Here is a 111176-nt window from a genome sequence, read left to right on the forward strand (position 1 = left end):
AGGGTGTGCTGGGCGATGAAGTCGCGGTCCAGCACCTGCCCGAGGCTTTGCTCCAGGGCCAGCAAGGCCTTCATGATGCCCTTGACCGCCGCAGCGTCACCGCCGGCCTTGACCTGGAAGTACGAGGAGGCGATGCGCGTGGAGCCATAGGTGGCCATTTCCACCATGTTCTGCGGATCGGCGAAGCGCTCCAGGGCCCGCTCGCGCAGGGGGTTGAAGACCATGATCGGCACTTTGCGCCGTGACGCCTCATGCAGGGTGCCCATCATCCGCGGGTGGTTGGTGCCGGGGTTGTGGCCGATGGAGATGATCAGCTCGCAAACATCGAAATCCTCCAGCGATACCGTGCCCTTGCCGATCCCGATGGACCTGGGCAAGCCGACGCTGGTGGGTTCATGGCACATGTTCGAGCAGTCGGGAAAGTTGTTGCAGCCATACTCCCGGGCAAACAGCTGGTACAGGTAGGCCGCCTCGTTGGAGGCCCTGCCCGAGGTGTAGAACTCCACCTGCTCGGGCTTCAGGCCACGCAGGACCTGGCCAATGCGCTCGAAGGCGGCCTGCCAGGGCACCGGCTTGAAGGTGTCGCTGGCACGGTCGTAGACCAGGGGCTCGGTGAGGCGACCGAGGTCCTCCAACTGATAGTCCGAGCGCTGCAGCAGCGAGGCCACCGGATGGCTGGCCAGGAACTCGGGCGTCACCCGTTTGTTGGTGGCCTCCCAGGTCACCGCCTTGGCGCCGTTCTCGCAGAACTGGAAGGTCGACTTGTGCTCCTTGTCCGGCCAGGCGCAACCCGGGCAATCGAAACCGTCGGGCTGGTTGGTGCGCATCAGGGTCAGGGGGGCCTTGAGGGTGTCCATCTGCTCGCGTACGGCCGTGGCCGTGGCCTTGAGCGCGCCCCAGCCACCGGCGGGACCATCGTAGTTGCGGATTCCGGGAACCTTGCGTCGAGTGCTCATGATCGCTCCAGGGCCAACCGGCCCTGTACGGCGCGAGTCGGCAATGACAGGTAATCGACCACCGGGGCGGCGTCAGGCAGCGCCAGGCACCCGGCAATGATCCAGGCACGGATGGCCGGATCGCCAGGCGTCTGGATCAAGAGGAAATGCGGCGCAAACTTTGCGGCGCATGCTGAAATCTAGCGCCGCACCCCGGGCTGTCAAGGCCAGGCGCCGACCGGTGCAGGCCGGCTCACTGCACGGCGCTACGGCGCAACCTCGGGCTCCAGCCCTGCTGCATGCCGGCGGCGGCGAGCAGGATCGCGCCGACCCCGAACCACTGCAGCCAGCCCAAGCGGTGACCGAACGCCAGCCAATCGACGAAGATCGCCGCGATCGGATAGATGAAGGACAAGGCCCCGGTCAACGCCGTGGGCAGCTTCTGGATCGCACCGTACAGCAGCACGTACATCAGCCCCGTATGGATGATACCCAGCGCCAGCAGGCTGGCCCAGGCGCTGGCCTCCCGGAGTGGCGTGCCGAGGTTGGCCCAGGGCGCCAGCAGCAACACACCGGTGCAGACCTGGATCAGGGCGATCAGGTGCGGCGGGGTTCCGCTCAAGCGCTTGATCAGCAGAGCGGCGAAGGCGTACAACAAGGCAGCGCCCAGGGCCAGGCCGATCCCCAGCAGGTAATCGCCGCCCGCCTCCCCCTGCCCTTCATGGGCACTGACGATGGCCAGCATTCCGCCGAACGACAGGCACAGCCAGAATAATTTCTGCGCAGTGATTTTTTCTCCCAGGAACAACGCCCCCAGGCCCACCAGGAGGAACGGTTGGACGTTGTACACCGCGGTGCCGATGGCGATCGAGGCTCGGGAATAGGAGCCGAACAACAGCACCCAGTTGCCGACGATGGCCGCACCGCTGACCACCGCCAGCAGCAGGACCCGTTGCGTGAGAATGTCCTTGCGCAGCAAGCCCAGGGCAGCGCAGACCAGCAGCAATGTCGCGGCGCCGAACAGGCAGCGCCAGAACACCACATCCAGCACCGGTTGCCCCGAGACCAGGACGAACCAGCCAATGGTTCCGGAAATCAGCATGGCGGCGCTCATTTCCAGCGATCCGCGACGAATCAATGCATCCATCATCAGGCTCCTTTATCGGTCGCCAGATTATCCGTAACTCAACTACAGCCTCACCAGAGAAAATCCTAGGCTAGACTCAGCCTTCGCCTTTTTTATCAAGGCAAGAAAGCCCATCTACCTAACGAGACTGCCATGCTGGATGCCATCGACCAGACGCTGATCAGCGCCCTGATGCAAGACTCCCGACGTTCACTCAAGGCCCTGGGGCAGATCAGCGGGCTGTCCGCTCCCAGCGTCGCCGAGCGCCTGCGCCGACTAGAGGAACGAGGGGTGATCAGCGCCTACACCCTGGAGGTCGCCCCCCGGTTCCTGGGGTATCAATTGCAGGCCATCGTGCGCATCCGCCCCTTGCCGGGAAAACTGCAGGAAGTCGAACGGCAGATCCTGGCGATCCCCGAGTTCACCGAGTGCGACAAGGTCACCGGCGACGACTGCTTTTTCGCACGCCTGCAGGTGCGCTCCATGGAACAACTGGACAGCTTGCTGGACCGCCTCAATCAGTACGCCGAGACCAACACTTCGATCGTCAAGAAGTCACCGATCAAGCGCCGTTTGCCGCCCATGGCGTGAACATCTGCCCTGCTCCGGCCAAGAAAATCCGGGCAATAAAAAAGCCCGCCGAAGCGGGCTCTTTCAAGGCTTGAAGCTGAGGATCAGTCGTCGCGGCTCATGATGCCGAACAGCTGCAGCAGGCTGACGAACAGGTTGTAGATCGATACATACAGGCTGATGGTAGCCATGATGTAGTTGCGCTCGCCGCCGTGGATGATGGCGCTGGTCTGGAACAGGATGCACACCGAGGAGAACAGCACGAAGCCGGCGCTGATCGCCAGTTGCAGGCCGCTGATCTGGAAGAACAGGCTGGCCAGCACGGCGCCCATCAGGACGAAGAAACCGGCGGTGATGAAACCACCCAGGAAGCTCATGTCCTTGCGGGTGATCAGCACGTAGGCCGACAGGCCGCCGAACACCAGTGCGGTCATGGCGAAGGCCGAGCTGACCACTTCAGCGCCGCCCTGCATGCCCAGGTAGCGGTTGAGGATCGGGCCCAGCAAAAAGCCCATGAAACCGGTCAGGGCGAAAGTCGAGACCAGGCCCCAGACCGAGTCACGGAGTTTGCTGGTGAGGAAGAACAGACCGTAGAAACCGATCAGTACGACGAAGACGTTCGGGTAACCGACGCGCATCTGTTGTGCCACGTAGGCCATGATCCCGCTGAAAGCGAGGGTCAGGGCCAGCAAGCCATAAGTGTTGCGCAGGACGCGGCTAACCTCTAGCTGCTCGGCCTGCACGCCGTTGTTAACTGCGTAATCCTGTTCGCGCATGGCGACACTCCTGTTGGTTGAAACATTTAGTGGCAAGGATGATAACAGAGGCGCTGTAGCGCGCGACGCAGAGAGTTTGACAGTGTGTTTCATTCGGGTATTATGGCGCCCGCAATGCGATCTGGAGGTGTGGCCGAGTGGTTTAAGGCAGCGGTCTTGAAAACCGCCGACTGTAACAGGTCCTAGAGTTCGAATCTCTACGCCTCCGCCAAATCTCTACGATAAAGCCCTGATTATTCAGGGCTTTTTTGTGTCTGCTGCTCATGGTCACGTACCGTCACCAACTGATCGTTTCCGCATCATTTCTTAGGTTTCCGCAACTACCTTCCTTCGGCTCCTTGCCGACAGAATGCCAAAACCTGTGACCGACCTGAATGCTGTCCTGTACTTTCCTAATCTCTGGATGGCCGACTCTTGCCAAACACCAGTGCTGGCAGTTATTAGACGGAGGTAGCTGCTTGGTCTGTCCCGAAGCTGGTGGACAGGTAGTTAAGAGTTACTGCTCGCATAGCGCCGCTCAAACTCCATCGGGCTGAGATAGCCCAGCGTCGAGTGGCGGCGACGGTGATTGTAAAAGCGGATGTAGTCGAACAGGTCGGTTTTCGCCTCGTGGTAGCTGGCATAGCGCGTCAGGTACACCCGCTCAGCCTTCAGCGAACGGAAGAAGCTCTCCATCGCGGCGTTGTCCCAGCAGTTCCCGGGACGTGAATGGCTGGGCACGATTCGATGTCGCCGAAGTAAGGCCTGGTAGTCGTACGCGCAGTATTGGCTGCCTCGATCCGAGTGCAGCAGCACTTCTTCTTTCGGCTGCCGGCGTGCAATGGCCATCTCCAGCGCGGCGTGTACCAAGGCCTGCTGCATGCGGTGGTGCATCGCCCAACCGACGACGGCTCGTGAATAGAGATCGAGCACGACTGCCAGATACAGCCAACCTTGGGCCGTCCGCACGTAGGTCATGTCCGAGACCCAGTGCCGATTGGCGCGATCCGAGGCGAACTGGCGATCCAGGTGGTTCGGGGCAATCGGCAGAGCATGACGACTGCTGGAAACCAGCCGCCAGCGCTTGCGCGAGCGAACGCGCAGACCGGCTTCGCGCATCAGTCGAGCAACCCGGTGTCGACCACACGCATGCCCCATGGCCGCTAACTCGGCCTTGATTCGGCGATGGCCATAGATCCCATTCACCTCGTGGTGAATGGTGCGGATCTCCTTGCTCAGACGCCGATTCGCCATCTCTCTCGCCGAAGGTGGCCGCTGCTGCCAGGCATAGAAGCCGCTACGGGATAGCGACCAGCCAACGCCTCGATGGCGCGGAACTTCACTTCGCGGGCTGCGAGAAGATGGCGAGCGCCTTTTTTAAAACATCGCGCTCCATGGTGACCTGAGCCAGTTGCTGGCGTAGACGACGCAACTCCGCGCTCTCTCCACGCTGCTTGCCGTTGCCCGGAAAGGCATCGTCGTCACCTTGCTGCTCGTACTGGCGCTTCCATTTGCCCAGCAGGCTTTCAGCGATGCCGAGCGTCTCGGCTACATGACGAAGCGGCGTGCCGGCAAGTACCTGGTATACCGCCTCGCGTTTGAAGGATTCGGGAAAACATCGTCTGGTCTGGGTCATGAACACTCCTTGCGGTGGACATTATCCACCTTAAGTCAGTGTCCACTCAGCCCGGGACAGACCAGCTCATGGCCAGAAGGCCGATCAGGAAGGCCGCGCCGTATTGGATTTCTCCGCTGGCGCCAAGGTTGAAGTAGCTGATGGCGAGCGGGGTGCAGAAGACTGGCGATGCGAAGCCGGTGAAGAAGGCGGCGACCGCCTGGCCCCGGGTGAGGCCTCGCAGGAAGGCCAGCGAGAGGATCGCTCCTGCGAAGCCACCAATGATCACGCCGTACTTCACCAGCAGGACGCCGGCAGTCGTGCTTGCTGGTTCGGCCATGAATAAATCCTAAATAATCCTCTTGGGGCCCTAATGAGGGCCTGACAAGAAAACGAAAAAGTCGATTCACGGCCGCCAGCGTCAGACGCTTGGCTGGTTTGCACCATCCAAACCTCATAAAGGCCTTCAGAAGGTCCAGATCACGCGGTCGTAGGTAGGAAGCCCATCCTTATATGGGTTTCCGCCGAAAGAGATGACTCGTACTGGTTTGATCGAAGGTGTAAAACCGAATCTGGCCCAACACACGCGATCGCGCACGATAGCGAAGCTGCCATCTTCTTGGATTCGGGCGTAAGCACCTGGATTACCGCCTGTCCCCAGACTCCAAAGCGGCTTTGAATCAGCGGTGTAGATGATGAGGTTGCCATCCTTCTCCATTACAGCAAATGCCCCACCTTTATTTTGCGTGTTGGACGCCCAGGAGAGACGGCCGTCTGCACCATAGAAGGCTAAGTTACCGCTGCGCTGGAATACCAGTCGGCTGTTACCTGCAGTAAAGGTGTTGCCTGGATTGATCTTGGTACCCGGCGGAATAAGTACTGCAGGTACCTGTGGCTTAACAGGTGTCGACGAATTGGTCTTCCACACTGGGAAAAGATCTACGATAACCATGTTGCCGTCATCTTGCAGTTGGAGGTATGTCCGCTCTGCTGCTTGGGCAAAGCTGCCACCAGGGATGTCAGAGTTATTTGTATGCCAAATCCGCCGACGGTCCAAATCTAACAAGCCCAATACGTAGTTCATGTACACCTGGGAAGCATCGTCTTTTTTCCAGACCTGGGGATAGAACTCGTCCGAAAACGTGGAATTTCGGTCTGCAACCCAGATGGGATTTGCCCCGTCCAAAAGAACTAGGTTGAGGTCTGGCTGGTTGACCAGCCGGAAGCGCCCATTTGGAGACTGAAGGTACTGGTTAACACCTAAAATGGTTTTTGGAGGAAAAATGGAGGAACCGTTTTTCGCCAAGAATGGATATTTGAAAGCCATGAGATTGAGACCTATAAAATGAGTTATTGAGTGCGGAGCTGCTACTGGGCTCCTTTTTCGCTCATGGGCGATCACTCGAGACTCAAAGGCCTTCACGCAAGCCTAGGAAGGTGAGCCCCAACGATGTGCTGGTTTTCGCTTCCTATTGGCTCGAGGAGTAAAATCACTATCTCAGCAAAGTACTGGATATGAAAACAGTATAAATATTGAGTGTTCGTAGCAACATCCATGACGCTATGCCCGAACCGGCTCAGGTCGAACCATTGATGCTTTAGAAAAGGAAAAGCCAAGCTTTAAAACAGGACTCAATCCCTGCCCCACAGCACATGCAGGGCTGCACCATCACCCCAAAACGTCCCAGGTCAACGAAATCGAAGAAATGCCGTTAGGCTCGCCGACAACCCACAAACCCTGGCCTGCCGGAAGGAATAGCGGGTATGGCATAAAGGCCTCGTAGGAATGCCCCTCGGCCGCGTTACCGTTTGCGCCGAAGATGACTGGCTGACGGAAGTCTGCGGTAGAGGTTGGCGGAAAGGTACCCGACACCATGTTCACTGATCCCTTACCTACCGCGATGCATGAAGTGTTGATCGTGATACCTGCAGTGTTCTGCGAGGGAGCAATAACCTGCACAACGCCTTTCAATGGGCCTATACACACATGATTTTTACCGACCTTTACAAAGTTCAAATTAATCACCTATTGAGTTGAATGATTTTTCGCGGAGAATTCCGCTTTCATATCGCTCAAAGGCGAAGGTTCGGGGCTCGAGGCCTTCGCACGGCTGGCTGCAGGTCAGCATCTACATCAGTAGATGATCGCGCCCAATGCAACCGTGGAGTGAAATTACTATCTCAGCAAAATACTGTACATGCAAACAGTATTTTTCATACTACTTCCCGCCCCTACAAAAATCATTCTGCTCGAAGGCGACCCGGGCGGGGCCCCACTCTGCGGTGCCGTGAGCCTCCCCTTAGCCACCATAGGTGTCGCGTTCGCTGGCATGGCCATAAAGATGGTGCAGGATGGAGCCAGGCGCAGGGTAATGTTCCGGCTCGCTCTTGAGCACGCCATCGGCCAGATAGACTCCCGCGTAGTTGGGCTGCGGCGAGCGAGCCGGCAACATCACATCGCCCTGGCGCAGGTCCCCTACCCGCTCGAAACCGGCCTCGGACAAGTACTCCAGGTAGAGTTTTCCACCCCTGCCCCAGCTATCTGGAATCCCCAATAAGTAGAGTGAAGGTCAAGTATGAGGTTCTTGTTTTTTGTGATGATTTCTCTTGCAGCTGCGGTTTCATCGGGCTGTGCAAGCAAACAGAGCGAGGAGTATCAAAGGAAGTCGATGCGGTGCCGATGCCCAGGACCGAAACGGAACGTTTGGAGCAATGCAGGTACTTCAATTCAAGAATATTGTCGGTTTCGCTTGAATCCGCTCGCAAGCAACAAGAACAGCTAATGCCATCCATGCAGGGCTTTTCCCAAATGCCCTTTGCTAAACGAATAGCGGCAATGAACTGTTCCAAGAAGGACACAGCACTTTACCCCGAGGGCTTTTGAACCACCCTGGGCCTACTGAAATATGCCCTTCTCACAACAACGGCCCCAAGCAACAAAAAAGCCCGGTACGCAACCGGGCTTTCCTCAAGATGCCGCGCTGAAGCCACTGAACCAGCCATCACCAAGACTGCATATGCCAGCGTTCGGATATCGGCTCGGGCGCTGCCCCTGAACGATGGTCCTGCTGGGGTTAGCCTACGATCCTGATGTACGGATCAAACCTGATCGCACTCTTCTCATCCAGCAACAACTCGACCTTTCCGGCCCCTGTTCTGCCACTGGATATCAATATGCCCCTGGGAAACGGGCTTGCAATTCAGCATAGGCTTCTTCGAGAGCGCCTGCGGAGTAGTTGAAGAAGTTCACGAAACCCTCTTCTGAAAATACAAAGGACTCCATGCTGAACAACAAGGAAGGTTTCTCACTGTAGAAGCACTTCAAGACCCTGTAGTCATGATTGAAGTGATTCAACACGGCAATGCGCTGCGCATCGTCCACCGTGCGCCCGGCGGCTACCGCGAAGTTGATCGCGACATAACCATCGTCGAGGGTACTGAGATTGACGCCATAGACAATCTTGTTAGCGCCCTCAAAGAAAACCGATCGCTCATTCTCATTGACCAGTGCATAGCCCAGTTCCTGCACAACTTCCTTTACAAACTGCTTCCTGCTTTGCAGATCAACCGTCATGAACCGATCAGACATAAGACCATCCCTTGAAAAAGGCCGCAGCCTAGCAAAATACCGATCTTGTTGCGTTGCTCTACCAGTCTCGGCACCTGGCTATGCGCCTCCTTCAAAACACTTGCTGGTGAAGCCGGATCAGGTTGACCAGTTGGAACAGGCGATCGGCTTTACGCATCTGGCTCACCCAACTGGAGGTGTTCGGCGCGGCACAGCAGCTGCTTGAGCCGATCACGATGGGTGTCCAGCAACTGCAACAGCCAGGACTCCTGCTCCGGCTCGGATGCGTCGATCCACCGATCCAGCTCCGCCATCGAAGCCTCGTCGGCCCAGTGATCCATGCCAAAGACATAGCGCTCCCGCCAGCAATCGCAATCCAGCGCCAGCAGGTTGTCACGCATCGCTTGCTGCCGAGGATGTGGGGTCGCTTCAAAATAGGTCCAGGCACCGGAACGAACCGATTGGGCGAACCAGGTCAGGGCTTCCAGATAGACGAACAGCGGCGCCGGCAGACCCAGGTCCGGCTGATCGGGAGCCGGTGCGGCCGCCTCCATATGCGCACCGAGCATGGCCATGGCCTCGTAGCTGCGGCTGTCGATCAACTGGTCGACATAGGCCGTGCCATAAACAGCTCTCACCGGGTTGCTCCTTGCTTTGGCGGGGGAAAATCGAAGGGCGCTATTGTCGCTGAACGCTGGGTGGCCTTCCAGCAACCGTGATCGGCCGGGATCTCTCGCAACCCACGACAGTCTTCCCGGCGTGCGGGCCCGGCACCGGCCGGACCCGCCAGGCAAGTTACCTCATGGGCACTCGCAGGTAGACGGGCCAAATACCGGGCCGCTGCATGGATCCTTGGACGGACCGAACACCGGGCACGAAGCTTGGGCAGTCAGGGAGAAACCGCATAGCAGCAATGCCGCCAACAACATTTTCTTCATTCAAGACCTCCTGGTCAGTCACACAAGATTCCACCGTCCTGGTCGGAGTGCGATTCAGTCATGGGCATTCGCACAATGTAGGAGTCGGACCGAGCACGGCTTTCGAGCACGGATCATCCCAGGGCCCCAATACCGCGCAACCCGCTTGCGCGGTCATCGAGAACATCCAGAGCAGCAGCGAAGCCGCCAGAAATTTCATTTTCAACATGAACTCCTTGGTCGAGACATCGATAACGGTCCGTGTCCTTTTGCGTAGTTGAACGCCCCCTCTACCTGGGGCAGGACACCTGCCCCCACATGACGTGAAGTGGACCACCCGGCACGGCGCCAGGCCCGACACAGCAAAGACCAGGCTCGTCCATCACGCCAGTGCGACACACTGTCGCGCCACCCTGGAATATTCCGGCACTGCTGGCGCCAGCCGCTCTGGCGTCGGCATCCACGGCCAGGTGATGCGGCCCAGCAGGCGAAACGCTTTTCCCGGGGCGAAAGAAAACCGGCGATCGCTCGCCGGTCTGGTGCGGAACCTGGACAGCCAGGGCAGCAGTCGATCGCTGCCCTGGCCCTGCGCATCAATGCGGCGCGTTCAGGGTCAGGCGCATCTGGCGGTTCACATCCTTGTACAGCAGGTAGCGGAAGCGACCCGGGCCGCCGGAGTAGCAGGCCTGCGGGCAGAACGCACGCAACCACATGAAGTCACCAGCCTCGACCTCGACCCAATCCTGGTTCAGGCGATACACCGCCTTGCCTTCCAGCACATAGAGACCGTGTTCCATGACATGGGTCTCGGCGAACGGAATCACGCCGCCCGGCTCGAAGTTGACGATGTTGACGTGCATGTCATGGCGCATGTCGCTCATGTCGACGAAGCGGGTGGTGCTCCAGCGACCTTCGGTGTCGGGCATCACCCGTGGCTCGATGTCTTGCTCGTTGGTGACGAAAGCCTCCGGGTACGGCACGCCATCGACCTTCTGGTAATGCTTGCGAATCCAGTGGAAACGCGCTTCGGTGCCGCTGGTGTTGCGCAGCTTCCAATCGGCGGCCGGCGGAATGAAGGCATAGCCCCCAGGCGTGAGCACGTGTTGCTGGCCTTGCAGGGTCAGGTTCACCTCACCCTCGACGACGAACAGCACCGCCTCGGCGTTGGGGTCCTGCTCGGGCTTGTCGCTGCCGCCGTTGGGGCCGACTTCGACGATGTACTGAGAGAAGGTTTCAGCGAAACCCGACAGCGGGCGGGCGATGACCCACATGCGCATGTTGTCCCAGTGGGGCAGGTGGCTGGTGACGATATCGCGCATCACGCCCTTGGGAATCACCGCGTAGGCTTCGGTGAACATCGCACGGTCGGTGAGCAGCTCGGTCTGGGCCGGGTGCCCGCCATGCGGCGCGTAGTAAGTGGACTTGGACATGGAGACTCTCCTCATTGTTGTTTTGCTGCCCCGCCCGTCACGGCAGGCAGGGTGAACAAAGCCTGGGCCCGATACGTCAACGGCGTGGCGTGGGCCGCCATGGGCACCACGATATCCAGCCGCCTCTTCATGCACAAATTAAATACTGAAATAGGTGACATTCATTTATCGAATATCTAACAAGCTTATCCGCGCGTGTCCTGGGCCAGCACCCGGGACAGCACCCGAGCCAGCTCCTTGACCATGGGATCGGCCGCCGGGCGGTGCAGCAATGCCACCTCGAACACATCCACCGCCGGCAGTCCGCTGGCCTTGGCCAGCACCTGGTGTTCCGCCGTCACCGCCCGCAGCGGCAGCAGGCCGATGCCCATGCCATCGGCGATGGCCGATTGCAGGCCACTGAGGCTGGAACTGGTAAAACTGATATGCCAGCGCCGGCCGATGCCTTCCAGGGCGCTGATCATTTCATCGCGGTACACCCCCCTGGGCGGGAAAGTCACGATGGGCAGCGGGTCCAGGTCGATGCAGGGGTTCCTGGCGCTGTCCACCCAACGGGTCTTTTCCGGCCAGCAGGCCTGCGCCTCGCGGCTGCTCCGGCGTTGCTTGAGCAACACCAGGTCGAGCTCGCCACGGTCGTAACTGGCGCTCAAGTCACGGCTCATGCCGCTGGTGACCTCCAGCTTGACCTGCGGATAGCGCCGGTTGAAGGCCGCCAGCTGTTCGGTGGTCCGCCCGGTGGCGAAGTCATCCGGCACGCCGATACGCACCGTCAGCGCCACCGTGGCCCCGGACAGCGCCTCGAGCATTTCGTCGTTCAGCGCCAGCAGGCGCCGGGCATAACCCAGCAGCGTCTCGCCGGCATCGGTGGGCAGCACATCGCGGTTGCCGCGCTCGAGCAAGCGATGCCCGGCCATTTCTTCCAGGCGGCGAATCTTCTGGCTGACGGTGGACTGGGTGGAGTGCAGGCGCGTGGCCGCGGTGGTGAAACTACCGCAGTCGGCCACCGTGACTATGGCTCGCAGCAGGTCGAGGTCGAACAGGCGGCTAGTGGATTTCTCGATGTCGCTCATCGGCTCATCTGTTTTCTGAATGCGTGGGCTCTTTCTACCGGTTCCCGCACCAGGAAACAAACGCCCTGGCACCTGGCGAACACCCCCGGCTATCGCAAAAGCAGAACATGTATCAATATGTGACAGCGCTAGATGAAGCGCCAGCCCATTCGATCCCCGGTCCGGACCTGGAGTTGCTGAACATGAAGTTGAACTGCATCAGAGTGCTATTGATTGGCGCCGCATTGCTGCTCGGTGCCTGCTCCAGCGCCACCCACCATTCCTGCTACTCGGATGCCTGCCGGCTCGGCGGCGGCATGGCCAGGCTCAACGTCAATGGCAACGCGGCCCTGGGCAACAGCTTCAACCAGTACGGCGCCAGCCTGCTAGACGACTGAAGCAGCCGGGCCTTGGCCTATCAGCCTGGGCCCATTCCCTATGGTCGGTGCCCAGGCACGGGGCTCACCAGCTGCCCGAAGCCCCGCCACCACCACTGGAGCCACCTCCCCCGGAAAATCCCCCTCCCGAGCCGGATGATCCCCCACCGCTGCTGCCGGAGCCGCTGCTCCAACGCACGCTCAGGCCGTTGACGAACAACATGACCCCCAGGAAATAACCGAACGGCAGCGCCTTCCACCAGTGTTCCAGCGCCTCCCAGGCCCCCACGGTCGAGCCCAGCAAGAACGTCAGCGACAACAGCACCGCCACGCGCCAGGCAAAGCCCCTGGGGCTCTTCTTCCAGCGGGCATGCATCATGGCGCAGAGCAGCCAGTGCAGGCCGATCACCAGCAGCGCCGCCCCAGGCCAGGCCAGGCCGTAGAGGAAGGTCGAACTGCCCAGGTACTGACTGACGAGGGTCAGCAGCGCGACGTACAACAACAGCCCCAGTACACCGTAGAACACCCGCCGCGACTGCCACAGCCCGGCGAACGTGGCGCCCCCCACCAACATGCACAGCGGCACCATCAACAGTTGCACCGGCCATTGCGTGCCACCGGCAGCCCCCACCAATAACGCCGTGAGCAACACCAGGCCCGCCAGCACGCGGCGCCAGGCCCAGCCGGCAGCCAGCATCACCCCGGCTACCGAGCCACAGACGAACGCCAGCAGCAACGCGTAGGCCTCGGGCGGAATGCTCAAGGGTTCGGGCTCGGACGGCTCGTCGTCGACCATCGGCATCTGCCCTCCGTCCACCAGCACGATCAGGTCATCCAGGGCGCGCTCGATCCCGCCGGCAAAGTCGCCCCGGGCGAAGGCCGGGACCAGGTCGCGGGCGATGATCTGCCCGGCCAGCAAGTCAGTGACCTGCCCCTCCAGGCCATACCCGACCTCGATGCGCACCTGGCGATCGTTCTTGGCCACCAACAGCAAGATGCCGTCGTCCTGCCCCTTGCGCCCCAGCTTCCAGGCACGGAACAGCTGGTTGCCCAGGGCCTCGATGCTCTGCTGGCCGAGATTGGGCACCAGCATCAGCGCGACCTGTGCTCCCCGGCGCTGCTCCAGGGCCGCCAGCTTGTGCTCCAGGCGTTGCTGGGTCGCGGCATCCAGGGTAGCCGCAAGATCGATGACCCGGCGGTCCAGGGCCACCTTTACCAGGCCCGGAACGCCAGGTTCGGCGAACACCGTCGACGGCAAGCAAGCCAACAGCAATGCCAGCCAGAAGATCCGTCCATGTCGCTGGAACAGCTCGACCATCCTTTTCCACCACTTGTAATGCCCTGCGAAGGTACGGACTTTAACACCCCGGGCGCCGGTCCTTGCCTCAGGGCCTGCAGCCTTGCCAAGCTGTCCCGTGCCTGATGAAAACAAGGAGCGGCCATGAACCGTATCGAACACCTGGGCCTGATGGCCCGCTACAACCAGTGGATGAATGCCAACCTGTACCAGGCCGCCATGGGCCTTGCCGACGAACAACTCGTCCTGGACCGACAAGCCTTCTTCGGCTCGATCCTCGGCACCCTCAATCACCTGCTGGCTGGCGATACCATCTGGCTCAAGCGCTTTGCCCGGCACCCAGGGCAGCATCCGGCCCTGGCGCCACTGCAGCAGGTGGCGACCCCGCAAGACCTCAAGAGCCTGCTGTATCCGGATATCCGCGCGCTCTGGCAGCAACGCCAGTGGCTGGACCAGCTCATCCTCGACTTCAGCCAGTCCCTGGTCGAGGCCGACCTTGATCACGACCTGCCCTACAGCAACACCCGGGGCATCGCCGCCGAACGCAACTTCCACGCCTTGCTGGTGCATTTTTTCAATCACCAGACCCACCACCGTGGCCAGGCCACCACCCTGCTGACCCAGGCCGGGGTGGATGTGGGCGCCACCGACCTGCTGATGCTGATTCCCGAGGCGAGCTGATCAGGCAGCAGCCCAGCGTTGGCGTAGCCGCGGCAAGCCCTTTTCGCGCCAGAACTGCGGGGAAATCCCCCCGCTGGACATGCCGCCATGGGCGAAGGCCTCGACGAAGAAATGCTCCTGGGCATCCAGGCCCCTGCCGGTCAGTCGCTCGAAGGCCTGGGCGAGGACGAGGTCCAGGTGCTCCAGGCTGTCGGGCCAGGGGGTGCGGCCCAGCTCTACCGCCATCGCCCGCCACAGATACGGGTCGCCACGCAGCCCCCAGGTCCGTGGTTCTTCGGCGAACAGCAGGTCAAGGGTACGGGGCTGCGGCATGGAAACTCCTGGGGGCGATGATTTATCCGCGCCCAATCTAGCGCCCGCAGCGGGCTTCTGCGACCATGCGCGCGCAAAAAATCCCAGGCTAAGGAATGGCGCCATCAAACTCTTCAAACCCGCGCTCGTGTTCGCCCTGCTGGCATTGACCGGTTGTGGCACCCTCATCGCCCGCACCCCCGATGCCCATAGCGGCTACGACTACTACAAGGGCACCCAGGCCAACGTCGAGCTGCTGACCATGCGCGGCGCCACTGGCTACGACGGCTACACCACGCTGTTCTGCTGGATGAGCATCGTCTGCCCGGTGGTCGCCATCGTCAGCCTGCCGGTGGACCTGGTGGCCGACACCGCCCTGTTGCCCTACGACGCGCTGAACGACTGACCCTGTTCCAGCTTTCCCTCAAGCCCCCTTGTGGACTCACTATCATCCGAATCCTCAGTTCCCTGTTGTTGCTCAATACCCTGCTGCTGTCCGGCTGCGGCACCTACATGGCCCGCGGCGGCAGCCTGGACTGGCGCGACGATCGCTACTACCGCAGCACCCGGACCAGCGCCCAGGTACTCACCGGCTACGACATGGATGGCTACGGCCGCATGCTCACCGGCGGCTGCTGGGTCATGGTGGTATGCCCGATCGCAATCGTCGCCACCCTGCCGGCAGACGCCTTGCTCGACACCCTGTTGCTGCCCTATGACGCCGTGCAGCCGGAGCGCCCCAAGCGCAACATGAATTCGTCCAGCAAACACCCGGACCTTGAAGATTCCCCACCCCTGGGCGAGCCCTTCCTGGACGTTGGCCAGCGCTGCATGCCGCTGGCCTGAGCAGCGGCCTTGGCGCGTCCTCAGCGGCTTGGCTGGCGTGACGAGGCGAAAGCGGATCAGGCCTGGTCCGGCACACACAGCTCAGGCATGGCCCGTTGCAACCGACAGGCACGCCCCAGGCGCTCCACCTGGGGCCGGCCAAACAGGTAGCCCTGCCCCCACTCGCCACCGCAGGCGCTGGCCAGGCTCTGGTCGGCAGCGCTTTCCACGCCCTCGACGATCACGCACGGAGCCAGGGTCTTGCACAACTGCACCAGGTGCCCAAGGGTCTGCACGCTGTTGGCCTCGCTGCGGGCACGCTGGATATAACCCTTGTCGATCTTGACGATATCCGGCCGGGTCTGGCGGATGAACTCCAGGGTACCCAGGCCCGCGCCAAAGTCGTCGATGGCCACCCGGCAGCCCAGCTCGCGCAGGCACAGGACGAATTCACTGGCTGCCTCGATGCTCGGGGGCGTGGCGCTCTCGGTGATCTCGATCACCAGCCGCGAAGCCAGCGACGGCGCCTCGCGCAGCAGGTCGAGGATGGCGAACCAGAACGAATCGATGATGGCGCTGCGGGCCGAGATGTTGCAGCCCAGGCGCAGTCGCTCGTCCCGGCGCAGGCAGTCGATCACCGCGAGTACCACGGCCCGGTCCAGCTCACGCATCAGCGGCTGCGCCTCCAGCAGCGCCAGGGGATAGGCCTCGCCACCCTGGGCAGCGCCATGGCGCAGCAGCCCTTCGTAATACAGCACCCGATTGTGGTCCGGCAGCCAGACCACCGGCTGGAACGCCAGCATCAGGCGCCCTTCGGCCAGTTCGCGATAAAACTCTTTGCTGCTGTGCATGACAGATCCCTCGACAAGGCAACGGCACACCCTGGCAAGAGTGGCGCGGCAAAGCGCTTGCCGCGGTCACCCAAGGGTCCCTGCCCGAGCATGATCGACCCTCACTCAGGCCCGGAGGAAGTGTTCCCGGACACCTTTCGCTTGTCCTCGGAAACCTGCCTCCCTGCTTAATCGTCTGCGGCCTTTTGTTTATTGCAATCATGCCCGAGGCCGCATCGGCATCGTTTAGCCACCAGTCCAGGAAGACCTATGCACAGAATGACCAGCGCCAGCTTTCGGGTGCTCGCCGATGTCATGAGAGAGGGCGGCGCCAATGTCGACGCCCTGCTCAGGCAGTTCGGCAGCAGCCCCCAGGACGTTGATGAGAACCCCAAGGGCGTCAGGCTGGAACTGGTCTACCAGATGATGGGCGAGGCCTGTCGCCGTACCGGCAACCCGGACCTGGGCCTGCTGGCCTACGACAAGGCCCACCCGGCCAATCTCAAGGCGCTGGGGTATGCGGTGATGTCCTGCGCGACCCTGGGCACGGCGCTGCAACGCCTGGTGGACTACCACGCGCTGATCAGCAACGGTTTCTGCATGTGCCTGGAACGCAAGCCGCAGGCCATGCAATTGATCGGCTTCGACGTCACCGCCGAGCCTTCGTCGATCCCCCGGGCAGTGATCGATGCCGGGGCAGCCCAGACCCTGGGCCTGCTGCACTGGTTGCTGCCCCAGCACAAGCCACGCCCCCTGGCGGCGGCCTTCACCTACGCCGAGCCTGCGGATACCCGCGCCCTGCGCCGTCTGCTGGGGGACAACCTGCAGTTCTGCGCCCCGCACAACAGCCTGACCTTCAGCAGCCAGGACTGCGCCATCGAGCTACCCAGCGCCGACCCGGCCCTGGACGTGCTGCACACCGAATACGCCCGCACCCGGCTCAACGTGCTGCTCAGCGGTTCGATGACCGCAAGGGTGCGTCGGGCCCTCTCCGAATGCCTGGCCCGCGGCGCGCCCAGCGACCTGCCGCACATCGCCGAGATGGTCGGCGTCAGCGCCCGTGGCCTGCAGCGCCGCCTGGGCCACGAAGACGTGCATTTCTCGGCGCTACAAGACGAAGCCCGGTTGATGCTGGCCCACAGCTTCCTGCGCAATTCCATGCGCAGCGTGAAGTACATCGGCGCATTGCTGGGGTTTCGCGACCAGAGCAGTTTCCACAAGGCCTGCATCCGCTGGTTCGGCATGACCCCGGGGCGCTATCGCGAACAGTGAATGAGCCACCGGATACTGCCGGGGGTAGCCGCTGCCGCAGGCTGCGCACGGCTCGGCCGAGTCGCCGGGCGATGGCGCGGTTACTGGTTCAGCGAAAGAATTCGCCCGGGGTCGCATCGAACTGTTGACGGAAGGCGGCGATGAAGGCCGAGGTGGAATCGTAGCCGCACGCCAGCGCCACGTCGGTGACCCGCTCGCCCTGCTCCAGCGGCGTCAAAGCGCCCAACAGGCGCAGGCGCTGGCGCCAGGCGCGGAAGGTCAACCCGGTGTCCTTGAGGAACAAGCGGCTGAGGGTCTTCTCGGTGACGCCGAGTTTCTGCCCCCACTGACCCAGGGTGGTCTGCTGTTCGGGACGGGCCTGCAGGCTGCGGTAGATCGAACGCAAGCGCACGTCATGGGGCAGCGGCAGCATCAGGTCCAGCTGCGGCGCGGCGGCCAGCTGGTCCAGCAGCACCTGGGCCAGGCGACCGTCGGCGCTGTCCTGCACGTACTCCACCGGCAGCTCGCTGAAGGCGCGGATCAGCTCGCGCAACAGGTCGCTGACCGCCAGTACCTGGCAGTTGTCGGTATCGGCCCAGGCGGTGACGCTGCAATCCAGGTACAGGCTGCGCATTTCGGTACGCGGCGAACTGAACACCCGATGCGGCACTCCGGCGGGAATCCACACCGCCCGTTGTGGCGGCGCGATGAAGCGCCCAGCGCTGGTCTGGATCTCCAGCACCCCGGCGATGGCATAGGACAACTGCACCCAGGGATGGCTGTGACGCCGGGTCAGGGCCCGGTTGGGCAAGGATTCAGTACGTCCGTACACCGGTCTCGGCAAGCTGGGAAGACCGGGAATACTGCGCCTGACGATCTTTTCATGTCCTTTAGGCGGCATTAACTGGCTCTTTGGCGTTAGTCGGTAGATGACAGGCACGTTAGAGTCGCCCCATCGCTCTTGGCAACCCCCCGGATGATCCTGCTCATGTCCCGCTCCCGCCTGTTACCCGACAACTTCACCCTGACCCTGATCGGCGTCGTCTTGCTGGCCAGCTTCCTGCCCGCCAGCGGCCAGGTGGCCACGGGCTTCGCCTGGCTGACCAACCTCGCCATCGGCCTGCTGTTCTTCCTCCACGGCGCCAAGCTCTCACGCGAGGCGATCATCGCCGGGGCTGGCCACTGGCGCCTGCACTTGCTGGTCTTCGGCCTGACGTTCGTGCTGTTCCCGCTGCTGGGCCTGGCGCTCAAGCCACTGCTCTCGCCCATGGTGGGCAAGGACCTGTACCTGGGCATGCTCTACCTCTGTGCTCTGCCGGCCACGGTGCAGTCGGCGATCGCCTTCACGTCCCTGGCCCGGGGCAATATCCCGGCGGCCATCTGCAGCGCCGCGGCCTCGAGCCTGTTCGGGATCTTCCTCACACCGCTGCTGGTGACCCTGCTGCTCAACGTCCACGGTGACAGCGGCTCGACCCTGGACGCGATCGTCAAGATCAGCGTGCAACTGTTGCTGCCGTTCATTGCCGGGCAGATCGCCCGGCGCTGGATCGGCGCCTGGGTCGGGCGCAACAAGGACTGGCTGAAGTTCGTCGACCAGGGCTCGATCCTGCTGGTGGTCTACGGGGCCTTCAGCGAGGCGGTGAACGAAGGCATCTGGCAGCAGATCCCGCTGTGGGACCTGGCCGGCCTGGTGGTGGCCTGCTGCATCCTCCTGGGCCTGGTGCTGCTGGCCTCCAGCTTCCTGGGCAAGCTGCTGGGCTTCGACCAGGAAGATCGCATCACCATCTTGTTCTGCGGCTCGAAGAAGAGCCTGGCCACCGGCGTACCCATGGCCCAGGTGCTGTTCGCCGGCAGCACCATGGGTGTACTGATCCTGCCGTTGATGCTGTTTCACCAGATCCAGCTGATGGTTTGCGCGGTATTGGCCCAGCGCTACGCCAAGCGCCCGGAATCGGTGAGCGAGCTGATGGGCCAGGTCGACCCATGAGCCGCCAGGCACCGACCTTGTAGCCGCAACCGAGCCAGAGGCTGCGCCCCCCGGGCGCAGCCCTCGCCAATTGCTCGAGCGCGATACCCCAAGCCCCCCATCGATGGCATGATGCTGCGCGCCAATCATCAAGGACCGTTGATGTTTTCCCATCGTATTCAAGCCCCCAGCCAGGCCGACCTGGACTTGCAGGTCTCTACCCACCTGGATGCCAGCCCCCAGGCCCGGCTCATCGTCCAGTTCGCCAGCCTCCAGCAATACGATCGCGAACTGCTTGCCCGGCTCGATGCGCTTTGCGCCCGCTATGGCGAACGGCTGATGGTTCGTTTCTACAGCCACCACCCGGGCAGCGCCTTCGATAGCCGGACCCTGCTGGCCTTGCCGAACGTCCACGCCCTGAGCCTGGACTGCCTCGATACCCTGGAGCATTTCGAGGCCATCGCCAGCCTGTCCAGGCTGCGACACTTCGAGCTGCAAGTGATCAGCGCCGATCTGCCCGGCCTGCTGGCCCTGCCCAATCTCAGGCACCTGCAAACCCTGCGGATCTCCCTGGACAAAGGCCCGCCCCTGGATCTGGCGCCCATTGGCCAGATGCGCGAGCTGCACCGGCTGTCCATCAGCGTGCAGGACCACAACCTGGATGTCCTGGGCCAGTGCCCGGGCATCCACAGCCTGAGCCTGCATCGCATGTCGGCCAAGACGCCCCTGGGCATGGTGGCCGGCATGGCTGGCCTGCATAGCCTGTCGGTTAGTTTCGGCAGCCGCGAAACCATGCCGGAACTGCATCACGAGCAGCTGCGGGAGCTGGATATCCTGCGGGTGCGCGGCCTGAGTCAACTGGACCTGGGCGGTTTCCCGCAACTGCAAGTGCTGAAGATCGAGGATCAGGCGCAGTTGGGCCGCCTGGATCTGCGAGGTTGCCCGCAACTGCAGCTGCTGCACCTGGCCAACCTCAAGGCCCTGGGTGAGATCAAGGGCCTGGAAAGCTCGCAGGTCAGCGATTTGCGCCTGATCAGGACTCCGGCCCTGGATATGCTGGCGTTGCTCGCAGGACAACTGCCGCCCACCGTGCAGTACCTCAAGTTGTTCAGTGGCAAGCGCGCCGTGGACAAACAGATCGAAGCCAGGCAACAGCAACTGGGCATCCCCGCACCTCGCGGCTCCTTCTGAGCCGGCGCCCCCTCCTCATACGCTTGATGGGGAAATCACGATGTTCCTGCTCCCGATTTCGAACCCGGCCAGGGCGCAGGGGTCTATCTGGCGCTGGTCCGCTGCAAGGCCTGAGCAGCACCAGCGCCCTCACAATGCCCGCAGCAATCCTGCGGCGACTATGCCGGCGGCAATCGCCGGCAGGGGTTTCTTCAACAGCAGCATGATCACCGCGGTGGTCAGCAAGGCCAGCCGCGCGCCGCTGTCGCCGGTGACCGCCAGCGGGGCCAGGACCGCCACCAGGACCGAGCCGGACATGGCCCCGATGAGCTGCCGCACTCGCTGGTTGATCGGCACGCAGGACATCACCAGTACGCCGCCCCAGCGTGTGGCCAGGGTCACCACGGCCATGATCGACACAATGAGCAACAAGCCCGAACCGCTGGTTTCAATGTGCATGCTGCTGCTCCATCCATAACGCTCCGACGATACCCCCGCACAAGGCTCCGGCCACCACATGGGTGTTCTCCGGCAGGTAGCGGTAGGCCAACAGCGCTGAACCGGCGGCGACACTCCAGATGACCAGCAGGCGCAGGCTCTTCTGGCCGCCGATCACCATGGCCAGCAGGAAGCAGCCCATTACCATGTCCAGGCCCAGACTCACCGGATCGTGCAGCGAACTGCCCAGGTACAGGCCCAGCCAACTGCCAGCGACCCAGGTCGACCACAGCGCGAGACCGCCCCCGAACAACAGGCCCAATCCCGGCTTGCCGGCATCGAAGGCCTGCATCGACATGGCCCAGTTGGCATCGGAGACCACCAGCATCACCCCATAGCGCTGGCCGCGCGGCAGCTCCTTGAGCCAGGGATACAGGGTCGCGCCCATCAGCAGGTGCCGAGCGTTGATGGCGAAGACCGTCAGCACCAGGGGCAGCAGCGGCACCTGGGCTCCCCACAGGTCGAGTACCGCGAACTGCGCCGCCCCGGCGAACACCAGGGTGCTCATCAGCACTATGGTTGAGCGATCCAGGCCCGCCTGCACCGCTGCCAGGCCGAAGGCGGCACCGAAGATCATCACGAACAGGGAAATGGGTAGCAGGCGCCTGAAGCCATCCAGCACCTCATGGAACTGCAGCGCGGGGGCGGTTTTATCGATGCTCAGCACAATCAGGCTTCCTTTGGCTGGCGGCACCGCAGTCGGGTGCACGCAGGGTTCGACAGGCGTGGCGCGAGGCCCGCGCAACGGACAGGCAGGCACTATCCACCAGACGTAATGCAGCGAAAAGCGCATAATTCGCCTGCATAGCATTCGCTTATCGAATACGAGAATCGCCCCATGAAACAACAGGATCTGCAGCTCGACTGGCTCAAGTGCTTTGTCGCGGTGGTGGATAACGGGTCGTTGTCCGGTGCCGCGCCACAGGTTCATCGCTCGCAATCGGCCATCAGCATGCAGTTGAAAAAACTCGAAGCCGCGGTCGGCCGCCAGTTGCTGCTGCGCGATGCCCGGCACCTGCAACTGACCGCCGATGGCCAGGTGCTGCTGGGTTACGCCCGGCGCCTGCTCGACCTGCATGCCGATGCGCAATCGGCCTTCCACGGTGCTGAGCTGGCGGGGCGGGTGCGCCTCGGGGTGCCGGACGACTACGCGGCCAAATACCTGACCCCGGCGCTCAAGCGCTTCGCCCCGCGCCACGGAGCGGTGGAAATCGAGCTGGACTGCGAGCAGTCGACATCGCTGATCCCCCGGGTGGAGCAAGGCGAGCTCGACCTGGCGCTGATCTCCCGCGATCACTCGCGACGCGGCACCCTGCTGTTCCATGAACCCATGGTCTGGGTCGGCTCGCCGCAGTTCGATGTCTGGCGCCGCGATCCGCTGCCGATCGCCGTGTACGAAAGCGTCAGCCTGGCCAGGCGCAGTGCGATCAACTCACTGGCCCTGCAGGGCCGCGAGTACCGGGTGGTCTACAACAGTTCCAGCCTGGCCGGGCAGATCGCCGCGGTGGAGAGCGGCCTGGCGGTGGCGGCCCTGACCCGTTGCAGTGTCCCGGAACATTTGCAGATACTCGGCGACCAGGAAGGCTTGGGCCCGCTGGAACCGATGCAGGTGGCGGTGTATCGCAGCCGTGCCAGCAAAGGCTCCAGGCCTGTCGACCACCTGCAGCAACTGTTGATCAAGACCTTGCGGATCTCGGCCTTCCAGCAGGCCTGAGATTGCCCGACCTACCCTGCCCGCCTGCCAAGGTGGGCCCCAATACCACTTGCAGAGCCCATGCCCATGACCGTCGCCGACAACCTCCTGGCCTTCACCCTGGCCGCCACCCTGCTGACCCTGACCCCAGGGCTGGATACCGCCCTGATACTGCGCACCGCCACGGTGGAGGGCAAGCGCCAGGCGCTGCGCGCAGCGTTGGGGATCAATGCCGGCTGCCTGTTGTGGGGCGCGGCGGTGGCGTTCGGCCTGGGAGCCCTGATCGCGGTGTCGGAGCTGGCCTTCAATCTGCTCAAGTACTGTGGCGTCGCCTACCTGGCCTGGCTGGGGCTGAACATGCTGTTGCGTCCGCGCCGCACCTTTGCCCCCGCAGGCACCGACGCCAAACCAGGGGCCAACTGGTTTCTCAAGGGCATGCTGGGCAATGTGCTCAATCCCAAGGTGGGGATTTTCTATGTGTCCTTTCTGCCGCAGTTCATTCCCCAGGGGCAGCCGCTGGTGGCCTGGACCTTCGCCCTGGTGAGCATCCATGTGATGCTCGGGCTGATCTGGTCACTGCTGCTGATTGGCGCCACTCGCTCCCTGAGCGGGGTGCTGCGACGGGAAAAGGTGATTCAGTGGATGGATCGCACCACCGGCATGATTTTCGTGCTGTTCGCGGCGCGCCTGGCCTTGAGCAGGCGCTGAGAAACCGCTCCCAGCCACTGCCCGGCGCTCCCGAAAACCCACCGCTGACGCGCCGAGACGGCCTCTCAGGCTCGGCTTTCGCGCCGATACTGCTGCCATTGCGCCCAGCAGTCCTCGGCCACCAGATCGCGATAGCCCCGCTCGTTTTCCATGCTCAGTGCCACCTCCACCGGCACCGCGATGCAGGCGGCGCTGTCACGAATCTCCAGCACTTCGGCTTCGGTCAGGGGCGTGCCCTTGGTGGTCTCGGCATTGAGCAACACCGCCACCAACGCCGGCACGAACACAAGGCAAAGCTGATCGGTCATGACTCATCTCCAGGTGCGGGGCAAAGGCCGCAAGCCTACACAAATCGCACCGACGCAGCCATCGAGCGAGGGCCGGGCAACCCCATTCATCCCTCAGCCAGCACGGCCCCCCGCTCCTCCAGCAACTTCACAAAACTGCTCAAGCTCTGGGACACCGTGCCGCGCCGCCAGACCAGCCAGGTCTGCAGGTAACGAAAGCGCGCAGACAAGGGCCAGACGCTGACCGTGGCCGCCCCGGGCATGCTTTCCAACATGCTGCGCGGCATCAGCGCCAACCCGGCGCCGGCGCTGACGCACGCCAGCATGCCGTGGTAGGACTCCATCTCGTGGATCTTGCCCGGCACCGCGGCGTCCTGGGTGAACCAGCTTTCGAAGTGGTGGCGATAGGAGCAGTTGGCGCGAAAGGCGTAGATGCTTTCACCGTTGACCTCCCGCGCCCGGGTGATGGGGGCATGGCCCAGGGGCGCGATCAGGACCATTTCCTCCTCGAACACCGGCAGCCCTTCCAGAGTCGGATGGCGCAACGGGCCATCGACGAACGCTGCCACCAATCGGCCGGACAACACGCCTTCGAGCATGGTCCCCGAGGGGCCGGTGGACAGGTCCAGCTCGACCTTGGCGTATTGCTGGTTGTAGGCCGCCAGCAACGCCGGGATGCGCACCGCCGCGGTACTTTCCAGGGAGCCCAGGGCAAAGGGCCCCTGGGGCTCTTCGCCAGCCACGGTCAGGCGCGCCTCGGCCACCAGGTCGAGGATGCGCCGGGCATAGTCGAGGAAGTTCCAGCCAGCGGGCGACAAGCGCATGCGGCTCTTCTCGCGGATGAACAGCTCCACGCCCAAATCCTGCTCCAGCTGCTTGATGCGCGTGGTCAGGTTCGACGGCACTCGATGGATCAACTGCGCCGCGGCGCTGATGCTGCCCTGCTCGGCAACGGCCTTGAAAATCTCCAGCTGGACCAGATCCACTGCATTCTCCAATCGTGAACGACTTGCTCAATATTATTCAGTTTTCAGCAAAGAACCAGCCCCGTAACCTGCTGCCATTCCCACCTTGCAGGACGGTGCCATGACCTCTGTTTCCAGCCATACCCATGCCCTGTCGATCAACCCCGCCACCGGCGAGCGGATCGGCGCCTACCCCTATCAGTCGGATGTCGCCCTGGACGCCGCCCTGGAACGGGCCCGCCATGGTTTCGGCCAGTGGAGGCGCCTGGACGTCGCCAACCGCGCCGGCTACCTGGTGGCCCTGGCCCAGGTCCTGCGTGACAGCAGCGAAACCCTGGCCCGCATGATCACCCAGGAAATGGGCAAGCCCCTGGCCCAGGCCCGGGGCGAAATCGAGAAATGCGCCCAGCTGTGCCTGTGGTACGCCGAGCACGGCCCGGCCATGCTGGCCCCGGAAGCGACCCTGGTGGAACACCACAAGGCCCGCATCGAGTACCGGCCGCTGGGGCCGATCCTGGCGGTGATGCCGTGGAACTTCCCCATCTGGCAAGTGCTGCGCGGCGCAGTACCGGCGCTGCTGGCCGGCAACACCTACGTGCTCAAGCACGCGCCGAACGTCATGGGCAGCGCCTACCTGCTGCTGGAAGCCATGCACAAGGCCGGCTTCCCCGAGGGGGTCTTCGAGCTGGTCAACGTCACCCCGGACGGCGTGTCCCGGGCCATCGCCGACCCACGCATCGCCGCCGTGACCCTGACCGGCAGCGTGCGCGCCGGCATCGCCATTGGTGCCCAGGCCGGTGCCGCACTGAAGAAATGCGTGCTCGAACTGGGCGGCTCCGACCCCTTCATCGTGCTCGACGACGCCGACCTGGACGAAGCGGTCAAGGCCGCGGTGGTCGGCCGTTACCAGAATACCGGGCAGGTCTGCGCCGCCGCCAAGCGCCTGATCATCGAGCAAGGCGTGGTGGAGGAGTTCACCCGGCGCTTCGTCGAGGCCACCCGCGCCCTGGTGATGGGCGACCCGCTAGCCGGCGACACCTACATCGGCCCCATGGCCCGCTTCGACCTGCGCGACGAACTGCACCAGCAGGTCGAGGCGACCCTGGCCGAAGGCGCCAGCCTGTTGCTGGGCGGCGTCAAGCCCGCAGGCGCGGGCAACTATTACCCGCCCACGGTGCTGGCCGGCGTCACCGACCAGATGACCTCGTTCAAAGAGGAGCTGTTCGGCCCGGTGGCCTCGATCATCACCGCTCGCGACGCCCAACACGCCCTGGAACTGGCCAACGACAGCGAGTTCGGCCTGACCGCGACCCTGTTCACCGCCAACCTGGAGCGCGCCCGGCAAATGACCGACGAACTGGAAACCGGTGGTGTGTTCATCAACGGCTATAGCGCCAGCGACCCGCGGGTGACTTTCGGCGGCGTGAAGAAAAGCGGCTTCGGCCGTGAGCTCTCGCACTTTGGCGTGCGTGAATTCTGCAACGCCCAGACCGTGTGGCTGGATCGGCGCTGAGCCCGCCGCTACATTGCCCGGCCGGCCCCACGAGGGCCGGTCCGGGCCGCCGGCTCAGACCGTATCCAGCACGAAGTACAACACCAAGATCCCGAGGATCACCAGGCTTTCATGGTCATGGCTGAAGCCCCACCAGGCCCCATAGGTCGCCAGGCCGACCAACACCGCCAAGCCCAGGGCGAAGCCGGACATCTTCAGGCGGAACCAGAACGAAGGCCGATGGCACAGATCGGCGGCCGTGGGTTCCGGCAGCAGCGGATCGGTGGTGGCAGGAGCCAACAGGTACTCGACGATCTTCGACTGGTTGGGACGCTGCAAGGGTTTTGCGCAAGCCGCTACCGGTGTTTCGTCAGGTACTTGCTGTCCGGCTATTGCCCGAGAATGCAAAGCTGGTACAAGACACGCGCCTGAACCATCACCCCAGCAAAAGGACTTGCCGCCAGTGCCGAGCCTGACCTCGAACAGCCAATTCAAATTCGATCGGATCGATACCCAGCGCAACGCCGCTGGATTTTGGTCCTGGGCCTTCTCCAACCTGCAGACACCCTTTCTGCGCGGACTCCTGATCGAATACCTGCTATGCCAGCACTTGATTGACCATGCCGAACAGATCGCGGGGTGCCTGGTAGAACACTTCACCAGGCAAAATCCTTACCCGGACCACCTGCGCAAAAGTCTGAGGAAAAGTTTCGAGCAGCAGCACCAGGGCGACGTATTCGATCTGCAGCTCACCTGGGGCCTGACCATAGAAATCAAAAGCACTGCCTCACCGCAGAGCTGGCGCCTCGAGCAGACCGCTTGTTGGAACCTGTTGCAGGACAGGAACCTGGTACGCAAGGCGTTCCAGGCTCACTACTACGTCCTCGCCGAACTGCCACAACCGCTACGGGAAGAACAGGGAGCGATTGTCTTCGATGACACCCGGTTCCACGTGTTATCGAGGCAGGACCTGGAGACGCTAGCCGGCCACAAGGGCTATGTGACCTTCAAGCAGTTCACCCAGCTGTCCCTGTCCAGGCAACAGACTTGCGCCTATCCGTACCTGCCATCGACGCTCCAGGCTTTGGTGGAGCAACGCTTCGCGCTGGCCCGTACCCGGGTCGAACCCGGATGGAAGCTGCCTTTGCCACCGGAACCAGAGGCCTTTCCCTTGGCCGTGGAAACGAAGGGGCGAATCCATGGCGGCTATTACTGCAAGGAGACCTTGAAGCTCCTGCGAAGGATCCCGGTCCTCTGGAGACCGGACATAGAACCCACCTGGAACGATTGGGAACTGATCGGGCTGCGATATGTACCTGAACGCTAGGCAGGTGGTCAGGACCAGCCCCGGTGTTGGGGCTCGATGATTGCCTACTGCTTGCCCAGCACAATCAGCACTTCTTTCAGAATTTTCCTGAAGCCACCCCGCCCATGGCCTTTTTATGATGCGATTTTTTAACCGCTCGGAAATACGCCATGCGCGCACAGGTCCAGAAATTCATCGTCCGTCTTCCCGATGACTTGCATGCGCAGGTCAAGCGCGTCGCCAGGCAGGAAAACCGCAGCATGAACCACGAAATCGTCGACCGCCTGGAGAAGTCCCTGGCCAACGACGATGCCCGCAACATAGACGACAAGCTGGTGGCCCTGCTGCTGCGCCGGGTCGAATTCCTGGAAAGACAGATCGAGACCCTGCAGAAGGCCAGCGAGGAGTCCAAGCGCTGACCCCCCACCCTCGTCGGTGACAACCACCGCTCTGTCGCCCTGCCTCATCGCCTCTTCCGCCTTTACCCCATCGCCGCACCTTGTATGATGGCGCCAGCCCGAAAACCGCGCACCGATCGTCGCCCATACCGACTCGCCAGCCTGCGGTTTCCCCTGCCCGCACAGCTCACCGAACACCAGCTCCAGGAATGCCCTGGCGCCTGCCACGGAACAGGCTGGCCCTCAAGGAACGCCCATGAACCGCATCCACCCGACCGCCCCAGCGCCAGCGCGCACCGCCGGGCACACCCTCAATCGCCTGACCCTCGGCCTGTTGCTGGCCGCCAGCACCAGCGCTGCAGGTGCTGCCACCGAACTACCGACCCAGACTGTCAGCGCTACCCAGGCCTACGGCTACCGCAGCGACAGTGCCTCGGTGGGCAGCTTCGACGAAGCGCCGTTGCTGGACACTCCGGCATCCATCAGCGTGATCAACGAGGACATGATCAAGGACCAGCAGGCACGGCTGCTCAGCGAAGTGCTGCGTAACGATGCCTCGGTAGGCCAGAGCTACGCACCGGTGGGCTACTACGAGAACTTTGAGGTACGTGGCTTTGCCCTGAATGCCGCCAGCAGCTACAAGATCAACGGCCACACCATCACTGGCGAGCAGAACGTGGCCCTGGAAAACAAGCAGCGGGTGGAGTTGCTCAAGGGCCTGTCCGGCCTGCAGAGCGGCGTCAGCGAACCCGGCGGGCTGATCAACTACGTGACCAAACGACCCACGGATATTCGCTCGGTCACCGTCTCCACCGACGATCGCGGCAGCGGCTACCTGGCCACCGATGTCGGCGGCTGGTTCGGCAGCGAGCAGCAGTTCGGCCTGCGGGCCAACCTGGCCCACGAAGACCTGCATTCCTATGTCGAACACGCCAACGGCCAACGGGATTTCGCCTCCCTGGCCTTCGACTGGAACATCAGCCCCAATGCCCTGCTGCAACTGGACATCGAATACCAGAACAAGGAGCAGCGCTCGGCCCCTGGCTACCAGCTGCTGGGCGGGTCGGCGCTGCCGCACCACGCCTCGCCGAAGAAGCTGCTGGCCCACCAGAGCGGCTCGAAACCGGTGACCAACGAATCGCTGAACATCAGCGGCAACTTCGAGTACCGCTTCAACGACGACTGGAAAGGCAACTTGAGCGCCTCGCGTAGCCGGGTGGTGATCGATGACTACAGCTCGTTTGCGTGGGGTGGCTGCACCACCGGTTGCATCAACAAAAACGGCAACTACTTCAGCCCCGAGGGCGGCTACGACATCTACGATTTCCCCAGCCCCGACGACACCCGTCGCAACGATGAAATCCAGGCAGTGCTCAATGGTCGTTTCGATGCAGGAGGACTGGGGCATGAGCTGAGCCTTGGTACCAGTGCATTCCGTCGAGTGGTATCTAACCGTGGCCAGACGATGTATCTAACTGGTGTAGGCAATATCGGCAGCAAGCCGGACAGCTTTGCCCGTTCCACAGAGCCGCTCAACGACTCCCACAAACGCCTGGACAGTCGCCAGTACGGCCTGTTCTTCAGCGACCGCATCAGTTTCAACGAGCAATGGCAGACCGTTCTGGGTGGGCGTGAAGTGCGCCTGGATGAAGAAAGCTTCGACACCAATGGCATGCGTGAACGCCATACCCAGCGCTACATGTTCCTGCCCCAGGCAGCGCTGATCTACAAGCCGGTGGCCAACCTGTCGCTCTACACCCAGTACGGCAAGGGCCTGTCCCTGGGCGGGCAAGCCCCCTGGTACGCCAGAACCGATGATGGTGGCAGCACGCTGGCCCCCACCGTATCGCGGCAGATCGAGACCGGGGTCAAGTATGACTGGCAGCGCATGAGCTTCACCGCCGCGTTGTTCCAGATGCGCCAGGCCTACCAGTACGCGCGCCCGGACGGCGATGGCCAGTTCACCTATATCCAGCAAGGCCAGCAAAAGAACACCGGTCTGGAACTCTCGGCCAATGGCTGGGCCACCCAGCGCTTGCAGATCGCCGCCAGCGTCGCGGCGATTCGCGCGCGGGTCGAAGGCACCGGCACCCCGGCCTACGAAGGCCATCAGGCCCTCAACGTGCCGCGCCTGCGGGCCAGCCTCCAGGGCGACTACGCCCTGCCCTGGCTCGACGGCCTGGCCCTGCTGGGCGGGATGCAATACAGCGCCAGCAAGTACGCCAACCGCACGGGCAACGTCAGCGCCGGCAGCTATGCAATCTTCAACATCGGCAGCCGCTACAGCACCCGCATCGATGGTTACGACACGGTGTTCCGCCTGACCGTGGACAACCTGTTCGACAAGCGCTACTGGCGTGACGTCGGCGAGTACCTGGGCGACGACTACCTGTTCCAGGGCGCACCGCTGAGCGCACGCCTGAGCGCCTCGATCAACTTCTGATCCCGCGCCTCGTCCCAAAGCCTGCGGCAGCGGCCACACAAAACACCTGTAGCCGCTGCCAAGCCCGCGAGGCTGCGACCGGGCGCGCAGCGCCCGCAAGCCCTGGCGACACGATTTACCGGCCCCGCGCCTCGTCCCGAGGCGCGCGCAGCCTGCGCCAGCGCCTACACGAAGCCTTGGCCACCATCTGCCCTCGCGATAAGGCCATCTCCAATCTGCATGACCGACGCCTCATTCATGCAGTTAGGATATGGGCAACTCCCAACCCTGGCCCGGCCAGCGGTGCGCACAATAAACCGGAGATCGCCCGATGCTGCCCCCTGCCTTCGCTACCCCCGACGTCCCGCCGCTGCCCGCCGCCCTGGTGGACGAACTCACCAACCTCTTGGGTTCGCGCCTGAGCCTTGCCGCCAGCGTGCGCGAACACCACGGCCAGGACATCTCGGCGCTGGATCCCATGCCGCCCCAGGCCGTGGCCTTCGTCAATCATCTCGACGAAATCATCGCCGTGCAGCAGGCCTGCCACCGCCATCGGGTGCCGATCATTCCCTACGGCAGCGGCAGCTCCCTGGAAGGTTGGGTCCATGCCCTGCATGGCGGGGTCTGCATCGACCTGTCGGGCATGAACCAGATCCTCGAGATCCGCGTCGACGACATGGACGCCACCGTGCAACCGGGGGTGACTCGCAAGCAGCTCAACGCCGCGCTGCACGGCACCGGCTTGTTCTTCCCCATCGACCCTGGTGCCGACGCCTCCCTGGGCGGCATGGCGGCAACCCGCGCCTCGGGCACCAACGCCGTGCGCTACGGCACCATGCGCGAAAACGTCCTGGCCCTGAACGCGGTGCTGGCCGATGGTCGGGTCCTGCAAGCCGGCGGCCGGGCGCGTAAATCCTCTTCGGGTTATGACCTCACCCACCTGCTGGTGGGCTCCGGCGGCACCCTGGCCACGGTGGCCGAACTGACGGTGAAACTGCACCCGATCCCCGAAGCGATTTGCGCCGCGATATGCAACTTCCCCAGCGTCGACCAAGCAGTGCGCACGGTGATCCAGGCCATCCAGCTGGGGGTGCCAATCGCCCGCATCGAACTGATCGACGCCCTCACCGTGCGCGCCCTGAATGCCTACAGCAAAACCCAATTGAACGAGGCGCCGGGGCTGTTCTTCGAACTGCATGGCTCGCAGTCCTCGGTCAAGGAACAGGTGGAGACCATCCGCCTGCTGGCCGACGAACACGGCGGCCAGGATTTCGAGTGGGCGGTGCACCCGGAAGACCGCAGCCGCCTGTGGCAGGCCCGGCACGACGGCTATTTCGCCGCCCTGGCCCTGCGCCCCGGCTGTCGCGCCCTGACCACCGACGCCGTGGTGCCGATCTCGCGCCTGGCCGAATGCATCGAGGCCACCGCTGCCGACCTGCGAGAACAAGAGTTGTTGGCGCCGATCTTCGGCCATGTCGGTGACGGCAATTTCCATGCGGTGATCCTGGTGGACCCAGACAGCCCCGACGAACTGCAACGGGCCGAGGCCGTGGCCCAGCGCCTGGCGCAAAGGGCCATCGCCATGCAGGGCTCCTGCACTGGCGAGCACGGAGTCGGGCTGACCAAGCAAGGCTTCATGGGCCTGGAACACGGGCAACACGCCATGGACGCCATGGCGGCGATCAAGGCCGCCCTCGATCCGCTGCAACTGATGAACCCGGGCAAGATCTTCCCCCGGGGCCCCGTGGCCAACTAGGGCCTGGCCCGCAAGGAGCTGCGATGGAAATCCGCCAGCTGAAGTACTTCGTCGCCGTGGTCGATGCCGGCAGCCTGTCCCGGGCCGCACGGGAAGTGCACGTGGCGCAATCGGCCCTGAGCAAGCAGATGGCGGCCCTGGAGGCCGACCTCGGCGTGCAGCTGTTCCAGCGCAGCAACAGCGGCATCAGCGTCAATGAGTCCGGCAGGCTGTTCTACGAACATGCCCAGGGCCTGCTCAAGCACCTGCGCGCTGCCCGTGCGGCCATCAGCAGCGAGCCCGGAGCGCTCACCGGCAGCATCGTCGTGGCCCTGCCCCAGAGCGTGGCCAGCATCGTCGCCCTGCCGCTGATCCAGGCCGTGGCCCGGCGCCATCCCAAGGTCGAGCTGCAACTGAACGAGGAACTCACCGGCAACCTGGTGGAGCAACTGGTCCGCGGCCGGGTCGACATCGCCCTGTTCAGCCCCTTCGGCCTGCCCCCGCAGGTGCGCTTCAGCCCGCTGCTCGAAGAGGACTTCTACCTGATCCATCGCGCCGACGATCCCCATGCCCCGCCATCCGGGGCCGTGACCCTGGCCCAGGCCGTGGCCCGGCCGCTGGTGTTTCCCAGCCGCGCCCACAGCCACAGCACCCGGGCCTGCGTCGACCAGGCCCTGGAGCGCTTGCAGCTACCGCCCGCCACGGTGGCCATGGAGGTCAACTCGGTGCACATCCTCAAGAGCGCGGTGGAGGCCGGCGTCGGCCCCAGCATCATGCCGCTGAACCTGGCCCTGCGCGAAGTCGCCGAAGGCCGGCTGGTGGCCCATGCCATCAGCCCCAGGGAGGTGTTTCGAACCCTGGGCATCTGCGTCTGCGCCGCCCTGCCCGAGAGCAACCTGCGCAGCACCATCGCCGACCTGATTGCGCAGTTGGTCCGCGACATGTGTCGATCCGGCGAATGGCCGGCCACCCGCCTGCTGCCCGAACCCTGAGGCACGTTTTTCATCAGCCGCTCACACAACAAAAATAAAGAGGCCCACCATGAACCAGTCCCAACAGCCGCCCAAGGCCCTCGACGATGCCGCCTTGCAGTCGGCCTATAGCAAGACCGCCTGGCGCATCATCCCCTTGCTGATCCTGTGTTACCTGGTGGCGTACCTGGACCGGGTCAACGTCGGTTTCGCCAAGCTGCAGATGCTCGACGACCTCAAGTTCAGCGAAGCGGTGTATGGCCTGGGCGCCGGGATCTTCTTCGTCGGCTACCTGCTGTTCGAGATCCCCAGCAACGTCGCCCTGCACCGCTTCGGCGCCCGGCGCTGGATCGCCCGCATCATGGTCACCTGGGGCCTGTTGTCGGCGGCCATGATGTTCATCCAGACACCGCTGGCCTTCTACGTCCTGCGCCTGCTGATCGGCATCGCCGAGGCGGGTTTCTTTCCCGGCATCATCTTCTACCTCACCACCTGGTTCCCCAGCCATCGCCGGGGCGTGATGACGGCCCTGTTCATCATGGCCCTGCCGATTTCCAGCCTGTTCGGCTCGCTGATCTCCGGGCTGATCCTGCAACACCTCGACGGTGTGTCCGGCTACGCCGGCTGGCAATGGCTGTTCGTGATCGAAGGCCTGCCCGCCGTGGCCCTCGGCGCCGCGGTGTTCTTCCTCCTGCGCGACCGCATCGCCGATGCCCACTGGCTTACCGTAGAGGAGCGCCAGGGCATGCAAGCCGCCATCGACCGCGAAGCCGCGCAAAAGCACAGCCACCGCCTGCGTGACGGCCTGTTCCATCCGCAGATCTGGCTGCTGGGCGGCGTGTACTTCTGCCTGGTGCTGGGCCAATACGTTATCAGCTTCTGGTTGCCCACCATCATTCGCAACAGCGGTGTACAACAGCCCTGGGTCATCGGCGCACTCACCGCCCTGCCCTATGCCGCCGCCGCGATCAGCATGGTGCTGGTGGGCCGCAGCTCCGACCACCATGGTGAGTACCGCTGGCACCTGGCGATCTGCGCCGGCATCGGCGCCCTGGGCGTGGCGTTCGGCACTTTCTTTGGCGACAACCTGATGCTGGCCATGCTCGGCTTGACCATCGGCACCGCTGCTATGATCAGCAGCCTGCCGGTGTTCTGGGGCCTGCCCACGGCGGTGGTGGGTGGCGCGGCAGCCGCCGCGGGCGTGGCGCTGATCAACACCCTGGGCAACGTGGCGGGATTCTTCAGCACCATCGTGGTGGGCTGGCTGACCCAGGTGACGGGCAATACCCAGGCCGCGATGTACTTCATGGCGGCGATCCTGCTGATCGGTGGAGGGCTGGGGCTGATGGTCAAGCCCGTGCGCAAGCGTGCCGCGCTACAACCGGCCAGGTTCCAACCCACGAACTCCTGAGGGGCAGGAGCCAGCTGGCCGGGGCAGGCGAAAGGTGGATCGCCTGCTCTGGCCGCGACCTTTTTCAGCGCGGCCGCGAACGGTGGCTCAAGGCTGCACTTGGAAACGCCCACTGTTGGGGTTCCACTGGAATCCCGGCAACTTGCAGTCCTTGAAGCCAATTCGCAATTGCTCCCCCTCGGCCCGCAACTGCAAGGTATCCACCCCCAGGTTCGGGCACCCTGGTGCACTGACCACCAAGGTCTGCAAGGGATTGCCAGTGGACTTGCGCATGACCTCCACCGTCGTGATCCGTCGATCGCTGCCCTGCATCGGCACCTGGAAATACCAGCGCTTGGTGGAAGCGCTCTGCAACAGCGTGGTGACCGGCTGCGGCCAGGAGCGGTCCGAATCCACCAGGCCCACCAGTTGCAGCGCAATCGGCAAGGTCTTGCCCGTGCGATAACTGGTCCAGGTGCCGCGCACCTGCTCCTGCTGGCGGGAGTTCATCAGGTCATTGAACTGCAGGCGCGCCACCGGCAAACCCTGCTCGTCCAGCTCATCCATGGCCAGCGTCTTGTTGCTGAAGCTGAAGCTCGGTTTGAGACGGATCGGCGTGCGATAGCGCTGATAGGCATAGGTGCCCTGGTAGACCGCATTCTGATTGCCCAGGGTCAAGACAATGGCCTGCTTGCCCAGCGTCCCCGTATACACCCCATGGGCCGCCTGCGCGGGCATCATCCAGGCCAACAGCAACACCACTGCCAGCCCACGAAAAACAGCGACCGCCCCCATCAGAAACGCTCCTCGCCAGATGACAGGTACTCCAGCCGATCAGGGCTGATCACTCGGTAGTAATCCCAACGCCGGATGCGTTTGTCGTAGTCGATGAAGTCCTGCTTGCTGAACTCCATCTGGCCACCGGGCGCAAAACGCAGGGTGCCATCCACCGCGAACTGCTCCAGCAATGGATGGCGCAGGTAGGCCTTGGTCGCCGGGTGATACAGGTAATACTGCGCCGGCGCACACGACGCCCCGCCACCTTGGCCGCTCACGCTATAACCCTGCACCTGGAAATCCACCGTGCCATCCCCATCGAAATCCGCAAAACCCAGGGTTCGCGTTCCGATAGCAGCCAGGCACCACTGCCCGGCCACCTCCTGCACCACCTGGCCGGTGGCGCGGCTCAGCATCCGGATATTGTCCACGCGGCCCGTGTCTTCCCCGGCATGGCGCAAGGCATGCACGCGAAAATAGAAATCCTTGTCCTGCGCCGGCTGCAACAGCTCCCCGTCGAATGCCTCGCGCCGGCTACCGGCAAAGCGCATCACCCGCTGCAACTGCAACGGCTGCTGCCCACCCGTGCGCAGATCGATAAAAGAACCCTGCAGGGAATCAGCCCCTTCGCTGAAGGACTGCAACGACACGGCAGCGGCCGGCAGGGTCGGGTTGTCCATGATATTGATCAGCAGCTCCTCGCCCTGGCGAAACGGCGTCAGCTCCAGGGGAATGGGCAACCGCTCGGCTTCGCTGAACCAGTAGCCGGACATGCCGCCGCCGTATTGGGAGTCGTAGGTCAGGGCCAGTTCGACCGGGGTGTCGCCGAGGGTGCCCCGGTAGGTGGTGGTGGGGTCGGCGCTGGCACCAGAGCTGCTGAGCGCCAGGCCCAGCAGGAACGCTGGGGCGAGGCCGCGAAGCAATTGCCGCGGTTCCGGCCGGCAGCGCCATCGGCCAACCCATGTTCGCGTGGCGCTAGCCCAGGACTGGCTCATGCTTGCGTTCCTTGCACTCGGGAAAAAGGCGCGCAGGATAACAAAGTTGGTCGCAGGACAGAGGGAAGTATCCCGCACTGGGCCGACAACCCGATAAAACCGTCACTCCGACACTTGGTCGTTGCTCCATCCCATGCCATGGAGCCCCTTAGCCATCTCCGCGCCAGCCTTCGCGCTGCACCCCTAAGTACTCTTGGGAGAGCGGGCAGCCCGCCCGTCATACTCCGGACGACCAGACACCACCAGCCCGAAGAAGTAGGGTTGGGCACCGGGATCTTCCAGCTGCCCCGCAGATTTGTTGTGCACTTCTATCAGCGAGAACAGCTCGACCAGGCGGTCCTGGATCTGTTCGATCTCCGCATCCCTGAGCGTCACCATCGAGCTGTACTTGAACGACCCGGACACATCGAAATATTCGCTTTGCTCGGGCTTGGACAATGAACGATCGATCTCGGCGCGCAGGAAGCGGTCCTTGAGCGCCAGGGCCTCGGCCGTCCTTGGCATCCTCAGCGTGGGGGCATGCCGCACGAAGGGCGCCTGCGGGGTACTGCGCTCCTTGGCGACCAGGGCCAGGAAGGCTTCGGTTCGCTGATCGTAAGCAAGGCCCAGCTGCTGGCAGACCAACCGGACTTCAGCTACCGAGGCGCTGTCCACCATGTACAGATAGGTCATCAACGGCAGCAGTTCGAACCGCTCGTTGAACGCCGCGATGATTTCCTGGGTCACGATGAATTCGCGCTCGTAGCGGCTCAAGCTCAAGGCGCGGCGCAAGATCCTCGAATCATGCTCGCGCAACTCCAGCCGGGCAGGCAGGTCCGTGACCTCCACACCCTTGCCGAACAGCATCTCGTGCACCTGGACCGGCAACAGGTCGCGAAAGTAGTGCCAGTAGTAATCGAAGCTCGACTTGCTGGCTGGATCGATGCCAAGACAGTCATGCAGCTCGACAGCGGCGTCATTGCTCAGGTGCTTTCTTCCCGACTCGACATCACGGTAGTAATTGGCGGAAAAAGGGAGATTCACTTCTGCAAGAAAAGTGGAAATCTTCAGGTGGCCCCTTTGGATGCGCAATTGGCTGAGGAATGCCCCGAAGGCCTGTTTGTGCTGCGTCAACTATCGAACCTCCGCGGATAGGGTAACCGCCACTCGAGTGGTGTTTTTCCGGACTTTCATACTGGCGGACACCTCGCCTATCTCCTGGGTACTGCCGACATGCACGCCACCACAGGGGATCGACCACTGCCCGCATCGCCACCAACGATATCCCGGACCTTGGCTGGCGTCGGCTTGCGTTGTTATTTCATGACCCGCAGCACAGAACGCGTTCAAGGCATCGGTTGCCCGCTGCAGGCTCGCTTCATCGAACTCGCCGATGAACTCATATTGATTTTCCCCACCCTGGTCGCTCAAGGGCGAGCGGATCGGGGGTGGCAGGGAACGCCCAAGGGTGCGCTCGAGCATGCAGTGCATCAGGTGCATTGCCGAATGGATGCGCATCTGCCGATAGCGCAACGGCCAGGTCAGGGTCGCGACGGCCCCTGCTCCACTCAGGCATTGCTGCAACAGTTCGAACGCCTGGTCATCGATGTCCAGGTAATGGCGGATCTGCCGATCCTTCTTCCGGGTGCCGACCACTTGCAGCACCCGCTCGACACCGTCCACCTCCTGACCCGCCACATGCAGCAGCCCCCGGTCGCCCAATTGCCCACCACCCTGGGGATAGAAAACCGTTGCGCTGAGCACCGCAAAAGGCAAGCCCGAATCGTCGCGGTCGAGCCGTTCGACAGTACATTGCGTTTGCTTGAGGTAGGGGTCTTGGTGGAACAGGGGAAGCGTTTCGTCCATGTTTGCCTCGTGCACCTGGCTGCGACCAGTTCATTGGGTTGAGCGAGAAACCCGCTTGTCCAACGCCCGCGGGTGAGCCTCGATGGATTTTGTAACAGCGGCCAGCCATAAATTCAACAAATGGAATTATTTTTCTTTCACAAGATTAATTAAATGCGCCACGACAGCGCTGGCGATCCGCGCCGCACCACTGAACCAAGCGGTCGATATGACAGGAAAATGATCAGCCAGGCAGGCATCCAAGGTGCATGCCAAGCCCAACGCGTGCATCCGTTATGATGCGCTCCTGTCAGACAACTGGAAGTCCGCCCCCATGCTCAAACCCCTCGCCATCCTGGCCCTGACCGGTGCTTCTGCCTACGCCGGCGCCGCCTCCACCGACCTTGCCGGAGTCTGGAAAGGCACCCTGGGGAAGCACTCGATTACCGCCTGCTTCAACGCGGCTCCCAATAGCAACGGCAGCTACTACTACCAGCGTTTCGTCACGCCGATCCAGCTGACCCAGGCACAGGCCGGCGAGCCCTGGATCGAAGACGGCCAGACCGGGTATTGGCAGCTCGATGCGCCCCAGGGCGATCGCCTGAGCGGCACCTGGAGCAAGACCCCGGGCGACACGCCATTGCCTCTGGCACTGACGCGCACCAGCACCGAAGGCTGTGGCGGCGATGCCTACAACGGGCCGCTGGAGGCCGCGCCGCTACCGGTCAAGGTGCAGAGGAAAGAATTCGAAGGACACCGCTATCAGCTCAGGACCCAGGGCGCCCAGGTCAGCCTCAGGCTGGAGGGCGATGCCCCGGCGCTGAAGAAGATCAATCAACAGCTGGAACGTCTGGCCATCAGCCCCGAAGGCCAGGAGGAGTTCTTCAGCGAGCGCCGCGAGTACCTGGGGCGCAACGGCTCCGGCTACACCAGCGAAATCAGCGTCGAGCCCCAGTACTGGTCGTCGCAATGGATCACCGTCAAGTTCTATCGCTGGACCGCCGGCATGGGACGCAACGGCATCAGTTGGGGCCTGCACAGCTGGAACCTGAAGACGGGCGAACGCGTCGACCCCTGGACCTGGGTAGGCGGGCGCCAGCAGTGGCACGACCCCTACTCCGGCCAGGTGAAGCTGGCGCCGGGGTTCGCCGCCTGGCTGGAGAAACAGACCACCGTGGACGAAGGCTGCCCGGCCGTCAGCAGCTACTCGACCTTCGACCTGAGCTTCGACACCCAGGGCTTGCAGCTCTCGACGCCCGCCTATGGTGATGGTTGCGACAATGAGCTGAGCTTCACCTGGGAACAGTTGGCGCCGGTGCTGTCGGCCCAGGGCAAGGCGGCATTGCCGAGTTTGCGCTTGCCTTAGTAGCGCTCACCGCCAGGTGTGAACAGCATCCAACAGCCGGACGGCCGTGCCGCCCTCATGCTCAAGCCTGGCCAACACACCCGCGGCTCAGCCAGCCGACTCAGCCCAGGTCGCCGCCGCCCACCGGCAGCACCGTGCCAGTGATGTAGGAGGCTTCGTCGCTGGCCAGGAACAGAATCGCCGCCGCCTGTTCATCGACGCTGCCGTAGCGGTGCATCAGGCTGCTGTCGAGGGTCTGCTCGACGATCTGCTGGTACCAGGCCTGCTCCTCGGGGCTCGGCTCGGCGCTGTTGCGCGGGATACGTCGTGGCGGCGCCTCGGTGCCCCCCGGCGCGGTGGCGTTGACCCGCACACCACGGCCGGCGCTTTCGAAGGCCAGGCAGGCGGTGAGTGCGTTGATCCCGCCCTTGGCCGCGCCGTAGGGCACGCGGTTGAGGCTACGGGTGGCGATGGACGAAACGTTGACGATGGCGCCACGTCCCTGTTCCAGCATCTGCGGCAAGGCAGCGTGGCAGCACCACAGGGTCGGGAACAATGAGCGACGCACCTCAGCCTCGATCTCCTGCGGCTGGTAGTGCTCGAAGGGCTTGGCCCAGATCGTGCCGCCGACGTTGTTGACCAGCACATCGAGGCGACCGAAGTGGGCGATGGCGGCGGCCATGATCCGGCTGCATTCGGCGTATTGCTCCAGATCGGCGGTCAGGGCCAGGACCGGGTAGCGGGGGCTGAGTTCGGCGGCCAGTTCGAAGACCAGCTCCGAGCGATCCACCAGCACCACGCGGGCGCCCTCCTCGGCCAGGCGTTCGGCGACACGACGACCGATGCCCTGGGCGGCGCCGGTGACCAGGGCAACTTGGTTGTGAAAGCGGTTCATGGGGACCTCGACAGCAGCGTAGGAATGAAGGTGATGGGGGCTCACGCCACACTGGCGGCGAATTTCTCATAATAGAAATTCGCCGGGGCAATGCCTTGTTCGCGAATGAACTGGCTCACCGCCTCGACCATCGGTGGCGGCCCGCACAGGTACACGTCCACATCCCCCTGGTTCAGGTGCGCCGGCTGGATATGCTGGGTCACGTAGCCCTTGTGCGGGTACTGGCTCTGGGGATTGGCCACGCAGGCGCTGAAGCTGAACTGGGGGATGCGCCTGGCAAAGTCCTCCAGGCGATCCAGCGCCACCAGGTCCAAATCATTGGTCACCCCATAAATCAGGTGCAGAGGGTACTCACTGCCCTGCTCGGCGATCTTCTCCAGCATCGCGGTGAACGGCGCCAGCCCGGTGCCACCGGCCAGCAACAACAAGGGCCGGCGAATATCCCGCAGGTAGAAGCTGCCCAGGGGCCCGGCCAGGGTCATGCTGTCGCCGGATTTGGCGAGGCTGGTGAGGAAGCTGCTCATCAGGCCACCGGGCACATTGCGGATCAGGAAGCTGACCTCGCCATCGCGCTGCAGGGAGCTGAAGGAATAGGCCCGGGTCTGCTGGCTTCCGGGCACCCCGAGATTGACGTACTGCCCCGGCAGGAACGCCAGCTGGCTCAAGGACTCGCCCTTGATCGACAGGGCGATGGTGCTATCGGACAGCTGGCGCACCGCGCTGATGCTGGCCTGGAAGGTGGCCTGCGCGGCGCGGCAGACCTGGGACGAGGCCGGCACCCGCACCACGCAGTCGCCCAGCGCGCGCATCTGGCAGGTGAGGACAAAACCCTGCTCGGCCTCGGCGGCGCTCAGGGCATCGTCGATGTAGTCCTCCCCCAATTCATAGCGCCCGGCTTCGGCCAGGCACTTGCAGGTGCCGCAGGCGCCGTCGCGGCAGTCCAGGGGAATATTGATGCCCTGGCGGTAGGCGGCATCGGCCACGGTCTCATTGGCATGGGCAGTGATAAAACGGGTCACGCCGTCTTCGAAATTGAGTGCGATTTGATGGCTCATGGCAGTCGCCTCAGAGGTGGTAGATATCGACGACCTGGCGAACGTAGTCGTTCTTCAGGATGACTTTCTTGGTCTGGATAAGCGGGTTCTCCCCTCGCAGGTCGAGGGTGTAGAAGCTGCTGCCGAAGTAGCTGTCCACGGTCTTGTAGCGAAAGCTCAGGGTGTGCCAGTTGAAGCGCAGCTGGCACTGGCCGGCGCCCTGCTCCAGCAGCTCGATATTGCTCAGGTTGTGGGAGGTGCGGGTGTCGGGAATGCTGGCGCTGGAGCGCTCGGTCTTGATGCGGAACACCCGGTCTTCCAGGCCGCTGCGGTTGCCGTACCAGATCAGCGAGATTTCCCGTTGCGGGTCTTCGGTCAACTGGTCGCTGTCATCCCAGGACGGCATCCAGAAGGTGGCGTCCGGGGCGTAGAGCTCCAGCCAGCGGTCCCAGTCCTTGTCGTCCAGGTAGCGGGCTTCGCGGTACAGGAAATCGCGCACGGCGTCGTAGGAAATAGTCATTGCAGCGCCTCCACGTCGATCTGCCGTGACGCCTCACGCTCAAGGACCGCCAGCAGGGTCTGCTGCCAATACTTGTGCTGCATCATGAACAGCCCTTCGTCCTCGGTACGCACGCCGCTGAGAATCGGTTGCAGGTCGATTTCTTTGGCTGCGTCGTCCGCGCCCCGGACCCAATGCTCGGCGCCGCGAGACATGTCGTTCCAGGCCGTGGTGCTGCCCTGGTAGCCCAGTTGGCAGGAGCGGAACTCCTCCAGATCGTCCGGGGTGGCCATGCCGCTGACATTGAAGAAGTCCTCGTACTGGCGGATGCGCCGGGCCCGGGCTTCGTCGCTCTCACCCCTGGGAGCAATGCAGTAGATGGTGATTTCGGTACGGTCCACGGAGATCGGCCGGGCAATGCGGATCTGCGAGCTGAACTGGTCCATCAGGTAGACGTTGGGGTACAGGCACAGGTTGCGCGAATTCTCGATCATCCAGTCGGCCCGGGCCTGGCCGAAATCCCGGGCCAACTCATCGCGACGTTCGTACAACGGACGATCCTCGGGGTTGGACCAGCGGGTCCAGAGCAGCATGTGGCCTTTGTCGAAGGAGTAGAAACCCCCGCCCTGCCTGGCCCAGGTGCCGGCACTCATAGTGCGGATGTCTTCCCCGGCCTCGCGCTGCTTGCGCTGGTTCTGGGTGGCGGCGTAGTTCCAGTGCACCGAGCTGACGTGGTAGCCGTCGGCGCCGTTCTCGGCGGTGAGCTTCCAATTGCCTTCATAGATATAGCTGGAGGAGCCGCGCAGCACTTCCAGGCCATCGGCGGACTGGTCAACGATCATGTCGATGATCTTCGCCGACTCCCCCAGGTGTTCGACCAGGGGCAGCACGTCGGGGTTGAGGCTGGCGAACAGGAAGCCGCGATAGGACTCGAAGCGCGCGACCTGGGTCAGGTCGTGGGAGCCTTCGCAGTTGAAGCTGGCCGGATAACCCGCGGCGGCCGGATCCTTGACCTTGAGCAACTTGCCGGAGTTGTTGAACGTCCAGCCGTGGAACGGACAGGTGAAGGACGCCTTGTTGCCGGTCTTGTGTCGGCAGAGCATGGCCCCGCGATGACTGCAGGCGTTGAGGAAGGCATTGAGTTCGCCGTGCTTGTTGCGGGCGATGAACACCGATTGCCGGCCCATGGTGGTGCTGTAGTAGTCGTTGGGGTTGGGAATCTGGCTCTCGTGGGCCAGGTACAGCCAGTTGCCTTCGAAGAGGTGCTGCATCTCCAGGTCGAACAGCCGGGGGTCGGTGAACATCTCCCGCTTGCAGCGGTAGACGCCCTGGTCGGGGTCCTCTTCAAGCAGGGAACGCAGGTATTCGGGTCGCAGGGACATGGCTGGTGCCTCCATTGTTTTTATTCAGGCAGGGCCATGCTAGGGCGCAGTTGCCGTGGGCAATATCCATTGCCTGCAGACCTGTATCCGTTTTCTGCAAAGGCCCTGGAGCGGCTGCGACCTTGAGGCTGGTGCTGGTTCGGCTGGAGATCGCCAGGCAAGGTCCTGCGGACCTTTGCGCAGCCCCGCAGGCTCGGCAGCGGCTACAGCCGGCGGGCCGAGAGGCGGAGGCTCAGTGGCGACGCTTGAGGGTATCGGAGGGCAATTCGCCGTATTGCTGGCGGTAGCTTTGGGCAAAACGCCCCAGGTGCAGGAAGCCGAAATCCAGGGCCAGTTCGGTGACGTTGCGCACCGGGCTTTGCGGGTCGCTGAGGCAGGCGTGTATCCGTTGCAGCTTCTGCTGGCGGATGTAGTTCTTCGGCGTGGTGCGGGCGTTACGCTCGAACAGGCCATACAGCGAGCGCAGGCTCATGCGCGCCTGTTGCGCCAGTTCCTCGCAGCCGATGTCGTGTGTGAGGTTGCGTTCGATATAGTCGGCAATCCGCTCGAAGGTCGCCGCCGAGGCGCCCAGGGCATCACGCTGCACGTTGGTCTGCATCAGCCCCAGCAGTTTGCCCGCCAGGATCTGTGCGTAATGCGCCTGGACCTTGGGCAGGGTTTGCCGGGCTTCGGCCTCCTGGCACAACAGGCTCAGCAAGGGCACGAAGCCCTCCAGGTCCTGCAGCCGATGACGCGGCTGGAGAAAGCGCACGCCCTGCCTTGGGTACTGCCAACGCTGCTCCTGGCAGGCGTTTTCCAGCAGGCGGGTGGGAATCTTGATGATGAATTTTTCGCAGTCCTCGGAATAGGTCAGGTCCACCGGGTCATCGGGGTTGATCAGCAGCAGTTCCCCCGGGGCAAAGCAGTGCTCCTGGCCTGGACCGCGCCACAGGCAATGGCCGTGAAGCAACACTTGCAGGTGGTAGATGCTTTCCAGGGCCGGCGAGGTGACGCGCACACTGCCGCCATAGCTGATGCTGCACAGATCCAGGCTGGCCAGGGTCCGGTGCTGGAGGCTGGCCTGGGGATGGCCGGCCCGGGGCAGGCGGATGCAATGGCTGCCCACGTGCTGGTTGACGTAACCGGATACGGCATAAGGATCGGCTTGAACAAACACGCTGCTGCGCTGGCTCAACAGAGGCATCTGCATGATCGGCTCACTCTGATGGTTCTTCTCGGGCCGGCGTTCAGGCCCGTCACCCAGGCACATCGGGCAGGCACAACGGCAAAGGCCACGGGCACCTGGGTCGGTGCTCCGTGGCCAGACCAGGCATGGCCGGCGGTTCAATCCTCCAGGGCGCGGACCCGCTCGTTGCGCTGCTGTTCCTCAGGCTGGGCCGAGGATTGCAGGGTGAAGTCGAAGTCGATCTCGGCGAAGCGCCCGCTGACACCCAGCGCCTTGGCCCGGGCCTGGTCTTCGCTGAAGGTGATCTGGGCGATCAGCTCGTCGCGGGTGGCGTAGGCGAAATCGTCGTGCAGGTACTGGTCGCCATCCAGGTTGATCTGGGTGGTCAAGTGGCGATGATCGTCTGCGCTGATGAAGAAATGGATATGCGCCGGGCGCTGGCCATGGCGCCCCAGTTGGTCCAGCAGTTGCTGGGTCGGGCCATCCGGCGGACAACCATAGCCCGACGGCACGATGCTGCGAAAACGATAGCGGCCCTCGGCATCGGTGACGATGCGCCGGCGCAGGTTGAATTCCGACTGGCTGCCGTCGAAGTAGGAATAGGTGCCGCCGGTGTTGGCATGCCAGACGTCGACGATGGCGCCGGCCAACGGCTGGCCGGCGGTGTTGCGGACCTGGCCCTGCATGAACAGCACGACGCCAGGATCGATGCCATCGTCCAGCCGCGCCTCGCCCTGGCTCAGGGGCGCGCCAGCCACGTACAGCGGGCCTTCGATGGTCCGTGGAGTACCGCCGCTCTTGCCGGCCTGCTCGTCGGCGGCATCCATCAGCAAATCCAGGTAATGCTCCAGGCCCAGGCCCGCGGCCAGCAGGCCGGCCTCCTGGCGAGCACCCAGGACATTGAGGTAGTTGACCGCCTTCCAGAACTCCTCGGGGGTCACTTGCAAGTCTTCGATGATGCTCACCGTATCCCGCAGGATGCGGTGCATGAGGGCCTTGGCCCGCGGGCTACCGCCTTCGGTGAACTGGCCGCTGGCTTCCTCGAGGAACTGCTGGGCGCTGGCGGTGTGGGAAATCCTGACGTTCATGATCGATCCTCATCTTGTACTTATTAGAGTGGTGAACAGGCTGGCACGGACTCAGCGGTCATCCTCATGAATGGAAGAAGGATGCCTACACATGGCGTCGACTTCGATGGCCATGTACGGATACAGCGGTAGTTGCATCAGGGTGTCGTGCAGTTCCTGCACGCTGTCGACATCGAACACGCTGTAGTTGGCGTACAGCCCGGCGATGCGCCACAGGTGGCGCCATTTGCCCGCGGCTTGCAGGCGCTGGGCCAGGGCTTTCTCATCGGCCTTGAGTTGCGCGGCGCGCTCGGGATTCATATCGACCGGCAGGTTCACGGTCATCTTGACGTGGAATAGCATGCAGCCCTCCTCAGGCGTGGTGCAGCACGGGGGTGGTCTTGTCGCGGCGGAAGAACGCCAGCCGCTCCTCGTCCAGGCTCAGGCCCAGGCCCGGGGCCATCGATACATGCAACTGGAAGTCGCGATACAGCGGCGGCTCGGCGAGGATGTCCTCGGTCAGCAGCAATGGGCCGAACAACTCGGTATCCCAGGCCAGCTTGCCCAGGGTCAGGAAGGCGTGGGCCGAGGCCAGGGTACCGATGCCGCCTTCGAGCATGGTTCCGCCGTAGAGGCCGATACCCGCTGCTTCAGCGATGGCGGCAGTGCGCAGGACGGCCCGGGGGCCACCGTTCTTGGCGATCTTCAAGGCGAAAATCGACGCCGCGCCCTCCCGGGCCAGGTTGAAGGCATCCTCCACGCATTCGATGGACTCGTCGGCCATGATCGGCGCCGGGCTGCTGGCGTTCAGGCGCACCATGCCGGCGCGGTTGTTGCGCGAAATGGGCTGCTCGATCAGGTCGATGCCGTTGTCGCCCAGGATCCGGCAGGCACGCAGCGCCACAGCTTCGTCCCAGGCCTGGTTGACGTCGACCCGCACGCTGGCGCGTTCCCCCAGGGCCTGCTTGATGGCGATCACATGGGCCAGGTCGCGCCGTACCTCGCCGGCACCGATCTTCAACTTGAAGATCCGATGGCGGCGCAGCTCGAGCATCTTCTCGGCCTCGGCGATGTCCTTGGCGGTATCGCCGCTGGCCAGGGTCCAGGCCACCGGCAAGGCATCGCGCACCCGACCGCCCAGCAACTCGCTGACCGGCAGGCCGAGGCGCTTGCCCTGGGCATCGAGCAGGGCCGTCTCGATACCGGATTTGGCAAAGGTGTTGCCACGGATGCCCTGCTCCAGGCGCAACATGGCGGCGTTGATATTGCTGGCGTCCTGGCCGACCAGCAGTGGCGTGAAGAAGCGATCGATGTTGGTCTTGATGCTGTCCGGGCTTTCGTTGCCATAGGCCAGGCCCCCGATGGTAGTGGCTTCCCCCAGGCCCTCGATACCATCGGCGCAGCGCAGGCGGATCAGCACCAAGGTCTGGTTCTGCATGGTGTGCATGGCCAGCTTGTGCGGGCGGATGGTCGGCAGATCGACGATGATCGTTTCGATCGATTCAATGGCAGAAGCGTGCATTTCCATACCCGTCAGGTTCTTGAAGTTCTGCCGGCGATTCTGTCCCGGCTTTTTACGGGGTTCCAATATAGAATTGGTCTGGCTTGATACCTTAAAGGTATGCAATCGCCACTGGAGAGTTGTCATGGAATTGCGTCATCTGCGCTATTTCCAGGTGCTGGGGGAAACCCTGAATTTCACCCGCGCCGCCGAGCGCCTGCACATCGCCCAACCGCCCCTGAGCCGGCAGATCCAGCAGCTGGAAGACGAGTTGGGGGTGCTGTTGCTGGAACGTGGCCGGCCGCTGCGCCTGACCGCCGCCGGACGCTTTTTCTACGAGCACTCCAACCGGGTGCTGGAGCAACTGGGCAAGGTCTGTGACAACACCCGGCGCATCGGCCTGGGACACAAGACCTGGCTGGGCATCGGTTTCGCGCCTTCGACCCTGTACGGCGTACTGCCGCAGTTGATTCGCCGGCTACGCAGCAACGAGACCCTGGAGCTGGAACTGGGGCTCTCGGAAATGACCACCTTGCAACAGGTGGAAGCCTTGAAGGCCGGGCGCATCGATATCGGTTTCGGTCGGATCCATATCGACGACCCGGCCATCGTGCAGAAGGTGTTGACCGAAGATCGTCTGGTGGTCGCCCTGCCCGCCGGGCATCCGCTGCTGGGACAACCGGTGAGCCTTGCGCAACTGGCGCAGGAGCCCTTCGTGCTGTACCCGGCCAACCCGCGTCCGAGCTACGCCGACCATGTGATCGCGCTGTTCAATGCCCGGGGCCTGAACCTGAAGATCGCCCAGTGGACCAACGAATTGCAGACCGCCATCGGCCTGGTGGGCGCCGGCATCGGCATCACCCTGGTGCCGGCCTCGGTACAGGTGCTGCATCGCGACGACATCGGTTTTTGCCCGCTGCTGGAAACCGAGGCCACCTCGCCGATCATTCTCAGCCGCCGGATCGGCGAACCCTCGCCAGGGCTCACCCACTGCCTGCACCTGATCGCCCAGCTGCGTGCAGAGATCGGGCGCGAACCATCCACGCTCAGCTGAAAGCACAACCGCCGGCCCCATCGAAGGACGGGGCCGGCGGTTCTGTCGCAGCTTGAGGCGAGCTGCCGCCCTTAGAAGGTCAGGCCGACCTTGAAGCCGTACTCGTCACGCTTGAGCTTGGTGTTGTCGGCCACAGGCGTATCCTCGTCCAGCTTGTACTCGGTGTGGGTGTAGTAGACCCCGGCCATTACCGGCAACGAACCGTTCTGGTTCATCAGGAAATTGACTTCGGCATAGGGGTTGGTGCGGTTCTTCAGGTCCACGGTGTCGCTGCCGACATCATCCACCTTCAAGCGTGCCCGGCCATTGATGGTATGACGGGCCCCCAGTTCCACGCGCATGGTCACGTCGTCGAACTGGTGGTTGTAACCCAGGGCCGCCTTGGCGAAGGGTGACTTGTTGGTGAGCTTCATGTCGTAGTCGCCGGTGTCCGGCTCGTAGCGGGTCCAGGTGTAGCCGCCACCCACCAGCACATCGACGAAGTTGCGTGCATCCAGGGCGGCGCGCCAGCCCAGGTCGAGGTCGGCCTGGCCTTCCTTGAGCTTGTTGTCGTTCTTCTTGCCGAACTTGGCTTCGATCCCGGCCTGGTAGATCAGGCCCGACTCGGCGGTCATCTTGTTGCCGAAGTTGTAGAACACGCCACCCTCGCCCAGGTGTTCCTTGTCGCTCTGGCTACCGCCTTCGAGCTTGAAGTCGTTGTAGCTGCCGAGAATCCCCAGGGTGGAGATCGGCCCGGTGTTCGGTGCGGCCATGGCATTGCTGGAAAGCGCCAGCAAGGTGACGGCAGAAGTGCTGGCCAGGAGGGTTGCGAATACCTTTGACATCGTGTGTGAATCTCCCTGTTTGAGAAAGGCAAATGCTGCAGGAGCCTTTTCGAGGGAAACCAAAAGCAAAAGGTTCTATTTATTTTTCACGTTTTTTTCACACCCCTGTAGCACCTCGCTATCTGTGGGGGCTTTAGGTCGTACAATAGGCCGCTCAATACAGAGCGTAGTCCTGGGGCAATGCATGGAAGTATCGAGAGCCGGCCTGATCATCCGGCGCATTCTGGCCTACCTCGCCGACGGCATGCTGGTACTGCTGCTGTGGTTTGTCCTGTGCCGGCTGGCCGAACGCCTCCAATACCCAGATCTGGAGCAATTCTCCACCTGGTGCCTGTATTTTCCCCTCAGCGAATACCTGTTGCGTGGCTACACCGCCGGCAAGGCCCTTTGCGGCCTGCAAGTGATCAATGGCATCGGCCAGCCACCGTCGCTGTTGCAGGTGCTGATCCGCTCGGCGACCCGGCCGTTCGAAGCCGCCATCAGCCCCGCGACCCTGCTGATTTGCTGCGAGTCCAGCCGCTGCCAGCGCATTGGCGATCGCCTGGCGCGGACCTATGTCATCCCGCGCAAGGACCTGGTGCGGCTCCGTGGCTTGATGGCCGCCCAGACGGGCCTGCCCTGAGCATCTGCCCGTAACGAACTCAATCTCGCGCCTTGGCGTGGCGCTCTTTCCAGGAGTATTCATGACAATCGATCAATACCCGCATGAACAGGCCTTGGGCACGTTCCTCGAGCAGCGCCCCGAGTTGCGCGAACAACTGGACAACCTCAACCCGCTGGAAGCCCGGGCCCGGGGCGAAACCCCGGCGCAATACCGCGCCGAACGCCTGCACGAGGCGTTCGAGGCCGAAGCCGAGCGCCTGGGACTGTTCGCCTGGGAACTGAGCCTGCAACTGACCGCCGCCAGCCCGGAGGAATTCCACGCCCAGCGCCTTGAAGTGCACAAGGAGGTGGCGCAAATGGCCGGCATGCCATGGGACGAATATTGCACCCTGCATCACCTAGACCCATGGCCTTGAACCGCATCGCCCCCGCTGTCCCGGTACAGGAGAACCGCCGATGTTGCCTTCGACTTCCACTCACGCCGCCAACGCCGCCCTGCAGCACACGCAGAAATGGCGCGGGCGGATCGGCCTCGGGCTAGTGGCGTGTCTCTCGGTACTGGCCGGGATGACCGACGCCATAGGCTTCATGGCCACCGGGGATTTCGTGTCCTTCATGAGCGGCAACACCACGCGCATGGCAGTGGCCATCAGCGATGGCGAGCCAGGTCTGGTACTGCGCCTGCTGATGCTGGTGGCGACGTTCATCGTCGGCAATGCGCTGGGGGTGATCGTCAGCCGCCTGGCTGGACATCGCACCCTGCCCTTGCTACTGAGCATCGCCGCCCTGTTGTGTGTCTCGGCGGCCTGGCCTTTCGAGCAGCAAATGCCGGCCCTGCTGGCGGCAATCGCCGCCATGGGCATGCTCAATGCCGTGGTGGAAGAAGTGAATGGCCTGCCCATTGGCCTGACCTATGTCACCGGCGCCCTGTCGCGCTTCGGGCGTGGCCTGGGCCGCTGGCTGCTGGGGGAGCGGCGCAACGGCTGGCGGGTACAGCTGATTCCCTGGACGGGGATGTTCGCCGGGGCGGTGCTGGGGGCACTGCTGGAACATCACCTGGGGCTCAAGGCGCTGTATGCCAGCGGGGCGTTCGCGGCGCTGCTGGGGGTGGCGTCGTTGAAGATTCCACGCCGCTGGCAACTGGGCTACAAGACCCGCTGACAACAGGCGCGATCAGCTGAACAGGCCACCGTTGTCGGTATCGATGACGATGGACGACAAGCTCACATGCCGTGGCCGGGTGAGCGCGAAGATCACCGCCTCCACCACATCGCGGTTGGTCGCTGAATCGCCCTTGCGTCGCTCCGGCACCCGCTCCCAGGCCTCATCCAGGGGCGAGATGTCCTCCAGGTAGGGTGGATGCACGCACAACGAGCGGGCCGGCGTGCCCCGCAGGACCTGGCGCAGGCCATCGGCCAGGGCCAGTTGTCCATGCTTGGCCGCATAGAACGGCAGCGACACGCTGTGCAGGGGTGCATTGGGCAGGCCGCTGATGGAGCCTATGGTGACGATGTCCGGGCGGCTGGAGGCCTTGAGCGCCGGCAGCAGGCCCTGGGTCAGGAGGAAGGTGCCACTCAGGGCCGCGTCGATCACCCCAGTGACTTCGGCAACACTGTGGGGTCGCTCGCTCGCCTCCAGCCACATGGCACCGTTGTTGATCAGGATATCCACCTGGGGCTGGCGCACATGGATCTCGGCCAGGGCCGCCTTGACGCTGTCGCTGTCGGCCAGGTCCACCACCACTTGTTCGGCAGTGCGCCCGGTGCGCTGCTCAATGGTGGCGGCGACTTCCGCCAGTGCCTGCGGGTTGCGCCCGCAGAGAATCAACTTGCAGCCCTGGTCCGCCAGGCTGATAGCCAGCGCCGCCCCCAATCCGCGCCCTGCGCCTGTTACCACGACTACCGCCGAATTCAAGCCAGTCATCCCTTGCTCCTTGTACCTGGTCGATTGAAGGCGCGAGTCTATCCACATCATGAGGTGGTGGCTGGGGTAAAGCTTTTCCCGATATGTCCCACCCCGGCAGCCAGCCGAAACGGGTTTAGCCGATCCCCGGATAAAGCTTTATCATGGCCGCCGAGTTATCCATCGAGGCCGTCATGAAGTTCGCCATCGCCCTGTTCTCCGCCGCCCATGCGCCCTCTTCGCGCCGCGCCCTGCTGTTCGCCCAGGCGGCGCTGGCGGGCGGACACGAGATCGTCCGGCTGTTTTTCTACCAGGACGGCGTATACAACGCCGTCAACAGCATCGTCACGCCCCAGGACGAACAGGACCTGCCCCGGGAATGGCGCGAATTCGTCCGCCAGCATCAGCTGGACGCGGTGGTGTGCATCGCCGCCGCCCTGCGCCGGGGCACGCTGAATGCCGACGAGGCCCAGCGTTACCGGCGCGCCGCGGTGAACGTCGAGGCTCCCTGGGAGCTTTCCGGGCTTGGCCAGTTGCATGACGCGGTGCAGAGCGCCGACCGCCTGATCTGTTTTGGAGGAGCCTGAGATGGCCAAGTCCCTGCTGCTGGTCAGCCGCCAGGCGCCCTGGTCCGGTCCCGGAGCCCGCGAGGCCCTGGATATCGTCCTGGCCGGCGGCGCCTTCGACCTGCCCATCGGCCTGCTGTTTCTCGACGATGGCGTGCTGCAACTGATGCCCGGCCAACAGGCCAAGGCCCTGCGCCAGAAGGACCTGGCCGCCAACCTGCAGGCGCTGTCGCTGTTCGGGATCGACGAGGTCTTTGCCTGCCGCAGCAGCCTCGACGCCCGGGGCCTGGACCCGAGCACCCTGGGCCTTAATGCCGTACAACTGCTCAGCATCCCGGATCTGGCCGGGATCATCGACCGTTATGACCAGGTGATTACCCTCTGATGTCGACCTTGCATGTGTTGTCCCACTCACCCTTCACCGACGATCGCCTGGCCAGTTGCCTGCGCCTGCTGGGGAGCGCCGATGCGCTGCTGCTGTGCGGCGACGCGGCCTATGCCCTGCAACCCGGTACCGCGCCCGGCAATGAACTGGAAGCACGCGACGGCCTGAAACTCTACGTCCTGGAAGAAGACCTGCGCGCCCGGGGCCTGGCCCTGCCCGCCTGGGCCGAAGCCGTGGACTATCCGGGGTTCGTCGAACTGTCGATCCAGCATGACAAGGTCAATACCTGGCTATGAATACCCTGACCCTGGGCGAGCGCGCCATCGAACTGGACAAGGACGGCTACCTGGTCGACCTCGCCGACTGGTCCGCCGAGGTGGCCCAGGCCCTGGCGGCCACCGAGGAACTGGAGCTGGGCCCGGAGCACTGGGAAATCATCGAGCTGCTCCAGGCTTTCTACCGGGAGTTCCAGCTGTCGCCTGCCACCCGCCCCCTGATCAAGTACACCGCCCTCAAGCTGGGGCCGGACAAAGGCAACAGCCTGCACCTTAACCGCCTGTTCAAGGGCACTCCCGCCAAACTGGCCGCCAAGCTGGCAGGCCTGCCGAAGCCGACCAATTGCCTATGAACGATCATGCCCCGCTGCTCATGCAAACCCCGGACGAACATCCTTTCGCCCAGTTCGTACGGATTCTCGGCAAGGGCAAGCGCGGCGCCCGCGGCCTGACCCAGGAAGAAGCCCGGCAAGCCATGGGCATGCTGCTGGACGAACACGTCGAGGATACCCAGCTGGGCGCCTTCCTCATGCTGCTGCGGTACAAGGAGGAGAGCCCGGAGGAACTGGCCGGCTTCACCCAGGCCCTGCGCGAGCGCCTGGACGCCCCGGCCATCCGGCTCGACCTGGACTGGCCGAGCTATGCCGGCAAGAAGCGCCACCTGCCCTGGTACCTGCTGGCAGCCAAATGCCTGGCCCAGAACGGCGTGCGTATCCTGCTCCACGGCGCCGGCGCCCACACCGCCGGACGCCTGTATGCCGAACAACTGCTGGAGCCCCTGGGCATTCCCCTGTGCCGTGACTGGCAAGCGGTGGGCGCGGCCCTGGACCGGGGCAACCTGGCGTTCATCCCCCTGGTGGACTGGGCTCCACAGCTGCAACGGATGATCGACCTGCGCAACGTCCTCGGCCTGCGCTCGCCGATCCACTCCCTGGCTCGGCAACTCAACCCGCTGGGCGCCCGTTGCGGCCTGCAGAGCATCTTCCACCCCGGCTACCAGGCGGTGCACCGCGAGGCCGCCAGCCTTTTGGGCGACAACGTCATAGTGATCAAGGGCGATGGTGGCGAGATCGAGATCAACCCCGACACCACCAGCCATCTATATGGCACCTGCGCCGGAGTTGCCTGGGACGAGGAATGGCCCGCGCTGTCGGCGCAACGCCATGTGAAACCGGCCAGCCTGGAACCCGAGCACCTGAAGGCGCTGTGGCGCGGCGAGGTTGAAGACAGCTACCCGCAACTGGCGCTGCTGGCGACCATGGCCCTGGCCCTGCGCGGCCTGGGCACGCCCCGGGAGCAGGCCTTCGAACTGGCCCAGCAGTATTGGGATGCCCGCGATAGATCGATATGATCGATCCTGATCACCCAGGTTTTGCGCTTTTTGTTCGAACGCCCAGGCATAGACTGCACTCCTACGCATAACAGCTGAGGAGCATTCCATGGGTTTGCTGATCGAAGGACGCTGGCATGACCAGTGGTACGCCAGCGGCAAGGACGGGGCTTTCCAACGCGAACAGGCCCAGCGGCGCCACTGGGTTACCGCCGATGGCCGGCCCGGCCCCAGTGGCGAAGGCGGCTTCGCGGCCGAGGCCGGACGCTATCACCTCTACGTATCCCTGGCCTGTCCCTGGGCCCATCGCACCCTGATCCTGCGCCGGCTCAAGGGCCTGGAGAGCCTGGTGGAGGTGTCGGTTGTGAGCTGGCTGATGCGCGAACATGGCTGGACCTTCGACCAGTCCCAAGGCTCCAGCGGCGATCGCCTGGACGACCTGGACTTCCTGTACCAGCGCTATACCGCCGACACCCCGGACTATACCGGCCGAGTCACCGTGCCCTTGCTGTGGGACAAGCAGCAGCGGCGCATCGTCAGCAATGAATCGGCGGAGATCATCCGCATGTTCAACAGCGCCTTCGACCACCTGACCGGCAATCGCCTGGACTTCTATCCGCAAGCCCTGCGCTCGCGCATCGACCAGCTCAACGGGCGCATCTACCCGGCATTGAACAATGGCGTGTACCGCGCCGGCTTCGCCACGTCGCAACAGGCCTACGAGACGGCCTTCGATGAGGTATTTGCCGAGCTGGACAGCTTGGAGGCGCTGCTCGCCGGGCAACGCTACCTGGCCGGTGAGTACCTGACCGAAGCGGATGTACGCCTGTTCACCACGCTGATCCGTTTCGACGCGGTGTACCACGGCCACTTCAAATGCAACCTGCGGCGTATCGCCGACTACCCGAACCTGTCCAACTGGCTAAGGGAGCTGTACCAGTGGCCGGGAGTCGAAGGGACCGTGGACTTCAGCCATATCAAGAACCACTACTACGCCAGCCACGCCACCATCAATCCGACTGGCATCGTGCCCAAGGGGCCATTGCTGGACTTCGGCGCCAGCCATGACCGGCAGCGCCTGGACGGACGTGGAGTGTGGTGCAGGGATTGAGCGCCGTCGCCGCCACCAGGCTGCAACCTGGCGGCGGCGACGGGTTTCAGGACTGGGGCTGGGCGCCTTCGAACCAGGCCAGCTTGTCGCGCAGCTGGACCACTTCGCCGACGATCACCAGGGTTGGAGCATGGACTTCGTGCTCCGCCACCAGGGCCGGCAGGTCCGCCAGGGTCCCGGTGAAGACTCGCTGGTTGCTGGTGGTGCCCTGCTGGATCAACGCCGCCGGGGTGCTGGCAGCGCGGCCGTGCTTGATCAACTGCTCGCAGATGACCGGCAGCCCCACCAGGCCCATGTAGAACACCAGGGTCTGGGCGGGCGCCACCAGATCGGCCCACGGCAGGTTGGTGGTGCCATCCTTGAGGTGACCGGTGACGAAGCGTACCGATTGCGCATAGTCGCGATGGGTCAGCGGAATCCCGGCGTAGGCCGAGCAACCACTGGCCGCGGTGATCCCCGGCACCACCTGGAAGGCGATGCCCTGGGCCGCCAGTTCCTCGATTTCTTCGCCACCACGGCCGAAGATGAACGGATCACCGCCCTTGAGCCGCACCACGCGCTTGCCTTGCCGGGCCAGGTCCACCAGTTGCTGGTTGATCTGGTCCTGGGGTACCGCATGGTCGGCACGACGCTTGCCCACATAGATGCGCTCGGCGTCACGCCGGCACAACTCGAGGATCGCCGGCGCCACCAGGCGATCGTAGAGCACCACATCGGCCTGCTGCATCAGGCGCAGGGCACGGAAGGTCAGCAGGTCCGGATCACCCGGGCCGGCCCCCACCAGGTACACCTCACCCTGGGCACTGGGCGCCTGGCCGTCGATTCGCGCTTGCAGCAGGCGCTCGGCCTCGGCCCCTTGCCCGGCCAGTTGGCGGTCGGCGACAGGCCCCTGGAATACCTCTTCCCAGAACGCCCGGCGCTGTTGCACATCCGGGAACAGGTTCTTGACCTGGGTCCGGAAGCGCGCGGCCAGGCCGGCCAGCTGGCCGTAGGTGGACGGGATCCAGGTTTCCAGCTTGGCCCGGATCAACCGCGCCAGCACCGGAGCATCGCCACCGCTGGAGACGGCGATGACCAATGGCGAACGATCGACGATAGCCGGGAAGATCACGCTGCACAGGGCTGGCGCATCCACCACGTTGACTGGCAGGCCGCGCCGATGGGCGTCGGCGGAAACCTGGGCATTGAGGGGCTGGTCGTCGGTAGCGGCGATGACCAGGGTGCAGCCGTCGAGGTCGGCCTCGACATACCCGCGCAGCAGGGACTGGCCGCCGCTGGCGACCACCAGTTCCTGCAATTGCGCTTCTATCTCAGGTGCGACCACCCGCAGCTGCGCACCGGCATCGGCCAGCAGACGGGATTTGCGCAAGGCAATCTCCCCTCCACCGACCACCAACACACGACTGCCGCGAAGCTTGTGAAACAGCGGCAGGAATTCCATTTAGCCGATGACCTCGATGCCGCCCATGTAAGGCTTGAGTACATCCGGCACGCGGATCGAACCGTCGGCCTGCTGGTAGTTCTCCAGCACCGCCACCAGGGTCCGGCCTACGGCCAGGCCGGAACCGTTGAGGGTGTGCACCAGCTCCGGCTTGCCGGTTTCCGGGTTGCGGAAACGCGCCTGCATGCGGCGGGCCTGGAAGTCGCCACAGTTGGAGCACGAGGAGATCTCGCGATACTTGTCCTGGCTCGGGATCCAGACTTCCAGGTCGTAGGTCTTGACCGCGCTGAAGCCCATGTCGCCGGTGCACAGGGCCAATACGCGATAGGGCAGTTGCAGCAACTGCAGGACTTTCTCGGCGTTGGCGGTCAGGCCCTCCAGGGCTTGCATGGAAGTGGACGGCTCCACCACCTGGACCATCTCGACCTTGTCGAACTGGTGCTGGCGGATCATGCCGCGGGTATCACGGCCGGAAGCACCGGCTTCGCTGCGGAAGCACGGGGTGTGGGCGACCAGTTTCAGCGGCAGTTGCTTGGAGTCGAGGATCTCCCCAGCAACGATATTGGTCAGCGACACTTCGGCGGTCGGAATCATGTACAGATCGGCCTCGCCTTCGCGGGTGATCTTGAACAGGTCTTCCTCGAACTTGGGCAACTGGCTGGTGCCGAACAGCGCCGGCGCCTGCACCAGGTACGGGGTGTAGGCCTCTTCGTAGCCATGCTCGCCGGTGTGCAGGTTGATCATGAACTGCGCCAGGGCGCGATGCAGGCGGGCGATAGGACCGCGCAGCAGGGCAAAACGCGCGCCCGACAGCTTGGCCGCGGTTTCAAAGTCCAGCCAGCCGTGGGTTTCACCCAGGGCCACGTGGTCCTTGATCGGGAAGTCGAAGCTGGCCGGAGTGCCCCAGCGGCGCACTTCGACGTTACCGTCCTCGTCCGCGCCGACCGGCACCGATTCGTGAGGCAGGTTGGGAATGCCGAACAGGATCGAGTCCAGCTCGCCCTGGATGCTTTCCAGCTCGGCCTTGCCGGAGCTGAGCTCGTTCCCCATGCGCTCGACATCGGCCATCAGCGGGGCGATATCTTCGCCGCGCTGCTTGGCTTGTCCGATGGACTTGGAGCGCGCGTTACGTTCGGCCTGCAGTTGCTCGGTGCGGGTCTGCACGGTCTTGCGCTGTTCTTCCAGCGCTTCGATGCGTGCCACATCCAGGGCGAAGCCGCGGGATGCCAGACGATCCGCTACGTCCTGAAGGTTGCTACGTAACAGTTTGGAATCGAGCATGTCGTTCTCTCGTTTATCAAAGTTTGGTCAGGGACAGGCCGGCCCAGGTGGCGAGCAGCCCGCCGAATACACTCAGCGCCGCATAGCCCAGGGCCAGCGCCACTTGTCCGCTTTCCAGCAGACGCACGGTATCCAGTGAAAAGGATGAAAAAGTCGTCAGCCCGCCGAGGAAACCGACGATCAATCCGGCACGCACTTCGATCGGCACTTCCGGACGGATCAGGAACAGTCCGTACAATACGCCGATCAGCAGGCAGCCCACGATATTAACGGCCAGCGTCGCGGTATAGAAGTGCCGCGGCCAATTGGCGCTGATCCAGTTGCCGGTAGCGAAGCGCAACAGGGTGCCGGCGACGCCGCCGGCCGAAACCGCGAGTATCAACGGGATCAAGGTTTTCTCCGCTGCAGGGGGCTGGCCCGGTCCAGGGCGGCCAGGTGCTTGAGCTTCTCGCCGATCTTCAATTCCAGGCCACGGGGTACCGGCTGGTAGAGAGCCAGGGGCTCCAGCGCCTCGGGGAAGTAGTCCTCGCCGGCAGCATAGGCGTCCGGCTCGTCATGGGCGTAGCGATACTCCTCGCCGTAGCCCAGTTGCTTCATCAACTTGGTCGGGGCGTTGCGCAGGTGCAACGGCACTTCCAGCGAACCGTGCTCGGCAGCGGCACGCATGGCGTTCTTGAAGCCCATGTACACTGCATTGCTCTTCGGCGCGCAGGCCAGGTAGGTGATGGCCTGGGCCACTGCCAGCTCGCCCTCGGGGCTGCCCAGCCGCTCTTGCACATCCCAGGCCGCCAGGCACAGGCTCAGGGCCCTGGGGTCGGCATTGCCGATGTCCTCGCTGGCCATGCGCACCACGCGCCGGGCGATGTACAGCGGATCGCAGCCGCCGTCGAGCATGCGGGCGAACCAGTACAGGGCGCCATCGGGATTGGACCCACGCACCGACTTGTGCAACGCGGAAATCTGGTCGTAGAACGCCTCGCCGCCCTTGTCGAAGCGCCGCCGGGTATCGCCCAGCAGGCTCTGCAGCAGGTCGGTGCCGATCTCGCCGCCGTCCTCGGCCAGGTCGGAGGCGTTCTCCAGCAGGTTGAGCATGCGCCGGCCATCGCCATCGGCGGCCGACATCAGCATCTGGAAGCCTTCGTCGCTCAGGCTCAGGTGTCGCTTGCCCAGGCCACGGTCCTCGCCCAGGGCACGCTGCACCAGCTTGCGCAGCGCCGTCTCGTCCAGGCTCTTGAGTACATAGACCCGAGCCCGGGACAGCAGCGCGTTGTTGAGTTCGAAGGAGGGGTTTTCCGTGGTGGCGCCGATGAAGATCAGAGTGCCGTCTTCCACGTAGGGCAGGAAGGCATCCTGTTGCGACTTGTTGAAACGATGCACTTCATCGACGAACAGGATGGTGCGCCGGCCATATTGCCCGGCGTGCTGCTTGGCGACCTCCACCGCCTGGCGGATCTCCTTGACCCCGGACAACACCGCCGAGACAGTCTCGAAATGCGCATCGGAAACGTCCGCCAACAGCCGCGCCAGCGTGGTCTTGCCCACGCCCGGGGGGCCCCAGAAGATCATCGAATGCAGCGCGCCCTGCTCCAGGGCTTCGCGCAACGGCTTGCCCCGGGCCAGCAAGTGCTCCTGGCCGACGTACTCGTCCAGGTTGGTGGCACGCAAGCGCGCAGCCAGCGGCTGGGCGATCGGTGCACTTCGAAACAGGTCCATGGACTTTCTTCAAACCTCGGGACGGCGACGCGGAACGGGCCGCTCCCGACGGCGCCAGGCCGCATCCTGTCGATGCGGGCCTGGACGAACGCCGCCGGGGCGCGGAAACGGCTCTTATTCCTGGATCACATCGGCACCCTTGGGGATGTCGAACTTGAACCTGGAAGCCGGGATCGACTCGTTGGCCTTGACCCCGGTGAACAGGATATTGGTACGCTGGCCGACGCTGTCGATCAACTGCATGTCGTTGATCATGCCGTTGCGAAACGACAGGCGCAGGCTGTCGAACAAGGTGTCACGGGTCTTGGGCTTGAGGACGAAGTCCATCACCCCACCGGCTTCCTTGGAGGTGATATCGAAGCTTTCGCTGATCTTCGACACATCGCCGGAGAGCAGCAGCGCCGGGGTCTGGGTCAGGCGCTGGTCGAGCTTCTTGATGGTCACCTGCTCCAGGTCAGGGTCCCAGAGCGAAACCTTCTGGCCATCGGAAACCATCAACTGCTCCTGGGGAGCATCGGTGTGCCAGTAGAACAGGCCAGGACGCTGCAGGGACATCTCGCCCGCGGTTTCCTGCAACTGGGTGCCGCTACCGTCGAGGGTCAGTTGCGAGAAGCGTGCGCTCAGGGTCTGGGACTTTTCCAGCAACTGGGTCAGGCGGGCCACATCCTTGGGATCGGCGTGGGCCGACAGGGTGGTCACGGCCAATACCGGCAGCAGCAACATGCGAATCAGGCGCATGGGATTCCTCATTCAGGTAGATGGAGCGGCGTGGCCTCACGCCGCTGATATCGAAACCGCGATCAGTCGCGCGAAGGGCCGGGAGCCAGGACTTCGCGGGAACCGTTGGTGTTCATCGCCGTCACCACCCCGGCCATTTCCATGGCCTCGATCATCCGGGCAGCGCGGTTGTAGCCAATCTTCAGCTTGCGTTGGACCGCGGAAATCGAGGCCCGGCGGCTTTCCAGCACGAACTGCACCGCTTCGTCGTAGAGCGCATCGGCTTCCGGATCATCGCCCTCGCCACCGCCGCTGCTGCCTTCGAAGCCGCTACCGGCCTCTTCGACGCCATTGAGGATGTCGTCGTTGTATTCGGGCGCGCCGCGCAGCTTCCAGGCCTCCACTACGCGATGCACTTCATCGTCGGATACGAAGGCGCCATGGACCCGGATCGGCAGGCTGGTACCGGGCGGCATGTAGAGCATGTCACCGTGGCCCAGCAGTTGCTCGGCGCCCCCTTGGTCGATGATGGTCCGCGAATCGATCTTGCTCGATACCTGGAACGCCATGCGGGTCGGGATGTTGGCCTTGATCAGGCCGGTGATCACGTCCACCGACGGCCGCTGGGTCGCCAGGATCAGGTGGATACCGGCGGCCCGGGCCTTCTGGGCGATACGGGCGATCAGCTCTTCGACCTTCTTGCCGACGATCATCATCATGTCGGCGAATTCGTCGACCACCACCACGATGGTCGGCAGCTTGGTCAGCAAAGGCGCTTCGTCGTGGATGCTCTCGCGGTTGTACAGCGGGTCGGCCAGCGGCGTGCCAGCCTCTTCCGCTTCCTTGACCTTGGCGTTGAAGCCCGAGAGGTTGCGCACGCCCATCTTGGCCATGAGCTTGTAGCGCCGCTCCATCTCGGCCACGCTCCAGCGCAGGGCGTTGGCCGCGTCCTTCATGTCGGTGACCACCGGGCACAACAAGTGCGGAATGCCCTCGTAGATCGACAGTTCGAGCATCTTCGGGTCGATCATGATCAGCTTGGCGTCTTCCGGGCCGGACTTGAACAGGATCGACAGGATCATCGCGTTGACCCCCACCGACTTACCGGAACCGGTGGTACCGGCCACCAGCAGGTGCGGCATCTTCGCCAGGTCGGTGATGATCGGCTTGCCGCCGATGTCGTGGCCCAGGGCCAGGGTCACCGGGGACTTGAAGTTGTCGTATTCCGGAGTCGAGAGCACTTCGGAGAAGCGCACTATCTGCCGGTCTTCGTTGGGAATCTCGATGCCCACGGTGGTCTTGCCGGGAATCACTTCCACCACCCGCACGCTGGTCACGGCCAGGGAACGGGCTAGGTCCTTGGCCAGGTTGGCGATCCGGCTGACCTTGACCCCGGCCGCTGGCTGGATTTCGTAACGGGTGATCACCGGCCCTGGGTGGATGGAGTCCACCGCGACCTCAACCCCGAACTCCTTGAGCTTGATCTCCAGCAAGTGGCCGACGGCCGCCAGGGACTCGGGGGAGTAGTTGAGCTGTTTCTTTTCCGCAGGGTCGAGGATCGAGATCGGCGGCAAGGTACCTTCCACCGCGCTGTCGATGAACAACGGTACCTGCTTCTCCTTCTGCACCCGCTTGCTCGGCTCCGGCGGCTTGGTGGCCACTGGCGTAATCACCGGCGGCACCTGCTTCTCGCGCTCGGACATGTGCTTGCTCAGGGCTTGCTCACGCTCGATCAGGCGCTCCTTGACCTTGGCCTGCTCGCGCTTGTCGGCGACGCTCGGCGCTACGACTTCGTCGACCCGGGCGTCCACTTCGCGCAGTTGCGCCACCAGTTGCTTGCGCTCCATGCGCTCGTCCCACCAGCGATTGGCAGCGCCATGGACCAACTCGAACAGATCGAGGGTGATCTTGCCGGTGACGTCCATGACCTTGAACCAGGACAGGTCGGTGAACACCGTCAGGCCGAACAGGAACAGGGCGATGAACATCAGGGTACTGCCCTGTATGTTCAGGGCATTCTTGGCCAGGTCGCCCAGGCTCTCGCCCAGGGCGCCGCCAGCACCGGCCGGCAGGCCCGTGGCGGCATGGAAATGGATATGCGCCAGCGCCGCGCCGGACAGCACCAGGAATACCAGGCCGATCAGGCGCCAGGAAAACAGCCAGCCACTCCACTGCCAGGGCTCATGGCGCTGGCGGAAGATCTGGTAGGTCTTGATCGCCAGCAACAGCGGGAAGATATAGGCGAAGTAACCCAGCACCATGAACAACATGTCGGCGCTGTAGGAACCGGCGGGACCACCGAAGTTCTGCACGTCCTCGATCTTGCTGTTATGACTCCAACCCGGATCGTCCTTGCCATAGGTCAAAAGCGCCATCATCAAGAACAGGCACAAGGCTCCGATGGCGATCAGCGCACCTTCCTTGAGCCGGTAGTGCAACTGTTGACGCCAGAGCGGAACAACGGGTTTGGGTGCTGCGGTGGATTTCTTCAAAACGCGTCTTTTCCTGCGCCAAGGGCGCGTCCAACGGGTGATTGACTACAAATACTGCTCAATCCGAGCAGGTAAATAAAGTTGACCGGCGTAACTGGGGCTACTTTTAACATTCAGTCACTTGCTTCTGAAACAGTGCAATTGCGAATAAACCCGCCATAACGCCACATTGTACGGGTTTGTTCACTCCATGCCACGCCAGGAAGGCTCGCCGGGCATCGTTTCCTGCCTGTCATACGCTGTTCAATTGGAGCATGCATTCTCTTTGCTGACAAAGGCTTATGAGGTGTTTTTATGAACGACGCGAAGCATTCACGCCTGATCATCCTGGGCTCCGGCCCTGCTGGCTACAGCGCCGCGGTCTACGCCGCCCGGGCCAACCTCAAACCGACCGTGATCACCGGCCTGCAGGCCGGCGGCCAACTGACCACCACCACGGAAGTGGACAACTGGCCTGGCGATGTCGAAGGCCTGACCGGCCCCGTGCTGATGGAACGCATGCAGAAACACGCCGAGCGCTTCGACACCCAGATCGTCTATGACCACATTCACACCGCTCAGTTGCAGCAACGGCCTTTTGTCCTGGTCGGCGACAGCGGCAGCTATAGCTGCGACGCGCTGATCATCGCCACCGGGGCATCGGCGCAGTACCTGGGCCTGCCCTCCGAGGAAGCCTTCTCCGGCAAGGGCGTTTCGGCTTGCGCGACCTGCGACGGTTTTTTTTATCGCAACCAGGTAGTGGCGGTGATCGGCGGCGGCAACACCGCGGTAGAGGAAGCCCTGTACCTGTCGAACATCGCTCGGGAGGTGCACCTGGTGCATCGCCGCGACAAGCTCCGGGCGGAGAAGATCCTCCAGGACAAGCTGTTCGACAAAGCGGCCAATGGCAACATCCGCCTGCACTGGAACCAGCATCTGGATGAAGTACTCGGCGATGCCAGCGGAGTCACGGGCGCGCGCTTGAGGGACAGCCAGACCGGCACCACCACCGACCTGGCGCTGTCCGGGGTATTCATCGCCATCGGTCACAAGCCCAACACCGACCTGTTCCAGGGCCAACTGCAGATGCGCGACGGCTACCTGCTGGTCAAGGGCGGCAGCGAAGGCGACGTCACCGCCACCGACATCCCCGGAGTGTTCGCCGCTGGCGATGTGGCTGACCACGTCTACCGCCAGGCCGTAACTTCCGCCGGGGCCGGTTGCATGGCTGCCCTGGACGCGGAAAAATTCCTCGACGACAACTAGGGTCTCGCCCTAGGCTTGTGGTAGGTCGCCTGACGGCCTGCCACCGCCCTCCCCTGCCGCAAGTCTGGATGCCATGCTGACCTGGTTACAACGCAACAATCTTGATTTCCCCCCCTGGAAAAAGCCATGCGCGAGCCCAACGGCCTGTTGGCTGCAGGGGGCGATCTGTCGGCCGAGCGCCTGGTCCAGGCCTACCGCCACGGCTGCTTTCCCTGGTTTTCCGAGGGCCAGCCAATCCTCTGGTGGTCGCCGGATCCGCGCACCGTGTTGTTTCCGAACGAACTGCATGTATCCCGCAGCCTGGCCAAGCTCCTGCGCCAGCAGCGCTACCAGGTCACGTTCGACCAAGACTTCGCCGCGGTCATCAGCGCCTGCGCGGCCCCCCGGACCTATGCCGATGGCACCTGGATCAGCGAGGCGATGCAGAACGCCTACCTGCAACTGCACCAGCGTGGCCATGCCCATTCGGTGGAGGTCTGGGACCAGGGAGTGCTGGTAGGCGGGCTTTACGGACTGGCCATGGGACAGCTGTTCTTCGGCGAATCGATGTTCAGCCGCGCCGACAATGCATCGAAGTTCGGTTTCGCCACACTGGTGGAGCGACTGAAGGACTGGGGTTTCGTCCTGATCGACTGCCAGATGCCCACCGACCATCTGCATAGCCTGGGTGCCCGTGCCATCACCCGCAGGGAATTTTCCGATTACCTGCAACGCCACCTGGACCAGCCGAGCCGCGCCACATGGGTTTCCTAGGCGGGTTTGGCGGGGGTGGCTTACACTTAGATCCAAAGCTTATCCCGAGGGTTGACTCATGACCGAGTTGGCGCGCCTGAAGTTTTATGCCACTCAACCCCATTCTTGCAGCTACCTGCCCGGCGAACAGGCCACCACCCTGTTCCTCGATCCCAGCCAGCCCATGGATGTGCATGTCTATGCGGATCTGTCGGAAATGGGCTTTCGCCGCAGCGGTGATCATCTGTACCGGCCCCATTGCCAAAACTGCAACGCTTGTGTGCCGGCGCGCATCCCGGCAGCGCAGTTCCTGCCCAATCGCCAGCAAAAACGCATCCTCAAGCGCAACAGCGACCTGACCGTGCAAGCGGCCAAACCCAGTTTCAGCGAAGAATATTTCGACCTGTACCAGCGCTACATCGAGCAACGCCACGCCGATGGCGACATGTTCCCCCCCAGTCGCGATCAATTCTCGACTTTCCTGGTCCGCGACCTGCCTTTCTCGCGCTTCTATGAGTTTCGTCTCGAAGGCCGCTTGCTGGCCGTAGCCGTCACCGATCTGCTGCCCAATGGCCTGTCGGCGGTCTACACCTTCTATGAACCCGACGAAGAACGCCGCAGCCTTGGGCGCTACGCGATCCTCTGGCAGATCGGCGAAACCCTGCGCCTGGGCCTTGACGCGGTCTATCTCGGCTATTGGATCAAGAACTGCAAAAAGATGAATTACAAGACTCAATACCGCCCCATCGAGCTTCTGATCAACCAGCGCTGGGTGCTCCTGAACTAGAAGGTCTTGGCTTGAACCCCACTTTTCGGGCACAATGCACGCCGCTTTTGCCTGGCGCAGTTGCACCGGGCCATTAACTGGACACCGAGGGCTTTACTGCATGTCGAAAGAAGACAGCTTCGAAATGGAAGGCACTGTCGTCGACACCCTGCCCAACACCATGTTTCGCGTGGAGTTGGAAAATGGGCACGTCGTAACCGCGCACATCTCCGGCAAGATGCGCAAGAACTACATTCGTATTCTTACCGGTGACAAGGTGCGCGTCGAGCTGACGCCCTATGACTTGAGCAAAGGGCGTATCACTTACCGCGCTCGCTAAGTAAGTCAATACAAGACGCCCGGCCAAGCCGGGCGTTTTTGTTGGCGCCTGAAAAACCTGCCCGCAGGTTTCAACATCCATTCTCCAGATAGCACAAAGGCACCTTGCGGTGCCTTTGGCATTTCTACGAGACGAACTCTATCAGGCCATTTCCGCCGTGGTCTCGAAATCGAAGGTCAGCTCGCCATCCTTGATGTCGATGTGCACCACACCGCCATGGTCGGACAACTCGCCGAACAGGATCTCTTCGGCCAACGGACGCTTGATCTTGTCCTGGATCAGCCGCGCCATCGGACGGGCCCCCATGGCTACGTCGTAGCCACCGGCGGCCAGCCAGCTGCGGGCGGCATCGGTCACTTCCAGCTGCACGCGCTTGTCTTCCAACTGCGCCTGAAGCTCGGTAAGGAACTTGTCCACCACGCTCTTGATCACTTCATGGCTCAAGCGACCGAACTGGATAATGGTATCCAGGCGGTTGCGGAACTCCGGCGTGAAGCTCTTCTTGATCACTTCCATGGCATCGGAAGAGTGATCCTGATGAGTGAAACCGATGGAGGCTCGCGCCGCGGTTTCAGCACCGGCGTTGGTGGTCATGATGATGATCACGTTGCGGAAATCCGCCTTGCGCCCGTTGTTGTCGGTCAGGGTTCCGTGATCCATCACCTGCAGGAGCAGGTTGAAGACTTCCGGGTGGGCCTTCTCGATTTCATCGAGCAGCAGCACGCAGTGCGGTTGCTTGGTGATCGCCTCGGTAAGTAGCCCGCCCTGGTCGAAACCGACATAACCGGGAGGCGCACCGATCAGGCGCGAAACGGTATGCCGCTCCATGTACTCGGACATGTCGAAGCGCACCAGTTCGATCCCCATGGCCTTGGCCAGTTGCCGAGCCGCTTCGGTCTTGCCGACACCGGTAGGGCCGGCGAACAGGAAGGAACCGACTGGCTTGTCCGGCGACTTCAGGCCCGCGCGGGACAGCTTGATAGCGGTAGCCAACGAGTCGATCGCCGCATCCTGGCCGAACACCGTCAGCTTGAGGTCACGCTCGAGGTTGCGCAGCAACTCCTTGTCGGAACTGGTGACATGCTTCGGCGGAATACGGGCAATCTTCGCCACGATATCTTCGACCTGCGCCACTTCGATGCGCTTGACGCGTTTCTCGGCCGGCTGCAGGCGCTGGAAGGCGCCCGCTTCGTCGATGACGTCGATGGCCTTGTCAGGCATATGCCGGTCATTGATATAGCGCGAGGCCAATTCCGCCGCGGCACGCAAGGCTTCGTCGCTGTATTCGATGCCGTGGTGCTGCTCGAAGCGCGCCTTGAGCCCGCGCAGGATCCCGATGGTGTCCTCGACCGAAGGCTCGGTGACGTCGACCTTCTGGAAGCGCCGGGCCAGGGCCCGATCCTTCTCGAAAATCCCACGGAATTCCTGGAAAGTGGTCGAGCCGATGCAACGGATGTCACCGGAAGAAAGCAGCGGCTTGAGCAGGTTGGAGGCGTCCATCACCCCACCGGACGCCGCACCGGCACCGATGATGGTATGGATCTCGTCGATGAACAGGATCGCCTGCGGACGCTTCTTCAGCTCGCCCAGAAGCGCCTTGAAGCGCTTCTCGAAGTCGCCACGGTACTTGGTACCTGCGAGCAGGGCGCCCAGATCCAGGGAATACACCACGCTGTTGATCAGCAGGTCTGGCACCTGGTTGTCGACGATACGCTTGGCCAGGCCTTCGGCAATCGCGGTCTTGCCCACCCCTGCCTCACCCACCAGCAGCGGGTTGTTCTTGCGCCGGCGAGCCAGGATCTGCGCCACGCGCTCGACCTCATGCTCACGCCCGACCAACGGGTCGATGCGTCCCTGACGGGCCAGTTCATTGAGATTGCTGGCATAGGCATCCAGAGGATTGCCCGAAGAAGACGGCTCACCACCCTCCTCGTCCTGCATTTCCTGCTCACCCTCGGAATGGTCGCCATGCCCGGGCACCTTGGAGATGCCATGGGCGATATAGTTGACCACGTCGATGCGGGCAACGCTCTGCTGCTTGAGCAGGAACACTGCCTGGCTCTCCTGCTCGCTGAAGATCGCTACCAGTACGTTGGCACCGGTAACTTCACGCTTGCCCGAACTCTGCACATGAAATACCGCGCGCTGCAGCACCCGCTGGAAACCCAGGGTTGGCTGAGTCTCGCGATCTTCATCGTGTACAGGAATCAATGGCGTAGTGGAGTCGATGAACTCCTGCAGGTCATGCTTGAGCTTGTCGAGGTTCGCTCCGCAGGCACGGAGAACAGTGGCAGCGGCCTCATTATCCAATAGAGCCAACAGGAGGTGCTCGACGGTCATGAACTCATGACGCTTCGAACGGGCCTCCTTGAAGGCGAGATTGAGGGTGACTTCGAGCTCGCGGTTTAACATAGCTTCACCTCATACCCAAGTGGTCGGCGTTAACCGTCCTTCTCGATTTCACAGAGTAGCGGATGCTGGCTTTCCCTGGCGTACTGGTTGACCTGCATGGCCTTGGTCTCGGCGATGTCGCGGGTAAACAATCCACACACTGCCCGCCCTTCGGTATGGACGGCCAGCATGACCTTGGTCGCCAGCTCGCGATTCAGGTTAAAAAACATCTCGAGCACTTCGACGACGAAATCCATCGGGGTGTAGTCATCGTTGAACAAAACCACCTTGTACATCGGCGGCGCCTGAAGCGCAGGCTTGGCCTCCTGTACCGCCAAGCCAGCGGAATCGTCGTCGTGCAAGTCCGGGCGATCCTGATTGAATGTTAGTCGAATCTGGCTGATTGCATGCATGGAAAGAAGGTTCGTCAGTTGTGCAAATACAGTGGTGGGGGCGCCCTGGGGGGAATTCAACTCCGACCGCCGGGTCACCTTGACTATCGGCAAAACGGTGTTACAACCAATAGGGCCCACATTGGGTAATAAACGTCCACGGCGTCAACCTTTTTACCAAGTTTGGCGGTGGATGAACTGGATGATACTCCAGTGATGGAGTCTGTTGCAGAGGGATATGAGTATGGCTAGCGGTAAGGTCAAGTGGTTCAACAATGCCAAGGGTTACGGCTTTATTAATGAGGAGGGCAAGAGCGACGATCTCTTCGCCCACTACTCGGCCATCGAAATGGATGGCTACAAGACCTTGAAAGCCGGGCAGGCCGTGAGCTTCGAGATCATCCAAGGACCCAAGGGGCTGCATGCGGTCAAGATAAGCTCCTTGAAGGCGCCCGGAGAAATCCTTGCCGCCGAGGCCCAGCACGAAAGCGCCTTGAGCTGATTTACCCAACATCCAGTCATAAAAAAACCGGCCGATTCAAGGGATTGAATCGGCCGGTTCGTTTTGCTCGCAGCGTGGCTTACATGTGCGAGATCAGCGCATCACCGAAGGCCGAGGAAGACAGCAGGGTCGCACCGTCCATCAGGCGCTCGAAGTCATATGTCACGGTCTTGGCCGAGATCGCGCCGTTGGTACCCTTGATGATCAGGTCCGCCGCTTCGGTCCAGCCCATGTGGCGCAGCATCATCTCGGCCGAGAGGATCAGCGAGCCCGGGTTGACCTGGTCCTTGCCGGCATACTTGGGCGCAGTACCGTGGGTGGCTTCGAACATGGCCACGGTGTCGGACAGGTTGGCGCCTGGAGCGATACCGATGCCACCGACTTCCGCCGCCAGGGCGTCGGACAGGTAGTCACCGTTGAGGTTGAGGGTGGCGATCACATCGTATTCGGCCGGGCGCAGCAGGATCTGCTGGAGCATGGCGTCGGCGATGGCATCCTTGACGATGACGTTCTTGCCGGTTTTCGGGTTCTTGAACTGCATCCACGGGCCACCGTCCAGCAGGGTCGCGCCGAACTCCTCGGCCGCCACTTCATAGGCCCACTCCTTGAAGGCACCTTCGGTGAACTTCATGATGTTGCCCTTGTGCACGATGGTCAGCGAGTCACGATCGTTATCCACCACGTATTGCAGCGCCTTGCGCGCCAGACGCTTGGTGCCCTGCAGGGAGACCGGCTTGACGCCGATGCCGCAGTTTTCATCGAAACGGATCTTGGTGACACCCATTTCCTCTTTAAGGAACTTGATCACCTTGGTGGCTTCTGCCGAGCCGGCTTTCCACTCGATACCGGCGTAGATGTCCTCGGAGTTCTCGCGGAAGATGGTCATGTCCACATCGCCAGGCTTCTTCACCGGGCTGGGCACGCCTTCGAACCAGCGCACCGGACGCAGGCACACATACAGGTCCAGTTGCTGGCGCAGCGCCACGTTCAGGGAGCGGATGCCGCCACCGACCGGAGTGGTCAGCGGGCCCTTGATGGAAACCACGTAATCCTTCACCGCGTCCAGGGTTTCCTGGGGAAGCCAGGTGTCCTGGTCGTACACTTGAGTCGCTTTTTCCCCGGCATACACTTCCATCCAGGAAATCTTGCGTTCGCCGCCGTAGGCTTTTTTCACTGCAGCATCGACAACCTTGATCATGACCGGGCTGATATCAACACCAATACCGTCGCCTTCGATGAAAGGGATAATCGGGTTGTTAGGAACATTGAGAGAATGGTCTGCATTGACGGTGATTTTGTCGCCGACTGCTGGAACCTGAATCTTCTTGTATCCCATGCTGAACTCCGTTGTGTGGATTGAACATCTGGCTGCATTCGAGCGTAACCCAGTTGTATCTGGACGGGAACCTCATGTTCCACCCGGATGCCGTGAAAGCGTTGCAATTCGCGGCATACAAGCCTGAAAGCAAAGGGAAAAGTGCCAAATTCGAGCACTGGCGACGACTCTACGCCGCCACCTTGCCTGCGACCTTTAGACCAATGGACGAGCGACCATGCATATGAAGCACCGGCGTTTTGCTAGCCACCTATGTATAATGCCGCCGCTGACCACAGAGTCACGACGGCCGAACGCTCTGCAACCGGAAAAAGACTAGCCGAGACTGGCCGCACGAAGCCGGGTTGTTACCGCAACCCACCCGCTTGACGCTCGACTGATGCACCCAACATCACCGCGAAGAAACCTCGACATTCGGCTCATGGATGACCTTTGAACGAAAGCGCTTTACCCGGCGCACCTCGAGTTTCTGCGCACGCTTTAGCAAAGAAGAGAGTTAATCCGAATATGCCCACCCGCTCGAAGATCATCTACACCTTCACCGACGAAGCACCCGCCCTCGCCACCTATTCCCTGCTGCCTATCGTAGAAGCCTTCACCGCTTCGGCTGATATCGCCGTGGAAACCCGCGACATCTCCCTGGCCGGACGCATCCTCGCCAGCTTCCCCGAGCAGTTGGGCAGCAAAGCCGTGCCGGACCACCTCGCCGAACTGGGCGAGCTGGCGGTCACCCCGCAAGCCAACATCATCAAGCTGCCGAACATCAGCGCCTCGGTACCGCAGCTGCAGGCCGCGATCAAAGAGCTCCAAGCCCAGGGCTACGCCCTGCCGGACTACCCGGAAAACGCCACCACCGACGCCGAGAAAGACGCCAAGGCCCGTTACGACAAGGTCAAGGGCAGCGCCGTGAACCCGGTCCTGCGTGAAGGCAACTCCGACCGCCGCGCTCCGCTGTCGGTCAAGAACTACGCACGCAAGCACCCGCACAAGATGGGCAGCTGGGCCCAGGACTCCAAGTCCCACGTGGCCCACATGAGCAACGGCGACTTCTACGGCAGCGAGAAGGCCGCACTGATCGAAGCCGCAGACAGCGTCAAGATCGAGTTGATCGCCCAGGACGGCACCGCCACCGTCCTGAAGGAAAAGACCAGCGTACAAGCCGGTGAGATCCTCGACTGCGCCGTAATGAGCAAGAAGGCCCTGCGCGCCTTCATCGCCGCCGAAATCGAAGACGCCAAGGCAAAGGGCGTACTGCTGTCGGTCCACCTGAAAGCCACCATGATGAAGGTCTCCGACCCGATCATGTTCGGTCAGATCGTTGCCGAGTTCTACCAGGACGCCCTGGCCAAGCACGCCCAAGTGCTGCAGGAAATCGGCTTCAACCTGAACAACGGCATCGGCGACCTGTACGCCCGCATCAAGGCCCTGCCAGCCGAGCAGCAAGCTGCGATCGAGGCTGACATCCAGGCCGTCTACGCCGCTCGCCCTGCCCTGGCCATGGTCAACTCCGACAAGGGCATCACCAACCTGCACGTACCGAGCGACGTGATCGTCGACGCCTCGATGCCGGCCATGATCCGCGACTCCGGCAAGATGTGGGGCACCGATGGCCAGCTGCACGACACCAAGGCGGTGATTCCGGATCGCTGCTACGCCACCATCTACCAGGCCGTGATTGAAGACTGCAAAGCCAATGGCGCCTTCGATCCGACCACCATGGGCAGCGTGCCGAACGTTGGCCTGATGGCGAAAAAAGCCGAAGAGTACGGCTCCCACGACAAGACCTTCCAGATCAAGGCCGACGGGGTGGTACGCGTTACCGACAGCAAGGGCAACCTGCTGCTGGAACAGAAAGTCGAGGCCGGCGATATCTTCCGCATGTGCCAGACCAAGGACGCGCCGATCCAGGACTGGGTCAAGCTGGCCGTCAACCGCGCCCGTGCCAGCAGCACCCCGGCGATCTTCTGGCTCGACCCGATGCGCGCCCACGACGGCGTGATGATCGAAAAGGTCCAGGCCTACCTGAAGGACCACGACACCAGCGACCTGGACATCCGCATCATGTCGCCGGTCGAAGCCATGAAGTTCACCCTGGCCCGCACCCGCGACGGCAAGGACACCATCTCGGTGACCGGTAACGTACTGCGCGACTACCTGACCGACCTGTTCCCGATCATGGAACTGGGCACCAGCGCCAAGATGCTGTCGATCGTGCCGCTGATGAACGGTGGCGGCCTGTTCGAGACCGGTGCCGGCGGTTCCGCTCCGAAGCACGTGCAACAGCTGCTGGAAGAGAACTTCCTGCGCTGGGACTCCCTGGGTGAGTTCCTGGCCCTGGCCGCCTCCCTGGAACACCTGGGCAACACCTACGACAACGCCAAGGCCCTGGTCCTGGCCAAGACCCTGGACCAGGCCACCGGCCAGTTCCTGGACAACAACAAGTCGCCATCGCGCAAAGTCGGCAACATCGACAACCGCGGCAGCCACTTCTACCTGGCGCTGTACTGGGCCCAGGCCCTGGCAGCCCAGACCGAGGACGCAGCACTGCAAGCGCAGTTCGCTCCTCTGGCCAAGGCCCTGACCGAGAACGAAGCGACCATCGTCGCCGAGCTCAATAGCGTACAAGGCAAGCCAGTGGACATCGGCGGCTACTACGCAGCCAACCCTGAGCTGGTGAGCAAGGCCATGCGCCCGAGCGCCACCCTCAACGCGGCTATCGCTGCGCTGGCTTAAGCCATACCGCTGTAACGCAAACCCCGGCCCCCGTGCCGGGGTTTGTGTTTTCTGTACAACCCCTTGCTTGCGACAAGGGGCCGCGATGGGCCAGGCGAAGCGCCCGACCTTCATCGCGAGCAAGCTTCGCTCCTACAGGCACGGGTGTTCGTTTTATGATGATCGCCCCACTCAAGACAGGGCCCTACCTATGGAATGGCAACCTCACATCACCGTCGCCACTATCGTCGAGGACCAGGGACGCTTCCTGTTCGTCGAGGAGTTCCAGGGCGAACAGGCCGTGCTCAACCAGCCCGCCGGACACCTCGACGCGAATGAAAGCCTGCTGCAGGCAGCCGTGCGCGAAACCCTTGAAGAAACCGGTTGGGACGTGGAATTGACCGGCGTAGTGGGCATCTACCTCTACACCGCCCCCAGCAACGGCGTGACCTACCAGCGCGTGTGCTTCGCCGCCAGGCCGCTGCGCCACCATCCCGACTACCCACTGGACCACGGCATCATCGGCCCACGCTGGCTGACCCGCGAGCAATTGCTGGAGCAGCGCCCCCAGTGGCGCAGCGAGCTGGTCCTGCAGTGCCTGGACGATTACCTGGCTGGCCAGCCCCACAGCCTGGCACTGATCCGTCCGTCGCTTTGATCGCAGTTTCCCCCTTGCAGGCGTCAGCCTGTTAGAATCCCGTCCTTTTTCCAGACACCCGTTGAATTCCTATGCGTGATCCAGCCCCTTCTGACACCCAAAAGAAGCGCGTCATTGTCGGCATGTCCGGCGGCGTGGATTCTTCCGTTTCCGCCCTCCTGCTGATGGAGCAGGGTTACCAGGTGGAAGGCCTGTTCATGAAGAACTGGGAGGAAGACGACGGAACCGAATACTGCACCGCCATGGACGACCTGGCCGACGCCCAGGCCGTCTGCGACAAGCTGGGCATCAAGCTGCACACCGCCAACTTCGCCGCCGAGTACTGGGACAACGTGTTCGAGCACTTCCTGGAGGAGTACAAGGCTGGCCGCACGCCGAACCCGGACATCCTGTGCAACCGGGAGATCAAGTTCAAGGCGTTCCTGGACTACGCCATGATGCTCGGCGCCGACCTGATCGCCACCGGCCACTATGTGCGTCGCCGTGATATCGACGGCCGCACCGAATTGCTCAAGGGCCTGGACCCGAACAAGGACCAGAGCTACTTCCTGCATGCAGTGGGCGGCGAGCAGATCGCCAAGACCCTGTTCCCGGTGGGCGAACTGGAAAAACCCGAAGTACGCGCCATTGCCGAGAAACATGACCTGGCCACCGCCAAGAAAAAGGACTCCACCGGCATCTGCTTCATCGGTGAACGACGCTTCAGCGACTTCCTCAAGCAGTACCTGCCGGCCCAGCCCGGCGAGATTAGGACCACCGAGGGCGAAGTCATCGGCCGCCATCACGGCCTGATGTACCACACCATCGGCCAGCGCCAGGGCCTGGGCATCGGTGGCCTGAAGGACGCTGGCGACGAGCCGTGGTACGTGCTGGTCAAGGACCTGGAGCACAACGAGCTGATCGTCGGCCAGGGCAATGACCACCCCTGGCTGTTCTCTCGTGCCCTGCTGGCCTCGGAGATCTATTGGGTCAACCCCGTCGATCTCAGCCAGCCTCGGCGCCTGACCGCCAAGGTACGCTACCGCCAGGGCGACCAGCCCTGCACCCTGGAAAAGACCGCCAACGGCTACCGCGCGACCTTCGACGACCCGCAACGCGCCGTGACCCCCGGCCAGTCCGTGGTGTTCTATGACGGTGAAATCTGCCTCGGAGGCGGCGTCATCGAAGTCGCCGAGCCCTGGACCAGCAAGGACCAGCGCCCATGAGCCCGATCCAGGAGCAATTGACGGCACTGGGCGGGGTGTTCCTGGCCGCGGTACTGGTGGACCGGATCGCCAAGACCGGCCAAGTCAGCGAAGCCGCCCTGAGCTGCATGCTCGGCAGCCTGCTGATCCGCGACCCCAAGGACACCCTGGAAGTCTATGGCGGCGACGATCTGAACCTGCGTGAAGGCTACCGAGCCCTGATCGGCGCCCTGGAGCGCGACCCCAGCTCGCTGCAACGCGAGCCGTTGCGCTACGCCCTGTCGATGCTCGGCCTGGAACGCCAGTTGGCCAAGCGTGGCGACATGCTCGATACCATCGGCAAGCGCCTGCCGCAGATCCAGTCCCAGGTGGAGCACTTCGGCCCAGCCCATGAAAACGTGATCGCCGCTTGCGGCGGGCTGTACCAGGACACCCTGAGCACCCTGCGCCAGCGCATCCAGGTCCATGGCGACATGCGCAACCTGCAGCAGCCGAGCAACGCCTCGAAGATCCGCGCCCTGCTCCTGGCCGGTATCCGCTCGGCACGCCTGTGGCGGCAGCTGGGCGGCCATCGCTGGCAGCTGGTACTGAGCCGGCGCAAACTGCTCAAAGAACTCTACCCCCTGATGCGCAGCCACTGAGCTGCGCTCGCCCAAGCGCTTTTTTCAAGAGCTGCGCGTAAGACGCTGGTCAGTTGGCAACGGACCGGCGGATATTTTCATGTATGATACGCGCCCCATTTCGTTGCCCGACTGTCCGAGAACACCCCATGCAGCTCTCTTCGCTCACTGCGGTTTCCCCTGTTGACGGCCGCTACGCCGGCAAAACCCAGGCCCTGCGGCCCATTTTCAGCGAATACGGCCTGATCCGTTTCCGCGCCCTGGTCGAGGTGCGCTGGCTCCAGCGCCTGGCCGCCCACCCGCAAATCGCTGAAGTGCCGGCCTTCTCCGCCGACGCCAACGCCCTGCTCAACAGCCTGGCCGACGACTTCGCCCTCGAGCACGCCGAGCGCGTCAAGGAAATCGAGCGCACCACCAACCACGACGTCAAGGCCATCGAATACCTGCTCAAGGAGCAAGCCGCCAAGCTCCCTGAGCTGGCCAAGGTCAGCGAATTCATCCACTTCGCCTGCACCAGCGAGGACATCAACAACCTGTCCCACGCCCTGATGCTGCGCGAAGGCCGCGACAGCGTGCTGCTGCCACTGATGCGCCAGATCGCCGAGTCGATCCGCGAACTGGCCCACCGCTTCGCCGACGTGCCGATGCTCTCGCGCACCCACGGCCAGCCAGCCTCCCCGACCACTCTGGGCAAGGAGCTGGCCAACGTGGTGTACCGCCTGGAGCGCCAGATCGCCCAGGTTGCCGCCGTACCGCTGCTGGGCAAGATCAACGGCGCCGTGGGCAACTACAACGCCCACCTGTCGGCCTACTCGGACATCGACTGGGAAGCCAACGCCCGCGCCTTCATCGAAGATGAGCTGGGCCTGGCCTTCAACCCCTACACCACGCAGATCGAGCCGCATGACTACATCGCCGAGCTGTTCGACGCCATCGCCCGCTTCAACACCATCCTGATCGACTTCGACCGGGATATCTGGGGCTACATTTCCCTGGGCTACTTCAAGCAGAAGACCATTGCCGGCGAAATCGGCTCCTCGACCATGCCGCACAAGGTCAACCCGATCGACTTCGAGAACTCCGAAGGCAATCTGGGCATCGCCAACGCATTGTTCCAGCACCTGGCCAGCAAACTGCCGATTTCCCGCTGGCAGCGCGACCTGACCGACTCCACCGTGCTGCGCAATCTGGGCGTCGGCTTCGCCCACAGCGTGATCGCCTACGAAGCCAGCCTCAAGGGAATCGGCAAGCTGGAGCTCAACGCCCAGAAGATCGCCGACGACCTGGACGCCTGCTGGGAAGTACTGGCCGAGCCGATCCAGACCGTGATGCGTCGCTACAACATCGAAAACCCGTACGAAAAACTCAAGGAACTGACACGCGGCAAGGGCATCAGCCCAGAAGCGCTGCAGACTTTCATCGACGGGCTGGACATGCCAGCGGCCGCCAAGGCCGAGCTGAAGCAGCTCACCCCGGCCAGCTACATCGGCAACGCCGCGGCCCAGGCAAAACGCATCTGACGCGCGGCCTGACCTTCTGACGCCCGGCCGCGCCGGGCGTTTTTATTCCTGCTAGAAAAATACATTTTTTCAATAGGTTACACATGAATCCTGATACTCCTCTGCAACTTCTGGGCGGCCTCACCGCGCGGGAATTCCTGCGTGACTACTGGCAGAAGAAACCGCTGCTGGTGCGCCAGGCCATGCCTGACTTCCAAAGCCCGATCGATGCCGACGAACTGGCCGGCCTGGCCCTGGAAGAAGAAGTCGAGTCGCGCCTGGTAATCGAAAACGGCGAGCGCCCCTGGGAGCTGCGTCGCGGCCCCTTCGCCGAGGACGAGTTCAGCAAGCTGCCCGAGCGCGACTGGACCCTGCTGGTACAGGCGGTGGATCAGTTCGTGCCGGAAGTCGCCGAGCTGCTGGAACATTTCCGCTTCCTGCCCAGCTGGCGTATCGACGACGTGATGATCAGCTTCGCCGCCCCTGGCGGTAACGTCGGCCCGCACTTCGACAACTACGACGTGTTCCTGCTGCAGGGCCACGGCAAGCGCAACTGGAAGATCGGCCAGATGTGCGACGCTGAAAGCCCGCTGCTGCAGCACGCGGACCTGCGCATCCTCGCCGAATTCGAAGAAACCGAAAGCTGGGTCCTGGAACCCGGAGACATGCTGTACCTGCCGCCACGCCTGGCCCACTACGGCATCGCGGTCAACGACTGCATGACCTACTCGGTAGGCTTCCGCGCACCGAGCGCCGCCGAAGTGCTGACCCACTTCACCGACTTCCTCAGCCAGTTCCTGCCAGACGAAGAGCGCTATACCGACGCTGACGCACAACCGGTCGCCGATCCGCACCAGATCCAGCACGATGCCCTCGACCGCCTCAAGGGCCTGCTGGCCGAACACATGGGCGATGAGCGCCTGCTGCTGACCTGGTTCGGCCAGTTCATGACCGAGCCGCGCTATCCGGAGCTGGTGGCAGGCCCGGAAGCGATGGAAGAAGACGAACTGCTGGACAGCCTGGAACAGGGCGCGGTGTTGATTCGCAACCCGAGCGCACGCCTGGCCTGGTCCGAGGTGGATGAAGACTTGTTACTGTTTGCCAGCGGCCAAAGCCGGTTGCTTCCCGGTAAACTGCGCGAACTGTTGAAAATGATTTGCGCCGCCGATGCGCTGCACATCGACAACCTCGGCCCCTGGCTGGCGGATGACGACGGGCGCGGCCTGCTGTGCGAACTGGTCAAGCAAGGGAGCCTGGGATTTGCCGATGAATAAGATTCACGTACGTGTCGCAGACTGGCAAAAGGATAACGCCGAGATCCGGCGCATTCGTGAAGCGGTATTCATTGCCGAACAATCGGTCCCACCCGAGCTGGAGTGGGATTCCGACGATAACGGCGCCGTGCACTTCCTGGCTTTCGAGGGCGACTTCGCCATCGGCACCGCGCGCCTGCTGCCCGACGGCCACGTCGGCCGGGTCTCGGTACTCAAGGACTGGCGCGGCCTGAAAGTCGGCGACGCGCTGATGCGCGCCGTCATCGATGAAGCCGAGAAACGCGGCCTCAAGCAGCAGATGCTCAGCGCCCAGGTCCAGGCCACGCCGTTCTACGAGCGCCTGGGCTTCTCCATCGTCAGCGAGGAATTCCTCGAAGCGGGCATCCCCCACGTCGACATGGTGCGTGGCGCCTGACAGCCCACTCACCCCAGCGTGCAACAGACGCCCCGCCACCCCCTGCGCCTCGAGGCCAGGACCAGGATGGCGGGGCGTTTTGCCGTCCAGGATTCAACTTGCCCCACCCCGGGCCGACAAAGTGTCAAACTCAAGGCCTTACGCCAGCTATTCGCGGAGATAACGGATATGTCCCTACGCACCCTGCTCACGACACTGCTGCTGACCTTCAGCTGTTCGGTCTTCGCCGCCAGCGAAATCGTGCCCCTGAACAACCGCACCAGCGCCGACCTGCTGCCGGTGGCACAGAACTTCCTCGGCAAGGACGGCAAGGTCAGCGCGTACGGCAACCAGTTGATCGTCAACGCCGAGCCGGGCCGCATCGCCGAGCTGCGCGCCTTCATCGCCCAGCTCGACACCCCGGCCAGGCGCCTGCTGATCACCGTCGACACCAACGAGAACAACTTCCAGGGCAACCAGGGCTACACGGTCGCCGGTGCGCCGCAGGCTCGCATCATCAACCGCAGCACCGAAAGCCGTGACGGCGGCATCCAGCAGGTCCAGGCCAGCGAAGGCGTGCCGGCACTGATCCAGGTCGGCCAGAGCATACCCCTGACCACCACCCAGACGGACTCCTACGGCCGCCTGCAGAACCAGACCCAGTATCGCAACGTCACCCAAGGCTTCTACGTGACAGCAAGCGTCACCGGCGAGACCGTGCACCTGAGCATCAGCACCAACCGTGACCGCATGAGCCAGGAACGTCCCGATGTAGTGAACGTGCAAAGTACCGACACAACGGTCAGCGGACGGCTGGGCGAGTGGATCACCCTGGCTGGCGTCAATCGCCAGACCCAGGCCGACAAACAGGGCCTGGGCCGCAGCTACTCGACCCAGGGCCGGGATGACATGACCTTGCGGGTCAAGGTCGACACCTTGGACCAAGGCACCGAAAACTGACTGATTAGTCGTATTAGACCAAAGATGTAGTGCATCAAAAAAAGCACTACAAAACATTTGACGAGCCAAAAAACCGCGGGCATGATGGCCTCGCTCCCGCTAATCAGGGGCCCTGGCAAGGGCCTTCGGATCGCTGCTCTAACCCACCCACCTGAGCCGATTCGTGTCTGTACCGCCCACAAGGCGCGTTTGACGAGATTGCGACTGGAACGAAGTTGTCCCGAGGGACGGAAGCGTAATTAGGTAGATCGGCAACACACTGAAGGATCGCATAAAGGCCCACGACGCCCGGACGCACCCTGCAGCTGGCCTCCACCTGCTCACTTCCCCTCGAGCCCATCGTTCACCCGTCGCCATCGCGCCAGACCGACTTGAGTATCCAGCCCCTGGTCAGCGAACAGCCTTCTACGCACTTTTTCAGGACCTGCGTAATCGGCGGAGCAGGAATTTTCCACCAAGACCTATGCGACGAGGTTTATCTCCATGGCACTGACACGCGAACAGCAAATTGCAGCCCTCGAAAAAGACTGGGCCGAAAACCCGCGCTGGAAAGGCGTGACCCGTACCTACACCGCCGCCGATGTCGTTCGCCTGCGTGGTTCCGTCCAGCCAGAGCACACCCTGGCCCGCATGGGCGCGGAAAAACTGTGGAACCTGGTGACCAAGGGCGCCCACCCATCCTTCCGCCCTGAAAAAGATTTCGTCAACTGCATGGGCGCCCTGACCGGCGGCCAGGCCGTGCAACAGGTCAAGGCTGGCATCCAGGCCATCTACCTGTCCGGCTGGCAAGTGGCTGCCGACAACAACTCGGCCGAGTCCATGTACCCAGACCAGTCGCTGTACCCGGTGGATTCGGTTCCAACCGTGGTCAAGCGCATCAACAACTCGTTCCGTCGTGCCGACCAGATCCAGTGGAAAGCCGGCAAGAACCCAGGCGACGAAGGCTACGTCGACTACTTCGCACCGATCGTGGCTGACGCCGAAGCCGGTTTCGGTGGCGTACTGAACGCCTACGAGCTGATGAAGAACATGATCGAGGCAGGCGCTGCCGGCGTTCACTTCGAAGACCAGCTCGCTTCCGTGAAGAAGTGCGGCCACATGGGCGGCAAGGTACTGGTTCCAACCCAGGAAGCCGTACAGAAGCTGACCGCTGCCCGCCTGGCAGCCGACGTTGCCGGCGTACCGACCATCATCCTGGCCCGTACCGACGCCAACGCCGCCGACCTGCTGACCAGCGACTGCGACCCATACGACCAGCCATTCGTGGTCGGCGAGCGCACCCAGGAAGGTTTCTACAAAGTACGCGCCGGCCTCGACCAGGCGATCGCCCGCGGCCTGGCCTACGCGCCATACGCCGACCTGATCTGGTGCGAAACCGCCAAGCCGGACCTGGACGAAGCCCGTCGTTTCGCTGAAGCGATCAAGAAGGAATACCCGGACCAGATCCTGTCGTACAACTGCTCGCCTTCCTTCAACTGGAAGAAGAACCTGGACGACGCCACCATCGCCAAGTTCCAGCGCGAGCTGTCGGCAATGGGCTACAAGCACCAGTTCATCACCCTGGCCGGCATCCACAACATGTGGCACGGCATGTTCAACCTGGCGCACGACTACGCCCGCAACGACATGACCGCCTACGTGAAGCTGCAAGAGCAGGAATTCGCCGACGCCTCCAAAGGCTACACCTTCGTGGCGCACCAGCAGGAAGTGGGCACCGGCTACTTCGACGACATGACCACCGTGATCCAGGGCGGCAAGTCCTCGGTAACCGCCCTGACCGGCTCCACCGAAGAAGAGCAGTTCCACTGATCCGGCATCACGCCCCGATCGAGCGGCCAATGCAGACCCGGTAAGAACAACTGCATTGCTGTAAATCTGACGCCCCGACTGGTTCGGGGCGTTTTTTTTACCACCCTGAAGCGGCCAGGGCGATACGGCCGGTATCACCCCCTTGCCTCACCTCCCGAATCACAACGCAGCCAACGTACAAAAACTGGCAAAACATTGACCCAGGACGGTATCCACTGCAGCGAAACAGGCTAAAAGGTGCGGCCCTGCTACTTGCAGTAACAGGGATATAACAAACAACTTTCCTACCCCCTCGAGGAAAGCAGTTTAAACCAGCGCCCAAACAATATTGATTATCATTTAGATATTGCGACTTTCGTTACAGCCACAACAAAAGATAATTAACGAAACTCCCGCTAATGCCCGCAGGCCGCGGCTTGCGGGGCTACGAAGGCGAGCTATGTCCTTATTACGATAAACAATTTCGCTTCAGAAATTTTACTTGCCCGGTGTTTAGCCATAAAATCAGCGCGATTGATTGCACTGCGACATATCGTCACTGCTTTGTTTCTTTATCAAGCTCAGAGACTCTTGCTCTCTGTTAAGGATTACCAGCATGCCCGAAGCGACAGGACTCATGGCCCACAACTGGGGCTTTGCCATTTTCCTTCTGGGTGTTGTCGGCCTATGCGCCTTCATGCTCGGCCTCTCCAGCCTCCTCGGGTCAAAAGCCTGGGGCCGCAGTAAAAACGAACCGTTCGAGTCCGGCATGCTACCTACAGGTGGCGCCCGCTTGCGGCTCTCAGCCAAATTCTATCTGGTCGCGATGCTCTTCGTGATCTTCGATATCGAAGCCCTATTTCTCTTTGCCTGGTCTGTGTCCGTCCGCGAAAGCGGCTGGACCGGATTCGTCGAAGCTCTCGTTTTCATAGCAATTCTGTTGGCAGGTCTTGTCTACCTTTGGCGGGTGGGGGCTCTTGATTGGGCTCCGGAAGGTCGTCGTAAGCGGCAGGCGAAGCTAAAACAATGAGGCTTTGGCAATGCAATACAATCTCACCAGGATCGACCCCGATGCTCCTAACGACCAGTATCCAATCGGCCAGCGGGAAACCGTCGCCGATCCGTTAGAGGATCAGGTCCACAAAAACATCTTCATGGGCAAGCTGGAAGACGTGCTGAGTGGCGCGGTCAACTGGGGTCGCAAGAACTCCCTGTGGCCGTACAACTTCGGTCTCTCCTGCTGCTACGTGGAAATGACCACCGCCTTCACGGCGCCCCATGACATCGCGCGCTTCGGCGCCGAGGTTATCCGGGCATCGCCACGCCAGGCGGACTTCATGGTCATTGCCGGTACCTGCTTCATCAAGATGGCACCGATCATCCAGCGTCTCTACGAGCAAATGCTCGAACCCAAGTGGGTCATCTCCATGGGTTCGTGCGCCAACTCCGGTGGCATGTACGACATCTACTCTGTAGTTCAGGGAGTGGACAAGTTCCTGCCCGTGGACGTCTACGTACCTGGCTGCCCGCCCCGTCCCGAGGCATTCCTGCAGGGCTTGATGCTCTTGCAAGAATCCATTGGCCAGGAGCGTCGCCCACTTTCCTGGGTCGTCGGCGACCAAGGCGTATATCGCGCTGAAATGCCGTCGCAGAAGGAACAGCGCCGCGAACAGCGTATTCAGGTCACCAACCTGCGCAGCCCTGACGAAGTCTGATCCAGATCTGTTCTTAACCAAGAAACGAAACTGGCTTCACTCTTTACGTTGACCGAAAGCGATAAAAAACCATGACTACAGGCAGTGCTCTGTACATCCCGCCTTATAAGGCTGACGACCAGGATGTGGTCGTCGAACTCAATAACCGTTTTGGCCCCGAGGCGTTCACCGCCCAGGCCACCCGCACCGGCATGCCGGTGCTGTGGGTCGAGCGTTCCAAGCTCGTCGAAGTCCTGACCTTCCTGCGCAACCTGCCCAAGCCGTACGTCATGCTCTATGACCTGCACGGTGTGGACGAGCGCCTGCGCACCAAGCGCCAGGGCCTGCCAAGTGCCGACTTCAGCGTGTTCTACCATCTGCTGTCGATCGAGCGAAACAGCGACGTGATGATCAAGGTAGCCCTGTCCGAGGGCGACCTGAACCTGCCATCCGTGACCAGTATCTGGCCCAACGCCAACTGGTACGAGCGCGAAGTCTGGGACATGTTCGGCATCGATTTCGCCGGCCACCCTCACCTCTCGCGGATCATGATGCCGCCGACCTGGGAAGGTCACCCGTTGCGCAAGGACTTCCCGGCCCGTGCCACCGAATTCGACCCGTTCAGCCTGAACCTGGCCAAACAGCAGCTGGAAGAAGAAGCAGCCCGCTTCCGCCCTGAAGACTGGGGCATGAAACGCTCCGGAGCCAACGAGGACTACATGTTCCTCAACCTGGGCCCGAACCACCCTTCGGCCCACGGTGCCTTCCGCATCATCCTGCAGCTGGACGGCGAAGAGATCGTCGACTGCGTACCGGACATCGGCTACCACCACCGTGGCGCCGAGAAAATGGCCGAGCGCCAGTCCTGGCACAGCTTCATCCCCTACACCGACCGCATCGACTACCTCGGTGGGGTGATGAACAACCTGCCGTACGTGCTCTCGGTCGAGAAGCTGGCTGGCATCAAGGTGCCGGAGAAGGTCGACACCATCCGCATCATGCTGGCCGAGTTCTTCCGGATCACCAGCCACCTGCTGTTCCTGGGTACCTACATCCAGGACGTGGGCGCCATGACCCCGGTGTTCTTCACCTTCACCGACCGCCAGCGCGCCTACAAGGTCATCGAGGCCATCACCGGCTTCCGCCTGCATCCGGCCTGGTATCGCATCGGCGGCGTGGCCCACGACCTGCCGCGCGGCTGGGACAAGCTGGTCAAGGAGTTCGTCGACTGGTTGCCCAAGCGTCTCGACGAATACACCAAGGCCGCCCTGCAGAACAGCATCCTCAAGGGTCGGACCATCGGTGTCGCCGCCTACAACACCAAGGAAGCCCTGGAGTGGGGCACCACCGGTGCCGGCCTGCGTTCCACCGGTTGCGACTTCGACCTGCGCAAGGCCCGTCCGTACTCGGGTTACGAGAACTTCGAGTTCGAAGTCCCGCTGGCCCACAACGGCGATGCCTACGATCGCTGCATGGTCCGTGTCGAAGAGATGCGCCAGAGTATCCGCATCATCGACCAGTGCATGCGCAACATGCCGGAAGGCCCGTACAAGGCGGACCACCCGCTGACCACGCCGCCACCCAAAGAGCGCACCCTGCAGCACATCGAGACCTTGATCACGCACTTCCTGCAAGTTTCGTGGGGCCCGGTGATGCCGGCCAACGAATCCTTCCAGATGATCGAAGCGACCAAGGGCATCAACAGTTATTACCTGACGAGCGATGGCGGCACCATGAGCTACCGCACCCGGATCCGTACTCCGAGCTACGCGCACCTGCAGCAGATCCCTTCGGTGATCCGCGGCAGCATGGTCGCGGACTTGATCGCGTACCTGGGTAGTATCGACTTCGTTATGGCCGACGTGGACCGCTAAGCATGAACAGCACGCTTATCCAGACAGACCGTTTCGCCCTGAGCGAAACCGAGCGCTCGGCCATCGAGCACGAGATGCATCACTACGAGGACCCGCGCGCGGCGTCCATCGAAGCCTTGAAGATCGTCCAGAAGGAACGTGGCTGGGTGCCGGACGGCGCCATCTATGCCATCGGCGAAGTGCTGGGCATCCCCGCCAGCGACGTCGAGGGTGTGGCTACCTTCTACAGCCAGATCTTCCGCCAGCCAGTGGGCCGCCACATCATTCGCGTATGCGACAGCATGGTCTGCTACATCAGCGGCCATGAGTCGGTGGTCAGCCAGATCCAGAGCGAGCTGGGCATCGGCCTCGGCCAGACCACCGCCGACGGTCGCTTCACCCTGCTGCCAGTGTGCTGCCTGGGCAACTGCGACAAGGCCCCGGCACTGATGATCGACGACGATACCTTTGGCGACGTGCAACCTGCCGGCGTCTCCAAGCTGCTGGAGGGTTACGTATGACCATTACTTCCTTCGGCCCGGCCAACCGCATCGCGCGCACCGCCGAAACCCACCCGCTGACCTGGCGCCTGCGTGACGACGGCGAACCGGTCTGGCTGGCCGAGTACGAGTCCAAGAACGGCTATGCCGCAGCCCGCAAGGCGCTGGCGCAGATGTCCCAGGACGATATCGTCCAGGCCGTCAAGGACTCTGGCCTCAAGGGCCGTGGTGGCGCAGGCTTCCCCACCGGCGTGAAGTGGGGCCTGATGCCCAAAGACGAATCCATGAACATCCGCTACCTGCTGTGCAACGCGGACGAAATGGAACCCAACACCTGGAAGGACCGCATGCTGATGGAGCAACAGCCCCATCTGCTGGTCGAAGGCATGCTGATCAGCGCCCGCGCGCTGAAGGCCTACCGCGGCTACATCTTCCTGCGTGGCGAGTACACCACCGCGGCCAAGCACCTGAACCGTGCCATCGAGGAAGCCAAGGCCGCAGGCCTTCTGGGCAAGAACATCCTCGGCAGCGGCTTCGACTTCGAGCTGTTCGTGCACACCGGTGCCGGTCGCTACATCTGCGGTGAAGAAACCGCGCTGATCAACTCCCTGGAAGGCCGTCGCGCCAACCCGCGCTCCAAGCCGCCCTTCCCTGCCGCCGTCGGCGTGTGGGGCAAGCCGACGTGCGTGAACAACGTCGAGACCCTGTGCAACGTGCCGGCCATCGTCGCCAACGGCAACGACTGGTACAAGTCGCTGGCCCGTGAAGGCAGCGAAGACCACGGCACCAAGCTGATGGGCTTCTCCGGCAAGGTGAAGAACCCGGGCCTGTGGGAACTGCCATTCGGCGTCACCGCCCGCGAGCTGTTCGAAGACTACGCCGGCGGCATGCGCGATGGCTTCAAGCTCAAGTGCTGGCAGCCAGGCGGCGCCGGTACCGGCTTCCTGCTGCCCGAGCACCTCGACGCGCAGATGTACGCCGGCGGCATTGCCAAGGTCGGCACCCGTATGGGTACCGGCCTGGCCATGGCGGTGGACGACAGCGTCAACATGGTGTCCCTGCTGCGCAACATGGAAGAGTTCTTCGCCCGTGAGTCGTGCGGCTGGTGCACCCCATGCCGCGACGGTCTGCCATGGAGCGTGAAGATGCTGCGCGCCCTGGAAAAAGGCCAGGGCCGCGCCGAAGACATCGAGACCCTGCTGGGTCTGGTCAACTTCCTCGGCCCAGGCCGTACCTTCTGTGCACACGCACCGGGTGCCGTCGAGCCATTGGGCAGTGCCATCAAGTATTTCCGGTCCGAGTTCGAGGCCGGTGTCGCTCCAGCAAGTGCTGGCGACGCCCTGCGCCCGAACCTGGCCAAGCCAATCCAGGCCGGGCCGATCGTGGTCGGCGCATAACAAGATGAATCGCGGATGGTCCGTGCCATCCGCCGGCCTCGTGGCCCGCCCGACTCGTTCGGTGCGGGCCGCAGGCCCACCGATTTCCATTAGCCACGCCCGCTCACGCGGGCCAACGAAGAACTTTGAACCATGGCCACTATCCACGTAGACGGCAAAGCGCTCGAAGTCAACGGTGCGGACAACCTGCTACAGGCTTGTCTGTCACTCGGCCTCGACATCCCCTATTTCTGCTGGCACCCGGCGCTCGGTAGCGTCGGCGCCTGCCGGCAGTGTGCGGTCAAGCAGTACACCGACGAGAACGACACCCGCGGTCGTATCGTCATGTCCTGCATGACCCCTGCCTCCGACGGCACCTGGATCTCCATCGAAGACGAGGAATCCAAGGCGTTTCGCGCCAGCGTCGTCGAATGGCTGATGACCAACCACCCGCACGACTGCCCGGTGTGCGAGGAAGGCGGTCACTGCCACCTGCAGGACATGACGGTAATGACCGGCCACAACGAGCGCCGCTACCGTTTCACCAAGCGTACCCACCAGAACCAGGAGCTCGGCCCGTTCATCGCCCACGAGATGAACCGCTGCATCGCCTGCTATCGCTGCGTGCGCTACTACAAGGACTACGCTGGCGGCACCGACCTGGGTGTCTACGGCGCCCACGACAACGTGTACTTCGGTCGCGTCGAAGATGGCGTGCTGGAAAGCGAATTCTCCGGCAACCTCACCGAGGTCTGCCCGACCGGTGTGTTCACCGACAAGACCCACTCCGAGCGCTACAACCGCAAGTGGGACATGCAGTTCTCGCCGAGCATCTGCCATGGCTGCTCCAGCGGCTGCAACATCAGCCCCGGAGAGCGCTACGGTGAACTGCGACGCATCGAGAACCGCTTCAACGGTTCGGTCAACCAGTACTTCCTCTGCGACCGTGGCCGCTTCGGTTATGGCTACGTCAATCGCAAGGACCGTCCTCGCCAGCCACGCCTGGCCGACGGCACCAAGCTGAACCTGGACCAGGCCCTGGACCAGGCTGCCGACCTGCTGCGCGGACGCAACATCGTTGGCATCGGCTCGCCACGCGCCAGCCTGGAAAGCAACTATGCGTTGCTGGAACTGGTCGGCGCCGAGCACTTCTATTCCGGCATCGAAGCCAGCGAGCTGGAGCGCATCCGCCTGGCGATGCAAGTGCTCAAGGACAGCCCGCTACCAATTCCCAACCTGCGTGAAGTGGAAGACCACGACGCGGTGTTCGTCCTCGGCGAGGACCTGACCCAGACCGCCGCCCGCATGGCCCTGGCCCTGCGCCAGTCGGTCAAGGGCAAGGCCGAGGAAATGGCCGACGCCATGCGCGTCCAGCCATGGCTCGACGCTGCGGTGAAGAACATCGGCCAGCACGCGCTGAACCCGCTGTTCATCGCCAGCCTGGCTGCAACCCGCCTCGACGACGTCGCCGAAGAGTGTGTACACGCCGCTCCCGACGACCTGGCCCGCATCGGTTTCGCCGTGGCCCACGCCATCGACGCCAGCGCGCCGGCGGTGGAAGGCCTGGACCGCGAAGCCCAGGAACTGGCCCAGCGCATCGCCGATGCCCTGTTGGCAGCCAAGCGCCCGCTGATCGTGTCCGGTACCTCCCTGGGTTCCAAGGCACTGATCGAGGCCGCGGCCAACATCGCCAAGGCCCTGAAGCTGCGTGACAAGGCCGGCTCCATCAGCCTGGTGGTGCCAGAGGCCAACAGCCTCGGCCTGGCCATGCTCGGTGGCGAATCGGTGGACGCGGCCCTGCAAGCGGTGATCGACGGCCGTGCCGACGCCATCGTGGTCCTGGAAAACGACCTGTACACCCGCACCGACGCGGCCAAGGTGGATGCCGCACTGAGCGCCGCCAAGGTGGTGATCGTGGCCGACCACCAGCAGACCGCTACCGTGGAACGCGCGCACCTGGTGCTGTCCGCGGCGAGCTTCGCCGAAGGCGATGGCACCCTGGTCAGCCAGGAAGGTCGCGCCCAGCGCTTCTTCCAGGTCTTCGACCCGACCTACCTGGACGCCAGCATCATGGTCCACGAAGGCTGGCGCTGGCTGCACGCCCTGCGTAGCACCCTGCTGAACAAACCGGTGGACTGGACCCAGCTGGACCAGGTGACCGCTGCCTGCGCCGCGAGCAACACGCAACTGGCCAGCATCGTCGATGCCGCGCCGTCCGCTGCGTTCCGCATCAAGGGCATGAAGCTGGCGCGCGAACCCCTGCGCTACAGCGGCCGGACCGCCATGCGCGCCAACCAGAGCGTGCACGAACCGCGCACTCCGCAAGACCCGGATACCGCCTTCGCCTACTCCATGGAAGGTTACTCGGGCTCCGCCGAGCCTCGCTCGCAAGTGCCATTCGCCTGGTCGCCGGGCTGGAACTCGCCGCAAGCCTGGAACAAGTTCCAGGACGAAGTCGGCGGCCACCTGCGCGCCGGTGACCCGGGTACCCGCCTGATCGAAAGCCAGGGCGATCGCCTAAGCTGGTTCGCCAGCGCACCGAAGGCCTTCTCCCCGGCCCAGGGCACCTGGCAGGCCGTGCCGTTCTACCACCTGTTCGGCAGCGAGGAGAACTCCTCGAAGGCCGCTCCGGTACAGGAACGCATTCCAGCCGCCTACGTGGCCCTGGCCAAGTCCGAGGCCGACCGCCTGGGCGTCAACGATGGCGCCATGCTCGCGGTGAGCCTGGCTGGCCAGACCCTGCGCCTGCCGCTGCGGATCAACGAAGAGCTGGGTGCCGGCCTGGTAGCCCTGCCAGTCGGCCTGGCCGGAATTCCTCCGGCGTTCGCTGGCTTTTCCGTTGACGGTCTGCAGGAGGCGGCGCAATGAGTTGGTTTACCCCTGAAGTGATCGACGTGATCCTCACGGTCGTCAAGGCGATCGTCATCCTGCTGGCGGTGGTGATCGCCGGTGCGTTGCTGAGCTTCGTCGAACGTCGCCTGCTGGGCTGGTGGCAGGACCGCTACGGTCCGAATCGCGTTGGCCCGTTCGGCATGTTCCAGATCGCCGCCGACATGCTGAAGATGTTCTTCAAGGAAGACTGGACCCCGCCGTTCGCCGACAAGGTGATCTTCACCCTGGCACCGGTGGTGGCCATGAGCGCCCTGTTGATCGCCTTCGCGATCATCCCGATCACCCCGACCTGGGGTGTCGCGGACCTGAACATCGGCCTGCTGTTCTTCTTCGCCATGGCCGGCCTTTCGGTCTACGCGGTGCTGTTCGCCGGCTGGTCGAGCAACAACAAGTTCGCCCTGCTGGGCAGCTTGCGTGCCTCGGCCCAGACCGTGTCCTACGAAGTGTTCATGGGCCTGGCGCTGATGGGCATCGTGGCCCAGGTCGGTTCGTTCAACATGCGCGACATCGTCGAGTACCAGGCGCAGAACCTGTGGTTCATCATTCCGCAGTTCTTCGGCTTCTGTACCTTCTTCATCGCAGGCGTGGCCGTGACTCACCGTCACCCCTTCGACCAGCCCGAAGCGGAACAGGAACTGGCCGACGGTTACCACATTGAATATGCCGGCATGAAGTGGGGCATGTTCTTCGTTGGCGAATACATCGGCATCATCTTGATCTCGGCACTGCTGGTCACCCTGTTCTTCGGTGGCTGGCACGGTCCGTTCGGCATCCTGCCGCAACTGTCCTTCGTCTGGTTCGCTTTGAAAACCGCGTTCTTCATCATGCTGTTCATCCTGCTGCGCGCCTCGATCCCGCGCCCACGCTATGACCAGGTGATGGACTTCAGCTGGAAGTTCTGCCTGCCGCTGACCCTGATCAATTTGCTGGTGACCGCTGCGCTCGTGCTCTACAACGCGCCAGCCGTTGCGGCCCAGTGAGGATTTGACCCATGTTCAAATATATTGGCGACATCGTGAAGGGTACTGGTACCCAGTTGCGCAGCCTGGTCATGGTCTTCGGCCATGGCTTTCGCAAGCGCGACACCCTGCAATACCCGGAAGAGCCGGTGTACCTGCCACCCCGCTACCGTGGTCGCATCGTACTGACCCGCGATCCCGACGGCGAAGAGCGCTGCGTAGCCTGCAACCTGTGCGCGGTGGCCTGCCCGGTGGGCTGCATCTCGCTGCAAAAAGCTGAAACCGAAGACGGTCGCTGGTACCCGGACTTCTTCCGCATCAACTTCTCGCGCTGCATTTTCTGTGGTCTCTGCGAGGAAGCCTGTCCGACCACCGCGATCCAGCTGACACCGGATTTCGAGATGGCCGAGTTCAAACGTCAGGACCTGGTTTACGAGAAAGAAGATCTGCTGATCTCCGGTCCCGGAAAGAACCCTGATTACAACTTCTATCGTGTTGCAGGTATGGCCATTGCCGGTAAGCCCAAAGGCACCGCGCAGAACGAAGCCGAGCCGATCAACGTGAAGAGCTTGCTGCCTTAAGGAAGAACGATGGAATTCGCTTTCTATTTCGCGTCAGGTGTTGCGGTGGTCTCCACGCTTCGTGTGGTGACCAATACCAACCCTGTGCACGCCCTGCTCTACCTGATCATTTCGCTGATCGCCGTGGCGATGACCTTCTTCAGCCTCGGCGCGCCGTTCGCCGGAGCCCTGGAAGTGATCGCCTACGCCGGCGCCATCATGGTGCTGTTCGTATTCGTGGTGATGATGCTCAACCTCGGCCCGGCTGCCGTCCAGCAAGAGCGTATCTGGCTCAAGCCGGGCATCTGGATCGGGCCGGTGATCCTCGCTGCCCTGCTGCTGGTCGAACTGCTGTACGTACTGTTCAGCCACCAGAGCGGTGCCGGCATCGGTCAAACCACCGTAGACGCCAAGGCCGTGGGCATCAGCCTGTTCGGTCCTTACCTGCTGGTGGTCGAACTCGCCTCGATGCTGCTGCTCGCCGCAGCCGTCACGGCGTTCCACTTGGGCCGCAACGAGGCGAAGGAGTAATACGATGCCTACTATCCCTCTCGAGCATGGGCTGGCGGTTGCCGGCATCCTGTTCTGCCTCGGTCTGGTCGGCCTGATGGTCCGCCGTAACATCCTCTTCGTGTTGATGAGCCTGGAAGTGATGATGAACGCCTCAGCACTGGCCTTCATCGTCGCTGGCGCCCGCTGGGCGCAGCCGGATGGACAAGTGATGTTCATCCTGGTGATCAGCCTGGCAGCCGCCGAGGCCAGTATTGGCCTGGCGATCCTGCTACAGCTGTATCGCCGCTTCCACACTCTCGACATCGATGCTGCCAGTGAGATGCGCGGATGAACCTTCTCTTCCTGACTTTCGTCTTCCCCCTGATCGGCTTCCTGCTGCTGTCGTTCTCCCGCGGGCGGTTCTCGGAGAACCTGTCCGCGCTGATCGGCGTCGGCTCGGTAGGCCTCTCGGCCGCCACCGCCGCCTACGTGATCTGGCAGTTCAATGTCGCCCCGCCCGCAGGCGGCGCGTACAGCCAGCTGCTGTGGCAGTGGATGTCGGTGGACGGCTTCGCGCCGAACTTCACCCTGTACCTGGACGGCCTGTCGGTGACCATGCTCGGCGTGGTGACCGGCGTCGGCTTCCTGATCCACCTGTTCGCCTCCTGGTACATGCGTGGCGAAGCCGGCTACTCGCGGTTCTTCTCCTACACCAACCTGTTCATCGCCAGCATGCTGTTCCTGATCCTCGGCGATAACCTGCTGTTCATCTACTTCGGTTGGGAAGGCGTGGGCCTGTGCTCGTACCTGTTGATCGGTTTCTACTACAGCAACCGCAACAACGGTAACGCCGCACTCAAGGCCTTCATCGTCACCCGTATCGGCGACGTGTTCATGGCCATCGGCCTGTTCATCCTGTTCCAGCAACTGGGTACCCTGAACGTCCAGGAGCTGCTGGTAGCCGCGCCGCAGAAGTTCCAGGCCGGTGACTTCTGGATCACCCTGGCCACCCTGATGCTGCTCGGCGGCGCCGTCGGTAAATCGGCCCAGTTGCCGCTGCAGACCTGGTTGGCGGACGCGATGGCGGGCCCGACCCCGGTTTCGGCACTGATCCACGCCGCGACCATGGTGACCGCGGGTGTCTACCTGATCGCCCGTACCCACGGCCTGTTCACCCTGGCGCCGGAAATCCTGCACCTGGTGGGCCTGGTCGGCGGCGTGACCCTGGTACTGGCCGGCTTCGCCGCGCTGGTGCAGACCGACATCAAGCGCATCCTCGCCTACTCGACCATGAGCCAGATCGGCTACATGTTCCTGGCCCTGGGCGTGGGTGCCTGGGATGGCGCGATCTTCCACCTGATGACCCACGCCTTCTTCAAGGCCCTGCTGTTCCTGGCCTCCGGTGCGGTGATCGTGGCCTGCCACCACGAGCAGAACATCTTCAAGATGGGCGGCCTGTGGAAGAAACTGCCCCTGGCCTACGCCAGCTTCATCGTCGGTGGCGCGGCCCTGGCGGCCCTGCCCCTGGTTACCGCCGGTTTCTACTCCAAGGACGAGATCCTCTGGGAAGCCTTCGCCAGCGGCAACCAGGGCCTGCTGTATGCCGGCCTGGTGGGTGCGTTCATGACCTCGCTGTACACCTTCCGCCTGATCTTCATCGCCTTCCACGGTGAAGCCAAGACCGAAGCCCACGCCGGTCACGGCATTTCCCACTGGCTGCCGCTGGTGGTGCTGATCGTACTGTCCACCGGTATCGGCGCGATGATCACTCCGCCCCTGCACGGCGTGCTGCCCCTGAGCGCCGGCCATGCTGGCGGCGAAGCCAAGCACAGCCTGGAAATCGCCTCGGGCGCCATCGCCCTGGCCGGTATCCTGCTGGCCGCCCTGTTGTTCCTTGGCAAGCGTCGCGTGGTAACCGCCATCGCCAACAGCGGCATCGGGCGTCTGCTCTCGGCCTGGTGGTTCGCCGCCTGGGGCTTCGACTGGATCTACGACAAACTGTTCGTCAAGCCATACCTGGCGATCAGCCATGTACTGCGCAAGGACCCGCTCGATCAGACCATCGGTTTGATCCCGCGTATGGCCAAGGGGGGCCACAACTCCCTGAGCCGTACCGAAACCGGTCAACTGCGTTGGTACGCCGCCTCGATGGCTGCCGGTGCCGTGCTGGTCATCGGCGCCGTCGTGCTGGTAGCGGTCTGATATGAACCTTGCGAACTTGCGAAAGGAATTGAGCCCGTCATGATTCTGCCTTGGCTAATCCTGATCCCCTTCATCGGCGGCCTGCTGTGCTGGCTGGGTGAGCGCTTCGGCGCCACCCTCCCCCGCTGGATTGCGCTGTTGACCATGACCCTGGAACTCGCCCTCGGCCTCTGGCTGTGGGCCCACGGTAACTATTCATTTGCTCCGGCGCCTGGCGTCGATCCGACTTGGGCCATCGAGTTCAAGCACCAGTGGATCCAGCGCTTCGGCATCAACGTGCACCTGGCCCTGGACGGCCTGTCGCTGTTGATGATCCTGCTGACCGGTTTGCTGGGTATCCTCTCGGTACTCTGCTCCTGGAAAGAGATCGAGCGCCACGTGGGCTTCTTCCACCTGAACCTGATGTGGATCCTGGGCGGCGTTGTCGGCGTGTTCCTGGCGCTGGACCTGTTCATGTTCTTCTTCTTCTGGGAAATGATGCTGGTGCCGATGTACTTCCTCATCGCGCTTTGGGGTCATAGCTCGGCCGATGGCAAGAAGACCCGGATCTACGCGGCGACCAAGTTCTTCATCTTCACCCAGGCTTCCGGCCTGATCATGTTGGTGGCGATCCTGGGCCTGGTACTGGTCAACTTCAACAACACCGGGGTGATCACCTTCGATTACGCCCAGTTGCTGAAGACCAAGATGTCCACCGCCACCGAGTACATCCTGATGCTCGGCTTCTTCATCGCCTTCGCGGTGAAGCTGCCGGTGGTGCCGTTCCACTCCTGGCTGCCTGACGCTCACGCCCAGGCACCGACCGCCGGTTCCGTGGACCTGGCCGGTATCCTGCTCAAGACCGCGGCCTATGGCCTGCTGCGCTTCGCCCTGCCGTTGTTCCCCAACGCTTCGGCGGAGTTCGCACCGATCGCCATGACCCTGGGCCTGATCGGCATCTTCTACGGTGCCTTCCTGGCCTTCGCCCAGACCGACATCAAGCGCCTGATCGCCTTCTCCAGCGTGTCCCACATGGGCTTCGTGCTGATCGGCATCTACTCCGGCAGCCAGCAAGCCCTGCAGGGCGCGGTGATCCAGATGCTGGCCCACGGTGTTTCGGCAGCCGCGCTGTTTATCCTCAGCGGCCAGCTGTACGAGCGCACCCATACTCGCGACATGCGTGAAATGGGCGGCCTGTGGTCGCGTATCGCCTACCTGCCGGCCATCAGCCTGTTCTTCGCAGCCGCCTCCCTGGGCCTGCCGGGCACCGGCAACTTCGTCGGCGAGTTCCTGATCCTGATCGGTACCTTCGTCAGCGCGCCATGGATCACCGCGATCGCCACTTCCGGCCTGGTGTTCGGCTCGGTCTACTCGCTGATCATGATCCACCGTGCCTACTTCGGCCCTTCCAAGTCGGATGCGGTGCTGCACGGCATGGATGCTCGCGAACTGATCATGGTGCTGGGACTGGCGGTACTGCTGATCTACATCGGCGTGTACCCGCAACCGTTCCTCGATACCTCTGCCGCCACCATGCATGGCGTGCAGCAATGGCTCAGCACCGCCTTCACTCAACTCGCTTCGGCCCGGTAAGAGCGCTATGGACTTTACGATTCAACACTTTATCGCCCTGGCGCCGCTGTTGATCACCAGCGCCACCCTTGTGGTGGTGATGTTGGCGATCGCCTGGCGTCGCAATCACGCCCAGACCTTCCTCCTCTCGGTGGCGGGTTTGAACCTGGCATTGCTGTCGATCTTCCCGGTGCTGAAAGTGGCACCCATCGCGGTCACGCCGCTGTTGCAGATAGACCAGTTCGCATGCCTCTACATGGCCCTGATCCTGGTGGCCACCCTGGCCTGCGTGACCTTGGCCCACGCCTACCTGGGCGACGGCAGCAGCGGTTACCCGGGCAACCGTGAAGAACTGTACCTGCTGATCCTCCTGGCCGCCGCAGGTGGCCTGGTGCTGGTCAGCGCGCAGAACCTGGCCGGCCTGTTCATCGGCCTGGAACTGCTGTCGGTACCGGTCTACGGCCTGGTGGCCTATGCCTTCTTCAACAAGCGCTCCCTGGAAGCCGGCATCAAGTACATGGTGCTGTCGGCCGCCGGCTCGGGCTTCCTGTTGTTCGGCATGGCCCTGCTCTATGCAGAAGCCGGCAGCCTGAGCTTCAGCGGCATCGGCCAGGCCCTGGCGGCCACCGGCCTGCCAAGCCCGCTGGCACAGCTGGGCCTGGGCATGATGCTGGTCGGCCTGGCGTTCAAGCTGTCGCTGGTGCCTTTCCACCTGTGGACCCCGGACGTCTACGAAGGGGCTCCTGCCCCGGTAGCCGCCTTCCTGGCCACCGCCAGCAAGGTCGCGGTGTTCGCGGTGCTGGTGCGCCTGTTCCAGCTGTCGCCAGTGGCCAGCAGCGGCGTCCTGAGCAACGTCCTGACCGTGATCGCCATTGCCTCGATCCTGGTGGGTAACCTGCTGGCGCTGACCCAGAGCAACCTCAAGCGCCTGCTGGGTTACTCGTCCATCGCCCACTTCGGTTACCTGCTGATCGCCCTGGTGGCGAGCAAGGGCCTGGCGATGGAAGCCATCGGCGTGTACCTGGTCACCTACGTGATCACCAGCCTCGGCGCCTTCGGCGTGATCACCCTGATGTCCTCGCCCTACAAAGGTCGCGACGCCGACGCCCTGTACGAGTACCGCGGCCTGTTCTGGCGCCGTCCGTACCTGACCGCCGTGCTGACCGTGATGATGCTGTCCCTGGCCGGTATCCCGCTGACCGCGGGCTTCATCGGCAAGTTCTACATCATCGCCACCGGTGTCGAAGCGCATCAATGGTGGCTGGTAGGCTCGCTGATCCTGGGTAGCGCCATCGGCGTGTTCTACTACCTGCGCGTGATGGTCACCCTGTACCTGATCGAGCCGAACCTGCGTCGCGTCGATGCCCAGCTGCACTGGGAACAGAAAGCCGGTGGCGTCATGCTGCTGGCCATCGCGCTGCTGGCGTTCTTCCTCGGCGTGTACCCACAGCCACTGCTGACCCTGGTCCAGCATTCCGGCCTGGCGGGCTGATCGCCCAAGCAACGATGCTCCACACAAAACGGCACCTTCGGGTGCCGTTTTGCATTTCAGGCGCCCAGCCCTCCCCTCTTCCCATCAATACTCGGAATCCTCCCTGGCGCTCCGGCGATTGATTCCGAAAGCCGCTTGCGGATCCCCGTCCTAGGCTATCCCCTCAGTCTGGCAACGAGCCGGAGCATCTCTGGAAAATGAGGTCGAGGACAGAAGCAATGAGCAGACACGAGATCTTTCCCGAGCCACTGGAGGGCGTCCCGGCCCTCACCCTGGAGCGTCAGGGCAAGATCACCCTGCGCAGCCAGCAGGTGAAGCTCGGCAAGCTGCCGCCCATCAGCGCTGCCGAGGTCCTGAAGGTCCGCCAGCGACTGAACCTGTCGCGCTCGGTATTCGCCATGTACCTGCGCACCAACACCCGTACCCTGGAGAACTGGGAACAAGGCCGCGCCACTCCCAGTGCCCAGGCCACCACCTTGATCCGCCTGGTCGAACGCTTCCCGGATACCATGCAGCGCCTGGCTGCGCTGACCTGAGGGGGCTTTTTCCCGCAGCCAATAAAAAACCCGCACGAGGCGGGTTTTTTATTGCTTGCGAACCAGGGCTCAGTCAGCCAGGCGCCAGGTGGTGCCGCCCTTGCCGTCTTCCAGGATCACGCCCATGGCGGTGATCTGGTCACGGATCCGGTCGGACTCGGCCCAGTCCTTGTTGGCCCGGGCCGCCAGGCGGGCCTGGATCAGCGCCTCGACCTGCGCCGCGTCGACCCGACCACCGGCATCGGCCTGCAAGAAGTCCTCGGCCTCCAGTTGCAGTACGCCCAGTACATCTGCCAGTTGCCGCAAGCGGGCCGCCAGGCCTGCCGCCGCGTCGAGATCGCTCTCACGCAGGCGGTTGATCTCGCGCACCATCTCGAACAGCACGGCACAGGCTTCCGGGGTACCGAAGTCGTCGTTCATCACCTGGGTGAAACGCTCGACGAAGGCCTCGCCGCCGGCAGGGGTCACTTTAGGCAAGCCCTTGAGCGCGTGGTAGAACCGCTCCAGGGCGCCCTTGGCGTCCTTGAGGTTGTCTTCCGAGTAGTTGATCGCGCTGCGGTAGTGGCTGGACACCAGCAGGTAGCGCACCACCTCCGGATGGTACTTGTCGAGCACGTCGCGGATGGTGAAGAAGTTGTTCAAGGACTTGGACATCTTCTCGCCATTGATGCGGATCATGCCGCAGTGCATCCAGGCATTGGCGTAGGTCTTGCCGGTGGCCGCCTCGCTCTGGGCGATCTCGTTCTCATGGTGCGGGAACTCCAGGTCGCTGCCGCCGCCATGGATGTCGAAGGTCTCGCCCAGGCAGCAGGTGGACATCACCGAGCACTCGATATGCCAGCCCGGACGCCCGGCGCCCCATGGCGACTCCCAGCTCGGCTCGCCCGGCTTGGTGGCCTTCCACAGGACGAAGTCCAGCGGGTCCTGCTTGGCTTCGTCGACCTCGATCCGCGCGCCGATGCGCAGGTCCTCGATCTTCTTGCGCGACAGCTTGCCGTAGCCCATGAACTTGGCGACGCGGTAGTACACGTCGCCATTGCCAGGTGCGTAGGCATAACCCTTGTCGATCAGGGTCTGGATCATGCTCAGCATGCCCGGGATATGATCCGTGGCCCGTGGTTCCAGGTCCGGCTTCTTGATGTTCAGCCGGGCCTCGTCCTCGTGCATGGCCGTGATCATGCGCTCGGTCAAGGCGTTGTACGGCTCGCCGTTCTCCCGCGCCCGATTGATGATCTTGTCTTCGATATCGGTGATGTTGCGCACGTAGGTCAGGTTGTAGCCGCTGAAACGCAACCAGCGGGTCACCAGGTCGAAGGCGACCATGCTGCGGCCATGGCCGATGTGGCAGTAGTCGTATACGGTCATGCCGCACACGTACATGCGCACATTGTTGCCATCCAGGGGCTTGAAGACTTCTTTGCTCTTGGTGAGCGTGTTGTAGATCGTTAGCACGTTAGTTCCTTGACTGAATCACTGACCCCAGGAGTCGCGCAGGGTCACGGTACGGTTGAATACCGGGGCACCTGGTTTCGAGTCCTTGATATCCGCGCAGAAGTAGCCTTCGCGCTCGAACTGGAAACGGTCCTCCGGCTGTGCGTTGCCCAACGAGGGTTCGGCACGACAACCAGTGAGCACTTGCAGGGAGTCAGGGTTGATGTTGTCCAGGAAACTCGCGCCGTCCTCGGCCTTCTCCGGGTTCGACGAACGGAACAGGCGATCGTACAGGCGCACTTCGCACTCGACGCTGGCGGCCGCCGGCACCCAGTGGATCACGCCCTTGACCTTGCGGCCCTCCGGGTTCTTGCCCAGGGTGTCCGGATCGTAGGAGCAGCGCAGTTCGACGATGTTGCCATCGGCATCCTTGATCGCCTCGTCGGCGCGGATCACGTAGCTGCCGCGCAGGCGCACTTCACCGGCCGGCTCCAGGCGCTTGTAGCCTTTTGGTGGCTCTTCCATGAAGTCGTCACGATCGATGTAGATTTCACGGGCGAATGGCAGCACGCGCACGCCCATGTCTTCTTTCGGATGACGCGGCAGCTCGAGGTTCTCGACCTGGCCTTCCGGGTAGTTGGTGATCACCACCTTCAATGGGCGCAGCACGCACATGGCACGCGGGGCGCTCTGGTCGAGGTCGTCACGGATGCTGAATTCGAGCATGCCGAAATCCACCACGCCGTCGGAACGGTTGGTGCCGATCATCTCGCAGAAGTTGCGGATCGACTTGGGGGTGTAGCCGCGACGGCGGAAGCCCGACAGGGTCGACATGCGCGGGTCGTCCCAGCCATTGACGTGCTGCTCGTCCACCAATTGCTTGAGCTTGCGCTTGCTGGTGATGGTGTAGTTCAGGTTCAGCCGGCTGAACTCGTACTGGCGTGGCTTGCACGGCACCGACAGGTTGTCCAGGAACCACTCGTACAGCGGACGATGGCTCTCGAACTCCAGGGTGCAGATCGAATGGGTGATGCCTTCGATGGCGTCCGACTGGCCGTGGGTGAAGTCGTAGATCGGGTAGATGCACCACTTGTCGCCGGTCTGGTGGTGATGGGCATGGCGGATGCGGTAGAGGATCGGGTCGCGCAGGTTCATGTTCGGCGAAGCCATATCGATCTTGGCCCGCAGTACGCGCTCGCCGTCCTTGAACTCGCCGGCCTTCATGCGGGCGAACCAGTCCAGGTTCTCTTCCACCGAGCGCTCGCGGAACGGGCTGTTCTTGCCCGGCTCGGTGAGGGTGCCACGGTATTCCTTGGCCTGCTCGGGAGTCAGGTCGTCGACATAGGCCTTGCCTGCCTTGATCAGCTCCACTGCCCAATCGTGCAACTGGTCGAAATATTGCGAGGCATAGCGCACTTCACCGGCCCATTCGAAGCCCAGCCACTTGACGTCGCGCTCGATGGCGTCGATGTACTCCTGGTCTTCCTTGGCCGGGTTGGTGTCGTCGAAACGCAGGTGGGTGACGCCACCGAATTCCTGGGCCAGGCCGAAGTTCACGCAGATCGACTTGGCGTGACCGATGTGCAGGTAGCCGTTGGGCTCCGGCGGGAAGCGGGTCACGATCTGCGTGTGTTTACCCGAGTCCAGGTCCGCCTGGATGATCGGGCGCAGGAAGTTGACCGGTACGGCCGGTCCAGTCTTGGAATTGGAGGTAGGGTCGACAGTGGGCTTGCTCATAGGATCCTTGAACGTACAAGTGCGCGGCCGGATGCGGCCTGATAAATCAAAACGGATATCATAGCCGATGCTGTCAAGTGCCTGACAGAGCGCAGCTTTAAAACTGCGGCTATTAATAGCAGGCAAGTTAAAAAACCACCTCGAAATTCATGGCTCTCAGGCTAAACTGCGCTCCTTGGCCGCAGGATGCGCCAGATCGGTCCGGACCGCTTGCCTGTCCCGGCCGCGAAGATTTTCTTGAAAACGCTTTCCTTATAAAGAGTACCGACCATGACCCAAGTCAAACTGACCACCAACCACGGCGAGATCGTGCTGGAACTGAACGCCGAGAAAGCCCCGTTGACCGTGGCCAACTTCGTCGAATACGTGAAAGCCGGTCATTACGAAAACACCATTTTCCACCGCGTCATCGGTAACTTCATGATCCAGGGCGGCGGCTTCGAACCTGGCATGAAAGAGAAGAAAGACAAGCGCCCAAGCATCCAGAACGAAGCGGACAACGGCCTCTCCAACGACAAGTACACCATCGCCATGGCCCGTACCATGGAGCCGCACTCGGCCTCCGCGCAGTTCTTCATCAACGTCACCGACAACAGCTTCCTCAACCACAGCGGCAAGACCGTGCAGGGCTGGGGCTACGCAGTATTCGGCAAGGTGATCGCCGGTAGCGAAGTGGTCGACAAGATCAAGGGCGTGGCCACCACCATGAAGGCCGGCCACCAGGACGTACCGGCAGAAGACGTGATCATCGAGAAAGCCGAGATCATTGAGTGATACTGCTGATTTCAGACCTGCATCTGGAAGAGCAACGCCCGGACATCACCCGGGCGTTTCTGGATTTACTCGGTGGCCGCGCCCGCGACGCCGAGGCGCTGTACATCCTCGGCGACTTCTTCGAGGTATGGATCGGCGACGATGCCATGACCCCCTACCAGCTTTCCATCTGCCAGGCTCTGCGGGAGCTGAGCGATAGCGGTACCCAGGTATTCCTGATGCACGGCAATCGCGACTTCCTGCTCGGCCAGGCCTTCTGCAAGGCCGCCGGCGCCACCCTGCTCAAGGACCCCAGCGTCGTCGACTTCTACGGCGAGCCGGTGCTGCTGATGCATGGCGACAGCCTGTGCACCCGCGACGAAGCCTACCAGCGCATGCGCCGTTACCTGCGCAACCCGCTGAGCCTGTGGATCCTGCGCCACCTGCCATTGCGTACCCGCCACAAGCTGGCACGCAAGCTGCGCAGCGAAAGCCGGGCGCAGACCCGCATGAAGGCCAACGACATCGTCGACGTCACCCCGGAGCAGGTGCCGCTGGTGATGCAGCAACAGGGGGTCCGCACCTTGGTGCATGGCCACACCCATCGTCCGGCGATCCACAAGTTGCAGATCGGCGACCAGGCGGCCCGGCGCATCGTGCTGGGCGACTGGGACCGCCAGGGCTGGGCGCTGCAGGTGGACGAACAAGGCATGCAACTGGCGGCCTTCGACTTCGTGCCCACCCAACTGGCGCTACCGGACTCTCCCTGAAGCAACGCTTGCCTGAAACGAAAACCGGCGTGCCGGCGAAGAGGTTCTCGAACTTGCCATAGGTTCGAGGAGCGCTCCGCCGGCACGCCGGTGTTCTTTATCGCTGCTATGCCGTCAGTGTCCGCCCGAGGCCGGGCCGGCCTTGGCGGCGAACGGCGGCTTGGCCATCCAGACCAGCAGGATCAGGCCCATGAAGCTCCATCCCAGCAAGGTGAAGTAGTCCACGGTGGAGAGCATGTACGCCTGGCTGGTGAGGATCTGGTCCATCTGCGCGTAGGCCTTGGTGCTCGCGCCGCCCAGGCTGTTCAGGGTTTCCCGGGTGGCCGGGTCGAAGACACTCATGTGCTCGCTCATGTAGGCGTGGTGCTGGTCCGCCCGGCGAATCCAGATCCAGGTGGTCAGCGAAGCCGCGAAGCTGCCGCCCAGGGTCCGCAGGAAGGTCGCCAGGCCGGCGCCATCGGCGATCTCGTGGGGTGGCAGGTCCGACATCAGGATGCTCAGGGTCGGCATGAAGAACAGCGCCACGCCGATGCCCATGAACAACTGCACCAGGGCCACATGCTGGAAGTCCACTTCGTTGGTGAAGCCGGCACGCATGAAGCAGCTCAGGCCCATGGCCAGGAACGCCAGGCCCGCCAGCAGGCGCAGGTCGATCTTGTGCGCATACTTGCCGACAAAGGGCGACATCAGCACCGGCAGGATGCCGATCGGCGCCACGGCCAGGCCGGCCCAGGTGGCGGTGTAGCCCATCTGCGTCTGCAACCACTGCGGCAGGATCAGGTTGATCCCGAAGAACCCCGCGTAACCGGCCACCAGCACGATGGTGCCGATGCGGAAGTTGCGATGGGCGAACAGCCGCAGGTTGACCACCGGATGGCGGTCGGTCATTTCCCAGATCACGAACGCCGTCAGGGCGATCACCGAGATCACGCTGCCGATGATGATGAAGTTGGATTCGAACCAGTCCAGGTCGTTGCCCTTGTCGAGGACGATCTGCAAGGCGCCGACACCGATGATCAACGCCAGCAGGCCGATGTAGTCCATCGGTTGGCGACTGGTGACCACCGGCCGCGCCTTGAGCTGCTGCATCACCACCCAGGCGGCGAACAGCCCGATGGGGATGTTGATGAAGAAAATCCAGGGCCAGCTGTAGCTGTCGGTGATCCAGCCGCCGAGGATAGGCCCGGCTATGGGCGCCACCACCGTGACCATCGCCAGCAACGCCAGGGCCATGCCTCGCTTCGCCGGCGGATAGACGGCGATCAGCAGGGTCTGGGTCATCGGGTACAGCGGCCCGGCCACCACCCCTTGCAGCACCCGGAAGCCCACCAGCTCGGGCATCGAGGTGGAAATGCCGCACAGGAACGAGGCCAGCACGAACAGCAGCGTGGCCCAGATGAACAGCTTCACTTCGCCGAAGCGCCGGCTCAGCCAGCCGGTCAGCGGCAAGGCGATGGCGTTGCTCACGGCAAACGAGGTGATGACCCAGGTGCCCTGCTCCGAACTCACCCCCAGGTTGCCGGAGATGGTCGGCAGCGCCACGTTGGCGATGGTGGTGTCGAGCACCTGCATGAAGGTCGCCAGCGACAGGCCGATGGTGCTCAGCAGCAAGCTGGGCGGGGTGAAAGAGGCGTTATTGCTCATCGCGAATCCTTTGGAACGGGACAGGCCTCCCGGCTCCTAGACGGAGCCGGGACGGACGGATTGGCGAATCAGCGCTTGGCCGTCTTGCCGATGGCCGCACTGTTGTCGTGGATCAGCCGGGTGATCAGGGCATCGGCTTCCACCAGCTGGCGGTCGTAGACAGCGGTGCTGAACGAGGCCTTTTGCGGTGGCTGCTGGGCCAGCACCGGGCCGCTCTGGTCCCGCAGGTTGACGTTGACCACCGTCGACAGGCCGACCCGCAGCGGATGCTTGGCCAGTTCCTCGGCATTGATGTGGATCCGCACCGGCACCCGCTGGACGATCTTGATCCAATTACCGGTGGCGTTCTGCGCCGGCAGCAGGGCGAAGGCGCTGCCGGTACCGGCGCCGAGGCTGTCCACGGTGCCGCTGTACTTCACATCGCTGCCATAGATGTCGGCCTCGATGTCCACCGGCTGGCCGATACGCATGTCGCGCAGCTGGGTTTCCTTGAAGTTGGCATCGATCCACAGCTGGTCCAGGGGAATCACCGCCATCAGCGCCGTACCCGGCTGCACACGCTGGCCCAGTTGCACGGTGCGCTTGGCCACATAGCCGGTGACCGGGGCGATCAAGGTGCTGCGCGCGTTGTTCAGGTAGGCCTGGCGCAGTTGCGCGGCCGCCGACTGCACGTCCGGATGGTTGGAAACCACGGTGTCGTCCACCAGGGCGTTGGTGGTGTTGAGCTGCTGCTGGGCGTTGGCCAGGGCATTCTGCGCGCTGGTCAGGTCATCCCGGGCGTGGGACAGCTCTTCCTGGGAAATCGCCCCGCTGGCCGCGAGGTTCTTGCGGCGGTTGTAGTTGTCCTGGGCTTTCTGCACCTCGGCCTTCTGCGCGGCCACCTGGGCCCGCATGCCATCCACATTGCTGTACAGGCCGCGCACCTGGCGCACGGTCCGCGCCAGGTTGGCCTCGGCGCTCTGCAGGCCGACCTGGGCATCGTTGGGGTCGAAGTTGATCAGCACCTGGCCTTCATGCACCAGGTCGCCATCGTCGGCGCCGATACTGACCACCGTGCCGGTGACCAGCGGGGTGATCTCCACCACGTTGCCGTTGACGTAGGCGTCGTCGGTATTTTCATTCCAGCGGCCATAGAGCTCATGCCAGGCGTAGACGCCCAGGCCGCCCAGTACGACGATGGCCGCCAGCCCCAGCAGCATGACCTTGCGCTTGCGTGGGTTGGCGTTGTCCGGAGTGCTTGGAGTGTTTTGAGTGTCGGCGGTAGCCATGACAAATACCTCGAATTATTTGGTCTGCGGGGCGGGGCTGGGATTGGCCGAAGCCAGGTTCTGGGTGTCGAAACCGCCCCCCAGGGCCTGCATCAGTTGGATCGACAGGTCGATCTGTTGCGCGTTGAGCGTGGCCAGTTGGCGCTGGGTCTGCAGCAATTGCTGCTCGATGCTCAGCACGTCCAGGTAGTTGCCGATACCCGAGCCGTAGCGCTGGACCACCGTGTCATAGGACTCCTGGGCGATGTCGGTGGCATGTTGCTGGGCAGCGATCTGCCGGCCGATATCGCGCAACTGGGTGACGCTGTCGCTGACGTCGCCGAGAGCCGTCACCAGGGTCTTGTTGTACTGGGCCACCGCCAGGTCGTAGTCGGCGTCCCGGGCGTCGAGGCTAGCCCGCAGCCGCCCACCATCGAAGATCGGCAGCGAGACGGTCGGGGCTATGTTGAAGAAACGGCTGGCGGAGCCGAACATCGCGTCCCCCAGCACCGACTCGGCACCGGCGCTGGCGCTCAGGTTGAGGTTGGGATAGAAGCGGGTCTTGCTGGCGTCGATGTTCTTGCTCGCCGCCTCCACCCGCCAGCGGGCCGCCACCAGATCAGGGCGACGCCCCAGCAGTTCCGCCGGCAACACCGACGGCAGCGCCACGGCACTGGCCTGCAGGACCTTGGGCCGACGGATTTCGTCGGAGCGCTCCGGTCCCTTGCCCAGCAACACCGCAAGGGCGATCTTGGCGCTCTGCAATTGCTTCTCGGCATCGATCTGGCTGGCCTGGGAGCTGGCCTCCAGGCTCTCGGTCTGCTGGTACTGGTACTGGCTGTCGATCCCGGCGCTCAAGCGCCGCTGGCTCAGGTCGAGCATCTGCCGGGTCCGCTTGAGGTCCTCGGTGGCCAGGTCATGGACGATATAGGCACGCCCCAGGTCGCTATAGGCCCGGGCGACGTCGGCGGCCAGGCTCAAGCTGGCGGCCTGGCGATCGACCTCGGCGGCCCGGGCCTGGCCCAGGGCCGCTTCCCAGGCTGCGCGCTGACCGCCCCAGAGATCGAAGTTGTAGTTGAAGCTGGCGCCCAGGTTGCGCACCGTGGAATAGGCTCCGCCCTGCCCTCGGGGATCCTGGTCGCGGGCCAGGCGCGAACGGCTGACACCGGCGCTGGCGTCCAGGGTCGGCATCCGCTCGGCATCGGCGGCATAGGCCGCGGCACTGGCCTGATGCGCGCGAGCGCTGGCGATCTGCATGTCCGGGCTGTCGCGCAGGGCCTCCTGGATCAGGCCGTCGAGCTGGCTGTCGCCCAGGCTCTTCCACCAGTCGGCACGGGGCCAGGCTGCCGGCGACAGGCTGACGCCATTGAGCGCCTGGCCGGTGGCCAGGCTCTGGGCCGAGAGGCTCACGCCCTCGGTGTCCAGGCCACTGTAATTGGCGCAACCGGCCAGGCTCATGGCCATCAGCACCAGGCTGGCGCGAGTACGCAAGGTTCTACTGCTCATTTGGCACCTACTCGCTGGATGGTGATCGGGTCACCGGCTGCCAGCAGCATTTTCTTGAGGATCTGTTCCAGGGTGGCCAACTCCTCGGGAGTGATGGCGCCGGTCAATTCGTTCATCGCCTCGGCACCGATGAAGGGCAAGCGGTCGGTGAGCTTGCGGCCTTCCTCGGTGAGCACCAGCTGCACCTGGCGGCGATCGCCTTCGGAACGCCTGCGCACCAGGAAATCCTTCTGTTCCAGACGATCGAGCATGCGGGTCATGGAACCGCTATCCAGGGACAAGTGGCGGCACAGTTCGGCCGGGGTATCGACACCGAACTGGGCCATGATGATCAGCACCTTGAACTGCGCGGCGGTGATGCCGTGGGGTTCCATGTGGGTGTCAATAATCCGGTCCTTGAGCAAGGCGGCGCGCCCCAGCAGCAGGCCAAGATGGCAATTGTGAAAATCGTCCGGTTGGAAATGCTTCATCTGCTCACCAATTAGCTGCCTAGGCAGGGAGTGTGTGACGAGATGTTACTGCCTAGGCAGCGAATGTCAATGTAATAATTAGCATGCTCTTTACCTGGCTTATAAGCAGGACAGGTGATGGCGCGCGAAGGCCGCGGGAGGCAATGAACGAAGGAAAGACCTGCCCCGGCCACCGGCGCGCCAAGCGCCAGCGGCCGAGGCCGGCAAGCGCTAGAAGTCGCGCTTGTAGAAGATGTCCAGGGAGCTGGCGAAGCCGCTGGCGGCCTCCAGGTAGACCTTCTTGCTCAGCTTGTAGCGCAAGGCGATGGTGCTGGCCGGCTCGAAGACCCCTACTCCGTAGCGCAGGCTGAGTCGTTCGGAAATGTTGCCGCTGGCCACTACACTGGTGGCATTGCCGCTGCCCTGGGTATCGAGCTGGAAATCCTGGATCCCCAGGTTCTTGGCGATACCTCCGGTGAGCTCCGAACTGCCCATCAAGCCCAGGCCGAGGGCGGCCTGGGCAAGCATATTGTTGTCTTCGCCGCCGGAGCTCAGCGGCCGTCCCAGCACCAGGTAGGACAGGGCCTGCTCCTGGCTCATGGCCGGCTCGGAGAAGATCTTGGTCGTCGGCTGCTCGGCGCTGCCGCTCAAACGGATGCCGGCGATCACGTTGTCGGTCTGGCGCACCGCTTCGATATCCAGGTAGGGCTGGTCGATGGGGCCGGCGAACAGCAGCCGCGCCCGGCGTACCGTCAGGCGCTGGCCATAGGCACGGTAGCGACCATCGTTGAGCCACAGCTCGCCACGGGTGTCCATGTTGTCGCCGATGTGCACATGGCCCTGCAGGTTGGCCGTCAGGCCGAAGCCGCTGAAGGCCAGCTTGTCCTGGCCCACTTCCACGTCGATGTTCATCGCCATGGCCATGGGCGCCTTGCCCTCGACGGTATGCTGGCCAACGATCACCGTGTCGTCGGAAACCTTGACCGTCGATGGCGGCAGCTCGCGCACGGTGATCTGGCCCTTGGGAATCGCCATCTTGCCGCTGATTGCCAGCCGGTTGTCCTGCAGGGCGATCTTCAGGTCGGGCGCCACCTCAAGCGCCGCATAGGGCTCGACCGTCACCGGCAGTTGCGAACCCTTGAGGTTGAGGTCCACCAGCAGTTCCCGGCCCCAGGCGAGGTTGCCGTCGAGGCTGCCCTGGCCGCTCTTGCCGCCCTTCCAGGTGCCGTCGAGGCGCACGTTCTCACCCATGATCTGCGCGGTCAGCTGCAGGTCCTCGATGCTGGTGGGCAGTTCAGAACCGGATACCTGGCCACCGCTGAGTTGCAAGCTGCCGTTGACCTGGGGCGCCAGCAGGCCGCCGGACAGCCGGCCGCTGCCGTTCAAGCTGCCATTGAGCTTTTCCACCATGGGCACGAACGGCCGCGCCACGGAGAGGTCCAGGCCACTGAGGCGGAACTCCCCGGACAGCGGCTTGTTCTTGGGCAGCGGGTTGATCTGCGCCTGGACCATCAACTGCCCAAGCTTGCCGCCATCGAACTGCAATTGGCTGTCGATGCGCCGTGGCCCCAGGCGCGAGTCGAGCTTCAGGGCCTGGTAGGGAAAGTCCAGCCACTGCTCCTTGTCCTTGACCCGCAGGGTGCCGCCACTGGCATCCACGACGATCTGGCCCTTGGGGCCGCTGGCCGGCAGGTCCAGCTGGACATCGGCATTGAGCATGCCCTTCCAGGCGAAATCCTTGGGCAACCACTGGGCCAGGCTGTCGATGGGGAAGCGCTTGAGGTGGTAGCGCAGCTTCGGTTCGGGCATCAGCCGCTGGTCTTCGCCACACAGGCTGGCGTCGCCGCTGACCCAGCAATGGGCGGCGAAGTTGACCGTGCCATTGGCCAGGCGCTCGAGCCGCGCCGGGTTCTGCAGCTTCCAGTCCTGGCCACCACTCTGGACCTCACCGCTGGCCAGCCGTCCGCGCCAGGCGCCCTGGTCCAGGGTGCCATCCAGGCCCAGGGCCAGCTTCAACAGCGGGCCTTGCAGGTCCAGTTGCAGCTGCTGCTTGCGGATGTCGCCCTGGCCAGCCAGGGTCAGGCTACCGAGCTGGGTATCGCCGGCCTGGATGCCGCTGCCCTTGAGTTCGATGCGAGCCTTCTGCGCCCCATCGAGGCTGGCATCGAGCTTGAGGCTTTGCAGGCGGTTGTCGGCAAAGGCCAACTGCTGCCCGTTCAGCTCCGCCTTGCCCTGGGGCGCCGTGAGCGTCCCGGCCAGGTCCACCCGGCCACTGAGCTGGCCGCGCAACTGCGGCCAGAGCTGGCCCAGGCGCGGCAGGCGGATGTCCAACTGACCGCTGACCTTCTGTTGCAGGCTGCCTGCACCATTGATCCGGTTATCCCCCAGGCGAATGTCCAGGGTATTGAGGCGCCACTGCTCGCCGGCGCCGTCGGCCTTGGCCTGCAGCAGCGCGGGCTGGCCGCGCAGGCGGCCCTTGAGATCCAGGTCGGCGGCGAGCTTGAGCTGCTGGTTTTTCAGCTCCCCCTGGCTACGCAAGGGTCCGGCCAGGGTTCCGGGCAATTCAGCCAGCCAGTAGGCCGGGTTGATGGCCGACAGGTCCAGGGCGGTATCCCAGGCCAGGCCATCGGCGAACTGCAGGTTCAAGTGCCCCTGGGCCTTGCCCTGGCCGGCGGTCAGTTGCAATTGCGGCAGGTGTACCTGGCCCAGGTCGCCACTGAACGGACTGCCGAGGCTGAAGGCCCCTGCCGGACCATCCAGGTCCCCCTGGAAGTTGCCCAGGTAGTTGCCATCGCGGTACGCCACTTCGGCGTTGAACTTGCGCAGGGCCACGGCCGGCTCGTCGATTTGTGGGTAGAGGCGATGCCAGGGAAAATCCAGCCAGGCGAGCCGGGCCTCGGCGACAAAGCCCTGGCTCCAGTCCAGCTGGCCCTCGAGCTTGAGGCTCTGGTGGTCGCTGGCCTGCAGTTCCAGGGTGGTGATCTGGGCGCCCTTGGCGTCGACCCTACCCTGCAACGACAAGGCAACCGGCCCTTGCTCGGCCGGCAGGCTGGCCTGGCCGACGAGCTGGTAGCCGCGTTTCAGGTCGCCCTTGCCAGTGAGCTGCAGCTGGTCCAATTGCAGGGTATCCGGCAGGTCGGCACTGGCCTTGAAGCCATCCGCGGTGATCCGTACCTGGGCCGGCAGGTCCTGGGCCAGCGGTTGCAGTTCACCGCTCAGGCGCCCTTGCAGGTAACCACTGCTGTCGGCCTGCAACTTGAGGGTCTTGAGCAGGTCGCCCTCGACCTGCAGCGCCAGTTTCCAGGGACCGTCGCCGGGAGCCGGCAGGCCAAGGCTGCCCTGGGCAGTCAGGGGCCAGTCGCCCGTGGGTTGCAGCAAGCCGGTCAACTCCAGGGCCAGGTCGTCGCGTTGCAGTTGCAACGCATCGATGCGCAGCCCTTGGGTAGTCCAGTGGGCCGCCAGCTGCAGGCTCTTGAGTTGCTCGCTGCCGTCGAGCAGCAGGCTGCCGAGCCGTACCCGCCCCAGCTCGATGGCCAGCGGCAGGTGCAACTCCGGCAAGCTGATGGGCCCCGGGCTCTCCTGGCCACCGGCCGGAAACTGCAGGCTGACCTGATCGGCCTCCAGTTGCTCGATGCATAGCGTCATGCGCAGCAGGCAAGCAGGCGACCAGGAAAACTGCACGCCGCGCAGTTCGATCCGCGTGCCGTCCTGCTGCCAAAGCAGGTGCCCGGCGCTCCACTGCCCTCCGAGGCGACCGTCGAATTGCTCCAGGCTCAAGCCCGGCACCTGGCGCAAGGCCCAGCGGCTGCCGGCCTGGGTCCCGAGGACCGCGGCCAGCGCAAGGATGACCAGGACCACCAGCGCCAGGATCGCCAGCAGCGTTATCTTCAAACCACGCATCACAGCTCTGGCCCCATGGAAAAGTGTAAACGTACACCGCCGTCATCATTCATGGCGTGGGCCAGGTCGACCCGGATCGGGCCCACCGGCGAGACCCAGCGAACCCCAAGCCCGACCCCGGTCTTGAGGTTCGGCAGTTCCAG

At 63.2% G+C, this 111176-nt stretch carries 111 protein-coding genes, 1 tRNA gene and 2 pseudogenes (2 of these 114 only partly in view); 60 read left to right on the top strand and 54 right to left on the bottom strand.

The features are described from left to right. The 3 genes from C4K40_RS19590 to C4K40_RS19595 form a co-directional block, all read right to left on the bottom strand. Positions 1–956: the beginning of an FdhF/YdeP family oxidoreductase gene (locus C4K40_RS19590; RefSeq protein ID WP_053131274.1), read on the bottom strand. It extends 1315 nt beyond the left edge of the window; 956 of the gene's 2271 nt are visible here — the first part of the coding sequence; the start codon lies at positions 954–956; its stop codon lies beyond the left edge, outside the window. Next, entirely contained in the window at positions 953–1096 is a 144-nt protein-coding gene (locus tag C4K40_RS31605; protein ID WP_157064360.1) for a hypothetical protein, read from the bottom strand. The genes C4K40_RS19590 and C4K40_RS31605 overlap by 4 nt, the downstream gene beginning before the upstream one ends. 92 nt (positions 1097–1188) lie before the next feature. After that, positions 1189–2082 carry a DMT family transporter gene (locus tag C4K40_RS19595; RefSeq protein ID WP_053131276.1) on the bottom strand — a complete coding sequence of 298 codons (894 nt, stop codon included), beginning with the start codon at positions 2080–2082 and terminating at the stop codon, positions 1189–1191. Positions 2083–2214: 132 nt separating this feature from the next. Here C4K40_RS19595 and C4K40_RS19600 point away from each other — a divergent pair, with 132 nt between their 5' ends. Beyond that, complete coding sequence (locus C4K40_RS19600; protein WP_053131279.1) at positions 2215–2652, top strand: Lrp/AsnC family transcriptional regulator; 438 nt, start codon at positions 2215–2217, stop codon at positions 2650–2652. An 83-nt stretch (positions 2653–2735) separates the two neighbouring features. Here C4K40_RS19600 and C4K40_RS19605 read toward each other — a convergent pair whose 3' ends face one another. Further along, on the bottom strand, positions 2736–3407 hold the full coding sequence (locus C4K40_RS19605) for a Bax inhibitor-1/YccA family protein (protein WP_022639478.1): 672 nt from the start codon (positions 3405–3407) through the stop codon (positions 2736–2738). Positions 3408–3530: 123 nt separating this feature from the next. Between C4K40_RS19605 and C4K40_RS19610 the strand changes: the two genes are divergently transcribed. Next, positions 3531–3618, top strand: a tRNA-Ser gene (locus C4K40_RS19610). Between the two features lie 278 nt (positions 3619–3896). On the opposite strand, the pseudogene C4K40_RS19615 reads toward C4K40_RS19610, so the two are convergent. The 10 genes and pseudogenes from C4K40_RS19615 to C4K40_RS19660 form a co-directional block, all read right to left on the bottom strand. Next, positions 3897–4682 (bottom strand): annotated as a pseudogene (locus C4K40_RS19615) (IS3 family transposase); the annotation flags it as partial. 43 nt (positions 4683–4725) lie between these two features. Beyond that, complete coding sequence (locus C4K40_RS19620; RefSeq protein ID WP_124421343.1) at positions 4726–5022, bottom strand: transposase; 297 nt, start codon at positions 5020–5022, stop codon at positions 4726–4728. 46 nt (positions 5023–5068) lie between these two features. Then, positions 5069–5341, bottom strand: a complete 273-nt coding sequence (locus C4K40_RS19625) for a hypothetical protein (protein ID WP_053136489.1) — start codon at positions 5339–5341, stop codon at positions 5069–5071. Between the two features lie 126 nt (positions 5342–5467). After that, positions 5468–6328: a putidacin L1 family lectin-like bacteriocin gene (locus C4K40_RS19630; RefSeq protein WP_083456981.1), complete on the bottom strand. Its 861-nt coding sequence runs from the start codon at positions 6326–6328 to the stop codon at positions 5468–5470. Positions 6329–7301: 973 nt separating this feature from the next. Then, positions 7302–7505, bottom strand: a complete 204-nt coding sequence (locus tag C4K40_RS19635; RefSeq protein WP_053136492.1) for a hypothetical protein — start codon at positions 7503–7505, stop codon at positions 7302–7304. 665 nt (positions 7506–8170) lie between these two features. Further along, positions 8171–8590, bottom strand: coding sequence for a hypothetical protein (locus tag C4K40_RS19640; RefSeq protein ID WP_053136495.1), 420 nt, complete (start codon positions 8588–8590; stop codon positions 8171–8173). Between the two features lie 149 nt (positions 8591–8739). Then, complete coding sequence (locus tag C4K40_RS19645; RefSeq protein ID WP_053136498.1) at positions 8740–9207, bottom strand: hypothetical protein; 468 nt, start codon at positions 9205–9207, stop codon at positions 8740–8742. A 358-nt stretch (positions 9208–9565) separates the two neighbouring features. Then, positions 9566–9712, bottom strand: a complete 147-nt coding sequence (locus tag C4K40_RS19650; protein WP_124421344.1) for a hypothetical protein — start codon at positions 9710–9712, stop codon at positions 9566–9568. 367 nt (positions 9713–10079) lie between these two features. Then, on the bottom strand, positions 10080–10916 hold the full coding sequence (locus C4K40_RS19655; protein ID WP_022639570.1) for a bifunctional allantoicase/(S)-ureidoglycine aminohydrolase: 837 nt from the start codon (positions 10914–10916) through the stop codon (positions 10080–10082). Positions 10917–11101: 185 nt separating this feature from the next. Next, complete coding sequence (locus tag C4K40_RS19660; protein WP_022639572.1) at positions 11102–11986, bottom strand: LysR family transcriptional regulator; 885 nt, start codon at positions 11984–11986, stop codon at positions 11102–11104. Between the two features lie 182 nt (positions 11987–12168). On the opposite strand from C4K40_RS19660, the gene C4K40_RS19665 reads away from it, so the two are divergent. Beyond that, entirely contained in the window at positions 12169–12363 is a 195-nt protein-coding gene (locus tag C4K40_RS19665; RefSeq protein ID WP_053136501.1) for a hypothetical protein, read from the top strand. 64 nt (positions 12364–12427) lie between these two features. Here C4K40_RS19665 and C4K40_RS19670 read toward each other — a convergent pair whose 3' ends face one another. Then, a complete protein-coding gene (locus C4K40_RS19670) occupies positions 12428–13660 on the bottom strand; it encodes a YgcG family protein (protein ID WP_053136504.1) in 1233 nt (410 codons plus the stop codon). Between the two features lie 123 nt (positions 13661–13783). Here C4K40_RS19670 and C4K40_RS19675 point away from each other — a divergent pair, with 123 nt between their 5' ends. Next, the gene (locus C4K40_RS19675; RefSeq protein ID WP_053136509.1) at positions 13784–14320 is read left to right on the top strand and encodes a DinB family protein; all 537 of its coding nucleotides are present in this window, start codon (positions 13784–13786) and stop codon (positions 14318–14320) included. Here the strand turns inward: C4K40_RS19675 and C4K40_RS19680 are convergent, their stop codons facing one another. Continuing rightward, positions 14321–14632 (bottom strand): hypothetical protein, encoded by a 312-nt coding sequence (locus C4K40_RS19680; RefSeq protein ID WP_053136512.1) that lies wholly within the window; start codon positions 14630–14632, stop codon positions 14321–14323. Positions 14633–14759: 127 nt separating this feature from the next. Between C4K40_RS19680 and C4K40_RS19685 the strand changes: the two genes are divergently transcribed. Both C4K40_RS19685 and C4K40_RS19690 read left to right on the top strand, forming a co-directional pair. Next, positions 14760–15017, top strand: coding sequence for a YceK/YidQ family lipoprotein (locus C4K40_RS19685; protein ID WP_022639577.1), 258 nt, complete (start codon positions 14760–14762; stop codon positions 15015–15017). 65 nt (positions 15018–15082) lie between these two features. Next, on the top strand, positions 15083–15457 hold the full coding sequence (locus C4K40_RS19690) for a YceK/YidQ family lipoprotein (protein WP_022639578.1): 375 nt from the start codon (positions 15083–15085) through the stop codon (positions 15455–15457). A 56-nt stretch (positions 15458–15513) separates the two neighbouring features. Here the strand turns inward: C4K40_RS19690 and C4K40_RS19695 are convergent, their stop codons facing one another. Beyond that, positions 15514–16287 (bottom strand): EAL domain-containing protein, encoded by a 774-nt coding sequence (locus C4K40_RS19695; RefSeq protein ID WP_022639579.1) that lies wholly within the window; start codon positions 16285–16287, stop codon positions 15514–15516. A gap of 249 nt (positions 16288–16536) precedes the next feature. On the opposite strand from C4K40_RS19695, the gene C4K40_RS19700 reads away from it, so the two are divergent. Then, on the top strand, positions 16537–17538 hold the full coding sequence (locus C4K40_RS19700; protein ID WP_031320123.1) for an AraC family transcriptional regulator: 1002 nt from the start codon (positions 16537–16539) through the stop codon (positions 17536–17538). Between the two features lie 88 nt (positions 17539–17626). Here the strand turns inward: C4K40_RS19700 and C4K40_RS19705 are convergent, their stop codons facing one another. Next, a complete protein-coding gene (locus C4K40_RS19705; RefSeq protein WP_053136515.1) occupies positions 17627–18418 on the bottom strand; it encodes a helix-turn-helix transcriptional regulator in 792 nt (263 codons plus the stop codon). Between the two features lie 87 nt (positions 18419–18505). Between C4K40_RS19705 and C4K40_RS19710 the strand changes: the two genes are divergently transcribed. Both C4K40_RS19710 and C4K40_RS19715 read left to right on the top strand, forming a co-directional pair. Beyond that, on the top strand, positions 18506–19504 hold the full coding sequence (locus C4K40_RS19710; protein ID WP_053136758.1) for a bile acid:sodium symporter family protein: 999 nt from the start codon (positions 18506–18508) through the stop codon (positions 19502–19504). Positions 19505–19645: 141 nt separating this feature from the next. Then, positions 19646–20674 (top strand): hypothetical protein, encoded by a 1029-nt coding sequence (locus C4K40_RS19715; protein ID WP_053136518.1) that lies wholly within the window; start codon positions 19646–19648, stop codon positions 20672–20674. Positions 20675–20803: 129 nt separating this feature from the next. Here C4K40_RS19715 and C4K40_RS19720 read toward each other — a convergent pair whose 3' ends face one another. Together C4K40_RS19720 and C4K40_RS19725 are read right to left on the bottom strand one after the other, a co-directional pair. Next, entirely contained in the window at positions 20804–21112 is a 309-nt protein-coding gene (locus C4K40_RS19720) for an AzlD family protein (protein WP_053136521.1), read from the bottom strand. Beyond that, a complete protein-coding gene (locus tag C4K40_RS19725; protein ID WP_053136524.1) occupies positions 21102–21818 on the bottom strand; it encodes an AzlC family ABC transporter permease in 717 nt (238 codons plus the stop codon). Before C4K40_RS19725 ends, C4K40_RS19720 begins: the two co-directional genes overlap by 11 nt. Before the next feature lie 171 nt (positions 21819–21989). Here C4K40_RS19725 and C4K40_RS19730 point away from each other — a divergent pair, with 171 nt between their 5' ends. Together C4K40_RS19730 and C4K40_RS19735 are read left to right on the top strand one after the other, a co-directional pair. Next, a complete protein-coding gene (locus C4K40_RS19730; RefSeq protein ID WP_053136527.1) occupies positions 21990–22865 on the top strand; it encodes a LysR family transcriptional regulator in 876 nt (291 codons plus the stop codon). Between the two features lie 66 nt (positions 22866–22931). Further along, positions 22932–23552, top strand: coding sequence for a LysE family translocator (locus C4K40_RS19735; protein ID WP_053136530.1), 621 nt, complete (start codon positions 22932–22934; stop codon positions 23550–23552). Between the two features lie 65 nt (positions 23553–23617). On the opposite strand, the gene C4K40_RS19740 is transcribed toward C4K40_RS19735, so the two are convergent. Then, positions 23618–23860, bottom strand: coding sequence for a hypothetical protein (locus tag C4K40_RS19740; RefSeq protein ID WP_022639588.1), 243 nt, complete (start codon positions 23858–23860; stop codon positions 23618–23620). 86 nt (positions 23861–23946) lie between these two features. After that, on the bottom strand, positions 23947–24825 hold the full coding sequence (locus tag C4K40_RS19745; RefSeq protein ID WP_053136534.1) for a LysR family transcriptional regulator: 879 nt from the start codon (positions 24823–24825) through the stop codon (positions 23947–23949). Between the two features lie 100 nt (positions 24826–24925). Here C4K40_RS19745 and C4K40_RS19750 point away from each other — a divergent pair, with 100 nt between their 5' ends. After that, positions 24926–26317 (top strand): aldehyde dehydrogenase family protein, encoded by a 1392-nt coding sequence (locus C4K40_RS19750; RefSeq protein WP_053136537.1) that lies wholly within the window; start codon positions 24926–24928, stop codon positions 26315–26317. A gap of 54 nt (positions 26318–26371) precedes the next feature. Here C4K40_RS19750 and C4K40_RS19755 read toward each other — a convergent pair whose 3' ends face one another. Next, positions 26372–26635, bottom strand: a complete 264-nt coding sequence (locus C4K40_RS19755) for a hypothetical protein (RefSeq protein ID WP_053136540.1) — start codon at positions 26633–26635, stop codon at positions 26372–26374. 124 nt (positions 26636–26759) lie between these two features. Here C4K40_RS19755 and C4K40_RS19760 point away from each other — a divergent pair, with 124 nt between their 5' ends. The 6 genes from C4K40_RS19760 to C4K40_RS19785 all read left to right on the top strand — a co-directional run bounded on the left by C4K40_RS19760 (position 26760) and on the right by C4K40_RS19785 (position 34539). Continuing rightward, positions 26760–27623, top strand: a complete 864-nt coding sequence (locus tag C4K40_RS19760; RefSeq protein WP_053136543.1) for a hypothetical protein — start codon at positions 26760–26762, stop codon at positions 27621–27623. 149 nt (positions 27624–27772) lie between these two features. Continuing rightward, the gene (locus tag C4K40_RS19765) at positions 27773–28021 is read left to right on the top strand and encodes an Arc family DNA-binding protein (protein WP_022639593.1); all 249 of its coding nucleotides are present in this window, start codon (positions 27773–27775) and stop codon (positions 28019–28021) included. A 235-nt stretch (positions 28022–28256) separates the two neighbouring features. Beyond that, a complete protein-coding gene (locus C4K40_RS19770) occupies positions 28257–30443 on the top strand; it encodes a TonB-dependent siderophore receptor (RefSeq protein WP_053136546.1) in 2187 nt (728 codons plus the stop codon). Between the two features lie 310 nt (positions 30444–30753). Then, positions 30754–32178, top strand: coding sequence for an FAD-binding oxidoreductase (locus C4K40_RS19775; RefSeq protein ID WP_022639595.1), 1425 nt, complete (start codon positions 30754–30756; stop codon positions 32176–32178). A 23-nt stretch (positions 32179–32201) separates the two neighbouring features. Continuing rightward, positions 32202–33149 (top strand): LysR family transcriptional regulator, encoded by a 948-nt coding sequence (locus tag C4K40_RS19780; RefSeq protein WP_053136549.1) that lies wholly within the window; start codon positions 32202–32204, stop codon positions 33147–33149. 49 nt (positions 33150–33198) lie between these two features. Then, positions 33199–34539 carry an MFS transporter gene (locus C4K40_RS19785; RefSeq protein WP_053136552.1) on the top strand — a complete coding sequence of 447 codons (1341 nt, stop codon included), beginning with the start codon at positions 33199–33201 and terminating at the stop codon, positions 34537–34539. An 87-nt stretch (positions 34540–34626) separates the two neighbouring features. Here the strand turns inward: C4K40_RS19785 and C4K40_RS19790 are convergent, their stop codons facing one another. The 4 genes from C4K40_RS19790 to C4K40_RS19805 all read right to left on the bottom strand — a co-directional run bounded on the left by C4K40_RS19790 (position 34627) and on the right by C4K40_RS19805 (position 38135). After that, on the bottom strand, positions 34627–35313 hold the full coding sequence (locus C4K40_RS19790) for a hypothetical protein (RefSeq protein ID WP_053136555.1): 687 nt from the start codon (positions 35311–35313) through the stop codon (positions 34627–34629). Further along, positions 35313–36218 (bottom strand): hypothetical protein, encoded by a 906-nt coding sequence (locus C4K40_RS19795; RefSeq protein WP_371263506.1) that lies wholly within the window; start codon positions 36216–36218, stop codon positions 35313–35315. Before C4K40_RS19795 ends, C4K40_RS19790 begins: the two co-directional genes overlap by 1 nt. A gap of 255 nt (positions 36219–36473) precedes the next feature. Continuing rightward, positions 36474–37403, bottom strand: a complete 930-nt coding sequence (locus C4K40_RS19800; RefSeq protein ID WP_022639600.1) for a hypothetical protein — start codon at positions 37401–37403, stop codon at positions 36474–36476. Further along, on the bottom strand, positions 37404–38135 hold the full coding sequence (locus C4K40_RS19805) for an alanyl-tRNA editing protein (protein ID WP_022639601.1): 732 nt from the start codon (positions 38133–38135) through the stop codon (positions 37404–37406). 82 nt (positions 38136–38217) lie between these two features. Here C4K40_RS19805 and C4K40_RS31610 point away from each other — a divergent pair, with 82 nt between their 5' ends. After that, positions 38218–38358: a hypothetical protein gene (locus C4K40_RS31610; protein ID WP_157064372.1), complete on the top strand. Its 141-nt coding sequence runs from the start codon at positions 38218–38220 to the stop codon at positions 38356–38358. Positions 38359–38448: 90 nt separating this feature from the next. Then, on the top strand, positions 38449–39480 hold the full coding sequence (locus tag C4K40_RS19810; RefSeq protein ID WP_053136561.1) for a hypothetical protein: 1032 nt from the start codon (positions 38449–38451) through the stop codon (positions 39478–39480). A gap of 100 nt (positions 39481–39580) precedes the next feature. Here the strand turns inward: C4K40_RS19810 and C4K40_RS19815 are convergent, their stop codons facing one another. The 8 genes from C4K40_RS19815 to C4K40_RS19850 form a co-directional block, all read right to left on the bottom strand. After that, positions 39581–40354, bottom strand: coding sequence for a 1,6-dihydroxycyclohexa-2,4-diene-1-carboxylate dehydrogenase (locus tag C4K40_RS19815; RefSeq protein WP_053136564.1), 774 nt, complete (start codon positions 40352–40354; stop codon positions 39581–39583). Positions 40355–40395: 41 nt separating this feature from the next. After that, a complete protein-coding gene (benC, locus tag C4K40_RS19820) occupies positions 40396–41409 on the bottom strand; it encodes a benzoate 1,2-dioxygenase electron transfer component BenC (protein WP_053136567.1) in 1014 nt (337 codons plus the stop codon). Between the two features lie 10 nt (positions 41410–41419). After that, positions 41420–41908 (bottom strand): benzoate 1,2-dioxygenase small subunit, encoded by a 489-nt coding sequence (gene benB / locus C4K40_RS19825; protein WP_053136570.1) that lies wholly within the window; start codon positions 41906–41908, stop codon positions 41420–41422. Next, on the bottom strand, positions 41905–43269 hold the full coding sequence (gene benA, locus C4K40_RS19830) for a benzoate 1,2-dioxygenase large subunit (RefSeq protein WP_053136573.1): 1365 nt from the start codon (positions 43267–43269) through the stop codon (positions 41905–41907). The genes benB and benA overlap by 4 nt, the downstream gene beginning before the upstream one ends. A 232-nt stretch (positions 43270–43501) precedes the next feature. Beyond that, the gene (locus C4K40_RS19835) at positions 43502–44458 is read right to left on the bottom strand and encodes an AraC family transcriptional regulator (RefSeq protein WP_053136576.1); all 957 of its coding nucleotides are present in this window, start codon (positions 44456–44458) and stop codon (positions 43502–43504) included. A 134-nt stretch (positions 44459–44592) separates the two neighbouring features. Beyond that, complete coding sequence (catA, locus tag C4K40_RS19840; protein ID WP_053136579.1) at positions 44593–45522, bottom strand: catechol 1,2-dioxygenase; 930 nt, start codon at positions 45520–45522, stop codon at positions 44593–44595. 51 nt (positions 45523–45573) lie between these two features. After that, positions 45574–45864 carry a muconolactone Delta-isomerase gene (gene catC, locus C4K40_RS19845; RefSeq protein WP_022639610.1) on the bottom strand — a complete coding sequence of 97 codons (291 nt, stop codon included), beginning with the start codon at positions 45862–45864 and terminating at the stop codon, positions 45574–45576. Positions 45865–45874: 10 nt separating this feature from the next. Beyond that, on the bottom strand, positions 45875–47023 hold the full coding sequence (locus C4K40_RS19850) for a muconate cycloisomerase family protein (RefSeq protein ID WP_164485032.1): 1149 nt from the start codon (positions 47021–47023) through the stop codon (positions 45875–45877). A 124-nt stretch (positions 47024–47147) separates the two neighbouring features. Here C4K40_RS19850 and C4K40_RS19855 point away from each other — a divergent pair, with 124 nt between their 5' ends. Then, the gene (locus tag C4K40_RS19855) at positions 47148–48056 is read left to right on the top strand and encodes a LysR family transcriptional regulator (RefSeq protein WP_022639612.1); all 909 of its coding nucleotides are present in this window, start codon (positions 47148–47150) and stop codon (positions 48054–48056) included. 71 nt (positions 48057–48127) lie between these two features. Here the strand turns inward: C4K40_RS19855 and C4K40_RS19860 are convergent, their stop codons facing one another. Then, positions 48128–48880 carry an outer membrane beta-barrel protein gene (locus C4K40_RS19860; RefSeq protein ID WP_053136585.1) on the bottom strand — a complete coding sequence of 251 codons (753 nt, stop codon included), beginning with the start codon at positions 48878–48880 and terminating at the stop codon, positions 48128–48130. Positions 48881–49064: 184 nt separating this feature from the next. Here C4K40_RS19860 and C4K40_RS19865 point away from each other — a divergent pair, with 184 nt between their 5' ends. The 3 genes from C4K40_RS19865 (at position 49065) to C4K40_RS19875 (ending at position 50644) form a co-directional block, all read left to right on the top strand. Next, a complete protein-coding gene (locus tag C4K40_RS19865) occupies positions 49065–49502 on the top strand; it encodes an RDD family protein (protein ID WP_053136588.1) in 438 nt (145 codons plus the stop codon). Positions 49503–49563: 61 nt separating this feature from the next. Then, complete coding sequence (locus C4K40_RS19870) at positions 49564–49899, top strand: DUF6388 family protein (protein WP_053136591.1); 336 nt, start codon at positions 49564–49566, stop codon at positions 49897–49899. A gap of 40 nt (positions 49900–49939) precedes the next feature. Next, a complete protein-coding gene (locus C4K40_RS19875; protein WP_053136593.1) occupies positions 49940–50644 on the top strand; it encodes a YoaK family protein in 705 nt (234 codons plus the stop codon). Positions 50645–50656: 12 nt separating this feature from the next. Here C4K40_RS19875 and C4K40_RS19880 read toward each other — a convergent pair whose 3' ends face one another. Next, positions 50657–51406, bottom strand: a complete 750-nt coding sequence (locus C4K40_RS19880; RefSeq protein ID WP_053136596.1) for an SDR family oxidoreductase — start codon at positions 51404–51406, stop codon at positions 50657–50659. A gap of 173 nt (positions 51407–51579) precedes the next feature. Between C4K40_RS19880 and tusD the strand changes: the two genes are divergently transcribed. From tusD to C4K40_RS19910, 6 genes are all read left to right on the top strand, one after another. Then, positions 51580–51972 carry a sulfurtransferase complex subunit TusD gene (tusD, locus tag C4K40_RS19885; RefSeq protein WP_053136761.1) on the top strand — a complete coding sequence of 131 codons (393 nt, stop codon included), beginning with the start codon at positions 51580–51582 and terminating at the stop codon, positions 51970–51972. 1 nt (position 51973) lies between these two features. Next, the gene (gene tusC, locus C4K40_RS19890) at positions 51974–52336 is read left to right on the top strand and encodes a sulfurtransferase complex subunit TusC (protein ID WP_053136599.1); all 363 of its coding nucleotides are present in this window, start codon (positions 51974–51976) and stop codon (positions 52334–52336) included. Continuing rightward, the gene (gene tusB, locus C4K40_RS19895; protein WP_022639620.1) at positions 52336–52632 is read left to right on the top strand and encodes a sulfurtransferase complex subunit TusB; all 297 of its coding nucleotides are present in this window, start codon (positions 52336–52338) and stop codon (positions 52630–52632) included. The genes tusC and tusB overlap by 1 nt, the downstream gene beginning before the upstream one ends. Beyond that, positions 52629–52964, top strand: coding sequence for a TusE/DsrC/DsvC family sulfur relay protein (locus tag C4K40_RS19900; RefSeq protein ID WP_022639621.1), 336 nt, complete (start codon positions 52629–52631; stop codon positions 52962–52964). Before tusB ends, C4K40_RS19900 begins: the two co-directional genes overlap by 4 nt. Then, a complete protein-coding gene (locus C4K40_RS19905; protein WP_053136602.1) occupies positions 52961–53962 on the top strand; it encodes a glycosyl transferase family protein in 1002 nt (333 codons plus the stop codon). Before C4K40_RS19900 ends, C4K40_RS19905 begins: the two co-directional genes overlap by 4 nt. Before the next feature lie 88 nt (positions 53963–54050). Beyond that, positions 54051–55052: a glutathione S-transferase family protein gene (locus C4K40_RS19910; RefSeq protein WP_053136606.1), complete on the top strand. Its 1002-nt coding sequence runs from the start codon at positions 54051–54053 to the stop codon at positions 55050–55052. A gap of 46 nt (positions 55053–55098) precedes the next feature. Here the strand turns inward: C4K40_RS19910 and cysG are convergent, their stop codons facing one another. From cysG to C4K40_RS19940, 6 genes are all read right to left on the bottom strand, one after another. Next, on the bottom strand, positions 55099–56493 hold the full coding sequence (cysG, locus tag C4K40_RS19915) for a siroheme synthase CysG (protein ID WP_022639624.1): 1395 nt from the start codon (positions 56491–56493) through the stop codon (positions 55099–55101). Further along, complete coding sequence (serS, locus tag C4K40_RS19920) at positions 56494–57774, bottom strand: serine--tRNA ligase (protein WP_053136610.1); 1281 nt, start codon at positions 57772–57774, stop codon at positions 56494–56496. Positions 57775–57790: 16 nt separating this feature from the next. Further along, positions 57791–58165: a fluoride efflux transporter CrcB gene (crcB, locus tag C4K40_RS19925; RefSeq protein ID WP_022639626.1), complete on the bottom strand. Its 375-nt coding sequence runs from the start codon at positions 58163–58165 to the stop codon at positions 57791–57793. Beyond that, positions 58162–59487: a replication-associated recombination protein A gene (locus C4K40_RS19930; RefSeq protein ID WP_022639627.1), complete on the bottom strand. Its 1326-nt coding sequence runs from the start codon at positions 59485–59487 to the stop codon at positions 58162–58164. The genes crcB and C4K40_RS19930 overlap by 4 nt, the downstream gene beginning before the upstream one ends. A 114-nt stretch (positions 59488–59601) precedes the next feature. Then, positions 59602–60225: an outer membrane lipoprotein chaperone LolA gene (lolA, locus tag C4K40_RS19935; RefSeq protein WP_022639628.1), complete on the bottom strand. Its 624-nt coding sequence runs from the start codon at positions 60223–60225 to the stop codon at positions 59602–59604. A 62-nt stretch (positions 60226–60287) separates the two neighbouring features. Continuing rightward, entirely contained in the window at positions 60288–62696 is a 2409-nt protein-coding gene (locus C4K40_RS19940) for a DNA translocase FtsK (protein ID WP_031320136.1), read from the bottom strand. Between the two features lie 294 nt (positions 62697–62990). On the opposite strand from C4K40_RS19940, the gene trxB reads away from it, so the two are divergent. The 4 genes and pseudogenes from trxB (at position 62991) to infA (ending at position 65779) form a co-directional block, all read left to right on the top strand. Then, entirely contained in the window at positions 62991–63941 is a 951-nt protein-coding gene (gene trxB, locus C4K40_RS19945; RefSeq protein ID WP_053136613.1) for a thioredoxin-disulfide reductase, read from the top strand. A gap of 73 nt (positions 63942–64014) precedes the next feature. After that, a pseudogene (aat, locus tag C4K40_RS19950) lies at positions 64015–64694 on the top strand (leucyl/phenylalanyl-tRNA--protein transferase). Between the two features lie 58 nt (positions 64695–64752). After that, a complete protein-coding gene (locus tag C4K40_RS19955; RefSeq protein ID WP_053136616.1) occupies positions 64753–65460 on the top strand; it encodes an arginyltransferase in 708 nt (235 codons plus the stop codon). A gap of 100 nt (positions 65461–65560) precedes the next feature. Then, the gene (infA, locus tag C4K40_RS19960; protein ID WP_002553999.1) at positions 65561–65779 is read left to right on the top strand and encodes a translation initiation factor IF-1; all 219 of its coding nucleotides are present in this window, start codon (positions 65561–65563) and stop codon (positions 65777–65779) included. Positions 65780–65920: 141 nt separating this feature from the next. On the opposite strand, the gene clpA is transcribed toward infA, so the two are convergent. Then, positions 65921–68191: an ATP-dependent Clp protease ATP-binding subunit ClpA gene (gene clpA, locus C4K40_RS19965; RefSeq protein WP_053136619.1), complete on the bottom strand. Its 2271-nt coding sequence runs from the start codon at positions 68189–68191 to the stop codon at positions 65921–65923. Between the two features lie 29 nt (positions 68192–68220). Further along, the gene (gene clpS, locus C4K40_RS19970; protein ID WP_011062173.1) at positions 68221–68583 is read right to left on the bottom strand and encodes an ATP-dependent Clp protease adapter ClpS; all 363 of its coding nucleotides are present in this window, start codon (positions 68581–68583) and stop codon (positions 68221–68223) included. 223 nt (positions 68584–68806) lie between these two features. Between clpS and cspD the strand changes: the two genes are divergently transcribed. Next, positions 68807–69064, top strand: a complete 258-nt coding sequence (gene cspD / locus C4K40_RS19975; protein WP_031320140.1) for a cold shock domain-containing protein CspD — start codon at positions 68807–68809, stop codon at positions 69062–69064. A gap of 79 nt (positions 69065–69143) precedes the next feature. Here the strand turns inward: cspD and icd are convergent, their stop codons facing one another. Beyond that, positions 69144–70400: an NADP-dependent isocitrate dehydrogenase gene (gene icd, locus C4K40_RS19980; RefSeq protein WP_011062175.1), complete on the bottom strand. Its 1257-nt coding sequence runs from the start codon at positions 70398–70400 to the stop codon at positions 69144–69146. A gap of 507 nt (positions 70401–70907) precedes the next feature. On the opposite strand from icd, the gene C4K40_RS19990 reads away from it, so the two are divergent. The 23 genes from C4K40_RS19990 (at position 70908) to C4K40_RS20100 (ending at position 97596) form a co-directional block, all read left to right on the top strand. Then, positions 70908–73133, top strand: coding sequence for an NADP-dependent isocitrate dehydrogenase (locus C4K40_RS19990; protein ID WP_053136622.1), 2226 nt, complete (start codon positions 70908–70910; stop codon positions 73131–73133). A 190-nt stretch (positions 73134–73323) separates the two neighbouring features. Beyond that, positions 73324–73770: an NUDIX hydrolase gene (locus C4K40_RS19995; protein WP_022639637.1), complete on the top strand. Its 447-nt coding sequence runs from the start codon at positions 73324–73326 to the stop codon at positions 73768–73770. A gap of 71 nt (positions 73771–73841) precedes the next feature. Beyond that, complete coding sequence (mnmA, locus tag C4K40_RS20000; RefSeq protein ID WP_031320144.1) at positions 73842–74975, top strand: tRNA 2-thiouridine(34) synthase MnmA; 1134 nt, start codon at positions 73842–73844, stop codon at positions 74973–74975. After that, on the top strand, positions 74972–75595 hold the full coding sequence (gene hflD, locus C4K40_RS20005; RefSeq protein WP_022639639.1) for a high frequency lysogenization protein HflD: 624 nt from the start codon (positions 74972–74974) through the stop codon (positions 75593–75595). The genes mnmA and hflD overlap by 4 nt, the downstream gene beginning before the upstream one ends. Positions 75596–75723: 128 nt before the next feature. Further along, positions 75724–77094, top strand: a complete 1371-nt coding sequence (gene purB, locus C4K40_RS20010) for an adenylosuccinate lyase (RefSeq protein WP_022639640.1) — start codon at positions 75724–75726, stop codon at positions 77092–77094. Positions 77095–77177: 83 nt separating this feature from the next. Further along, a complete protein-coding gene (locus C4K40_RS20015; protein WP_053136625.1) occupies positions 77178–78347 on the top strand; it encodes a cupin domain-containing protein in 1170 nt (389 codons plus the stop codon). Next, the gene (locus C4K40_RS20020) at positions 78340–78762 is read left to right on the top strand and encodes a GNAT family N-acetyltransferase (RefSeq protein WP_022639642.1); all 423 of its coding nucleotides are present in this window, start codon (positions 78340–78342) and stop codon (positions 78760–78762) included. The genes C4K40_RS20015 and C4K40_RS20020 overlap by 8 nt, the downstream gene beginning before the upstream one ends. Before the next feature lie 168 nt (positions 78763–78930). Beyond that, positions 78931–79701 carry a secretin N-terminal domain-containing protein gene (locus tag C4K40_RS20025; protein WP_053136628.1) on the top strand — a complete coding sequence of 257 codons (771 nt, stop codon included), beginning with the start codon at positions 78931–78933 and terminating at the stop codon, positions 79699–79701. Between the two features lie 483 nt (positions 79702–80184). Beyond that, positions 80185–81510 (top strand): isocitrate lyase, encoded by a 1326-nt coding sequence (gene aceA, locus C4K40_RS20030; protein WP_022639644.1) that lies wholly within the window; start codon positions 80185–80187, stop codon positions 81508–81510. A 595-nt stretch (positions 81511–82105) separates the two neighbouring features. After that, on the top strand, positions 82106–82519 hold the full coding sequence (locus tag C4K40_RS20035) for an NADH-quinone oxidoreductase subunit A (protein ID WP_022639645.1): 414 nt from the start codon (positions 82106–82108) through the stop codon (positions 82517–82519). A gap of 10 nt (positions 82520–82529) precedes the next feature. Continuing rightward, positions 82530–83204, top strand: coding sequence for an NADH-quinone oxidoreductase subunit B family protein (locus tag C4K40_RS20040; RefSeq protein WP_022639646.1), 675 nt, complete (start codon positions 82530–82532; stop codon positions 83202–83204). 71 nt (positions 83205–83275) lie between these two features. After that, entirely contained in the window at positions 83276–85057 is a 1782-nt protein-coding gene (gene nuoC / locus C4K40_RS20045) for an NADH-quinone oxidoreductase subunit C/D (RefSeq protein ID WP_031320145.1), read from the top strand. Positions 85058–85059: 2 nt separating this feature from the next. Further along, positions 85060–85557 (top strand): NADH-quinone oxidoreductase subunit NuoE, encoded by a 498-nt coding sequence (nuoE, locus tag C4K40_RS20050; protein ID WP_053136631.1) that lies wholly within the window; start codon positions 85060–85062, stop codon positions 85555–85557. Beyond that, positions 85554–86933, top strand: a complete 1380-nt coding sequence (gene nuoF / locus C4K40_RS20055; protein WP_022639648.1) for an NADH-quinone oxidoreductase subunit NuoF — start codon at positions 85554–85556, stop codon at positions 86931–86933. The genes nuoE and nuoF overlap by 4 nt, the downstream gene beginning before the upstream one ends. Positions 86934–87065: 132 nt before the next feature. Continuing rightward, a complete protein-coding gene (gene nuoG, locus C4K40_RS20060) occupies positions 87066–89780 on the top strand; it encodes an NADH-quinone oxidoreductase subunit NuoG (protein ID WP_053136634.1) in 2715 nt (904 codons plus the stop codon). Beyond that, positions 89777–90784 (top strand): NADH-quinone oxidoreductase subunit NuoH, encoded by a 1008-nt coding sequence (gene nuoH / locus C4K40_RS20065; RefSeq protein WP_022639650.1) that lies wholly within the window; start codon positions 89777–89779, stop codon positions 90782–90784. Before nuoG ends, nuoH begins: the two co-directional genes overlap by 4 nt. A gap of 11 nt (positions 90785–90795) precedes the next feature. After that, positions 90796–91344, top strand: a complete 549-nt coding sequence (gene nuoI / locus C4K40_RS20070; protein ID WP_022639651.1) for an NADH-quinone oxidoreductase subunit NuoI — start codon at positions 90796–90798, stop codon at positions 91342–91344. A 9-nt stretch (positions 91345–91353) separates the two neighbouring features. Further along, positions 91354–91854, top strand: a complete 501-nt coding sequence (nuoJ, locus tag C4K40_RS20075; RefSeq protein WP_022639652.1) for an NADH-quinone oxidoreductase subunit J — start codon at positions 91354–91356, stop codon at positions 91852–91854. 4 nt (positions 91855–91858) lie between these two features. After that, entirely contained in the window at positions 91859–92167 is a 309-nt protein-coding gene (gene nuoK / locus C4K40_RS20080) for an NADH-quinone oxidoreductase subunit NuoK (protein ID WP_022639653.1), read from the top strand. After that, a complete protein-coding gene (nuoL, locus tag C4K40_RS20085) occupies positions 92164–94017 on the top strand; it encodes an NADH-quinone oxidoreductase subunit L (RefSeq protein ID WP_022639654.1) in 1854 nt (617 codons plus the stop codon). The genes nuoK and nuoL overlap by 4 nt, the downstream gene beginning before the upstream one ends. A gap of 39 nt (positions 94018–94056) precedes the next feature. Then, entirely contained in the window at positions 94057–95589 is a 1533-nt protein-coding gene (gene nuoM, locus C4K40_RS20090; RefSeq protein WP_022639655.1) for an NADH-quinone oxidoreductase subunit M, read from the top strand. Between the two features lie 7 nt (positions 95590–95596). Continuing rightward, complete coding sequence (gene nuoN, locus C4K40_RS20095; RefSeq protein WP_022639656.1) at positions 95597–97060, top strand: NADH-quinone oxidoreductase subunit NuoN; 1464 nt, start codon at positions 95597–95599, stop codon at positions 97058–97060. 218 nt (positions 97061–97278) lie between these two features. After that, entirely contained in the window at positions 97279–97596 is a 318-nt protein-coding gene (locus C4K40_RS20100) for a DNA-binding transcriptional regulator (RefSeq protein ID WP_053136637.1), read from the top strand. A 69-nt stretch (positions 97597–97665) separates the two neighbouring features. Here C4K40_RS20100 and cysS read toward each other — a convergent pair whose 3' ends face one another. Next, complete coding sequence (gene cysS / locus C4K40_RS20105; RefSeq protein WP_022639658.1) at positions 97666–99048, bottom strand: cysteine--tRNA ligase; 1383 nt, start codon at positions 99046–99048, stop codon at positions 97666–97668. Positions 99049–99066: 18 nt separating this feature from the next. Then, positions 99067–100764, bottom strand: coding sequence for a glutamine--tRNA ligase/YqeY domain fusion protein (locus tag C4K40_RS20110; protein ID WP_022639659.1), 1698 nt, complete (start codon positions 100762–100764; stop codon positions 99067–99069). 270 nt (positions 100765–101034) lie between these two features. Between C4K40_RS20110 and C4K40_RS20115 the strand changes: the two genes are divergently transcribed. Together C4K40_RS20115 and lpxH are read left to right on the top strand one after the other, a co-directional pair. Continuing rightward, positions 101035–101538 (top strand): peptidylprolyl isomerase, encoded by a 504-nt coding sequence (locus tag C4K40_RS20115; protein ID WP_022639660.1) that lies wholly within the window; start codon positions 101035–101037, stop codon positions 101536–101538. After that, complete coding sequence (gene lpxH / locus C4K40_RS20120) at positions 101535–102287, top strand: UDP-2,3-diacylglucosamine diphosphatase (RefSeq protein ID WP_053136640.1); 753 nt, start codon at positions 101535–101537, stop codon at positions 102285–102287. Before C4K40_RS20115 ends, lpxH begins: the two co-directional genes overlap by 4 nt. A gap of 114 nt (positions 102288–102401) precedes the next feature. Here the strand turns inward: lpxH and C4K40_RS20125 are convergent, their stop codons facing one another. From C4K40_RS20125 to C4K40_RS20150, 6 genes are all read right to left on the bottom strand, one after another. Further along, complete coding sequence (locus tag C4K40_RS20125; RefSeq protein WP_053136644.1) at positions 102402–103931, bottom strand: DHA2 family efflux MFS transporter permease subunit; 1530 nt, start codon at positions 103929–103931, stop codon at positions 102402–102404. A gap of 68 nt (positions 103932–103999) precedes the next feature. Beyond that, entirely contained in the window at positions 104000–105199 is a 1200-nt protein-coding gene (locus C4K40_RS20130) for an efflux RND transporter periplasmic adaptor subunit (protein ID WP_053136648.1), read from the bottom strand. Positions 105200–105214: 15 nt separating this feature from the next. Next, entirely contained in the window at positions 105215–106684 is a 1470-nt protein-coding gene (locus C4K40_RS20135) for an efflux transporter outer membrane subunit (protein WP_053136651.1), read from the bottom strand. Further along, positions 106681–107154 (bottom strand): MarR family winged helix-turn-helix transcriptional regulator, encoded by a 474-nt coding sequence (locus C4K40_RS20140; protein WP_022639666.1) that lies wholly within the window; start codon positions 107152–107154, stop codon positions 106681–106683. The genes C4K40_RS20135 and C4K40_RS20140 overlap by 4 nt, the downstream gene beginning before the upstream one ends. Positions 107155–107364: 210 nt before the next feature. Continuing rightward, positions 107365–111036: a translocation/assembly module TamB domain-containing protein gene (locus tag C4K40_RS20145; protein WP_053136654.1), complete on the bottom strand. Its 3672-nt coding sequence runs from the start codon at positions 111034–111036 to the stop codon at positions 107365–107367. Next, on the bottom strand, positions 111033–111176 hold the 3' portion of the coding sequence (locus tag C4K40_RS20150; RefSeq protein ID WP_053136657.1) for an autotransporter assembly complex family protein. It continues 1584 nt past the right edge of the window; the window shows 144 of its 1728 coding nt (coding positions 1585–1728); the start codon falls outside the window, past its right edge; its stop codon occupies positions 111033–111035. The genes C4K40_RS20145 and C4K40_RS20150 overlap by 4 nt, the downstream gene beginning before the upstream one ends.

This window comes from Pseudomonas sp. CMR5c (assembly GCF_003850545.1).
In the GTDB taxonomy this organism is placed as follows: domain Bacteria; phylum Pseudomonadota; class Gammaproteobacteria; order Pseudomonadales; family Pseudomonadaceae; genus Aquipseudomonas; species Aquipseudomonas piscis.

What these genes read in the sequence shown, in the direction of transcription:
- C4K40_RS19595 (WP_053131276.1), bottom strand. Translation starts at nt 2,082, where the DNA reads ATGGATGCATTGATTCGTCGCGGATCGCTGGAAATGAGCGCCGCCATG.
- C4K40_RS19905 (WP_053136602.1), top strand. Translation starts at nt 52,961, where the DNA reads ATGAACGATCATGCCCCGCTGCTCATGCAAACCCCGGACGAACATCCT.
- C4K40_RS19875 (WP_053136593.1), top strand. Translation starts at nt 49,940, where the DNA reads ATGTTGCCTTCGACTTCCACTCACGCCGCCAACGCCGCCCTGCAGCAC.
- nuoJ (WP_022639652.1), top strand. Translation starts at nt 91,354, where the DNA reads ATGGAATTCGCTTTCTATTTCGCGTCAGGTGTTGCGGTGGTCTCCACG.
- C4K40_RS19995 (WP_022639637.1), top strand. Translation starts at nt 73,324, where the DNA reads ATGGAATGGCAACCTCACATCACCGTCGCCACTATCGTCGAGGACCAG.
- C4K40_RS20040 (WP_022639646.1), top strand. Translation starts at nt 82,530, where the DNA reads ATGCAATACAATCTCACCAGGATCGACCCCGATGCTCCTAACGACCAG.
- C4K40_RS19880 (WP_053136596.1), bottom strand. Translation starts at nt 51,406, where the DNA reads ATGACTGGCTTGAATTCGGCGGTAGTCGTGGTAACAGGCGCAGGGCGC.
- C4K40_RS19785 (WP_053136552.1), top strand. Translation starts at nt 33,199, where the DNA reads ATGAACCAGTCCCAACAGCCGCCCAAGGCCCTCGACGATGCCGCCTTG.
- C4K40_RS20135 (WP_053136651.1), bottom strand. Translation starts at nt 106,684, where the DNA reads ATGAGCAGTAGAACCTTGCGTACTCGCGCCAGCCTGGTGCTGATGGCC.
- C4K40_RS19670 (WP_053136504.1), bottom strand. Translation starts at nt 13,660, where the DNA reads ATGGTCGAGCTGTTCCAGCGACATGGACGGATCTTCTGGCTGGCATTG.
- C4K40_RS19740 (WP_022639588.1), bottom strand. Translation starts at nt 23,860, where the DNA reads ATGACCGATCAGCTTTGCCTTGTGTTCGTGCCGGCGTTGGTGGCGGTG.
- C4K40_RS19855 (WP_022639612.1), top strand. Translation starts at nt 47,148, where the DNA reads ATGGAATTGCGTCATCTGCGCTATTTCCAGGTGCTGGGGGAAACCCTG.
- cysG (WP_022639624.1), bottom strand. Translation starts at nt 56,493, where the DNA reads ATGGAATTCCTGCCGCTGTTTCACAAGCTTCGCGGCAGTCGTGTGTTG.
- C4K40_RS20035 (WP_022639645.1), top strand. Translation starts at nt 82,106, where the DNA reads ATGCCCGAAGCGACAGGACTCATGGCCCACAACTGGGGCTTTGCCATT.
- C4K40_RS19620 (WP_124421343.1), bottom strand. Translation starts at nt 5,022, where the DNA reads ATGACCCAGACCAGACGATGTTTTCCCGAATCCTTCAAACGCGAGGCG.
- C4K40_RS19750 (WP_053136537.1), top strand. Translation starts at nt 24,926, where the DNA reads ATGACCTCTGTTTCCAGCCATACCCATGCCCTGTCGATCAACCCCGCC.
- catC (WP_022639610.1), bottom strand. Translation starts at nt 45,864, where the DNA reads ATGCTATTCCACGTCAAGATGACCGTGAACCTGCCGGTCGATATGAAT.
- C4K40_RS19835 (WP_053136576.1), bottom strand. Translation starts at nt 44,458, where the DNA reads ATGCAGATGCCTCTGTTGAGCCAGCGCAGCAGCGTGTTTGTTCAAGCC.
- cspD (WP_031320140.1), top strand. Translation starts at nt 68,807, where the DNA reads ATGGCTAGCGGTAAGGTCAAGTGGTTCAACAATGCCAAGGGTTACGGC.
- C4K40_RS20015 (WP_053136625.1), top strand. Translation starts at nt 77,178, where the DNA reads ATGAATCCTGATACTCCTCTGCAACTTCTGGGCGGCCTCACCGCGCGG.
- C4K40_RS19640 (WP_053136495.1), bottom strand. Translation starts at nt 8,590, where the DNA reads ATGTCTGATCGGTTCATGACGGTTGATCTGCAAAGCAGGAAGCAGTTT.
- C4K40_RS19730 (WP_053136527.1), top strand. Translation starts at nt 21,990, where the DNA reads ATGAAACAACAGGATCTGCAGCTCGACTGGCTCAAGTGCTTTGTCGCG.
- C4K40_RS19810 (WP_053136561.1), top strand. Translation starts at nt 38,449, where the DNA reads ATGCTCAAACCCCTCGCCATCCTGGCCCTGACCGGTGCTTCTGCCTAC.
- C4K40_RS19900 (WP_022639621.1), top strand. Translation starts at nt 52,629, where the DNA reads ATGAATACCCTGACCCTGGGCGAGCGCGCCATCGAACTGGACAAGGAC.
- benA (WP_053136573.1), bottom strand. Translation starts at nt 43,269, where the DNA reads ATGTCCCTGCGACCCGAATACCTGCGTTCCCTGCTTGAAGAGGACCCC.
- C4K40_RS19860 (WP_053136585.1), bottom strand. Translation starts at nt 48,880, where the DNA reads ATGTCAAAGGTATTCGCAACCCTCCTGGCCAGCACTTCTGCCGTCACC.
- C4K40_RS19780 (WP_053136549.1), top strand. Translation starts at nt 32,202, where the DNA reads ATGGAAATCCGCCAGCTGAAGTACTTCGTCGCCGTGGTCGATGCCGGC.
- benB (WP_053136570.1), bottom strand. Translation starts at nt 41,908, where the DNA reads ATGACTATTTCCTACGACGCCGTGCGCGATTTCCTGTACCGCGAAGCC.
- C4K40_RS19660 (WP_022639572.1), bottom strand. Translation starts at nt 11,986, where the DNA reads ATGAGCGACATCGAGAAATCCACTAGCCGCCTGTTCGACCTCGACCTG.
- aceA (WP_022639644.1), top strand. Translation starts at nt 80,185, where the DNA reads ATGGCACTGACACGCGAACAGCAAATTGCAGCCCTCGAAAAAGACTGG.
- C4K40_RS20020 (WP_022639642.1), top strand. Translation starts at nt 78,340, where the DNA reads ATGAATAAGATTCACGTACGTGTCGCAGACTGGCAAAAGGATAACGCC.
- mnmA (WP_031320144.1), top strand. Translation starts at nt 73,842, where the DNA reads ATGCGTGATCCAGCCCCTTCTGACACCCAAAAGAAGCGCGTCATTGTC.
- tusD (WP_053136761.1), top strand. Translation starts at nt 51,580, where the DNA reads ATGAAGTTCGCCATCGCCCTGTTCTCCGCCGCCCATGCGCCCTCTTCG.
- C4K40_RS19625 (WP_053136489.1), bottom strand. Translation starts at nt 5,341, where the DNA reads ATGGCCGAACCAGCAAGCACGACTGCCGGCGTCCTGCTGGTGAAGTAC.
- C4K40_RS20115 (WP_022639660.1), top strand. Translation starts at nt 101,035, where the DNA reads ATGACCCAAGTCAAACTGACCACCAACCACGGCGAGATCGTGCTGGAA.
- nuoI (WP_022639651.1), top strand. Translation starts at nt 90,796, where the DNA reads ATGTTCAAATATATTGGCGACATCGTGAAGGGTACTGGTACCCAGTTG.
- C4K40_RS19720 (WP_053136521.1), bottom strand. Translation starts at nt 21,112, where the DNA reads ATGCACATTGAAACCAGCGGTTCGGGCTTGTTGCTCATTGTGTCGATC.
- nuoK (WP_022639653.1), top strand. Translation starts at nt 91,859, where the DNA reads ATGCCTACTATCCCTCTCGAGCATGGGCTGGCGGTTGCCGGCATCCTG.
- C4K40_RS20025 (WP_053136628.1), top strand. Translation starts at nt 78,931, where the DNA reads ATGTCCCTACGCACCCTGCTCACGACACTGCTGCTGACCTTCAGCTGT.
- C4K40_RS20100 (WP_053136637.1), top strand. Translation starts at nt 97,279, where the DNA reads ATGAGCAGACACGAGATCTTTCCCGAGCCACTGGAGGGCGTCCCGGCC.
- nuoE (WP_053136631.1), top strand. Translation starts at nt 85,060, where the DNA reads ATGAACAGCACGCTTATCCAGACAGACCGTTTCGCCCTGAGCGAAACC.
- C4K40_RS19715 (WP_053136518.1), top strand. Translation starts at nt 19,646, where the DNA reads ATGTTTTCCCATCGTATTCAAGCCCCCAGCCAGGCCGACCTGGACTTG.
- tusC (WP_053136599.1), top strand. Translation starts at nt 51,974, where the DNA reads ATGGCCAAGTCCCTGCTGCTGGTCAGCCGCCAGGCGCCCTGGTCCGGT.
- C4K40_RS19775 (WP_022639595.1), top strand. Translation starts at nt 30,754, where the DNA reads ATGCTGCCCCCTGCCTTCGCTACCCCCGACGTCCCGCCGCTGCCCGCC.
- C4K40_RS19910 (WP_053136606.1), top strand. Translation starts at nt 54,051, where the DNA reads ATGGGTTTGCTGATCGAAGGACGCTGGCATGACCAGTGGTACGCCAGC.
- C4K40_RS19815 (WP_053136564.1), bottom strand. Translation starts at nt 40,354, where the DNA reads ATGAACCGCTTTCACAACCAAGTTGCCCTGGTCACCGGCGCCGCCCAG.
- C4K40_RS19735 (WP_053136530.1), top strand. Translation starts at nt 22,932, where the DNA reads ATGACCGTCGCCGACAACCTCCTGGCCTTCACCCTGGCCGCCACCCTG.
- C4K40_RS19765 (WP_022639593.1), top strand. Translation starts at nt 27,773, where the DNA reads ATGCGCGCACAGGTCCAGAAATTCATCGTCCGTCTTCCCGATGACTTG.
- C4K40_RS19955 (WP_053136616.1), top strand. Translation starts at nt 64,753, where the DNA reads ATGACCGAGTTGGCGCGCCTGAAGTTTTATGCCACTCAACCCCATTCT.
- nuoF (WP_022639648.1), top strand. Translation starts at nt 85,554, where the DNA reads ATGACCATTACTTCCTTCGGCCCGGCCAACCGCATCGCGCGCACCGCC.
- nuoH (WP_022639650.1), top strand. Translation starts at nt 89,777, where the DNA reads ATGAGTTGGTTTACCCCTGAAGTGATCGACGTGATCCTCACGGTCGTC.
- hflD (WP_022639639.1), top strand. Translation starts at nt 74,972, where the DNA reads ATGAGCCCGATCCAGGAGCAATTGACGGCACTGGGCGGGGTGTTCCTG.
- nuoN (WP_022639656.1), top strand. Translation starts at nt 95,597, where the DNA reads ATGGACTTTACGATTCAACACTTTATCGCCCTGGCGCCGCTGTTGATC.
- C4K40_RS20130 (WP_053136648.1), bottom strand. Translation starts at nt 105,199, where the DNA reads ATGGCTACCGCCGACACTCAAAACACTCCAAGCACTCCGGACAACGCC.
- C4K40_RS19675 (WP_053136509.1), top strand. Translation starts at nt 13,784, where the DNA reads ATGAACCGTATCGAACACCTGGGCCTGATGGCCCGCTACAACCAGTGG.
- C4K40_RS19790 (WP_053136555.1), bottom strand. Translation starts at nt 35,313, where the DNA reads ATGGGGGCGGTCGCTGTTTTTCGTGGGCTGGCAGTGGTGTTGCTGTTG.
- C4K40_RS19850 (WP_164485032.1), bottom strand. Translation starts at nt 47,023, where the DNA reads ATGCACGCTTCTGCCATTGAATCGATCGAAACGATCATCGTCGATCTG.
- C4K40_RS19805 (WP_022639601.1), bottom strand. Translation starts at nt 38,135, where the DNA reads ATGGACGAAACGCTTCCCCTGTTCCACCAAGACCCCTACCTCAAGCAA.
- C4K40_RS20110 (WP_022639659.1), bottom strand. Translation starts at nt 100,764, where the DNA reads ATGAGCAAGCCCACTGTCGACCCTACCTCCAATTCCAAGACTGGACCG.
- C4K40_RS19655 (WP_022639570.1), bottom strand. Translation starts at nt 10,916, where the DNA reads ATGTCCAAGTCCACTTACTACGCGCCGCATGGCGGGCACCCGGCCCAG.
- C4K40_RS19990 (WP_053136622.1), top strand. Translation starts at nt 70,908, where the DNA reads ATGCCCACCCGCTCGAAGATCATCTACACCTTCACCGACGAAGCACCC.
- C4K40_RS20125 (WP_053136644.1), bottom strand. Translation starts at nt 103,931, where the DNA reads ATGAGCAATAACGCCTCTTTCACCCCGCCCAGCTTGCTGCTGAGCACC.
- C4K40_RS19630 (WP_083456981.1), bottom strand. Translation starts at nt 6,328, where the DNA reads ATGGCTTTCAAATATCCATTCTTGGCGAAAAACGGTTCCTCCATTTTT.
- purB (WP_022639640.1), top strand. Translation starts at nt 75,724, where the DNA reads ATGCAGCTCTCTTCGCTCACTGCGGTTTCCCCTGTTGACGGCCGCTAC.
- icd (WP_011062175.1), bottom strand. Translation starts at nt 70,400, where the DNA reads ATGGGATACAAGAAGATTCAGGTTCCAGCAGTCGGCGACAAAATCACC.
- C4K40_RS19700 (WP_031320123.1), top strand. Translation starts at nt 16,537, where the DNA reads ATGCACAGAATGACCAGCGCCAGCTTTCGGGTGCTCGCCGATGTCATG.
- C4K40_RS19680 (WP_053136512.1), bottom strand. Translation starts at nt 14,632, where the DNA reads ATGCCGCAGCCCCGTACCCTTGACCTGCTGTTCGCCGAAGAACCACGG.
- tusB (WP_022639620.1), top strand. Translation starts at nt 52,336, where the DNA reads ATGTCGACCTTGCATGTGTTGTCCCACTCACCCTTCACCGACGATCGC.
- C4K40_RS19930 (WP_022639627.1), bottom strand. Translation starts at nt 59,487, where the DNA reads ATGGACCTGTTTCGAAGTGCACCGATCGCCCAGCCGCTGGCTGCGCGC.
- C4K40_RS19665 (WP_053136501.1), top strand. Translation starts at nt 12,169, where the DNA reads ATGAAGTTGAACTGCATCAGAGTGCTATTGATTGGCGCCGCATTGCTG.
- trxB (WP_053136613.1), top strand. Translation starts at nt 62,991, where the DNA reads ATGAACGACGCGAAGCATTCACGCCTGATCATCCTGGGCTCCGGCCCT.
- C4K40_RS19600 (WP_053131279.1), top strand. Translation starts at nt 2,215, where the DNA reads ATGCTGGATGCCATCGACCAGACGCTGATCAGCGCCCTGATGCAAGAC.
- benC (WP_053136567.1), bottom strand. Translation starts at nt 41,409, where the DNA reads ATGAGCCATCAAATCGCACTCAATTTCGAAGACGGCGTGACCCGTTTT.
- C4K40_RS19770 (WP_053136546.1), top strand. Translation starts at nt 28,257, where the DNA reads ATGAACCGCATCCACCCGACCGCCCCAGCGCCAGCGCGCACCGCCGGG.
- catA (WP_053136579.1), bottom strand. Translation starts at nt 45,522, where the DNA reads ATGAACGTCAGGATTTCCCACACCGCCAGCGCCCAGCAGTTCCTCGAG.
- nuoC (WP_031320145.1), top strand. Translation starts at nt 83,276, where the DNA reads ATGACTACAGGCAGTGCTCTGTACATCCCGCCTTATAAGGCTGACGAC.
- serS (WP_053136610.1), bottom strand. Translation starts at nt 57,774, where the DNA reads ATGCTCGATTCCAAACTGTTACGTAGCAACCTTCAGGACGTAGCGGAT.
- clpA (WP_053136619.1), bottom strand. Translation starts at nt 68,191, where the DNA reads ATGTTAAACCGCGAGCTCGAAGTCACCCTCAATCTCGCCTTCAAGGAG.
- C4K40_RS19710 (WP_053136758.1), top strand. Translation starts at nt 18,506, where the DNA reads ATGTCCCGCTCCCGCCTGTTACCCGACAACTTCACCCTGACCCTGATC.
- C4K40_RS19695 (WP_022639579.1), bottom strand. Translation starts at nt 16,287, where the DNA reads ATGCACAGCAGCAAAGAGTTTTATCGCGAACTGGCCGAAGGGCGCCTG.
- infA (WP_002553999.1), top strand. Translation starts at nt 65,561, where the DNA reads ATGTCGAAAGAAGACAGCTTCGAAATGGAAGGCACTGTCGTCGACACC.
- lolA (WP_022639628.1), bottom strand. Translation starts at nt 60,225, where the DNA reads ATGCGCCTGATTCGCATGTTGCTGCTGCCGGTATTGGCCGTGACCACC.
- nuoL (WP_022639654.1), top strand. Translation starts at nt 92,164, where the DNA reads ATGAACCTTCTCTTCCTGACTTTCGTCTTCCCCCTGATCGGCTTCCTG.
- nuoG (WP_053136634.1), top strand. Translation starts at nt 87,066, where the DNA reads ATGGCCACTATCCACGTAGACGGCAAAGCGCTCGAAGTCAACGGTGCG.
- C4K40_RS19870 (WP_053136591.1), top strand. Translation starts at nt 49,564, where the DNA reads ATGACAATCGATCAATACCCGCATGAACAGGCCTTGGGCACGTTCCTC.
- clpS (WP_011062173.1), bottom strand. Translation starts at nt 68,583, where the DNA reads ATGCATGCAATCAGCCAGATTCGACTAACATTCAATCAGGATCGCCCG.
- C4K40_RS31610 (WP_157064372.1), top strand. Translation starts at nt 38,218, where the DNA reads ATGGATTTTGTAACAGCGGCCAGCCATAAATTCAACAAATGGAATTAT.
- nuoM (WP_022639655.1), top strand. Translation starts at nt 94,057, where the DNA reads ATGATTCTGCCTTGGCTAATCCTGATCCCCTTCATCGGCGGCCTGCTG.
- C4K40_RS19865 (WP_053136588.1), top strand. Translation starts at nt 49,065, where the DNA reads ATGGAAGTATCGAGAGCCGGCCTGATCATCCGGCGCATTCTGGCCTAC.
- C4K40_RS20140 (WP_022639666.1), bottom strand. Translation starts at nt 107,154, where the DNA reads ATGAAGCATTTCCAACCGGACGATTTTCACAATTGCCATCTTGGCCTG.
- C4K40_RS19705 (WP_053136515.1), bottom strand. Translation starts at nt 18,418, where the DNA reads ATGCCGCCTAAAGGACATGAAAAGATCGTCAGGCGCAGTATTCCCGGT.
- C4K40_RS19605 (WP_022639478.1), bottom strand. Translation starts at nt 3,407, where the DNA reads ATGCGCGAACAGGATTACGCAGTTAACAACGGCGTGCAGGCCGAGCAG.